Below are 114,966 nucleotides of genomic sequence, written 5' to 3' on the forward strand. Positions count from 1 at the left end.
GGGGGTGGGGGTGGGGGTGGGGCGGCGGCGGTTCCAGGAGTCGAGGATGTGGCGGCGCATGGCCGTCGCCGCCCCCTCCGCGTCCCCCGCCGCGATCGCGTCCCGGATCGCCTGATGCTCCGCCAGGGTCTGCCGCATCACCGAGTCGTTGTACTCCCCGTGGTACCGCATGCTGGTACGCGCCTTGTCGTGGATGCTGTTGACGATGGCCCGCCCGAGCCGGTTCCCGGAAGCCGCCATGATCATGTCGTGGAACCGCACGTCGGCGGCGCCGAAGTCGGCCGGTGAGGCGAGACTGGCCCGCATCGTGCCCAGCTCCGCCCCGATCCGCTCGTCGTCTTGAGCGGTGTGGAGGCGGGCGGCGGCGGCGGCCATGTCGGCCTCCAGGGCCGTGCGCACCGACACCAGCTCGTCCAGGAATGTGGCGTTCTCGTCGTGCGTGATGACGGAGGTCAGGACGACGTCGTCGAGCAGGTTCCACTGGCGCGCGTCCATCACCTGGGTGCCGCGCCCGTGCTCGATCCTGACCAGGCCCTTCTCCTGGACGATCTTCACCGACTCGCGGATGACGGTCCGGCTGACGCCGAACTCCTCGCACAGCTCGCCCTCAGGCGGCAGTGCCGAGCCGGGGCGCAGGGCGCCGCGGACGATGTCGTCCACGAGTTGCTCGACCACGGTGGTGCCCAGCTTGGCCGGACGTGAGCGGCGCGGCCGGCGAGCGGGCTTAACAGTGCCATCGAGCGGGCCGGCGGGCGGGGGGTCGAGCGGGCCGTCGGGCGTGTCGCCGGTGAGCGCCGGTGCGTGCTGAGTCACGTGCCCTCCCGAGCACTGGTGGTCCTGATCTTCGGACCGCCTTGAGTATAGGCCATTGTGCGAGACATCACACGTATGATGTCATATCCCGAAACGCGGCGTTTACGTAGCTCACTTCGTCCCCCCGAGGAACAACCACATGAGACGACGCAGCCCGGCGATCCTCGTGACCGCGGTCCTGTTCACCGTCGCGGCCTGCGGCCCGCCCAGCCCCACCGGCGCCGCCGAGCCCGGCGCCGCCACCTCCGCCACCGCCTCCTCCCCGTACGGCTTCGCCCCCGCCGAGCAGAAGGACGGCAAGCTCGTGGTCTGGGTGGACTCCACCCGGCTGGACGCGGCCAAGGCCTACCAGGCGGCGCATCCCGGCGCGCAGCTCGACATCGTCACCTACGACGGCAACGCCAACGGCTCCAACACGCTCAAGACCAAGGTCCAGCTATTCAACCGGGCCGGCGAGGGCTGGCCCGACGTCGTGTTCACCACCGACAACAACACCGCCTCCTGGGCCTCGCAGGGCGACGACGCCTTCGTCGCCCCGCTGGACAAGGGCCTGATCGACCAGGGCACGCTGGACGGGTTCGCCAAGGGCGCGCTCGACGTGTGCACGGTGGACGGCACCGTCTACTGCCTGCGCAACGACCTGGCCCAGGTGGTGCTCTGGTACAACAAGAAGCTGTTCGACGAGTTCGGCTACCAGGTGCCCAAGACGTGGGAGGAGTACCAGGCGCTGGGTGAGAAGGTGGCCGCCGAGCACCCCGGCTACCTGGTCGGCACGGCCGGCGACGCGTGGACGCCCGAGATCTACCTGTGGGGCGCGCAGTGCCCGGCCAACCAGGTCACGGCCGCCAAGGCGATCACGGTCAAGGCCACCGACGCCGCCTGCGTGCGGGCCGCGAAGCTGATCGACAAGCTCGTGGCGAACAAGACCATGTCGCTGCTGCCGCTCTTCGGCCCCGACTTCGCCAAGAACCAGGGCGGCAAGGTGCTCATGCTGCCCGGCCCCGCCTGGTACGGGGGCGCGGTGTTCCAGGGCACGCTGAAGACGCCGAAGGGCGAGCTGGCGGTCGGCGACGCGCTGCACTGGGCGGACCAGAGCCCGCCGGTGACCGGCAACGTCGGCGGCGGCGCCTGGTGGGTCTCGCGGCACAGCGCCCGCCTGGAGGCCGCCAAGGACTTCGTCACCTGGGTCACCACGGCCGACGCGTACCAGGTGGACAAGTCGCCCGGCTACCCCGCCCACGCGGGGGCGGCGGCCAAGTGGATCGCCAGGCAGCAGGAGAGCGGCTACTACGCGGGCGACATCGCCGCCCCGATCACCGCCGCCGCCGGGCAGGTCTGGCCGGGCTGGGGCTCGCCCGAGTTCAGCCAGGAGGCGGTGTGGGCCAAGACGGTCATCCCCGCCCAGACCGCGGGCAAGACCGTCGAGTCGCTGCTGGCCGACTGGCAGATCGCGATCGAGCAGCAGGCCCAGGTGTTCGGCTACCAGGTCAGCAAATGAGCACACCCGCGCTCACCGCCGCCGGAAGCCGCTCCTGGCGGCCGGCGGCGGGGCACGCCTTCGTCTCCGGGTACGTGGTGCTGCTGGTGGCGTTCGGCATCGTCCCGACCGGGTACGCGCTCAACCTGGCCTTCACCGACGCCGGCGGGCGCTTCGCGGGCCTGGCCAACTTCGTGCGCACCGCCCAGGACTTCCGGTTCCTCGCGGCGGTCGGGCACGTGGCCACGTACCTGGTGCTGTGGCTGGTCACGCTGACGGTGCTGACGCTGACGCTGGCGCTGCTGGTGCACCGGCTGACCGCGGGCTGGTCGCGGGCGGTGCTGAGGTTCGTCTACTACGTGCCCGGCGCGCTGGCGGGCGCGTCCAGCGTGCTGCTGTGGCTGTTCATGCTGGACCCGTCCGTGAGCCCGATCGACGGCATCGTCCGCTCGCTGTGGGGCTCGACGTTCGTGGCCGTGGTCGCCCCCGGCCACCTGCCGTGGCTGTTCACGATCATCGCGTTCTGGACCGGCGCGGGCGGCTGGATCGTCATCATGTACGGCGCGCTGAACAGCATCCCGCACGAGGTGATCGAGGCCGCCCGGGTGGACGGCGCGGGCCCGCTGCGCACCGCGCTGCGCGTGCAACTGCCGATGCTGCGCAAGTGGATCGTGTACATGCTGATCCTGTCGCTCGCGGCGGGCACGCAGCTCTTCGTCGAGCCGCAGCTCATCTCCCAGGCCAGCTTCGGGGTGGTCGGCACCGACTACTCGCTCAACCAGCTCGCCTACCTGTACGCCTTCGACCAGAACGACTTCAACGGCTCGGCCGCCATCGCCATCGACCTCCTGATCGTGGCGCTGTGCTCCGCCGGCCTGTTCGTCGCCAAGGGAGGGCTGTTCGATGCGGACTGACCGCCCGGCCCGCCTGGCGGTGCGGGCGCTGGTGGCCGTCGTGCTGACCGCGTTCGCGCTGTTCTTCGTGCTGCCGATGGTGTGGCTGGTGCTGGCCGCCACCAAGACGCCCGCCGGCCTCATCCAGGACAACCCGCTCTCCCCCGGCTCGATCGCCGCGCTGCTGGACAACTGGCGTCATCTCATGTCCTTCCAGGACGGAACGGTGGCGACCTGGATGGGCAACTCGGTGCTGTACGCCGCCCTGTCGGTGGCGCTGACCCTGCTGGTGAGCATCCCGGCCGGCTACGCCCTGGCCCTGATGAAGTTCCGGGGCCGCCGCCTGCTGCTGATCGTCACGCTCGTGGTGATGCTGATGCCGGCCACCGCCCTGGTGCTGCCGATCTTCCTGGAGTTCAGCTACCTGGGGCTGGTCAACACGACCGCCTCGGTGGTGCTGCCGATGTCGTTCTTCCCGTTCGGGGTGTACCTGACCTACATCTACTTCTCCACCAGCGTGCCCGCCGAGCTGCTCGACTCGGCGCGGCTGGACGGCTGCGGCGAGTCGGCGACGTTCGCCCGGGTGGCGCTGCCGCTGGCCAAGCCGGTCGTCGCGCTGGTCGCGTTCTTCAGCTTCGTGACGAACTGGAACAACTTCTTCCTGCCGTACGTGATGCTCCCGAACAGCGACAACTACCCCATGCAGGTCGGCCTGACCCAGATGCTGGCCGCGACCCCCACCTTCAACCCCGTCGTCGGCGCCAACGCCGAGGTGCAGCCGCCGGAGCTGGTCCTGGCCACCCTGCTGTCGATCGCCCCCGTGCTGCTCGTCTTCCTGTTCTCGCAGCGCTTCCTGGTCGCCGGGCTGACCGCCGGCGCGACCAAGGGCTGACCGTGCCGACCTCGCCGACCGTGCCGACCTTGCCGACCTTGAGGAGTCCCCACCGCATGACGCACCGCCCCCCGACCGTGACGGCCAGCGTGCCCGTCCTCGACCCGCCCGCCTGGGCGCTGTCCCAGCGCGCCCTGCTGGACCTGCTCGACAGCGGGTGGCGGCTGTTCTCCGCCCGCTACACCAGGCCGGACGGCTCGCTGCGCTATGAGGGACGGCTGTCCTCCCGCGACGGCGCCGACGACTTCTTCGAGCCGTTCTTCAACTGGCCCCAGCTCTACCTGCTGGGCGGCGCCGACGACCTGCTGGAGACGTGCGCGCGGCACTGGCACGGCGTGGTGGCCCAGATGACGGAGCTGGGCATGTTCGCCGACGAGTTCGAGATCGGCTACGACTGGTTCCACCAGGGCGAGAGCCTGCTGTTCACGTACTTCCTGACGGCCGCCGACCCGCATTCCTGGGCCGAGCGGGCCACCCGCTTCGCCGACCTGTACCTCTTCCCCGCCAACGGCAACTACGACCCCGAGCTGCGGATCGTCAAGGCGCCGCACAACGGCGGCCGCGGCGCCCGCGAAGGCGTGTCCGACACGCCCGCGTACCCGTGGACGGAGGCCGAGGCCGCCCAGTACGGCTACCCGCTCGACTGGCTGGTGCCCGACGGCGCGCCCGTGCCGCCGCTCGCCAAGGACCCGCGGCTCGGCGCGGAGATGCAGCGCAGGCTCGGCAGCGGCGACGTCGTCGGCAACCTCAGCGTGGCGGGCCTGATCGCCAACGCCTACCTCGCGGGCGGCGAGCGGCGCTACGCCGACTGGCTGCGCGACTACGTCGGCGCCTGGCAGCGCAGGGCCGAGGCCAACGGCGGCATCGTCCCGGACAACGTCGGCCTCGACGGCGTCGTCGGCAGCCGGCTCGACGGCCGCTGGTACGGCGGCCACTACGGCTGGACGTGGCCGCACGGCCTCTACAGCATCGGCCAGGCGGTGGCCGTCGGCGCGCTCAGCGCCGCGTTGGTCACCGGCGACGACGGCTACCTCGGCTTCGCCCGCACCCTGCTGGACGCGGTCATCGAGCGCGGAGTCAAGCAGTCCTTCGACGAGAGCGACTCGGCCAACCAGGGCCGCTGGCGCGCCCATCTCGGGCCCGACGCGTACGTCCCGACACTGCTGGTGCCCTACCGGCACAGCGACAAGGGCTGGTTCGACCACAACCCGATCCAGACCTCCGTCCCGTTCGCACTCTGGCACCACACCGGCGCGCCCGAGGACCGCGCCCGCCTCGACGCGCTGCGCGCCGCCGCCGGGTACGACTGGGCGACCGTGCGGCCCTTCCGCGACAAGGAGGAGGCCGGCCACGAGGAGCCCTGGTACGCCTACCTGTGCGGCGACAACCCGGACTACCCCGAGCGCATCCTGGCCGCCGCGCACGCCCAGGCCCGCCGCCGCATCGCGCTGCTGCTCGCCAACGCGGACCGCGACCTGCCGGAGGAGGCCATCCACCTGTGGCAGAACGTCAACCCGGTGGTGACCGAGGCGCTGGCGCAGCTCATGTGGGGCGGCCCGCAGGTCGTCTACAACGGCGGCCTGCAGCAGGCGCGGGTCCGCTACTTCGACGCCCGCCGCCGCCGTCCCGGCCTGCCCGATCAGGTGGCGGCGCTGGTCAGCGCGATCGAGCCGGAGGCCACGGTGGTCACCCTGGTCAACCTGTCGGCGGTGGACGACCGGACGATCGTCGTGCAGGGCGGGGCGTTCGGCGAGCACGAGATCGTCACCGCTGCCGCGACCTCGGCCGAGCCGGGCTGGACGGGGCACGACACGGAGTACGTCCATCACGAGCCGGTCGTCTCGGTCACCGAGCACGCGGTGGGCGGGGCGTACCTGGCGGTGGAGCTGCCGGCGGGCACGACGATCACGCTGACGCTGCGGCTGCGGCTGCGCGCCTGCCGGCCGTCCTACCGCGCGCCCTGGGAGGCCCGCTAGACACGCGTGGCGGGCGGGCCCGAGGGCCCGCCCGCCGCCGCCTTGCCTCAGGGATCTAGCCGCAGTGCTCGAAGGGGCTGTCGTAGACGGACGAGCCCGCCTTGCCGCCCCACTTCACGCACTTGCCCGCCGCGGCGGCCCGGATCGGCCCCGCGTAGTAGGCGAAGCTGCCGCTGTCGGTGACCCGGGTCTTGCCCTCCACCTCCAGGTACGCGCTGGTGGCGCTGGCCGTGCCGATCGAGGTCTTCTTGATGGTGGCGACGCAGTTGTTGCCGTTCGCCGAGTTGTAGAGCAGGTAGACGGTGCCGGCCGTGCCGAGCGCGGCGCTGTCGATCGCCTTGTAGCCGCTGCCGCAGACCGACTCGGCGGTGTGCGGGTTGGTGGGGCCGCCGCTGCCGCCCGTGACGTAGTTCATGAACGTGGTCCAGTTCCAGTAGCCGCCCGGGTCGGTGTGGTCGGTGCCGGGGACCTGGCTGTGGCCGACGATGTGGGTGCGGTCCTTGGGGATGCCGTACCGGTCGGCGATGTTGCGGGTCAGCGCGGCCGACGAGCGGTACATGGCGTCGGTGAACCAGGTGGCGTCGTTGACGAAGCCCTCGTGCTCGATGCCGACCGAGCGGCGGTTGTAGTCGCCGGCGTGGAAGGCGCGGTCCTTCTCCCTGACCATCTGGGTGACGGCGCCGTCGGAGGAGCGCACGACGTAGTGGGAGCTGACCTTCGCGGCCGGGTTCTGGAACCAGGAGATCGTCCCGGCGTAGGAGCCCTGCGCCACGTGGATGACGATCCGGTCGATCGCGTCGCTGGTGGGGCGGCTGGAGACGGCGTAGTTGGCGCTGTTGGCCGCCACCCAGGTGGCCTGCGGGTAGTCCACCGCGGCGGCCAGCGTGCTGGGGCCGTCCAGGTCCTTGGCCTTGCCGTACGTGCCGCGGTCGGGCTCGACGGCGCGCGGCTTGACCGTGACGCTCTCGCCGCCCTCGGCGGTGCCGCGCACGCCCTCGGCCAGCAGGTCGTAGACGGTGTCGGCGTACAGGCGGGCCACGTCGGCGGAGGCGGCGCCGCCGTAGCGGGCGATGGGCGTGTACCAGCGGGCCGGGTCCTTGCGGGCGGCGGCGTCCAGGCCCGCCTCGTCGGCGAGGGCGCGCAGGACGGCGGCGCCGCCGGCGATGTTGGCGGCGTCGTCGCTCTTCAGCTCCGCGACCGGGCGGCCGGTGAGGGTGGCCGCGCGCTCCAGGGTGCGGGAGGTGACCAGGTGCATCACGCCGTAGCCGCCGCTGGCGCTGGGCTGGCCGTCGTGCCCGTCCAGGTGGGTCTCGGCGTAGGCGAGCGAGACCAGCAGGTCGCGCGGCACCTCGTAGGTGGTGGCCGCCTTGGCGAACGCCCCCGCCACGGGGCCGTCAGCGGACACGGCGGTAGATGCGGCGGACGCGGCCGGGCCGCTCATCAGCAGCGTGGCGGGCATCAGCACGCCGGCGAGCAGCGCGGCTGAGCGGCGCAGTTGGGCACGCACAGTGTTTCTCCTCAGGAAGTCTCGTTCGCAGGGGGTGTACGCGCTCTAGCCGCAGTGCTCGAACGGGCTGTTGTAGACGGCCGAGCCCGCCTTGCCGCCCCACTTCACGCACTTGCCCGACGCGGCGGCCCGCACGGGACCCGCGTAGTAGGCGAAGCTGCCGCTGTCGGTGGCCCGGGTCTTGCCCTGCACCTCCAGGTACGCGCTGGTCGCGGTGGCCTTGCCCAGCGACGACTTCTTGATGGTGGCGACGCAGTTGTTGCCGTTGGCGGAGTTGTAGAGCAGGTAGGCGGTGCCGGCCGTGCCGAGGGCGGCCGAGTCGATCACCTTGTAGCCGCTGCCGCAGACCGAGGCGGCGGTGTGCGGGTTGGTGGTGCCGCCGCCGCACTTGTTCTTGGAGGTCAGCGTCTGGTTCGGGTAGCCGAACGTGGCGCCGTTGAAGACGGCCTTGCGGATGTTGCTCGGGTAGCTGGTGCCCTGGCGGACCTCGTAGTGCAGGTGCGGGCTGATGTTGTTGCCCGGCTTGCTGGTGTTGCCGAGCGTGCCGATCTTCGTGCCCTGGGCGACCTGCGTGCCGGCGGAGACGGAGCGGGAGTTCAGGTGCGCGTAGTACGACGTCCAGCCGCCGCCGTGGTCGATCTTGACCAGGTTGCCGTAGCCGTTCGCGGAGCCCTGGTGGGCGGAGATGACCACGGTGCCGGCCGCGGCGGCCACGACGGTGTCGCCGAGGTCGGCGTTGGCGGTGCTGCCGCGGTTGAAGTCGATCTCGTACGAGCGGTGCGCGCTGCTGTTGCTGGAGTTGCCCGTCCAGCTCTGGCCGCAGGGGAAGGGGAGCTGGAAGCTCGGCGCGGCGAGGGTCGAGACCTCGGGCACGTCCACCTGGTTCGGCGGGTCGTTCTGGTCCGGGGCGGGGCTCGTCGCTGTGGGCGTGGGGGCCGGGGTCGGGGCGGCTAAGGCGGCCTGACCGGCCGTCAGACCGCACACCAGGACGAAGCCGATCGTGAGCGCCCTGCTGGCTCGCATAAGGATCCTTTCCGTACGGCGCCGGAACGGGATCCGCCCCGGCGCCGATCATGATCAAGTGGATCTGCGCTTACTGGGGCTCAAGATTGCGAGTACGGCGTACAAAGAACATCCAGGATCGATATAAAGGCTCAACCGGGCAATGGTTGCAATACCTCCAGGTAAGGAGTAGGTGCGGTCATAGTGGGTGAAATACCAGCCTTCGGTGTCCTCGGGCCGTTGCAGGTCCTGACCCCGGACCGGAGCCTGCGCATCGGCGGCACCAAGCCGCGGCTGCTCCTGGCCACCCTGCTGCTGGAGGCCAACCAGGTGGTCGGCTCGGACACGCTCATCGAGGTCCTGTGGGCCGCCGGCCCGCCCTCGTCCGCCACGGCCAACCTGCGCACGTACGTCAGCTCCTTACGCGGCGTCCTCGGCACGGCCGGGGCCCGCATCGCCGCCCACCCCTCCGGCTACGCCATCGAGGTGCCGGTGGAGCGGCTGGACCTGCTGCTGTTCGAGGACCTGGTGGCCAGGGCGCGGGCGGACGGGCGTACCGAGGCCGGGGCGGCGCACCTGCGCGAGGCGCTCGCGCTGTGGCGCGGCGAGCCCCTCGGCGACCTGCCCGCCAGCCCCGCGTGGGACCACCGGCTGCGGGCCCTGACCCAGGCGCGGCTGGCGGCGGCGGAGGAGCTCGTCGCGACGAAACTCGCCACCGGGGAGCACGCCTCCGCCATCGACGACCTGCGCGGGCTGATCGGGGAGCATCCCTACCGCGAGGATCTGTGGCAGCAGCTCATCCTGGCGCTGCACCGGGGCGGGCGGCGGGCGGAGGCGCTGCACGCCTACACCGAGATCCGGCGGCAGCTCGTGGACGAGCTGGGGATCGAGCCCGGCCAGGAGCTGCGGGAGGCCCATGCGCGGGTGCTGGCGGAGGACTTCGAGGAGCCTGGCGCCGCCTCCCGCCCGGACGCGAACGCCGGGGCGGGCGCGGGAGCGGGCTCGGGTGCCGGTGCGGGCGCGGGCACAGATCCGGGCACGGACACAGACCCGGGCGCGAGTGCGGGGGCAGGCACGGGCGGGGGCTCTGGCATGGGTGCGGGCGGGGGCGCGGGCGCGGGTGGGTGGACGGGGGCGCCGCCGCCGTACCAGCTCCCCGCCGACATCCCCGACTTCACCGGCCGCGCGGCGGCGGTCACCGCCCTGACCGAAGCCCTCGCGACCCACCACCCGGACGGCCCCCCGTCGATCGCCGTGGTCGTCGGACCGCCGGGCGTCGGCAAGACGGCCCTGGCCGTGCACTGCGCCCACGCCGTACGCCCCGGCTACCCGGCCGGTCAGCTCCACCTGTGCCTGGGCGGCACCGACCCGTCGCCGGCGGACCCGGCGGAGCTGCTGGCCGAGGCGCTGCGCGCGCTGGGCGTCGCCGCCGCGGCGCTGCCGCCCACCCTGCGCGAGCGCTCCGCCCTCTACCGCTCCCTGCTGGCCGAGCGCCCCATGCTGGTCCTCCTGGACGACGCCGCCGACACGGCCCAGGTGCGCGCCCTGCTGCCGGGCAACGGCTGCGCGGTCCTGATCACCAGCCGCCGCCGCATCACGGAGCTGCCCGGCGCGCTGCTGCTGGAGCTGGACGTGCTGCCGCCCGGCGAGGCGGAGCAGTTGCTCGGCCGCATCATCGGCCCGGAGCGGCTGGCCGCCGACCGGCAGGCGGCCCTGGACATCCTGGCCTGCTGCGGCCATCTGCCGCTGGCCATCCGGATCGCCGGCGCCCGCCTGGCGGGCAGGCCCGGCTGGCCGCTGGCGGTGTTCCAGCGCCGCCTGGCCGACGAGTCCAGCAGGCTCGACGAGCTGCGCGCCGGCGACCTGGAGGTGCGCGGCTCGCTGGAACGCAGCACGGGCAGGCTGACCGGCGAGGCGGCCGCCGCCTTCCACGCGCTCGGCCTGCTCGGCCCGGCCTCCGTGCCCGGCTGGGTGGCCGACGCGGTGCTGGGCCGTCCCCGTACGGAGGCGGTGGTGGACTCGCTCGTGGACGCCAGCCTCCTGCGCCTGGCGGGCACCGACGCGCTGGGCCAGCCCCGCTACCAGTTGCACGACCTGATGCGCGCGCAGGCCAGGCAGCACGTGGCGGGCGAGGAGGGGCGGCGGGCGCTGGCCCGCGTGGTCGGCGGCTGGACGAGCGCGGCCGGGCACGCCATGACCCGCCTGCCCACCACCCTGTTCAGCCTGACGCCCGGGGAGCCCGTCTCCTGGAGCCTGCCGGGTGAGACGCTCGCCCAGCTCACGGCCGATCCGCTGTCGTGGTTCGAGGCGGAGCGCGAGTCGCTGGTGGAGGCGGTGCGGCTGGCCGCGGGCACGGGGCTGGCGGCGTCCGCGTGGGGGCTGGCCGGCGCGCTGGTGCCCTACTTCGACCTGCACTGTCTCCTGGACGAGTGGCAGCTCACGCACAGTCTGGCCCTCGACAGCGCCAGGGCGGCGGGCGACCGGCGCGGCGAGGCCGCGATGTTGCGCGGTCTCGGCCAGGTGTGCCTGTACCAGGACCGTTACGCCGAGGCGGGCGACATGCTGCGGCGGGCGTGCGCGCTGTTCCGCGAGCTGGGCGACACGCGCGGCGAGGCGATCTCGATCTGCGGGCTGGGCGCGGTCAGCCAGTTCTCCGGCGACCATCTGCGGGCGCTCGGCTCGTTCCGCCGGGCGCTGGCCATGTTCCTGACGATCGGCGACCGCGGCGGCGAGGCGTACGCGCGGCAGGCGATCGGCCGCATCCACCTGTCGCTGCGGGACGTCCGGCAGGCGTCCAGGTGGCTGGCGGAGGCGCTGCGGCTGGCCAGGGATCTCGGCGACACGCACCGCGAGGGGTGCGTGTCCATGCATCTGGGACGCCTGCACGACATGAAGGCGGAGGCCGGGGAGGCGATGCGGTTCCAGGGCCGGGCGCTGGACATCTTCGAGCGGCTGGGCGACCGGCACTGCGGCGCGTACGCGATGCAGAGCCTGGGCGGGCTGCAGGCGGCCAACGGGGAACGCTCGGAGGGCTCCGACCGCCTCCAGGCGTCCCTGGCGATCTTCCAGCAGCTCGGCGACCGCAGCGGGGAGGCGGCGGCGTTCCAGACGCTGGGCGAGCTGTACCGGTCGGCGGGGCGGACCGCGCTGGCCTCCCACTACCTGCACCGCGCGGTCGAGCTGCGGCGGGAGCTCGACGACGCGGGCCCGAGCCCGCGCCGGGTGTGAAGCCGTCAGGGAGCGAGGTCGAGGGCGTCGATCGAGACGGCCGGGCTGGTCGTCAGGAAGGGCCGCTCGTCGCCGTCGCCGAAGTCGGTGGTGACCAGCCGCCCGGGAGCGGACCCGGGGCGGACGACGCGCCCGCCGCTGACGGCGAGGTAGCCCTCGAAGTTCCGCCTGGTGAAGCGGCGCTCCTGCCCCGTCCGCACGTCGATGACGATCAGCGGGCTCTCGTCGTCCGGCTCCGGATAGACGACCAGCTCGTGCCCGGAGACCCAGACGGAGTGCGGGCCCGGCAGCGCGACACGTTCGGGGAAGGAGGCGATCTCCTTGCCGGTGAGGTCGAGGACGACGGTGGTCAGCACGTCGTCCAGCGTGAGGTACGTCGCCGCGAGCAGCAGCCCGTCGGGCGACCAGCCGATCGCCGCCTCCTCCCAGTAGCCTTCGGCGTACCAGAGCCGCTCCCGCGCCCCGGTGCGGACGTCGATCAGCTCGATCCCGGCGATCTCGTCGCCGACGCCGGGAATGCCGGGCCCGTCGGACAGGTCGGCGAGCACGGCGAGGCGGGCGCCGTCCGGTGACAGCGCGGCGCGCAGGTAGTCGTCGGAGGTGAACTCCTGGCGGGCTCCGGTGGCGAGCGTGTGCAGCACCACCCGCCGGGGGCCCGCGCCGTCGTCCTGGTTCGCCGTGCAGACGAGCAGGCTACCGTCGGACGACAACGACACCGTCTCGGGCGCGAGGTGCGCGGGCAGCCCGGGGACGGACACGAACGCGTCGCCGCCGGCCTCCAGCACGACCACTCCGAAACCCTGGGCGGCGAGCACCATCCTGGCCTGGCGCACCGGCCGCGAAGCCAGCGTGTCGAAGGCGATCTGCCACGAGCGGTCGACGACCACGGCACCTCCTCTTACGGATCCGGTGCGCAGCCTAGCCGATCCCTATCGCGAAACGATCTTTTGGGTGTACGGTCCCGCTGCCAGACTTATGTCCTCTTTATCCGGGGTGAACGCTTGCGGCGTCTCAACGTCTTCATGGTGGCCGTGCTCGTGGCCGGGTTCCTCGTGCCCGTGCCCGACTTCTTGTTAGCCAGGTGGGCGGAGGCGGCGACTGCCTGCTCCCCCAACAGCACCGACTGGTCCAACGGCCGCAGCGGCCAGAAACGCTGTGTCTTCAACCACATGTACTCCACGCGCCGCCGCATCAACGACGCGTGCCTGCGTGACCGTCCCGTCCTCGGGACCCACATCTACCAGCAGCCCAACGAGTGCAGCCCGTCGGGCGGCATCGAGGCCATCGGCCAGGCCCGCGCCATCAAGTACCTCAGCGACCAGATCGGCGGGGGCGGCGGCCTGATCAACCCCGAGATCCAGTGGGAGCCGACCCTCAGCGGCGGCGGCGACCGGCCCGACATCGTCTACTACGACCGCGCCGGCAACAACTGGGGCCAGGTGATCGAGGCCAAGGTCGACGGCAACCCCGACTACTCCGGCTGGGGCGGGCAGGTCGCCCGCTACATCGCCGTGCTGACCGGCGACGGCGTCAAGAACGTCACCCCCGGCACGGTGCTCAACCGCTGGGGCACCTACGACGACTGGTTCCAGGTCTACACCAAGAACCCCTCCTGCAAGGTGGACGGCAAGGACGGCTACCAGCTCTCCACGTACCGGGCGCTGTCGCCCGTTCCGGGCCTGCTGCACATCGAGGAGGTGAAGAAGGAGCGCAAGTGCGAGGAGACCAAGCGGCAGCCCCCGCCGGGCAGCCCGCCCGCCGACATCCCCGAGCTGGACGAGAACGACGACGACCGCGACTGGCCCATCCCGCAGGGCCTGCGCCAGCTCATCGACCGCCTCACCAGGCCGCCCGGCGGCAGCTCGAACGACTCGCAGAACAACGACGTGGCCAGGTACGGCAGCGCCGCGGCTGCCGCCGCCGCGCTGACCGCGTCCGTCGTGATGTTCCTGCGCACCCCGCAGGGCGTGCTGTTCCTGCGCGCGGCCGGCTTCGCCACCGTCGAGATGGCGCTCGCGCTCGGGGTGAGCGCGCTGGTCGTGCTCATCCTGTTGTGGTACTTCTCCGAGTACGGCGGCCTGGTCAAGGGCGAGCCGCACTTCACCACCCTGGACGGCCTCGGCTACGACCTGCAGTCCGTCGGCGAGTTCGTGCTCGCCAACTCCGAGAGGCACGGCCTGGAGATCCACGGCCGGCTCAGCCCCGCCAGCGGCGGCCGGGACGTGTCGGTGATGTTCGACGCGGCGATGGAGGCCGGTGGCCACAAGGTCGAGTTCCACGAGGACGACCTGTACATCGACGGCCAGAAGCTCACGCTCGACACCGGCAAGATCCTCTACCTGGGCGAGGAGGCGTTCGTCCTGCGCGGGGACGGCAAGTGGCTCGTCATGTTCGACGGCCTTGAAGGCCCCGTCCTGTCGTGGCGGCGCGGCGCCGCCGGGCTCTACCTGCCGCCGTCGGCCGACAGCGACCTGGAGGGCCTGCTCGGCAACAACGACGGTGACCCGAAGAACGACCTGAAGCTGCGTGACGGCACCCAGCTCCCCGCCAACGCCACGCCCGCCCAGTTGCACACCGACTACGCCAACTCCTGGCGGCTGGACGACACCGAGTCGCTGTTCACCTACGGCCCCGGCGAGAGCACCGCGACGTTCACGAACCTGCAGTTCCCCTCCAGCATCGTCACCATCCACGACCTGACGCCCGAGCAGATGCAGCTCGCCACGGCGCAGTGCGAGGAGAGCGGCGTCGAGCCGGGCGTGCCGTTCAACGACTGCGTCCTGGACATCGCGCTGACCGCGGACACCTCGTTCGCCGAGGCCGCCGCCGAGCAGAAGACGGTGGCCCTCGACCCGGCGGCGCAGGTCGTGGATGCCAACGGCGACCTGACGATCGGTTTCGAGGGCACGCTGGGCAAGAACACGCTGCCCTCACGGGTGTCGGCCGACCCGTCGCTGACCTCGTTCGCCGGGCCGTTCAGCGGCAGCGACTCCTACCGGTTCTTCGTGCAGGCACTGCCGCTGCACAAGAGCGGCACGCTCCGCTTCGACCTGCTGGCCGTCGGCGACTGGACGTCCGACTCCGACACCGAGACGATCAAGGTCGAGACCGACCGCGGCGACCCGTACACGATCACGCCCGCCGACCTGACCCCGGTCGCGACCGGGACGCTGGCGGGCGGCCTGCCGTGGAAGAAGTACCAGGTCACGATGCCGATCTCGCACAAGAAGAGCCAGATCGAGGTCAAGGTCTCCGCCACCGGGACGGCGGGCCTGTCCAACCAGGCGTACGGCATCGACAACGTGGCGCTCGACCTGGAGGTCTCCCCGCCGCAGTCGTTCCCCGTGTCGCTGCCCTTCACGGCCTCGGACGGCGTGCCGGGCGAGGGCGCGGGCAACCTGGAGGGCGAGGTCGCGGTCGACGAGTACCGGTTCACGCTGGCGCAGCCGGCCTCGGTGTTCGTCCACGCGCAGGAGTGCCCGGGGTCCGGGTTCGGGCTCAGGTGGGAGCTGACGAACGCGGCCGGCGCGAGCCTGGCCACCAACTACCTGTGCGGCGCCAAGCGCGTGGACGCGCTGCCCGCCGGCGACTACCGGCTGCGCGTCTGGCCGTGGAACGACGTGTTCGGCCCGTACAAGCTCAGCGTGAACACGCTGGGGGCCGACGTCAGCACGACCGCGGCGATCGACGGGCCGAAGGTGCCGCTGCAGATCACCGACCCGGGCCAGCGCGGCACCTGGACGTTCCAGGGCACCGCGGGCCAGAAGGTCTCCGCCGTGCTCGACGACTCGACCCTGACCGCCCTCGGCGACGCCACCCTGCAACTGCGCGGCCCCGACGGGAAGATCCTCGACCAGGGGTCGTGCGGCGAGGGCTGCTTCATGGACACCGAGACGCTGCCGGCCACCGGCACGTACTCGATGGTGTGGGACCCGAAGGACGCCAAGACCGGCTCGATCGCGCTGCGCCTGTACGCGGTGCCCGCGGCCGTCACCGGGACGGTCGCCATCGGGTCGCCGTCCACGCTGACCACCACCGTTCCCGGGCAGACGGCCTCCTGGTCGTTCACCGGCACGCAGGGCCAGCGGGTCGCGTTCGCGGTCAGCGGCTCCGGAGCGGCCAGCGCCTCGATCGCCAAGCCGGACGGGAGCCGGCTGTTCGGCTCCACCTACTGCCCGGCGTCCTGCGCCTTCGACACCACCACCCTGCCGGCGACGGGCACGTACACGCTGCTCGTGGACCCCAGCGACCTGCACACGGGGCCGATCACCGCGAGCGTGATCGAGGGTGACGTCACCGGCGTCCTGACCGTCGGCGGCGGGCCGGTCAAGCTCACCACGACCGGGCCGGGACAGCGGCTGTACTGGACGTTCGCCGGCACGGCGGGGCAGCGCGTCGCGTTCGCCCTGGCGGACGGCACGTTCAGCGGCGCGTACGCGTCGCTGCGCAAGCCGGACGGCACGGACCTGTACAGGTCCACGTGGTGCAAGACGTCGTGCGCGCTCGACACGGTGGCGCTGCCGGCGGACGGCACCTACACGCTCGTCCTTGACCCGTCCAACACGGCGGTGGGCTCCATGTCCGCGCAGGTCACCGAGGGCGACGTCACCGGCACCCTGACCGCCGGCGGCGGCCCGGTCGAGCTGACCACGACCGGTGCCGGGCAGGCCGCCGCCTGGTCGTTCGACGGCACGGCGGGGCAGCGCGTCGCGTTCTCCCTGACGGGCGGCACGTTCAGCAGCGCGTACGCGCTGGTCCGCAAGCCGGACGGCACCGAACTGTTCGACTCCGTCTTCTGCAAGGCGTCGTGCGCGTTCGACACGTCCACCCTGCCGGCGGACGGCACGTACACGGTCGTGCTCGACCCCTCCGGCACGGCGGTGGGCTCCATCTCCGCGCAGGTCACCGCCGGCGACGTCACCGGCACGCTCACGGCCGGCGGCGACCCCGTCACGCTGACCACGAAGGGCCCGGGCCAGAACCCCACCTGGACCTACGCCGGGACGGCCGGGCAGCGCATCTCCGTCACCTTCACGGGCGGCACGTTCACCAGCGCGTACGCCTCCCTGCGCAAGCCGGACGGCACGGTACTCGTGCCCGCCGCGTTCTGCGCGAGCACCTGCTACTTCGACACGACGGTGCTGCCGGAGAACGGCGTCTACCAGGTGGTGGCCGACCCGGCCGGCGTCCAGACCGGGTCGATCGCGGCCCAGCTCAACATCGTGCCGCCGGACGTGACCGCGCAGATCACCGTGGGCGGCCCCGCGTCCACGCTGACCACCACCATCCCCGGGCAGCGCGGCCTGTGGACGCTGGCCGGGACGGCGGGGCAGCGGGTGTCGTTCGACTTCACCGGGCCGACCTTCACCTACGCCTCGGACGCCACCGTCCGGGTGCGCAAGCCGGACGGCACCGACCTGATCGCCGACACCAACTGCGGCACCGGGTGCCTGCTGGAGCCGGTCACCCTGCCGGCGACCGGCTCCTACCTGGTGGACCTGCGGCCCAAGGGCGCCAAGACGGGCGCGCTGACGCTGCGCGCGTACCTGGTGAGCGACGTCACGGCCGCGATCGCGACCGACGGCGTCACCTCGACGCTGACCACGACGGTCCCCGGCCAGAACGGCACGTGGACCTTCACCGGGGCCCAGGGCGGCTACGTCAACCTCGCGTTCATGAACGGCACGTTCACCGGCGCCACCGACGCCGCCGTCTCCGTGCGCGGCCCGGACGGCGCCGTCCTGCGGGAGGACACCTCCTGCGGCAAGCTGTGCGTGCTCGACCCGCTCACCCTGCCGGCGTCCGGGACGTACACGATCGTGTTCGACCCGCGCAAGGCCCTCACCGGCTCGCTGACCGCGCAGCTCACCGAGGGCGACGTGACCGGGACGGCCACGGTCGGCGGCCCGGCGTCCACGCTGACGACCGTCGGCGCGGGGCAGAAGGCCGTCTGGTCGTTCACCGGCACCGCCGGCAAGCGGGTGTCGTACAACTTCACCGGCTCGACGCTGACCGGCACCTACGACGCGTACGTCGCGGTGCGCAAGCCGGACGGCACCGTCCTGATCGACGACACGGCGTGCGGCAAGAACTGCCTGCTGGACCCGGCGGTCCTGCCGGTGGGCGGCGTCTACACCGTGGAGTTCAGGCCGCAGAACGCCAAGACGGGCTCGATCACCCTGCAGCTCCACGAGGTCACCCACCTGAGCGCGAACGTCACGCTCGGCGGCGCCGCCTCGACGCTGACCACCACCACCCCGGGACAGAACGGCACCTGGTCGTTCGCCGGGACGGCCGGGCAGCTCGCGTCGTTCAACTTCACCGACGCGAGCTTCGCCAGCTCCGTGGACGCGCAGGTGACGGTGAAGAAGCCCGACGGGACCGTGCTGGTGACGGCCACGTACTGCGGCAAGAACTGCTTCCTGGAGCCCGTGGCGCTGCCCGCCACCGGCACCTACACGGTGGAGTTCAACCCGAAGGACGACAAGACCGGCAAGCTCACCCTGGCGGCGTACGCGGTCACCCACCTGCTCGGCGTGGCCGCCGTCGGCGGCGCGGCCTCGACGCTGACCACGACGACGCCCGGCCAGAACGGCGCCTGGTCGCTGCCGGGGACGGCGGGCCAGGTGGTCGCGTTCAACCTCACCGACGCCAGCTTCACCGGCTCCACCGGTGCGCGCGTGTCGGTGAAGAAGCCCGACGGGACCGTGCTGGTCGCGGCCGTGTACTGCGGCAAGAACTGCTTCCTGGAGCCCGTGGCACTGCCCGCCACCGGCACCTACACGGTGGAGTTCGACCCGCAGGACGAGAAGGTCGGCAAGCTCAGCCTCAGGGTGCACCAGGTCAGTGACCTGGCGCCGGTCGCCGTCACCGTCGGCGGCGCGACCGCCACGCTGACCACCACGACCCCGGGCCAGAACGGGAGCTGGACGTTCAGCGGCACGGCCGGGCAGCAGGTGGCCGTCACCTTCACCGGCTCCAGCTTCGCCGCCTCCACCGACGCGCGGGTCGGGCTGCTGAAGCCCGACGGCACGGCGCTGGGCAGCACGCCCTACTGCGGGCGCAACTGCACCATCGCGGCGACGACGCTGCCGGTCACGGGCACGTACACGATCGTCTTCAACCCGCAGGCCGACAAGGTCGGCTCGCTGACGGCGAAGGTGGCGGTGCCTTAACACACGCGAAGGGCACGGCCGGAACCGATTCCGGCCGTGCCCTGCTTTTTTAGTAGAAGCCCTCCACCGGGACGCGCGCCTCCTCGAACAGCGCCGGTCCCTCCTGCGGCACCTGGGGCCAGCCGCCACCGGGCTTGAGCCCGGCGAGCTGCTCGTTGGACAGCGCGTACACCACCCGCCCGAGCCCCGACCGCTCGATCCCGCCCCTGCACATGTCGCACGGCTGGCAGCTCGTGTACATCGTGGTGCCCGCGGCGGTGGCGGGGTCCAGCTCGCGGGCCGCCCACCGGGCCAGTTTCAGCTCGGGGTGGGCGGCGATGTCGCGGTCGCCGGCGACCGTGTTGTGCGCCTCCGCCAGCACGTCGCCGTCCGGCCCCACCAGCAGGGACCCGAACGGCGCCTCCCCGCCCGCGCGGGACTTGGCGGCCAGCTCGATGGCCCGGCGCAGGAAGGTCTCCTCTTGAGGTGTCACTGTCGCTCCATTCGTCACTCCCGGATGTCGTCACTGCCGGATGTCGTCACTGCCGGATGTCGTCACTCCCGGAGGTCCGGGCTCCAGCGGTCGGCCACGGCGGCCAGCGCGTGCCAGGCCGCCTGCGGGTGCAGCGTCTCGGCGGGGTCACCGTCGAACGGGTCGAGCACCACGGTGTCGGCGCCGAGCGCGCGCAGTTCCTCCAGGTCCTCGGCGATCTGGCCGATGGTGCCCTCGCCCGCCCGCCGCTCCGGATCGGTGACCGGCGTTCCGGTCAGCCGCAGCACGATGCGCGGGGCGAAGGCGGGCACCGGCCGTTCCAGCTCGTCGGCGACGCTCTTCAGCCGGTGCGCCGCCTCCCGCAGCCACGGCAGCGTCGTGCGCAGCGGGTGGTAGGCGTCGCCCAGCCGCACCGCCCTGCGCAGCCCGGCCTCGCCGTTGCCGCCGACCCAGATCGGCACGGGCCCTGCGCGGTAGTCGTCCTCGTCCGCCCACGCGGTGCGCATCGCCTGGAGGTGCTCGTCCGTCAGCCGGCCGCGCCGCTCGAACGGCACCCCCAGCGCGGCGAACTCCTGCCGCGCCCAGCCGGTGCCCACGCCGAGGACCAGCCTGCCGCCGCTGAAGCGGTTGAGGTTGGCCGCCATCCGGGCCATCAGCAGGGGATGGCGGTAGGGCACGATCAGCACCGAGGTGCCGAGCCTGACCCGCTCCGTGACGCCGGCCAGCCACGCGAGCGTGGTGAACGGCTCGTAGAACGGAGCCGGATACTGCTCGGCGACGTCAGGCGTCACCACCACATGGTCGGAGATCATCAGCAGGTCGTAGCCGAGAGCCTCCACGGTCCGCGCCCAGCGCCGCAGCACGGCCGGATCCGTCCCTGGCCCGAAGTTGGGCACGTTCACCCCGATTCGCATGGCAGCGAGGCTATCGAGGCGGCGGCCCCGAACTGAAGGGATTGTTCACGGCGTCGCGGACTTCTCGCCGGGAACCTGCCGGTATCGTGGCCGGATGACCGAGGAGCTCGACGAGACGGACTGGTCGATCCTGGCGGAGCTCCAGCGCGACGGCCGCGTCCCCCTCACAGAGCTGGGCCGCCGGGTGAACCTCAGCGCCTCGGCCACCACCGAGCGGGTCAGGCGGCTGGAGACGCTGGGCGTCATCACCGGCTACCGGGCCGAGGTCGATCTCGCCAAGGTCGGGTACGCCATCCTGGCCGTCGTCCGGCTGAAGTACCCCGGCAACCGGCACGAGCCGCTGCGCCGCCTGCTCGGCGAGCGCGCGGAGATCCTGGAGTGCCTGCGCACCACCGGCGAGGACTGCTACACGCTGAAGGTGGCGGCCGGCTCCATGGCGCACCTGGAACGGATCGTGGACGAGCTGGCCCAGTTCGGCAGCACCACCACGAACCTCGTCTACAGCATGCCCCTCCCCTACCGGGGCCCGCGCACGCCGCCGCGGTGATCGCGGCCCGTCAGCCCCGCCCGTACCTGTCCTCGGCCCGCCAGAAGTACCAGAACCCGCCGACGAGCGTGACGACGGCCCACACCAGGCACGACATCCAGATGAGCTGCGGCGGGGTGTGGCCGGCGATGAGGATGTCGCGCATCCACTCGATGTAGGAGGCGGCCGGGTTCAGGTACATGGCGGTGGCCACCCATTCGGGCAGTTTCGCGCTGTTGACGACCTTGTCGTGGATGGCGAAGAACACGCCGGACGCGTACAGCCACGTCCGCATGATGAACGGCAGCAACTGGTTGAGGTCCCGCATCGTGGAGCCGAGCCTGGCCAGGATCAGGCCCGCGCCGATGTTGAACATCGTCTGCAGCACCAGCACGATCGGGATCATCAGCCAGAACAGGGTCGGCGGCTCGCCCGTGAGCACCACGATGACCAGCAGCACGCCCATCGAGATGAGGAGCTGCTGCAGCTCCTGGATCGTGTACGCCAGCGGCAGCGAGGCGCGCGGGAAGTGCAGGGCGCGGATCAGCGACAGGTTGCCGGAGATCGACTTCGCGCCCGCCGTGACCGTGCGCTGCGTGTAGGTGAACACGAACATCCCGGTCAGCAGGAACGCCGGATAGTTCGGGATGCCCTTGCTGCCGCCGAGGATCAGGCCGAACATCACGTAGTAGATGGCGGCGTTCAGCAGCGGCGTGATCACCTGCCAGAGCTGGCCCAGCGCGGAGCCCGAGTACTTCGAGACGTTGCGCGAGGTCGCGTAGGTCAGCACGAAGTGCCGCCGCTGCCAGAGCTGGCGCACGTAGACGGGGAGCTGGGGGCGGGCGATGGCGGGCCTGAGCCCGTGCCTGCGGGCCAGCTCCTCCAGTGACTGCGGTGCGGGGTCTTCCACCTGGCTCATGAGCACCTCGTAGCGTTGCGGTCACCGTGACGGACGGCTCTTGCGACGATCATGCCCCGTGGCGGGGGGCATCGGTCCAGTCTTGGGCCGGAGCGTCGCGGAGTCGAGCGTCGTTTATTCGGCGAGGTCCGGGAGGTGGCGGCGGGCGTGTTCGATGAACGCCCGGGCCGCCGGGCTCGTCTGCCCGTCCGCCCGCCACACCACGCCCATCCGCCCGCGCAGCTCCGGCTCGACGACCGCCAGCACGTGCAGCTCCGACTCCGCCCCGGCGACCGCCGACTCCGGCAGGACGGCCACGCCGAGCCCGCGCGCCGCGAGCTGCCCCAGCACGTACGGCTCGCCGGCCTCGAACGCCACGTGCGGCGCGAACCCCGCCCGCCCGCACACCTCCTCCAGCGCCGCGCGCAGCCCCGTGCCCGGCGGCAGGCTGATCAGCGGCAGCCCCTTCAGCTCCGCCACCCTGATCGACCGCGCCCCGGCCAGCTCGTGCCCCCGGTGCACGACCGCCACCAGCGCCTGGTCCACCACGACCTGCACGCCCAGGCCCGGCGGCAGCGGGCCGCCCAGCCCGAGCAGGCCCAGGTCGAACCGCCCGGTGACGACGCCGTCGAGGAGCTGCCCGGAGCCGGACTCGACGAGCGAGATCTCCACGGCCGGGTGCCGCTCGTGGAAGGCGGCCAGCATGCCCGGCAGGTCGAGCACGGACGGCGTGGCCACGCCGCCCATCACGACCCGGCCGCGCAGCAGCCCGGTGAACTCGTCGGCGACCTGCCGCATCCCGGACACCGCCGCCAGCGCGGCCCGCGCGTACGGCAGCACCGCCTCGCCCACGGCGGTCAGCCGGGCGCCGCGCCCCGACCGGTCGAACAGCGGCTCCCCCAGCTCCCGCTCGAGCTGGCGGATCTGCGCGCTCACGCCGGGCTGGGCGACGTGCAGCCGGGCGGCGGCCCGGGTGAACCCCGCCTCCTCGGCGACGGCGACGAAGTACTCGAGCTGCCGCAACTCCATGCCCACCCATGCTAGGCCCGCGCCTGCCCGGCCTCGCACCTCCGAGGCCCGCTCAGAACGGCCCGCCCAGGACGGCCCTGCTCAGAACGGCCCTGCTCAGGACGGCCCTGCTCAGAACGGCCCGCTCAGGACGGCCCTGCTCAGGACCGCCCGCTCAGGACCGCCCGCTCAGGACGGCGCGGTCACTCCCGTCACGGCGAAGCGTTCGACCTCCGCGATGTGGCCGCCGGTGGAGGCCACGATGGTCAGCGTCCGCCCCTGCCGTCCCGTGAACGTGACCCGAGCCGACCACGGGGCGTCCTCGCCACCCGCCGACAGGCAGCAGCGCTCCCCCACCGGGGCTTCCGAGCCGGGGTGGCGGACCTGGACCCTGATGCTCTCGTCCACGCCGGTGACGCGCCCGCCGACGGTCACCGGGGAGCGGACGGCGGCGCCGTACGCCGGCTTGGTCAGGGAGAGCGTGGTGTCGTCGGTGCCGACCACCTCCCAGGGGGCGTCCTCGCCGGAGCCGTACCGCATGAGGTGCACGACGGCCGCCACCATCGGCCGGGAGGCATCGTCGGAACGGAAGCCGACGTGGACGCGGGCGTGCGGGCCGTCCGTCACGGTCTTGACGGCGCGGTCGATGCCGGAGAAGCCGAGGAAGTCGCGGCTGAAGGCGACGGCGGTGAGGCGGGCGTCGAGGTGCCACGGCTGGTGGCCGCTCGCCCGGTACTCGCGCTGCCAGGCGGCCACCTCCCGCGGGCTGGAGAACGGCCACAGCGGCTGGTAGCGCCCGCCGACCAGGGTCTCGGCGGGGCCCGGCTCGGCCTGCGCGCTGCTGGGGGGCGCGCTCGGCGGCGGGGACGTGCCCGGCGGCGAGGACGTGGCCGGGGTCGCGTCCGGGGAGGGAGCCGATGAGGGGCCCGATGAGGGGCCCGGTGAGGGGCTGAGCGTGGTGGTGCCCTGGGAGAGCGGCGGCCCGGCGTCGCCGCAACCCGCCACCCCCACCCCCAGTGCGGCGAGCAACGACAACAGCCTCACGGTCAACGCTCTCATGCGGCGCCTCCTGCCATGCGGTGGGAACGGGGATTCACGTGGCGCGGCCTGGTGACAGACGTACCCACTGGGCGCTCCCGCTTCCCGTGTGACGGGCCGGAGGTAACGAGGCACGAGGTCGGACGGTCATGGCTGGGCGGCGTGTGCGCGGGTAGCGTCCAGGCATGGCCACCTTCGATCTGACCGGCTTGCGCGCCGTCGTGTTCGACACCGACGGCGTGGTCACCGACACGGCCCGGGTGCACGCGGCGGCGTGGAAGCACGTCTTCGACGCCTTCCTGCGCGGGCGCTCGGCGCCGTTCGACATCCGCGCCGACTACCTCGCCCACGTGGACGGCCGGCCGCGGCTCGACGGCGTGCGCACGTTCCTCGCCTCGCGCGGCATCTCGCTGCCCGAGGGCGGGCCCGGCGACGAGCCAGGCGCGCCGACCGTGCACGGGCTGGGGCTGGCGAAGGACGCCCTGTTCGTGGAGCAGATCGACCGGCACGGGGTGGCCGCCTTCCCGTCCACGGTCGCGCTGCTGCACGAGCTGCGGCGGCGCGGCTGCCGTACGGCGGTGGTCTCGGCCAGCAGGCACTGCCGGGCGGTCGTGTCGTCGGCGGGGCTGCTGCACCTGTTCGACGTGCTGGTGGACGGCAACGACGCGGCCCGGCTCGGCCTGCCCGGCAAACCGGATCCCGCGCTGTTCCTGGAGGCGGCGCGGCGGCTGGAGCTGGCGCCGCGCGAGGTGGCGATCGTGGAGGACGCGCTGCCGGGGGTGGAGGCCGGGCGGCGGGGCGGGTTCGGGCAGGTCGTCGCCGTGGACAGGAGCGGCACGCAGGCCGCCGCCATGCTGGCCGCCGGAGCCGGCGCGGTCGTGACGGACCTGGCGGACGCGGACGTGACGGGACGCGTGCCGGTGACCCGGCGGTGACCACCACGGGTGACGGCGACCCGGCAGTGACCAGTGATGGCAACCCGGCAGTGACCAGTCATGGCAGCCCGGCGGTGACCCGTGACGGCGACCCGGTAGTGACCCGTGACGGCGACCCGGCGGTGCACGCCCCCGCGACCGACTGCCTGCGGCGCACCAGCCACGGCCCAACCCTCAGCGCCGTCGTGCACGCGTGGGTCCTGGCCCGCTCGAACCGCGCCCCGGACAAGGCCCCGGATCAGGCGCGGTCGTGGCGGTTCTTCACCGAGGCGCTCTTCAGCGATATCAAGGACGTGCAGGGCGGCACCACCGCGGAAGGCATCCATCTGGGTGCCATGGGCGGCACGCTCGACCTGCTGCAGCGCTGTTACCTGGGCCTGGAGGTCAGGGCGGACGGGCTGCGGCTGGACCCGCTGCTGCCCGCGGAGGTCGGGTCGATGTCCATGCCGATCCGGTACCGGGGTCGCCAGGTGGTCATCGAGGCTGACTGCCGCGAGGCCCGTATCCATGACAGAGGGGACGTCATCATGGCAGGCACAGGCGATCTCGGCCGGCGCATCATCCATCACCGGGAGCGGCTCGGGCTGACCCGCGAGCAGGTCGCCGAACGGGCGGACATGTCACCCGGTTACCTGAAATATCTGGAGGAGAACGCCGACACCCCGGACACGGGAGCGCTCTACCGGCTGGCCGACGCGCTGCGCACCACGGTGGAGGACCTGCTGGGCGGCGGCCAGGACCGGCCGCCTGGGCACGGCCCCGCGATGGCCCACCCGACCCTGGAGACCCTGGACGAGCAGGAGTGCCGGCGGCTGATCGAGCCGGGCGGGATCGGGCGGGTGGCGTTCAACGGCTCGCACGGGCCGACGGTGCTCCCGGTCAACTACAAGGTGCACCACGGCGCCATCGTCTTCCGCACCGCCGCCGGCGGAGCCATGGACAAGGACCTGCGCAGCGGCCTGGAAGGCGTGGACATCCTGATCGCCTTCCAGATCGACAACATCGACGAGACCAACCGGGAGGGGTGGAGCGTGCTGGTGCAGGGGCCCGCGCACCACCTGCCGCCGGAGGAGGCGGCCCAGGTGGCGGGCTCGGGCGTCACCCCGTGGGCGGGGGGCGAGCGGCTGCTCTACATCCGCATCGTCCCCCAGCACATCACCGGGCGCCGCATCCACGGCATGTGACGGTACGAGGTCAGCGGCAGCCCGTGGCGCCGAACGCCATGAACTGCGTCACCTCCTCCTCGGAGAAGTTGTCGTCGGAGCCGATCACCAGCGTGCACTCGCCGCTCGCCAGCCTCGGGCCCCAGGCCATGCCTTCCAGGTTCTGCACCGGCGGCCGGAACTCGCCGAGGTCGCGGACCAGCCGCTTGGTGACGGGCCGGTAGGTGTCGGTCTCGGTCAGCGAGTCGCGGTCCAGGACGTTCGAGGCGTCGCGCAGGTCGATCTCGTACAGCTTGACCCGGTAGCCGACGCCCTGGATCCAGGAGCGTTCCAGGGCCAGGTAGCGGTGGTCGTCGATGGCCAGGAGCTCCGACACGCCGCTGTCGCTGAGGCCGGTCGGCGGGTTCGGCGGGGCCGCCAGCGCGTCGAGCGGGTAGGCGTACTGGGCGCGCACCTCGCCCCGGCGATCCCACACGGTCAGCCGGGTCATCGAGCCGCGGCCGGCCGTCGGCGTCGGCCCGTCCTCGAAGCGCGGGCCCTCGGTCACGGCGGTGATGGCGCGTTCCGTGACGGCCAGCCCCTCGAATCCGAAATTACGCCGGGGGCCGCTTTCCCCGCTCTCGAAACGCAAATTCGACGGCACCGGCAATTCCGCCTCCTGCCGCCCTTCCACACTCATTCCGCGCACCTTCGACTGCGAAATGGGAATATCCGGATTCCGGTCGTCTGGACGGTCTCCCTCGTCGCCCCACAGCAGCCGCCCGCTCCACCGGTCGACCCTGATCGACTCGGGGTCGGCCGAGCCGGGCTTGCCGTAGGCGGGGTACGGCGTCCCGTCCGGCCGGTACAGCGTCGTGACGCCGGTGATCCGGACGCCGGTGAAGTCGCCCGTCCTGCGGTGGAAGGCCAGGCGGCCGGTGTAGAAGCGGGCGGGGTTGTAGCGCCAGCGGTCGTCGGAGACGAAGTACCAGGCGCCGGTGCGCGGGTCACGGTCGAACCCGGACAAGCCGCCCACCGTCGTGCCACCGAACTTCACCAGGTGCGGGATCCGCTGCTCGCCGAGGAAGCGGGTGATCCGCACGGGCTCCTGCGGGGCGCTCGCGGCGGCGGGCGGGGCCGTGCCCGCCACCACCGCGAACGCCAGGGCGATTTTCATGATTCTGCGTGTACGCGCCAATTGTTCCTCCGTCCCGGCATTCGACGGAGGACATGAAAGCGTGTCCGGCCGTGGAAGTCCACGAAGAAAACAATGGCATGCCGCACTGCAAAAGGCGCAAATCAGTGCGCGGTGCCGGGGGCCGAGACGGCGACCCCGTCGAGGATGAGGCGCAGGCCGTGCGCGAACGCCTCGTCACTGGTGGGCGCGCCGCCCGTCCTGACCCCCTCGACCGTGAGCGGGTGGTCCCTGGCGTACGCGGCCAGGTCGGTGCTGTCGCCGCGGCTCCTGCGGTCGAGCCCGGCCTGCTCGTTCAGCACGAAACCGAGGGTGTAGTGGCTGATCGCCGTGATCGTGTGCAGGCCCTGGGCGGGGGTGAAGCCGAGGCCGGTGAGTGTCCTCAGCTCCGCCTCGAAGCTCCTGGCGACGTCGGGCCCGGGGTTGCCGGTCGCGATCAGCCGCGCGCCGTCGCGGTGGCTGAGCAGCGTACGCCGGTAGCGGTGCGCTCTGCGGGCCAGCCACTCCCGCCAGCCCTCACCCTCGGCGGGGCCGCCCATGTCGTGGGCGAGCAGCTCGCGGGCCATCTCGTCGAGCAGTTCCTGCTTGTTGCGGAAGTGCCAGTAGAGCGCCGGGTTCTGGACGCCGAGGCGGGCGGCCAGGCGGCGCACGGACAGGCCGTCCAGGCCGGCCTCGTCGAGCAGCTCCAGCGCCGCGCGCACGACGGTGTCCCGCGCCAGTCCCTTCTGTGCCATCGACGATCACCCTAACACCGCCGCATCCCACACCCTCCGGCAAGCGCACCCACCACAAGCACGCCCCACCGGAGGCGCAACCGCCCGAAGCGCGACCCGCCCGAGGCGCAGCCCACCCGAAGCGCCACCAGCCGGAAGCGTCGCCCGCCCGCAGCCCGCCACCAGAAACACGCCCCACCCGAAGCGCCACCCGGCCGAAGCGCCACCCGGCCGAAGCGCCACCCGGCCGAAGCGCCACCCGGCCGAAGCGCCACCCGGCCGAAGCGCCACCCGGCCGAAGCGCCACCCGGCCGAAGCGCCACCCGGCCGGAGTGCGGGTCGACGGGGAAGTGTGGGTCAGGGGTGGCGGGTGCCGATGACGGCCGTGGCGTCCAGGTCGTCCGAGGTGGTGACCCGCGCGTCCAGCCCGGCGGCCCGCACGGCGTCAGCGGTCGCCTCCGCCTGCCGCTCGCTCGTCTCCACCAGCAACCGCCCGCCAGGAGCGAGCCACCCGGGCGCCCCGCCGATCACCCGCCGCACCACGTCGAGCCCATCGGCGCCACCGTCCAGCGCGTGGAGCGGCTCGTGCAGGCGGGCCTCGGGCGGCAGCAGCCCCACCGACTCCGACGGAACGTACGGGGGGCTGGCGATGAGGATGTCCACCCGGCCGCGCAACGTGGCGGGCAGCGGTTCGTACAGGTCGCCCTCGTACACGGACGCCGTACCGGACAGGTTGCGCCGGGCGCAGCGGACGGCGGCGGGGTCGAGGTCGGCGGCGTGGAGTTCGGCCCTGCCGAGGCCCGCGACCAGGGCCGCGCCCATCGCGCCCGTCCCGCAGCACAGGTCCAGCACCACAGGTGTGCCCTCGATCTCACGCGCGAGCCCGACGGCCGCCGAGATGAGGAACCCGGTGCGCGGCCGGGGCACGAACACCCCCGGCTCCACGTACACGCGCAGCCCGCAGAACTCCGCCCATCCCAGCACGTGTTCGAGCGGTTCCCCGGCGACCCGGCGCGCCACCATGGCGTCGAGGTCGGCGGGGGTGGACGCGGTGGACAGGAGCAGCCCGGCCTCGTCCTCGGCGAAGACGCATCCGGCGGCGCGGAGGCGGGCGACGATGGCAGTGGTAGCGATAGATGACGAAAAAACCGACATGGGAGCCTTTCGGGATGCCGATGGGCGCTCCCGCGGTCACCTAATCCCTGTAGGCCGCGCTTCGTGAGGGGAGCACCCAGACTGGTACAGCGGTAATGGGTCCCACCTCCCAAGGACGATCCTCTGACGAGATCGTCACAGTATCAGGCCGCCGAATCCACCGCCGGGCGGGGGTTCGGCGAGGCGCCCACCTGGAGCTCCGTTAGGATGAGCGGTATCCCGCCGCAGTCCCCGGTGACTCACCGCGCCGCAGGGACGCGCCCACCCGCAAGACCGCCTTCTCAACGTGCGCCAAGCACGCGAGTCATGGCCGCAAACCTCTCCGACGCCAGCAACGGCGCGCGGAACGGCAAAAGCTCATCCAAGTGGCGGCGGGCCGCTGGGGTGATGACAGGTGACGAACCTACACTCATCCCAACGAACCCCTCGCTGACCGCTGAACCCATCAATATCGCCGCCTGGCCGGCGGCTGGAGTCATCCCAGTGATCACGGCAATCTTCTTCGCAATCGCGGCCGTCTCGGCCCTGGAAATCACCCTTTTCCTGGCCCTGCTGGGGTTCGGCGGCGCGGAGCTCCGCGCGTTCCTGCGTCACCATCCGGACGGTTCCGCCGGCGGCCTGCGTGACCTGGCCGCCGAAGCGCGGCAGCGCGGGCTCGTCGCGCGCGACGCCGTACGGCGCCGCTGGGAGTCCCACGGCCGGTAGTGCCCATGACGCCCCCGCGGACCCGCGGCCGGGCGAGGAAGTACAGATCAAGAAGGGGAACCGGGCTCAGGCATGGGCGACGTTCAGCGGAAATTGGACTTGACGGGGCCGCACCTCGCGGGCAACGCGCTGGCCGCGGCCACCGCCGCGGTCGCGGCCTCCCACCTCGGGGTGGCCGGCACCGTGCTCGGCGCGGCGCTGGTGAGCGTCGGCACCACGGCGGGGACCGCCGTGTACGCGCACTATCTGGAGCGCACCGGCGGGCTGAAGAGGCTGCCGTGGGGGAAGGTGGCGGTCACCACCGGGCTGGTGTTCGCCCTCAGCATGGGCGGCATCCTGGCCTACCAGACCGTGGCCGGCAGGACCGTGGCCGACCAGCTCACCGGCAAGCCCGCACACAAGATCGCCCGCTCCGAGCCCGCGCACGGCAGGGACAGAAACCCGGAGCCCGGCAACCCCGCTCGCCGGGTGCGGACGGTCACGACCCCTTCGGTGAGCAGGTCCGCCGTCCCAGAGGCTACTCCGGCACCGACCGTCACTTCGACGATCACGGCGACACCGGCGCCGTCCGGCGAGCCCACGCCCACGCCTGTACCGGCGGACACCATCGGCGCCTCCGGTCCCCCTTCCCAGAGCCCCGCCCCCGTCAGCTCCGTACCGGCGCCGCCGCACCTCGAACCGGCCGACCGCACCGGGCACCCGCCCGCCGTCCCGACGACCACGCCGGACGAGGCCGCCACCTCTCAAGACGATCCTCGTCAGTGATCAGGACGTCCGTGTGACGGGCGGGAAGGTCACCGTGACGCGCAGTCCGCCCTCCGGCCGCGCGGTGGCGGTGACGGTGGCGTCGTGAGCGGCGGCGATGGCCTGGACGATCGACAGTCCGAGGCCGAGCCCGTCCCCGCGCTCAGATGCCGTACGGGCCGCCGGGGTCAGCCGCCGGAATGGCTGGAAGAGCTCCGCCACCGCGTCCGGCGGCACGAGGGGGCCGGTGTTGACGACGACGAGCGCGGGCCGCCCGTCCACCGGCCCGGTCCGTACCTCCACCCAGCCGCCCGGCGCGTTGTAGCGCAGCGCGTTGTCGACGAGGTTGGCGGCCAGGCGCTCGGCGAGCGGCCGGTGCCCGGCCGCCTCCGCCGGCCTGATCGACGTCCGCAACGTCACCCCCAGGCCGGACGCCTGCCCCCGGCGCGCCTCGACGGTCTCGCGGGCGAGTCCGGCCAGGTCGAACGGCCGGCGGACCTCGATGCCGGCGTGCCCGCGGGCCAGCGTGAGCAGCGCGTCGATGAGCCGTTCCTGCTGTGCCCCGGCCACCAGGATGCGTTCGTGCGCCCTGCGCAGCGACTCGACGCCCGCCTCGGGGTCGGACAGCGCGAGCTGGCCGATGGCCCGCTGCCGGGTCAGCGGGGTGCGCAGCTCGTGCGAGGCGTTGGCGACGAACCGGCGCTGGGCCTCGAACGCGGCTTCGAGCCGGCCGAGCAGGGCGTCGATGGTGTCGCCGAGCTCCTTCAGCTCGTCGTCAGGGCCGTCCAGGGCCAGACGGCGGTGCAGGTTCGTGGCCGAGATGGCGCGGGCGGTGGCGGTGATCGTGCGCAGCCTGCGCAGGATGCGGCCGGCCACCGTCCAGCCCAGCACGATCGACAGCACGGCCATGACGGCGAGGGCGATGCCCGAGTTGAGCAGCAGCTCGCGCATGACGTCGGACTGCTGGCGTTCGATGACCTCCTTCAGACCGAGAACGTGCTGCCCGGTCAAAACGGCGGGCGACGGGGCCGTGCCGCCGCCGGGGGCGGGAAGGAACGAGGCGGCGGGGCGGCCCACGACGGCGTGGCGGACCAGGGCGTAGGTGATGGCGAGCAGCGCGGCGCCGGAAACCAGGAACAGGCCGCCGTACAGGATCGTCATCCAGAGCCGGACGGTGCGGCGCGGCGGCCGGGACGGGACGGGCATCGCGCTCAGATCCGGTAGCCGCCCCTGGCGACCGTCTCGATGACCGGCGGATCGCCGAGCTTGGTCCGCAGCCGGCTCATCGTGATCTTGACGGCGTTGGTGAACGGGTCGGCGGCCTCGTCCCACACCCGTTCCAGCAGTTCCTCGGCCGACAGCACCCGCCCTTGCGAGGCCAGCAGCAGCTCCAGCACGCCGAACTCCTTGGGCGCGAGCCGCAGGAGGCGATCCCCGCGCCTGGCCGTCCGCCGGGCCGTGTCCACCTCGAGGTCGCCGTGGCGCAGGACCGGTGGGGCGACCGGGTGAGCACGCCGTGCCAGCGCGGCCACCCTGGCCACCAGCACCGGAAAGTCGAACGGCTTGTGCAGGTAGTCGTCCGCTCCCAGGCCGAGCCCTTCGACGAGGTCCTCCGTGGTGGCCGCGGCGGTCAGCATGAGGATGCGTCCCCGGCATCGCGCGGACACCAGCTCGGCGCAGACGGTGTCGCCGTGCAGGCCGGGCAGGTCGCGGTCGAGCACGACGACGTCGTAGTCCACGCGCAGGGCACGTTCCAGCCCGTCCCGGCCGTCGGTCGCCACGTCCACGGCCATGTGCGCCCTACGCAGGCCGATGGCCACCGTCTCCGCGGTCTCCTCGTCGTCTTCCACCACCAGGACGCGCATCACGTCACCCCCTTCACCCGCAGATCATCCTGCACCACCGGTTTCAAGGAGGTTTCCAGCGATCCGTGAAACCGTGCCGAAACCGCCGCTTCGGTAGACAGTCCGCGTTCCACCTCACCGTTCATGGAAAGGACACCCGATGAAGCTGCGGCACCTCGCCCTGCCGGCGGCGGGCGCGCTGACGGCGGCCCTGACCCTGACCGCACCGGCGGCGGCCACCACCGCGGGCCTCACCTGGAGCGCCTGCCCCGGCGCCGACGCCGCCGTACAGTGCGCGACGCTGAAGGTCCCGCTCGACTGGTCCCACCCGGACGACGGCAGGACCATCGACCTCGCCCTGGCCAGGCGCAAGGCCACCAAGCCCGCCGTCCGCATCGGTTCGGTCATCCTCGACCCCGGCGGGCCAGGAGTCGGCGGCGTCGAGGAGGTCAAGCGCAAGAAGGACGTGTTCACCACCGCCGTCAGCGAGCGTTTCGACGTGGTCGGCTTCGATCCGCGCGGCGTCGGCGCCAGCACTCCCGTGCTCTGCGACACCGAAGTGCTGGAGCGGGCCACGGCCGCCAAGAGCCTGGCCACGCGTGGCGCGGCCGACTTCGCGGCCTTCGCCCGCGCCAACGCCGCGCTCAGCCGGGACTGCCGCGAACGCACCGGCGCCTTGTACGACCACCTCGACAGCCGCCAGGTCGTGCGCGACGTGAACGCGATCCGCGCCGCCCTGGGCGAAGCCAAGATCACTCAGGTGGGCTACTCGTACGGCACCCTGACCGGGCAGCTGTACGCCGAGATGTTCTCCCAGCACGTCAGGGCCATCGTCACCGACGGCAACATGGACCACAGCATCCGCTCGCTCTGGGCCTTCCTGGACGACCAGACGGCCGCCATCGAACGCAACTTCGTCCAGTGGGCGGCCTGGTGCGACCAGACCGCCGACTGCGCCCTGTACGGCAAGAACGCCGCGAAGGTCTACGTCGGCCTGCGGGAACGCGCCAAGAACGGCACCCTCACCGACCCCGCCACCGGCCGCGAGCTCGACTTCACCGCCTTCACCGGCATCGGCCAGCGAGTCAACCTGCCCGAGTTCTGGAAGGAACTCGCCGACAAGCTCGCGGCCCTGTCCGGGCACGCCACCCCCGCGCCGGCCCCGACCGGCGCCACCCCCGGCCCGGCCCCGAGCCGGCCCGCCGTGCAGAACTACGCCCGCCAGGCCATGTTCTGCCAGGACTGGACGTTCCGGCTGAAGAACTACGCCGAGCTCAAGCGCGGCCTGGACCGCCTGACCAGGCGCTACCCCAACGTGAACTGGAATCCCAACGCCACGGAGTCCGCGCTCGACTGCGTCGGCTACTCCGGCAAGGCCACCAACCCCCAGACACCCCTGAAGATCGGACGCGGCACGCCGATCGTCATGGCCGGAAACCGCAACGACTTCGCCACGGTGCACGCCTGGTCCCGGCACGCCGCCGCGCGAAGCGGCGCGCCGCTCGTCACCTACGAGGGGTTCGGCCACACCGTCTACCCGTCCACCGTCGCGTACGGTCCCAGCACCTGCGTCAACGCGGCGATCGACGCCTTCCTCATCCGGCTCGAGCCGCCGGCCTCCGGGCTGTCCTGCCCGGACATCTCCGTCCCCGGCAAGGTCACCCAGCCTCCGGCCCCGCCGCAGTAGAGGCGCGCCGGCCGACTGGTGCCTGATGCGGGTCCGCGAGCCCTTCCGGTGTCAGCGCCGGGAGACCCTGATGATGACGCGCATGCCGGTGAGGGCGCACCGGCACCCGCTCTGTCCCGGCCGGTGGTGACGAAAGGTGCCCGGCCGAGCATCGACCCGGCCGGTTGTGGCGGAAGGTGCCCGGCCGGGCGGCGACCTCGGCACCGCGCGCACAGCCGGCGGCGCCGATCACCGGCCGTCGTTCGCGACCAGGGGTTCGTCCAGCAGCGCGCGGGCGGTCGTGACGTCGGTGATGATGACGTTGACCCACCCGCCGCTGATCGCCGCGCGGATGGCCGCGTGCTTGCGTTCGCCGCCGGCCATGCCGATGCGATGCGGGATGGTGCGCAGGACCTCCGGGTCGATGCCGACGACGCGGCTGTTCAGGTCGCTGTGGATCAGCTCGCCAGCGGCGTCGAAGTACCGCTGGCAGACGTCGCCGACGGCGTGGGCGGCGATGAGGTGGTCCTGGTCGGCGGCGGCGATCGCGTTGCCGCTGTCGCGCAGCAGCGGCGAGGGCTGCACGCTGCCGATGCCGACCAGCGCCATCGTCAGGCCCTGCCACTCCTGGGCCACCGACTGCATGGCCGCGTCGGCGACCAGGCTCTCGCGGATCTCGGCGGAGCCCACCAGGCCGGGCGCCTGCACGTAGAGCGGTTCGGCGCCGACCAGCTCGGCGAGGTGGCTCAGCAGGCGATTGGCCTTGGCCTGCACGGCGCTCTCGCCGACGCCGCCGACGAGCTGCACCACGCGGTCGGCGCCGGCCACGCGCAGCGGATGCAGCCGGTCGACGACCGACAGCAGCGTCTGGCTCCACGGCGAGATGCCGATCCGCTCTTCACCGGCCAGGGTCGACTCGAGGTAGGCCGCCCCGGCGGAGCCGATGCCGGCGATGATCTCGGACTCGTCGCCCTCGACGTCGACCACGACCGCCTCCCGCACCCCGTACCGGTCCTCCAGGGCCTGTTCCAGCGCTAAGTGCACGCCCTGCGAGACGACCACCACCGTTCGCACGATGCCGATCTCGCCCGCCCGCTTCAGCAGCCGGGACACCTTCGTCTGGGAGATGTGCAGGGCCTCGGCGATGTCGGCCTGGCGGATGCCCTGTTCGTGGTACATGTGCGCGATCTTGGTGATGAGCCGCACCCTTCCGTCGGAGGCGGACCGGCCCGCGCCGCTCGCGTGCACAGCCATCAAGATCCGTCCCCTTCGCCGCGGCAGAGTCTCGTCGCCCCATATTCTCCATCCGGCGGGTCACTCCTTGTACACGCCGGGCAGGGGTCGTGGTGGCCGCGGGGCCCCCGGTGTGCGCGCCGTGGTGTGCGCGGAGCAGGCCCGGGCTGCGCGTTCCGCAGGCGATGAGCAGTTCTCACGATCACAGGTTGCGCAGAGTTATTGACAGACATGAGCGGATCAGCCAATCTACGGGCACGGAATTTATGCGCTACCGCATAATTATGCACTGGCGAGAGGCTGCCATGCGCCAACGCAGAGTGATCATCAACACCGACGCCAAGAACGAGGCGGACGACCAGTTCGCCATCGTCCACGGCCTCCTGTCCCCCACCTTCGACGTGCGCGGCCTGATCCCGGCCCACTTCGGCACCCGGCGCACCCGGCGCAGCATGGAGGAGTCGCGCGAGGAGATCGATCTCCTGCTCGAACTGCTCAAGATGACCGGCTCCGTCACCGTCGCCAACGGGGCGGCGGCCGCCCTGCCCGACGAGCGGACCCCGGCGGACTCGCCCGGCGCCCGGCTGATCATCGAGGAGTCGAAGCTGGCGAGCGACGGCGACCCGCTTTACGTGGCCTTCCTCGGCCCGCTGACCGACATGGCCACGGCGATCCTGCTGGACCCCGGGCTCGTCCGCCGGCCGGTGGTCGTGATCTGGATCGGCGGCTCCGGATACCGGGGCTACGACGAGGGCCCCGGGATCGAGTTCAACCTCTCCAACGACATCCACGCCGCCAACGTGGTGTTCGACTCCGGGATCACCGTGTGGCAGGTGCCCCGCGACGTCTACACCAAGGTCTCGGTGAGCTACGCCGAGCTGGAGGAGAGGATCGGCGACGCCGGCCCGCTGGGCCGCTACCTCATCGAGCAACTGCACGAGTGGAACGCCGCCTGCCATCCCGCACCGATCGAGTCCCGGTCGCTGGGCGACTCCCCCGCCATCGCGCTGATGCTCTTCCCGCAGAGCGGCAACCTGCGGGTGACGCCCGCGCCCCGCTTCGGCGCCGACGGCTCCTACCTGCCCGGGTCGAATCACCCGATCAGGGTCGCCGAGGAGATCGACGTGCGGTTCCTGCTGGCGGACATGTTCGCCAAGATCCGGGCCTTCGGCCGAGAGCGCGCGTCCTGACCAAGGGAGATCGACATGACTGACAGGTCATACACCCGCCGGGGGTTCCTCGCCCTCTCGTCCGTCGCGGCCACCGGGCTCGCCGTCACCGCCTGCACCGGCGCCTCAGTCGGCGGCGACGCCACGACGGCTGCGGCGTCGAACAAGCTGCGCCTGTTCACCTACGAGGACGACGTGACCATCGGTTCGCTGAAGGCCCAGGTCCAGAAGTTCGACCAGCAGAACGGCACCACCACCACGGTCGACAGCCTGCCCGGCTCGGGTGCGGCCCAGTATCCCGACAAGCTGCGGACCGAACTGCTCGGCGGGAGTGGTCCCGACATCTGGCGGATCTGGGGCGGACAGCTCGGTGCGCCGTTCGCGAAGGCGAAGCAGGCCGCCGACCTCGCGCCGTACTACCAGAAGTACGGCTGGGACTCCACGATCAGCACCGCGGCCATCGCGGGCATGACGTTCGACGGTGTCAAGGCGGGGGTGCCGTTCACCGCGCGCGGGATCGGCGCCTGGTACAACAAGGAGCTGCTGGCCAAGGCCGGGATCGACGCCCCGCCCACCACGTACGCCGAGCTGGAGAAGATGAACGAGCGGCTGGTCGCGGCCGGCATCACCCCGGTCGGGCTGGGCGGCAAGTACGGCTGGCACATCATGCGCCTGTTCGAGTACCTCCTGGAGCACACCGCAGGTCCGCAACTGCACGACAAGCTGCTGCTCGGGCAGGAGAGCTGGGACCGGCCCGAGGTCGTCGAGGCGTTCACCCTGTTCAAGAAGTGGCAGGACAACAAGTGGCTGCCCGAGGGAGCGCTGGGCCTCGATCCCGCGGACGTCGGCAACTGGTACGTCCAGGGCAAGGTCGCCTACGACCTCGAGGGGCAGTGGTCGGAGACGAACGCCATCCTGGCCGCGAAGAAGGACCCCAAGGACTTCGGGGTCTTCCAGCTTCCCACCGACCACTCCCCGGCCCGGCATTCCGGGTTCGTCGAGGGCTACATGGTCAACGCCCGGTCGGGCAACAAGGACAAGGCCGCGGCCCTGCTCGACTTCCTGCTGAAGCCGGACAGCCAGAAAGCCATGCAGATCACCTCGTCCACCGTCAAGGGCGCCGAATCCGACCCCGGCAAGATGCCGCTGTCGGCCGGGTGGGACGAGAAGTACGGCACCAGCCCCTTCTACACGATCCAGGACCAGGCCTTCCCCAAGCAGCAGTCGGATCAGTACTTCAGCGTGCAGAGCGATCTGCTGCAGGGCAAGGTGACGCCGGCCGCGGCGGCGAAGAAGATGCAGGAGATCATCTCCGCCTGGGCCCGCAACTGACGCGGAACGGCTCATGACAACCCTCACCCCCCGGCGCACCCGGCAGAACGGCAGCTGGCGGCCCTGGCTGTTCGCCCTCCCCGCGCTCGGGGTATACCTGATCTTCCTCGTCTACCCGGCTGTGTCATCCCTGTGGTTCAGCTTCACCGACTGGGACGGCCTCAGCCCTGCCTACAACATCGTCGGGCTGGACAACTACGCGCGCATGCTCAGCGATCCCGTGGTGCTGACCGCGGGCCGGAACAACCTCCTGTGGTCGGTGGTCACGATCGCCGTGCCGGTGACGCTCGGCCTGGCACTGGCGCTGCTGCTGAACGGCAAGGTGCGGGGCAAGCCCGTGCTGCGCCTGATCTTCTACGCGCCTGGTGTGCTACCCCTGGTGTCGATCGCCTCGATCTGGGGGTGGCTCTACAACCCCGACCTCGGCGCGATCAACTCCGTCCTGCGGATCGTCGGCCTGGACGGTCTGGCCCAGCCATGGCTCGGGCAGGACTCGACCGCGCTGTGGGCCGTGATGGTGCCGGCGGTGTGGCTGCGCACGGGCTTCCCGATGCTGCTCTACCTCGCCGCCCTGCAAGGCATCCCCGCGCAGTTGTACGAGGCGGCCAGAGTCGACGGGGCCAGCAGGTGGGAGCAGTTCCGGCACGTCACCATGCCCGGCCTGCGCTCGGCGCACTACATCGTGCTGGCGCTGTCGCTCATCGACTCGTTCAAGGTCTTCGACCTGGTCTACGCCATGACCTACGGCGGGCCCGGCACGGCCACTCAGGTGATGGGGACGTGGATGTACGCCAACGTCTTCCAGTACTACCAGACCGGGTACGGCACGGCCCTGGCCGTCGTGATCACGCTGGTGGCGATCGCGGTCGGCATCCCGTACGTCCGGTCCCAGACCAGGGAGCGTGCGGCATGACCTCGATCACCTCCGCGCCTGCGACACGAACCGTCACCTCAGCACAACCACCGGCCAAGAAGCAGACCAAGGGCGGTCTCGCCCTGACCGTCGTGCTCGCCGTGGCGGCCGTCTTCTGGATCTCCCCCCTGGCGTTGCTCATTGTCACCGCGATCCGGCCGCTGGCGGACTTCATCGGCAACGGCCCGCTGTCCTGGCCCGAGGCTTTCACCTGGGAGAACTTCACCGACGCCTGGGACATCGGCAACTTCGCCACCACCTACCGCAACAGCGCCCTGCTGCTGGTGCTGAAGGTGCCGCTCGGCGTGCTGATCTCGGCGATGCTCGGGTTCGCGCTGGCCAAGCTGCGGATGCGATTTCGCAGGACCGTGATGTTCACCGTGTTCCTCGGGCTGACGATCCCGATCTACATCACGATCGTCCCGGTGTTCATCATGATGAAGACGGCCGGCGCGACCGACAGCGTCATCGGCCTGATCGGCCCCTACCTGGCCTTCGGCATTCCGTTCGAGGTGCTGGTGCTGCAGTCGTTCTTCCGGCAGCTCCCTGACGAGATCGTCGAGGCGGCGCGCGTGGACGGGGCGGGCGATTGGCGGATCTTCTGGCGGATCGTGCTGCCGCTGTCCGCGCCCGCCCTGGTCACGGTACTGATCCTGGACGCCGTGGCGACGTGGAACGAGTTCCTGTTCGCCTTGATCCTGCTGAACTCCGACGCGAACAAGACCCTGCCCGTCGGGCTGCTCAACTTCCAGGGCCAGTTCTCCAACAACAACACCGGCCTGGCCGCGGGGATCCTCATCGCGGTCGTGCCGATCCTCATCGCGTACACGCTGCTGCAACGGTGGATCGTGGCCGGCCTGACCGCCGGTGCCACCAAGGGATAAGGAGTGATGACCATGCCGACCTTCGGTGCCGGTATCTGGCATTTCGCCACCTACAAGGACCGCTACGCCACCGACGGGTACGGCCCGCCGGTGGGACTGCTGGAGCAGATCGACCGCGCCGGAGCCGTGGGCGACCTGTCGGTCGTGGACCTGAACTGGCCGTTCGTCGGCTTCGACGGCACCCTCGACGACGTCAAGGCCGCGCTGGCCAGAAACAAGCTGAGCGCCATCGCGATCACGCCCGAGATCTACACGCGCGACTTCGTCAAGGGCTCGTTCACCAACCCGGACCCGGCGGTGCGCAAGCGGGCGCTGGCGTTGATGCACGACGCCACCGAGGTCGCTCTGGAGCTGGGCTGCTCGTACGTGAAACTGTGGCCGGGCCAGGACGGCTGGGACTACCCGTTCCAGGTGAACTACCACGACATCTGGCAGCTCGCCCTCGACGGGCTGACCGAGCTGTGCTCGGCGCACCCCGAGATCAACTATGTGATCGAGTACAAGCCGCGCGAGCCCCGAGTGAAGATCGTCTTTCCGAGCGTGGCCCGCACCCTGCTCGGCATCGAACGCGTCGGCCTGCCCAACCTGGGCATCCTGCTCGACTTCGGCCACTCCCTGTACGGCCAGGAGACCCCCGCCGACGCGGCGCAGCTCGCCATCGACCACGGGCGGCTGTTCGCCATCGACGTCAACGACAACATGCGCGGCTGGGACGACGACATGGTGGTCGGCTCGGTGCACCTGGTGGAGACGTTCGAGTTCTTCCACACCCTGCGCAAGAACAACTGGGACGGCGTCTGGCAGCTCGACCAGTTCCCGTTCCGCGAGGACAGCGTCCAGGCCGCCAAGCAGGCGATCCGCTTCCTGAAGGCGATCCACCGGGCGCTGGACGTCCTGGACGACGAGGCGCTCGCCCAGGCGCAGGCCGCGCACGACGCGCTGGCCGCCCAGCGGCTGGTGCAGAACGCGCTGCTGACCTCCATGGCCGGGCTGGAGAACGCATGACGGATCTGGCCGTGCACGAGCACATCGGCCTGCCCGTCTTCGAGCGGCTCGGCCCGCACGCGAGCCGCGCGGAACAGGTCGCGCACCTCGCCGAGGCCGCCCGGCAGATCCGCGTCCAGGACCTGAAGCTCGTCCACCACGCGGGGGCGGGGCACATCGGCGGCGACTTCTCCGCCATCGACATCCTGGCCACCCTGTACGGCGCGGTGCTGGACATCAGCCCCGACCGGGTCGGCGACCCCGAACGGGACCGGTTCATCCTCAGCAAGGGCCACGTCGCAGGGGCTCTGTACACGACGCTGGCCGCGTTCGGGTTCCTGCCGGCGGCGGAGCTGGCGACGTTCCTGCGGCCGCTGTCGGCGCTGAACGGCCACCCCAACCGCACCAAGGTCGCGGGCGTCGAGGCCAGCACCGGGCCGCTCGGGCACGGCCTGCCGGTGGCGGTCGGGCACGCGCTGTCGGCCAAGCTGGACGGCTCGCCGCGCCGCACCTACGTGCTGACCGGCGACGGCGAGCTGCAGGAGGGCAGCAACTGGGAGGCGATGATGGCCGCCGCCCAGCACCGGCTCGACCGGCTCACCGTGATCGTGGACCGCAACCGGCTCCAGCAGGGGGCGACGGTCAAGGAGACCAACGACCTCGACCCGCTGCGCGACAAGGCCGCCGCCTTCGGCCTGGCCGTGACCGAGGTGGACGGGCACGACCACGGCGAGCTGCTCGACGTGCTGTCCGCCGCGCCGTCGCCGGGCAAGCCTTCCTTCGTGATCGCCCACACGCACAAGGGACATCCCATCTCGTTCATGAGCGACGACGTCGCCTGGCACCACAAGGTGCCGGACGAGGCCGAATACCACCAGGCGCTGACCGAACTGGAGAAGCGTTGACGCCCACCTCGGTCGCCGACCGACCCCGCTACGACTGCCGCGACGCCTACGTCGCGACCCTGTCCGAGCTGGCCCACGACGACCACCGGATCGTCGGCGTGGTCAACGACTCGGTCGGCTCCAGCAAGCTGGCCGCCTTCCGCGCGTCCTTCCCCGACCGGCTGATCAACGTCGGCATCGCCGAGCAGAACATGGTGGGCGTCGCCGCCGGGCTGGCCAACGGCGGCCGGATCCCGTTCGTGTCGGCCGCCTCCTGCTTCCTGACCGCCCGCGCCCTGGAGCAGATCAAGGCCGACGTCGCCTACTCCAACCACAACGTCAAGCTGTGCGGCATGAGCCCCGGCCTGGCCTACGGCGAGCTGGGCCCCACCCACCACTCCATCGAGGACATCGCCTGGCTGCGGGCCATCGACAACCTGACCGTCATCGTCCCGGCCGACCCGGTCGAGACCAGCGCCGCGCTGCGCTGGGCCGCCGCCGTGGAGGGGCCGGTGTTCGTGCGGGTCAGCCGGATGAGCGTGCCGCAGGTCAACGCCGACGACTACGCCTTCGTCCCCGGCAAGGCGGTGACGCTGCGCGACGGCGGCGACGTGACGCTGATCGCCAACGGCACCGTGCTGTGGCGGGCGCTGGTCGCCGCCGAACAGCTCGCCGCCGACGGCGTCGCGGCGCGGGTGCTGTCCATGCCGACCGTCAAGCCCCTTGACGTGGACGCGGTCGTCGCGGCGGCGCGGGAGACGGCCGGCATCGTCACCGTCGAGGAGTCCACCATCGCCGGCGGCCTCGGAGGCGCCGTCGCCGAGACCGTCGTCCAGCACCATCCCGCCCGGGTCGCCATCCTCGGCGTCCCCGAGTTCGCCCCCACCGGCTCGGCCGCCTTCCTGCTCGACCGCTACGGCATGTCACCCGAGGCCATCGCCGCCTCCGCACGGGACCTGCTGCGCCATGGCTGACCCGCTCATCCTGGCCATCGACCAGGGCACCAGCTCCACCAAGGCCCTCCTCGTGGACGGCGCCTGCCGCGTCGTCTCCCGCGCGTCCGCCCCGCTCGCCGAGACCCAGCCCCGGCCCGGCTGGGTGGAGCAGGACCCGGAAGAGCTGTGGCAGAGCGTGCGGCGGGCGGTCGCCGCCTGCGTCACCCCGGAGCACGCCGGCCGGGTCGTGGGCGTCGGGATCAGCAACCAGCGTGAGTCGCTCGTCCTGTGGGAGCGGCGTACCGGCGAAGCTCTCGGGCCGCTGCTGAGCTGGCAGGACCAGCGCACCGCCGCCCACTGCCGCGAGCTGGCCGGCTCCGCTGACCTGGTGCGCTCGGTCAGCGGGCTGCCGCTCGACCCGATGTTCTCCGCGCTCAAGGCCCGCTGGCTGCTCGACGCCCACGACCCGGGCCGCCGCCGGGCGGGCGAGCTGTGCCTGGGCACCGTCGACTCCTGGCTGCTCAGCCGGTTCGGCGGCGAGCACCTCGTCGAGGTGGGCAACGCCTCCCGCACCCAGCTCCTCGACGTCGGGACCGGGCGGTGGGACGCGCGGCTGCTGGAGCTGTTCGGGGTTCCCGCCGGGGTGCTGCCCCGGGTGGTGCCCTCGTGCGGGCCGTTCCCCGCCGTCCGCGACCTGGCGCCGCTGCCGGACGGGGTGCCGGTGCTGGCCGTCATGGGCGACTCGCACGCCGCGATGTTCGCCCACGCCGGCTGGCGGCCGGGCGTCGTCAAGGCCACCTACGGGACGGGCTCCTCGGTGATGGCCATCGCCGGCGCAGGATCCGAGAATTTGTGCCGCAGCATCGCCTGGGATCTCGGCGACGGCCCGGTTCCGGCGGTGGAGGGCAACATCCGCGCGACCGGCCGCACGATCACCTGGCTGGCCGAGCTGCTGGACGTGCCCGCCGAGACCCTGCTGGCCGAGGCCGAGCACGCCGACCCCGCCGGGGTGCACGTCGTGCCCGCGTTCGGCGGCCTGGGCGCCCCCTGGTGGGACCCGGACGCCACACCGGTCATCACCGGCCTGTCGCTCGCCACCCGCCGCGCCCAGCTCGTCGCCGCCGCCCTGGAGGCCGTCGCCTTCCAGGTGGAGGACGTGGTGGCCGCGATCGACGAGGCGGCGGGGCAGGTCCGCGTCCTCATGGCCGACGGCGGCCTCACCCGCGGCGACCGGCTCATGCGGCTGCAGGCCGACCTGAGCGGGCGCGCCGTCGCCCGCTCGGGCGAGCGCGACCTGTCGGCGCTCGGCGCGGCCGGCGCCGCCGGGCTGGCCGCCAAGTTGTGGACGGCCGAGGAGCTGGAACGCAGGGCCCGCCCTGCCGACACGTTCGAGCCCGCGATCGGCGAGCCGGAGCGCCAGGGCAGGAAAGCCGCCTGGCACGAGGCCGTCCGCAGGGCCAGGCCCACCGGCGAAGGGAGCGTCACATGAGCGTGCGGGTGCCGGCCCGCTGGATCATCGCCGCGGCCGTCGCCGTGCTGGTCGCCCTCATGGCGGCCGACACCGAGTACCGGACGGTGGAGACGGCGGCCGCCACGGCGCCCAAGAAGTTCGACCCTGCCGCGTTCGGCGCGCAGAACTACCAGGCCAAGGTGGTGCCCGCCGTCCAGGCCGCCGCCGTGGACCTGCCGGTCCTGCTCAAGGCGCTGGCCGGCGACAAGGAGGCGGCCGGGCGGAAGTACGGCAAGCGCCAGGGCACCGGCCCCTACACCTTCGCCGTCAAGGGAACAGGCACGGCCGGCGCGGCGAAGTCCGGGCTGCTGCCGGTCACCGTCGAGGGCCTGCCGGACGGCACCAGGGTGTCGCTGCAGATCGGCCCGGCCGTCAACGGCACCGCGCTGCGCGACGCCGCCGGATACATCACGTTCGGCCAGTTCACCAACCAGGTCGAGTACGCCGACGCGGCCACCGCGCTGAACAACGAGCTGCGCGAATCCCTGCTGAGCAAGCTGGACCCGGCCGCCCTGGACGGCAAGGAGATCACCTTCACCGGCGCGTTCACCTCGCTCACCCCGCAGACGGTGACGATCACCCCGGTGGAGATCTCATGGAGCTGAGGGCCCGCGAGGTCACCAAGGTCTACGGCGGCACGCACGCGCTCAAGGGGGTGGACTTCGCCGTCGCGCCCGGCCGGGTCACCGCCCTGTTCGGCGAGAACGGCGCGGGCAAGTCGACGCTGATGAAGATCCTCGCCGGGATCGAGCAGCCCACCACCGGCCACGTCGAGCTGGACGGCCGCCCGGTGCGGCTGCACTCCTCGCGGCACGCCGCCGACCTGGGCATCGCCATCATCCACCAGGAGCTGAGCCTGTGCCAGAACCTCAGCATCACCGACAACCTGTTCCTGGCCCGCGAGCTGCGCACCGGCCTCGGGGCCGTGGACCGCGCGGCGCAGCGGGCGGCGACGCGGGCGGTGCTGGACCGGCTGGAGGAGCACGTCGATCCCGACCTGCTGGTGGGCGAGCTGCGGCTGGGCCAGCAGCAGCTCGTGGAGATCGCCAGGGCCCTGCTGCAGGACGCCCGCGTGCTGATCATGGACGAGCCGACGTCGGCGCTGACCGCGCCCGAGGTCGAGGTGCTGTTCCGGGTGATCAGGGAGCTGACCGCCGCCGGGGTGGCCGTCGTCTACATCTCCCACCATCTGGACGAGGCGCTCGACATCGCCGACGACGTGGTGGTGCTGCGTGACGGCACGCTGGTGGCCACGGCGCGGGCCGGTGAGGTGGACATCCGGTGGATCGTCGAGCAGATGGTCGGCCGCGACCAGGACGCCCTGTTCCCCACGCACGACCCGGTGCTCGGCCAGGCGGCGCTGACCGTCAGGGAGCTGACCGTCGCCGACCCGGCCACGCCCGACCGGCTGGCCGTCGACGGGCTGTCGCTCGAGGTGCGCGAGGGGGAGATCGTCGGCGTCTACGGCTTGATGGGCTCCGGGCGTACCGAGTTGCTGGAGACGCTGGCGGGGCGGCTGCGGCCCGCCTCCGGCGAGGTGCTGCTGGCCGGGGCGCCGCTCGGCGGCAGCGGCATCCGCGAGCGGATCGCCCGCGGGCTGGTGCTGGTGCCGGAGGACCGCCAGCGTGACGGGCTCGTCCAGACCATGTCGGTCGGGCAGAACCTGTCGCTGGCGGCGCTCGGCTCGTACGTGCGCGGCCTGTTCGTCTCCGAGCCGCGCGAGCGCGCCGCCGTGGCGCGGGCGATCACGGACGTCACCGTGAAGACCAGCGGCGCGCAGGCGGCCATCGGCTCGCTCAGCGGCGGCAACCAGCAGAAGGTGATCATCGGCAAGGCGCTGCTGACGAGGCCGCGCGTGCTGCTGCTGGACGAGCCGTCGCGCGGCGTGGACGTGGGCGCCAAGGCCGACATCTTCGAGTTGATGGCGGCGCAGGCCCGGCGTGGCCTGGCCGTCCTGTTCACCACGTCCGACGCCGAAGAGGCCCTGCACATCCCCGACCGGCTGCTCGTGCTCGCCCGCGGCGCCCTCGTCGGCGAGTTTCCGCGCGGCGAGCTCACCCGGGAGGAACTGATGCGTGTATCCGACGGCGGCACCGCCCAGGAGGGGGCCTCATGACGACCACGGCGACCAGCGCGCCCCCCGAGCGGGCCGCCGCCCGAGCCCGCCGCCTGTCGGTGCTGAACATCGCCTTCGAGCTGCGCGCCTTCATCGCCCTGGCCGTGCTCATCGTGATCTTCGGCCTGCTGTCCGACTCGTTCCTCACCGTGCCGAACCTGATCACGATGACCAAGCACGTCGCGATCAACGCGGTGATCGCGCTCGGCATGCTGCTGGTCATCCTCAAGGGCGGCATCGACCTGTCGGTCGGCTCGATCGTCGGCCTGTCCGGCGTGGTCGCCGGCGAGCTGCTGGGCGGCCTGCACGTGGGCGGCGTGATCGCCTACCCGCCGGTGTGGGTGGTGATCGTGCTGTGCGTGACGGCCGGCATGGCGGTCGGCGCGGTCAACGGCGTGCTGGTCACCCGCTTCAACGTGGCGCCGTTCATCGCCACCCTCGGCATGCTGTACGTGGCGCGCGGCGCGGCCCTGCTCGTCTCCGACGGCGCCACCTACCCCAACCTGGCCGGCAACCCCGCGCTCGGCAACACCGGGTTCGGCCTGCTCGGCAGCGGCCGGCCGCTCGGCCTGCCCACCTCCATCTGGATCATGATCGCGCTGGCGGTGGCGGTCACGCTGCTGCTGGCCAAGTCGCCGTTCGGCCGCTGGCTGTACGCCACCGGCGGCAACGAGCGGGCCGCCGACCTGTCCGGCGTGCCGATCCGGCGGGTCAAGACCATCGTGTACGTGATCTCCGGCGCGTGCGCGGCCGTGGCCGGGCTCATCATCGCCTCGGAGCTGACCTCGGCCGCCCCGCAGGCCGGTGAGACCTACGAGCTGAACGCGATCGCCGCCGTCGTGATCGGCGGCGCGGCGCTCAGCGGCGGCCGGGGAACCGTGCGCGGCACCCTGGTCGGCGCGTTCGTCATCGGCTTCCTCGCCGACGGCCTGGTGATCCTGGGCGTGTCGACGTTCTGGCAGATCCTCATCAAGGGCGCGGTCATCATCCTGGCCGTGCTGCTCGACCAGGGCCAGCAGAGATTCAAGCGCCGTGGGGCCGCGGCGGCGGCGGTCGCCGCGACCAGGCACCACGACTGAACCACAAGGAGACACCTATGCCCCCCACCCGTGTCGTCACGTTGGCCCTCTCCGTCCTGATCGGCTGCACCACGCTGGCCGCCTGCGGAGGCGGCGGCGGCGAGCAGCCCGCCACCAGCGCCTCCGCGAGCAGCGGCAGCGCCGCCGGCGGGCTGATCGCCATCATCACCCCCTCGCACGACAACCCGTTCTTCAAGGCCGAGGCCGACGCGGCCAAGGCCCAGGCCGAGAAGCTCGGCTACCAGACGTCCGTGGCCTCCCACGACGACGACCCGAACAAGCAGAGCGAGCTGATCGACGCCGCCATCTCCCGCCAGGCCAAGGCGATCATCCTGGACAACGCCGGCGCCGACGCCTCCATCGGCCCGGTCCGCAAGGCCACCGAGGGCGGCGTGCCCGTCTTCCTGATCGACCGGGAGATCAACGCCACCGGCATCGCCAAGGCGCAGATCGTCTCCAACAACTCCCAGGGCGCCCAGGCCGCCGCGCAGTCGTTCGTGGAGGCGATGAAGAGCAAGGGCAACTACGTCGAACTGGTCGGCAAGGAGTCCGACACCAACGCCAGCGTCCGCTCCAAGGGCTTCGCCGACGTCATCTCGCAGTACCCGGACCTGAAGCAGGTCGCCAAGGAGAGCGCCAACTGGGACCAGCAGGAGGCGTTCACCAAGATGGAGACCATCATCCAGAAGAACCGCGACATCCAGGGCGTCATCGCCGGCAACGACACGATGGCGCTGGGCGCGGTCGCGGCGCTGAAGGCCGCGAACCTGCTGGACAAGGTGACCGTGGTCGGCTTCGACGGCAGCCCGGACGCGATCGCGGCCGTCAAGGCGGGCGAGATGCACGCGACCGCGCTGCAGCCCGCCGCGCTCGGCGCCACCAGCGCCGTGGACCAGGCCGACCAGTTCATCAGGACCGGCAAGACCGGCAAGGAGGAGAAGCAGTCCATCGACTGCGAACTCGTCACCAAGGACAACGCCGACGAGTTCGGCGTCTTCGCCCGCAAGTAGAGCGGAGCAACCCCATGAGACACACCGCGACGTTACTGAGCCGCCTGCTGATCTGCGCGCTGACCGTCGTCGTCACCGCCGCCACCGCGCCGCCCTCGGCGGCCGGCGACTCCCGTGACGGCGACGGGGAGCGCAGGCCGCGCGTCATCCTCATGCACGACCCCGAGCTGGACGACCAGAACACCCTCATCCGCTACCTGCTCTACAGCAACGAGTTCGACACCGAAGGACTCGTCTACACCAGCAGCGGCGTGCACTGGGCGGGCGACGGCAAGGGCACCACCTGGTTCGTCCCCGGCCGCGAGTACGACCGGATCGGCCGCGACATCTGCCCGTGCACCTCCTGGCGGTGGAAGCCCGGCGAGCGCTTCATCCACGAGGCCGTCGACCTGTACGCGCAGGCCTACCCCAACCTGCGGGCGCACGCCAGGGGATACCCGAGCCCCAGCGAGCTGAAGTCGAAGATCCTCGACGGCAACATCGAGTTCGACGGCGACATCTCCAAGGACTCCCCCGGCTCCGACCTCGTCAGGCGCAAGCTCCTCGACGACGAGCCCGGCCCGCTCTACCTGCTCACCGGCGCGGGCCAGAGCACCATCGCCCGCGCGCTGAAGTCCATCGAGGACCAGTACGAGAGCACCCCGCAGTGGCCGGCCATCCAGCGGAAGGTGTCGCGGAAGGCCATCATCCAGTCGTGGGGCGACCAGGACGACACCTACGCCAAGTACATCGGCCCCAACTGGCCCGGCATCGAGTTCCGCCAGATGGCCACCACCATCTGGGGTTACGGAGCCCGCCGGGCCGTTCTGCCGCAGGACGCCGAGCTGCTGTCCGCCGCCTGGACCAAGGCGAACGTGTCCGAGGTGGGCCCGTTCGGGCCGTTCTACCGGGTGTGGGGCGACGGCAAGCAGATGGCGCCCGGCGACATCTTCGACTTCTTCGGCTTCACCGGCCTGACCGCCGAACAGCTCCAGGAGATGGGCTACATCGTGTGGACGCCCCTCCAGGAGAAGGGGTCGTGGATCTCCGAAGGCGACACCTCCATCTTCATGAACCTCCTGGACAACGGCCTGCGCGCGGGCGCCGACGCGACCTGGGGCGGCTGGGGCGGCCGCGCCGGGACCGACGTCGCCCCCGACGGCACCGCGTCCACCAGCTACCCGTCCACCCGCTGGTTCCGCGCCGCCCAGCACGACTTCGCCGCCCGGCTGAAGTGGACCACCACCCCGAGGTACGGCGCGGTCAACCACGAGCCCGCCGCCACGGTCTCCGGGCGGCTCGACCGCGACGTCCGGCCAGGCCAGGCGGTGACGCTCGACGGACGGCTCACGGACCCCGACCGGGACGCCGTGACCGGCACGTGGTGGCAGTACACCGACGCCGGCACCTACCCGGGCGCCGTCGAGCTGACCCAGGACCGGCGCGGGCACGGCGTGGTGCGGGCGCGGCTGGTGGTCCCCCGCGACGCGCGACCGGGCCAGAGCATCCACCTCGTCCTCCAGGGCGCGGACGACGGCGCCCCGTCTCTCACGTCCTACCAGCGTGTGGTCCTGACCGTGCGACCCTGAACCGCGGGCGGCCGGCCGAGCCCTACACTGATCGCACAGTCGGCCTCACGGAGAAGGGCGGTGCGGTGACCCAGGACCCGGAACACGACGTGACCAGGGATCACCTGCGGCTCCTGGCCCGCGTGGCACGCATGTACCACGAGCAGGGCATCCGCCAGCCGGAGATCGCCGCCGCACTCAACCTGTCGCAGCCCCGCGTGTCGCGCCTGCTGAAGGAGGCGGTCACGCGCGGCCTGGTGCGCACGGTGGTGACCCTGCCCGACGGCGTGCACACCGAGCTGGAGGAGGAGCTGCAGCGCCGGTACGGGCTGCGCGACGCCGTGGTGGTGGACGTCGAGGACTTCCAGGAGGACGTCATCCCGCCGCTCGCGACGGCGGCGGCGGCCTACCTGGACGTCACCCTCATCGGCGGCGACGTGGTCGGCCTCACGCCCTGGAGCCGGACCCTCCAGGCCACGGTCAGCCGCCTGCCGCAGAAGAACGCGCGGGCCGCCGAGCGGGTGATCCAGCTCGCCGGCGGGCTCGGGCGGCCCGAGGCGCAGGTGCACGCCACCCGGCTGATCGCCCGGCTGGCCGACCTCACCAACGCCCGGCCCGTCTTCGTGCCGCTGCCCGGCGTGGTCGCCACCAGCGCGATCCGGGAGGCGCTGCTGCAGGACCCCGACCTGGCCGAGGTGCAGGCCCAGTGGCACGACCTGACCCTCACGCTGACCGGCATCGGCGGCCTGGACCCGGCCGTCCACGGCGGCGTTCCGGGGCCGGCGGATCAGGAGGAGCTGCGCGGTCTCGGCGCGGTGGGCGACGTCTGCCTGCACTTCTTCGACGCGACCGGCAAGCCCGTCGCCTCGGCCCTCGACCGGCGCGTCATCGGCATCGACTCGGCGACGTTCCGCGCCGTCGAGCGGCGCGTCGGCATCGCGGGCGGCCTGCGGAAACTCGCCGCGATCAAGGCGGCCGTGGAGGGCGGCTGGGTCAACGTGCTCATCACCGACCTGCGGGTGGCGCGCCGGCTCTGCGCCTGACGCTCCGGTGTGTCCTTTTACCTGGAACGCCGTGATCGCGGACGACGATCATTCGGTGTGCTTCTCCGCAACCGTTCCGTCTTCGCCAGCTCCGACCTCGACGAAGTCCGCGGCGAGGTCGCCAAGGTGTTCTGCCCGCACCGCCTCGACCTGTCCGGCGACGCCGCCCTGCTGTCGGCCCGGTTCAACTCCGTCCAGCTCGGCTCGGCCCGCGTCAGCTACCTCGACTACGGCGCCGACGTGCACATCGAACCGGGCGACCTCGACACGTTCTTCCTGTTCATGATCCCGCTCGCCGGCCGCAGCCTGATCCGCGCCGGCGGCGAGGAGGTCGTCTCGACGCCCGCGCTGGCCGCGCTGCCCTCGCCCACCCGCCACCTCGACATGCGGTGGGCCGCCGGCTGCCCGCAGTTGCTGGTCAAGTTCGAGCGCGCCGCGATCGAACGCGCGGTCGAGCACATGCTGGGTGAGCCGCTCGACGCCCCGGTCGTCTTCGGCCTGGGCGTGGACCTGACGGCGGGCTGGGCCAGGTCGTGGCGGGACCTGGCCGACCTGCTGGTCAGGGAGGCCGAGCGGGACGACGGGCTGGGCGGCCATCCGCTGGCCGTCGCGCACCTGGAGAACGCGCTGATCAGCCTGCTGCTGACGATGCAGCCGTCCAACTACCTGGAGCGGCTGACGGCGCCCAGGCCGCCCGTGCTGCCGAAGGTGGTGCGGCGGGCGATGGAGTTCATCGAAGGGCACGCGCACCTGCCGCTGACCACCGCCGACATCGCCGGCGCCGTCGCGGTCAGCAGCCGCTCGCTGCAGGAGGGGTTCCGCGCGCACCTGGGGCTGACGCCGATGGCGCAGCTCCGTCTGGTACGGCTGGCGCGGGTGCACGACGAGCTGCGCGCGGCCGACCCGGCCAGGGTCACGGTGACCACGGTGGCCGCCCGGTGGGGCTTCCTGCACCAGGGACGCTTCGCCGCGCAGTACCGCGACAGGTACGGGTGTTCGCCGTCGGAGACGTTGCGCACGGGCTTCGCGTCCGGCGGATGAGATCCGCGCTCAGCGGATGGCCCGGCTGGGCGCGCCGACCGTAGCGTTCTTGTCACCACCTCCACCTACCACCCCGGAAGGGATATATCACCATGCGCGACATCCTCGTCGTCGGCGCCGGCCAGGCGGGCCTGCACCTGGCCATCGGCCTGCTCCAGCACGGCTACGACGTCACCCTCGTCTCCAACCGCACCCCCGAGTCCATCCGCGACGGCCGGGTGATGTCCGGGCAGGCCATGTTCGGCACCGCGCAGGCCCGCGAGCGGGAGCTGGGCCTCGACTGGTGGGCCGGGGTCTGCCCGCCCATCGACGGCATCGCGCTCACGGTGCCCGCCCCGGACGGCGGCAAGGCGCTCGACTGGGCGGCCCGGCTGGAGGTCCCGGCCCGGGCGGTGGACCAGCGGCTGAAGATGCCCGCGTGGCTGGCCGAGTTCGAGCGGCTCGGCGGCGAGCTCGTCCTGCACGACGCCACCCCCGAGGACCTGGAACGCTACACCGCCCGCCACGACCTGGTCCTGGTCGCCGCCGGGAAGGGGCAGATCGCCTCGCTGTTCGAGCGGGACGCCGCGCGCTCCCCGTACGACGCGCCGCAGCGGGCGCTGGCGGTCACGTACGTCAACGGCCTCCTCCCCCGCCCCGGCCATTCGGCGGTCTGCTTCAACCTGCTGCCCGGCGTGGGCGAGTACTTCGTCTTCCCCGGCCTCACGCACACCGGCCCCTGCGAGATCATGGTGTTCGAGGGCGTGCCCGGCGGCCCCATGGACTGCTGGGGCGACGTGCGCGGCCCCGCCGAGCACCTGGCGCGCAGCCGCGAGATCCTTCAGACCTTCTTCCCGTGGGAGGCCGAGCGCTGCGCCGGGATCGAGCTCACCGACGCCGGCGCGACCCTGACCGGCCGCTTCGCGCCCACGGTGCGCCGCCCCGTCGCCGTGCTGCCGTCCGGCGCGCCGGTGCTCGGCGTCGCCGACGTCGTGGTGCTCAACGACCCGATCACCGGCCAGGGCAGCAACAACGCCGCCAAGTGCGCCGCCGGCTACCTGCGGGCCATCGTGGAGCGGGGCGCGCAGCCGTTCGACGCCGACTGGATGAACCGGACGTTCGACCGCTTCTGGACACAGGCCCGGCACGTCACCGACTGGACCAACGCCCTGCTGGCGCCCGCCGAGCCGCACCACCTGGCGCTGCTGGGCGCCGCCGGGCAGAGCCAGGAGATCGCCTCCCGGTTCGTCAACGGCTTCGACGACCCTGCCGACTTCGCCGGCTGGTTCATGGACGCCGGCCGGGCCGAGGCCTACCTGAGCAGGGTCGCGGCATGAGGGCGCTGCGCGAGGCGTTCGGGCAGTTCGCCACCGGGGTGGCGGTGGTCACGACGGTGACCGACGGCGGGGAGCGGGCGGGGGTGACCGTCAACTCCTTCACCTCGGTCTCGCTCGACCCGCCGCTGGTGCTGTGGTGCCTGTCGGACCGGGCGCCCAGCGCGCCGCTGTTCCTGCGGGCCGGGCGGTTCGCGGTGAACGTGCTGGCCGCCGGCCAGGACCACCTGTCCAGGCGCTTCGCCACGCCCGCCGCCGACAAGTTCGCCGGCGTGGAGCTGGCCGGCGGGGCCTCACCTGGCACACCGCCGCCCGACACACCACAGCTCGGCGCGCCACGGCTCGCCCCGCCGCCGGTCGGCCCGCCGCCACCGCTCGGCCCGCCGCCGCTGCCGGTGCTCGCCGGGGCGCTGGCCACGTTCGTCTGCCGGACGGAGCGGGTGCACGACGGCGGCGACCACCACATCTTCGTCGGCGCGGTGGAGCGCTACCAGCGGGCGGAAGGCGAGCCGCTGGTCTTCCACTCCGGCCGCTACCGCGAGTTCTGGCCCGAGCCGGCCCTGGCCCGCCCCGCCTGAGCCCGCCTCAGCCCAGGATCACCTTGAGGTCGAACGTGCCCTGGTGCGGGACGCGCAGGGCGTGGAAGCGGCGCGACCCGTCGCGGAAGTACCGGACGGTCCCCGCCGCGAGCGTCGCGGGCAGCGCGACACCCCACCGGAAGCGGATCGTGGTGCGCCCCCGCCGCAGGTCGAACCCGTCGGCGGTGGCGGTCGCGGAGCCGCCGGACGCGGCCGGGGTGCCGTCGGTGAAGGTGAGCACATCGTCTGGCCGCAGGACGAGGGGGATCTGCTCGGTGGCGGGCTGGTTCGCCGTGACGGTGCGCCGGACCGTGCGCCGGGTGACCAGGACGTCGGTGGTGACGGACGCGTTGCCATAGCGGATGCCGAACGCGGCGGGAGCGTGGCCGCCGGTCCACGCGGGGCCGCCGGGCGCGCCGCGGTGGTAGGTGGCGGGCAGCGGCCCGTCGGAGTCGGGGACCTGGCCGGGGAAGACGGTGGCCCAGCAGGCGTGATCGTTGTCGTTGAGCCCGCAGATGACGGTGCCGGCCTCCGGGTGCCACAGGAAGGTCAGGCCGGTTCGGCCGCGGGAGGCGCGCTCGCCGAAGTAGCCGCCCAGGTACAGGCCGGGCTTGCGGACGTACAGGAAGTCGAGGCCGCCGTCCCTGCGCAGCTCGGCGAAGTCGGACGAGCGCAGGTAGGGCAGGTCCGCGATGGCGGCGGCCCGCTGCCGCCTGCTGGGGAACCGCTCGTCGTACAGGCCGTGGGTGAGGATGCGCGGCGAGGTGTCCTGCTTGGCGAGCGGCCGCACGGGCTCGGTGGACGCGGCCCAGGCGGCGCGGGCCGCGGCGAGGTCCTCGCGGGCGGTCATGAACGCCGGCAGCAGCGGCACCTGGCGGGTGAACGTCCAGTTGAGCGCGGTCCTGTCGGGGTCGGGCCGCACCTCGTCGTACCAGCGGGCGCTGGTGCGGGTGGACGGGGCGACGTTGACCAGGTAGCCGGAGCCGTCGGGCTCGCGCAGCAGGTTGTAGGACAGGAAGCCGGTGAAGGCGCGGGCCATGTCCACCAGGTGCGGGTCCGGGTTCTGCTGGTAGGCGTCGGCCAGCTCGGGCAGCATGACCTCGAAGTTGTAGTTCATGTCGTGGCCGCCCTCCTCGTGGAAGAAGCCGGCGGGGCTCACGCCGGTCGCGGCGATCCGGGCGAACGCCCCGGTCAGGCCCGCCGACAGCGCGGGGTCGGGGTCGAGCCGCAGCGCGAGCGCGGCTCCCGCGAGGCCGGAGGCGGTCTGGTTGGCGTAGCGCAGCGGCTCCTGCCAGACGGTGCGGTTGGCGGGGTCGAGGAACCAGGTCATGGCGCGGTGCAAGGCGGCGGCGAGCTGGGCCTGCCGGGCGGGCAGCGCCCCGGTCGCGCGCAGGATGCGCAGCGTCTTGGCCAGGTAGCCGAGGCCGAACCCGGTGGGCGCCAGGCCGTGCTCGTTCCTGCTGTACTCGGGGAAGGAGCCGTCGGCGTGCTGCAGCGACAGGTAGTGGCCGAGGGCCGCGTCGAGCGCGGCCAGCAGGGTCGCGTCGCCCGCGTACGGGTTCCACGGGCGGGCGTTGGCGTGGAACCAGGCCAGCGTGAAGACGTGCTCCTGCACCCTGGCGTTGTACGGCGCCGCAGGCGAACGCCACCAGCCGCCGGCGAGGAAGCCGCTGTCGGCCATGTCGTTGACCATGGGGCGAGGGTCATCAGGTACGGCGCGAAGCGCTGTTCCTGGGGGGTGAACGACCGGCGGTCCGGGCTGGGCGCGGGGGCCAGGTCGGGCACCGTCGAAGCGGGCAGGGCGGCGGCCACCGGGAGGAGGGCGGCGGCGTGGAGCAGGGAACGGCGGGAGAGGCGGGGGGTGTGCATGGTCAGCCTTTCAGACCGGTGTGCGCGAGCCCCTCGATGAACTGCCGCTGCGCCAGCACGAAGACGATCAGGATGGGCAGGGCCGTCATCGTGGCGGCGGAGAGCTGCACGTTCCACAGGGGCGAGCCGTAGGCGTCGACGAACTGGGTGAGCGCCTGCGGCAGGGTGAACTTCGACGGGGTGGACAGGAACACGATCGGTTCGAGGTAGAGGTTCCAGGAGTGCAGGAACGTGAAGATCGCGACCGCGCCGAGCGCGGGCCTGGCCAGCGGCAGCGCCACCCGGCAGAACGTGCCGAACCGGCCGAGCCCGTCCACCCTGGCGGCCTCCTCCAGCTCGCCGGGCAGCGTGATGAAGAACTGCCGCATGATGAACGTGGCCAGCACGCTGGGCGCGCCGAGGATCGGCACGAGGATCAGCGGCCAGTGCGTGTCGGTCATCCCCGCCGCGTGGAACAGCTGGAACAGCGGGACGATCGTCACCTCGCTGGGGATCAGCAGGCCGACGAGCACGACCAGGAAGAGCACGTTCTGCCCGGGGAAGCGGATGCGGGCGAAGGCGTAGCCGGCCATCGCGGCCACCGCCATCGTGCCGGCGGTGACCACGGCGGCGATGTAGAGGCTGTTGAGGTACTGCTGGCCGAACGGCTGCAGCTCGAAGACCCTGGCGTAGGTGGAGAAGTCGAACCTGGAGGGCACCAGCGCGGGCGGGAAGGCGAAGATGTCGCTGATCGGCTTGACCGACGAGGTGACCATCCACCAGGTCGGGAAGACGAACGGCACGCACAGCGCGCACAGCGCCGCGTACAGCGCGAGCTTGACCCTACGACTCATGGAAGACCCACTTCCGGCGCAGCCGCCACTGCAGCAGCGTCAGCGCCGCGACGATCAGGAACAGCAGGACCGACAGGGTGGCGCCGTAGCCGAGGTGCCTGAACTGGAAGGCCTGCTGGTACAGGTAGTAGACGAGGACGGTGGTGGACAGGCCGGGCCCGCCCTGGGTGAGCACCGCGATCTGGGCGAACACCTGCAGCGACCCGACCACGGTGATGATCGAGGTGAGCAGGATCGTCGGGCTGATCTGCGGCACCGTGATGCGCGTGAAGCGGGTCCAGGCGCCGGCGCCGTCGAGCTGCGCCGCCTCGTGGAGCTGGCGGGGCACGCCCTGCAGCGCGGCCAGGAACAGCACCATGTTGAGGCCGGCGTTCTTGACGACCTGGACGACGACGACCGACAGCAGGGCGGTGGTCTCGCCGCGCAGCCAGTTGGGGCCGTCCACGCCCGCCAGGCCGAGCAGGCCGTTGACGCCGCCGTCCTGCTGGAGCAGGAACTGCCAGACGATGGTCCAGGCGACGAGCGACACCAGCACCGGCGAGAAGAACAGGGTGCGGAAGAACGTGGTGCCGCGCAGCTTCTGGTCGAGCAGGACGGCCAGGGTGAGGGCGAGGGTCAGGTTGAGCGCGACCAGGCCGGCGGAGAACAGCGCGGTGCTGGTCAGCACCTGCCCCATGTTGGGGTCGGCGAGCAGCTTGGCGTAGTTGTCGCCGCCGGCGAAGTCGAACGTGCCCGCCAGCACGTTCCACTCCTGGAGGCTGTAGTAGAAGACCAGGCCGAGCGGCAGCAGGACGAACAGGGCGCTGCCGGCGAGCTGCGGCGAGATGAGCAGGTAGCCGACGAGGGCGTCGCGGCGGGGGATGGTCCAGAAGGGGCGGGCCCGGGTGGCGGCGCGGCCCGCCACCCGGTCGCCGAGATCGGTCGCCGTCACGTCACCCGCCCAGCAGCGGCTGGATCTTCGCGCACACGCCGTCGAGCACCGTCTTGACGTCCGCGCCTGGCTTCCACAGCGGGTCGAGCGCGGCCCTGGCGGTCTGGGCCAGCTCGGCCTGCCCGGTGTGGCTGGGCTTGACCACGCCCTTCTCGATGCCGTCGATCACCACTTCCTGGAGCTGGTCGCCGTTCAGCATGGGGCTGGTCCTGGCCATCGTTTCGGCGGTCAGCAGGGAGGAGCGGGCGGGCGGGAAGTAGGCGGCGAGCTTGGCGGAGTTGGCGGCGTTGGTGAAGTAGGCGAGGAAGTCGGCGGCCTGCTCGGCCCTGGGCGACTTCTTCAGCACGCCGATGCCCGCCTGGCCGATGACCGCGTACTCGCCCTTCGGCCCGGCGGGCAGCGGCACCAGGTCCCACTTGAAGGCGGCGTCCTCCAGCATGGCGGCGCGGGAGATCTGGGCGACGGCCATCGCGGTGTCGCCGGAGAAGAAGTCGACGGCGCTGCCGGGCCCCGGCATGGCCTTGTCCGTGAAGATCGACTTGTGCAGGAACGTCATAGCCTCGACCATCTCGGGGGCGTTGAACTGGCAGGTGCCGCCGTCGTCGCTCCACGCCTTGGCGCCCCAGCCCTGCCAGACGGTGGCGAGGTTGTCCCAGGCCTTGTAGTCGAAGTTGAGTATGGTCAGGCCGTTCCTGCCCTTCGCCGCGACCGCCTTGCCGATCTCATTGACGTGCTCCCAGTCCCACTGCCCGGCCTTGATCAGGTCGCGGGGCGCCTTCTGGCCCGCCTCCTTGACCAGGTCGGTGTTGACGAAGACGCCGAAGGGCGAGGTGGAGAACGGGTAGGCGTACAGCTCGCCGTCGCGCTCCCACAGCCGGGTGGCGGCGGGCACCAGCTCGCCCGCGTTCTCGATCCTGCTCTTGAGCGGGACGAGGGCGCCGGAGCCGACGAAGTCGGGGGCCGAGTTCTCCAGGATCCAGGCCAGGTCGGGGGCGTTGCCGCCGGCGATCTGGGTGGTGAGGGTGGTCGTGTAGTTCTCGAACGGGATGGGGTCGAAGGTGATCTCGCCGGTCTGCGGGTGTGACTTGCGGTATTCGGCGGCGATGTCCTTGAACAGCTTCAGGTGGGCCTCGTTGGAGGTCCAGATCGACATGCGCAGCGGCTGCGGGCCCTGCGCGGCCGGCGCCTCGCCGCCGCCGCACGCGGTGGCTGTGAGGAGGGCGGCCAGCGCGAGAGCGGCCAGGGGTGCTTTCATGGGGGGTTTCTCCTTCTCGCGTCAGTAGCCGGTGACGTCGGGCCAGCGCAGCTCCACGCCGTCGCGGACGAGCCGGTGCTGGTAGTCGGCCAGGAGCCGCTCGTCGGCGCGCACGGCGTGCGGCGTGGTGGCGCGGTCCAGGCAGAAGGCGGCGAGCGCGCCGGCCGCCTCGCCGACGTTCCACTCCACCGGGTGCAGGCGGTAGGCGCCGTTGGTGATGTGGGTGGTGCCGATGTTCTTGCCTGCGGGCAGCAGGTTGCCCATCCGCTGCGGGATCAGCGCGCCGAGGGGGATCTCGAACGGGGAGCAGGCGACGTCGATGTAGTTGTCGCCGCCGGTCGAGGGGTGCAGGTCGATGCGGTACATGCCGACGCCCACCGAGTCGTGGTAGGAGACGGCGCCCTTGTCGCCGCGCACCGCCACGGACAGGTCCTGCTCGGCGACGGTGGTCAGGGCCCTGATGCGCCGCGACTCGCGGATGTAGGGGGCCTGCGCGAGCCCGTCGGCGCTGCCGGTGACGTCGCCGCGCAGCCGCAGGCCCGGGTAGCCGGTGCCGCCGTCGTGGCGGGGCGCCTCGGTCTGCAGCCAGTACAGCACCGACCTGGACAGCTCGCGGGCCGCCGCCAGGTGACGGCCGGCGTCCGGCACGTCGATGACCGGCCCCTCCAGGTAGTCGATCATCGGCCAGTTGACGAGCGTGATGTCGCTCTCGTACGCGCCGGGCCGGAAGTTGCCGCGGGCGGCGATCCTGCGGAAGGTCCACAGGTTGCCGTCGCCGGGGTTGACCCGCTGGTCGGCCTCCACCAGGCGGGGGTCGTCGCCGGGATTGGGGGTGAAGGAACGCTCCACGATCTCCAGCGTCCGCGGGCTCGGGCAGCGCCACGACAGCAGCCGGTCGCCCCAGAAGGGCGGCTGGTAGGCGCGCCAGAAGTCGTAGGCGGCGGGCTTGTCAACGGTGTGGTCGCCGTCCACGTGGTCGATCGCGAAGCACACGGACACGGCCTGCATGTTCATCGGCTGCGCCACCGCGGGGGCGCTGGGCTCGCCGGTGTCGTCCTGCGCCTCGAAGCCGGTCACGTACTCGGCTCCGGCCAGGGGCAGCAGCTCGCCGGTCTCGGTGGCGTCCAGCACGTACGGCGCCACCGCGGTGATCTCGCCGCCCCCGTCGCGGTGCGCGAGCCGCACGGCCGTGACGCGGTCGCCGTCCACCTCGGCCCCGACCGGCCGGTACGGCTGCAGCACCCGCAACCGGCCCGACCCCCGGTAGGGGGCGAGCATCGCCTCGATGACCGCGACCGCGACCCTGGGCTCGTGGCACAGCTTGCTGACGTGCCCGGCGCCCGGGTTCAGCTCCCGCCACGCCCGCGCCCGCTCGGTGAGCGGGTAGTGGTCGCGGTAGTAGCGGCGGATGCCGTCGCGCAGCGCCCGGTAGCTCGCCGTGACGCCGAAGCGCTCCACCCAGGTGTGCTCGTCCGGCGGCACCGCCTGGCTGGTGAGCTGGCCGCCCAGCCAGTCGTACTCCTCGGTGAGCACCACCGAGCGCCCGGCCCGCAGCAGGGCCAGCGCGGCGGCCACGCCGCCCAGCCCGCCGCCGACGACCAGGGCGTCTGCCGATATCTCGATCAAAGGGGGTTACCTCTCGTGTGCTGGTGCCAGCGTCGAGCCTTCGACCAGCTCGCACGCCAGTAGTTCCTGCGGGGTGCCGCCGCGCTCCAGGACGCGGGTGAGCAGCTCGACGGCCCTGCGTCCCATCTCCCGCCTGGGGATGCGGAAGCCGGCGAAGTCGAGGTCGGTGGAGACGGGCCTGGTCGGCGCGCCGAGCGCGACGATGGACAGGTCGCGCGGCACGTCGAGGCCGCGGGCGCGGGCGGACTCGGCGATGGCCACGCCGTCGGCCAGCTCCTCGGCGAAGACCACGCTGGCCCCGCTGTCGAACAGCCCGCCGGCGCCAGGCAGGTGCAGCCCGTCCGCGCCGGCCGCGGCCACGCCCTCGGTGAAGCCGCGCAGCCGGTCGGCGTAGGACTCCGGGCCGCGGCCCGCCCCGACGTAGGCCATCCGGCGGTGCCCGAGCGCCGCCGCCCGCCCGACCAGCGCGCGCACGGCCGGCGGGTAGTCCGCGCCGACGTACGGCACCGGCCCGCCTGCGTCGTCGCGGCGGCCGACCGAGACGAACGGGATGCCCTCGGCCAGCAGCCTGGACAGGTCCTCGCTGTCGATGGTGCGGCCCAGCAGCACGCAGCCGTCGGCGAGCCTGATCCGGCTCTCGGCGCTGAAGATGCGCCGCCGCTCGCCCTGCTCGACCTTGGCGCTGGTGAACAGCAGCAGGTCGCAGCCGGCCTCCTCGGCGCACTCCTCGATGCCGACCAGGAACGGGTGGTAGAAGTCGGCGCTCTCGGCGGGGAAGACGGCCTCGTAGGTGAACACGCCGTAGATGCGGTTGCGGCGTTCGGCGAGCCGCCGGGCGGCCGGGTCGGCCACGTAGCCGGTCTCCCTGATCACCGCGAGCACGCGTTCGCGGGTCTCGGGCGAGATCCGCACCTCGCCGTCCGCCCTTCCGTTGAGCACCAGCGACACCGTCGTCTGGCTCACTCCGGCCATGCGCGCGATGTCCTGCTGCGTCAGCCGACGCCCGGAAGCACTCACTGCGTCTCTCACCTCGATAATGCGTATTAGTTCGGCAATTGTGAGACCGGACAGAACGGGACGTCAAGGGGTAATAGCTGAAGTAATTCGTATTAGCAGCGCCGGACCGCCCTCCGGGCGCCCGCCCGTCCGGACTCGCGACTTGACAGAACCTGTGTTCCTTTTGTTACGTAAGTGCGATCTTCCGCGCTCGTGCCGGGTTCACTCTTTGATCAGCTCTATCTCCCGTCTCATCCGAGGTGATCAGTGAAGAGGAGTCTGCTCCTCGCAGTGCTCGCGTCCGCGAGCCTGGCGCTCCCGTTAACCGCGACGCCGGCGAACGCCGAACCCGCCCGCCCGGACCGCTTCCAGCGCCTCGACGGCGCGTTCGGCTACGCCGGCTTCAAGCCGGCCGCGCTCGACCCCGCCCGGCAGCTCAAGGTTCTCATCCAGGTGGACGGCGACCCGGTCGGCGAGGCCGCGGCCGACGCCGCCGACGCGGGTGAGACCGTCGACCGGCCGGCCCTGCGCGCCGGGCTCCGCGACAGGCACCACGACGTCGAGGAGAAGGTCAAGGCGGAGGGCGGCACGGTCCTGTCCTCCTACACCGACACCTTCAACGGCATCGCCGCCTCCGTGCCGCGCCGCAGCCTGCCGGCGATCCAGCAGGCCCCCGGCGTCGTGTCGGTGCACCCGGTGCGCACGTTCAAGACGGACAACACCGCCGGGATCCCCTACATCGGCGCCCCGCAGGCCTGGCAGGACCTGGGCAGGACCGGCGCCGGCGTCAAGGTCGCGGTCATCGACACCGGCATCGACTACACGCACGCCAACTTCGGCGGCTCCGGCGACCCCGCCGCCTTCGCGGACAACGACGGCACCGTGATCGAGCCGGGCACCTTCCCGACCGCCAAGGTCATCGCCGGTTACGACCTCGTCGGCGACGCCTACGACGCCGGCGACCCCGCCTCGGTGCCGCGGCCCGACCCCGACCCGCTCGACTGCGACGGCCACGGCTCCCACGTGGCGGGCAGCTCGGCCGGCTCCGGGGTGAGCGCCGACGGCAAGACCTACCCCGGCCCCTACGACGCCACCACGCACACGCGGGCCTTCAAGGTCGGCCCCGGCGTCGCGCCGGCCGCCTCGCTGATGGCCTACCGCGTGTTCGGCTGCGCCGGCTCGGCCAGCGAGGACGTCATCGTCTCGGCCATGGAGCGGGCGCTGAAGGACGGCGCCGACGTCGTCAACATGTCGCTCGGCTCCCCCTACGGCCGCGAGGACGAGCCGTCCGCGCAGGCCGTGCGCACGCTCACCCGCGCCGGCGTGACCGTGGTCGCCTCGGCGGGCAATTCAGGGCAGAACGCCTACCTGGTGGGCGCGCCCGCCATCGCGCCGTCGGCCATCTCGGTCGCCGCCCTCGACGCCGCCCGCGCCGAGCTGCCCGCAGCGAAGATCTCCGCCGACGGCGCCGAGATCGTCGCGCAGAACTCCAACGAGGCGCCCCTGCCCTCCGGCAGCCTGCCCGTCGCGGTGCTGCGGACCAGCTACCCGTCCGGGCCGCTGTCGCTCGGCTGCGCCCCCGCCGACTACGCGGCCTACCCCGGCGGCGTGTCGGGCAAGCTGGTGATCACATTGCGCGGCACCTGCGCCCGGGTCAAGCGGGCGATACTCGGCCAGAAGGCCGGCGCCGCCGCGGTGGCCATGGTCAACACCGACGCCGCCTTCCCCGCGCTCGAAGGGCCGATCACCTCCGACCCGGACACCGGCGAGCAGTACACGGTCACCATCCCGTTCCTCGGCATCAGGAGCACCGACGGCGCCGCCGCCGCGAACCTGGACGGCAAGAGCAGCACGCTGACCGCGCTCACCGTGCCCAGCCCCGGCTACTCGCGGCTCGCCTCGTTCTCCTCCGGCGGCCCCGCCAACGTCAGCAGCGCGCTGCGGCCCGACGTGACCGCGCCCGGCGTGTCCGTGGTCTCCACCGGCGTGGGCACCGGCTCCGGCGCCGCGACGATCTCCGGCACCTCGATGGCCTCGCCGATGGTCGCCGGCGTCGCCGCGCTGGTCAAGCAGGCCCACCCGCGCTGGCGGCCCGACCGGATCAAGGCCGCGATCCTGAGCACCGCCGACGCCACGTCCAAGATCAGGGGCTACACCGCCAGGGTCGCCGGCTCCGGCGTCGTCGCCGCCCGGCAGGCGGTCGGCGCGTCCGTGATCGCCGAGGGCAGGGGCGGCTCCGCCAACCTGTCGTTCGGCCTGAAGCCGCTGACCGGCGCCTACCGGCAGAGCGAGAGCTTCACCATCCGCAACACCGGCAAGCGCGCCGTCACCTACGACCTGGCCGCCGCCTTCACCGGCGAGGCCTACGGCGCGCAGGTCACCGTCTCCCCCAGGACCGTGACCGTGGGCCGCGACAGCAGCCGCGACGTGCACGTCACGCTGTCGCTCAGCGCGCAGGCGGTCGCCGCGCTGCCCGCCGCCGAGACGTCCAACTTCGGCACGGTCGTGCACATCCAGGGCGCGGTCACCGCCACGCCCCGCGCCGCCGCCGAAGGCGTCAGCCCGCTGCGGGCCGCGTTCCTGCTCGTGCCCGACGCCCAGTCCGAGGTGCGCTCCGGCAAGCCCGGCACGTACACGCCGGCTGACGGCGGGCTCGCGACCTCCGTCCAGGTGCGCAACACCGGCGCGCACGCCGGCGCCGCCGACGTCTACGCCTGGGGCATCACGGACGCCGACGACGTCGAGGGCGCCGAGGACTCGATCGACGTCCGCGCGGCGGGCGTCCAGACGCTGCCCGGCCCCGCTCTCGGCGGCGCCGACACCGACCGGGCGCTGGTCTTCGCGGTCAACACCTCAGGACGCTGGTCCAACGCGGCGACCGGCGAGTTCGACGTCGCCATCGACTCCACCGGCGACGGGACGCCCGACCACTACCTGGTCGGCGCGGACTACGGCCTGGTCACCACGGGCGACCTCGACGGGCGGTTCGCCACGTTCGTCTTCAAGGCCGACGGGACGCTCGTGGACGCCTGGATCGCCACCGCCCCGATGAACGGCGGCACGCTGCTCATACCGGTCCTCGCCTCCGAGGTGGGGCTGGCCGAGGGGGCGTCGCGGTTCACCTACTCGGTGGCCGGCTTCTCGCAGGTGCCGGACGGGCTCGTGGACGAGACCGAGGCTGCGGTGTTCGACGCCTTCGCGCCTGCGGTCTCGACGGGCGCGTACGTGCCGCTCGCTCCTGGCGCCTCGGCCGCCGTCCCGCTCACCGTCGACCCGGCGCGGCTCGCCGCCACCCCGGCGAAGGGCTGGCTCGTCGTCAGCCTGGACGACCGGAGCGGGCGCGACGAAGCCGACCAGGTCGCTCTCGGCCGCCTGCCGACCGTCCAGCCCTGACGGCTGTGCGGCCCTGACGGCTGTGCGGTCCTGATGGTCGTGCGGTCCTGATGGTCGTGCGGCTCTTCGGCGGCTGTTCGGCTCTGGCGGCCATGACCACGCGCGGGCGCTCATCCCTGGCTTTCAGGGGTGGGTGCCCGTCGTGCGTTCACCCCGCGTCGCGGTAGGCCGACGCCGGGATGTGCCCGTTCAGCCGCAGCCCGGCCCCCGGGCTGGTCTCGATGGTCAGGCTGCCGCCGATGGCCCCCAGCCGGTCGTACATGTTGGTGATGCCGTGCCCGGTCCGGATCAGCGCGGGATGGCACCCGATCCCGGTGTCGGCGAAGTCGAAGCAGAGCCCGTCCCGCTCCCGCAGATCGATGGTGACGGCGGCCTGCTCCCCCGCGTGCTTGCTGGCGTTCTGCAGGGCCTCCAGCAGGCAGAAGTAGATGTTGATCTCGATCTCGGGCGGGTAGCGCCCGAGATCGGTGGCCCGCACCTCGGTGGGGATCGGCGCGTGCTGAGCGGCGGCCCGCAGCGCCGCCTCCAGCCCCGACTCGGCGAGCTGCGGCGGATAGATGCCGTGCGCGAGGTCCCGCAACTCGGCCTGCGCCTCGCTGAGGTCGCGGGAGAGCTGGCCGAGCACGGGAACCGCCTGCGCAGGATCGCTCTCCATCAGCCGCTGGGCCACCCTCGACTGCACGGCCGCCGCGACGAGCCGCTGCTGGGCGCCGTCGTGCAGGTTCCGCTCGATCTGGCGGCGCTCCCTGTCGGCCGCCGCGACCAGGCGGGCACGCGACTCCTGCAGCGCCTCCGCCCTGGCCACCAGCAGCACGTGGTTGTGCCAGGCCAGGTAGGAGGCCCGGGTCAGGCCCAGCACCACCAGGGCGATGACGACGGTGGCGACCAGCCAGCCGGGGGCGTTCTCGAACCCGGCGCCGGGGGCCAGCCGCCCGGCGAGGGTGACGGCGACCGCGGCGGCCACCGTACAGGCCATGACGACCTTGAAGCGCCGCCGCGGCAGGAACGCCACCGACAGCAGCACCGGCGACACGCACACCAGCGTCGCGTACGGCAGGGCGGCCGGGATCAGCGCGGTCAGCGTCAGCGCGTACCCCCAGGTGATGCCCGCCGACAGGCCGATGGCGTGGTCGATGCGGTGCCGCTTGACGACCCGCAGTGCCGCCATGACCAGCAGGATCACCGTGACGCAGCCGGCGGCCAGGGCGAGCAGCCAGAGCTTGTGCACGCCGGTGAAGGCGGCGGTGGCGACCGCGCCCGCGCCGAGCGCCACGCCCATGATCGCCCACAGGCCGGTGACGATGTACTGGTGGGGGTGCGGGTGGGTGCTGCGTTGCAGGCTCGTGTAGAGCCGGGCGATGAGGTGCCAGACGGCGTGCAGCGCGTCGCGCAGGGCGCCGCCCCGCTCCTGCCGGGAACGCTCCACGCCGGCGCTCTCCAGCGCGGAGCGCGGCAGGTGCCCGTGCAGGCGCAGGCCGCCGCCCGGCCGGGTGTCGATGTGGAGGGTGCCGCCGATGGCGCCCAGCCGGTCGTTCATGTTGATCATGCCGGTGCCGGTGTGGACGACGTCGGGGTGGCAGCCCGCGCCGGTGTCGCGGAAGTCGAAGGACAGGCCGTTGCGGTCCAGGAGGGTGATGACGGCCGTGGCCCGCTCCCCCGCGTGCTTGACCGCGTTGCGCAGCGCCTCCAGCAGGCAGAAGTAGATGTTGATCTCGATCTCGGGCGGGTAGCGGCCGACGCCCGTCGCGTGCACCTGGGTGGGGATGGGGGCGTGCTGGGCGGCCGCGCGCAGCGCCGTCTCCAGGCCGTACTGGCCGAGCTGCGGCGGGTAGATGCCGTGCGCCAGGCCGCGCAGCTCCGCGCTGGCCTCCTGGAGGTCGTCCGACAGGCGGGACAGCAGCGGGCCCGCCTGCCCGGGGTCGTCGTCGAGCAGGCAGCGGGCCTGCCGCGCCTGTTCGGCGGCGGCGGCCAGGCGCTGCTGCGCGCCCTCGTGCAGGTTGCGCTCGATCTGGCAGCGCTCGCGGTCGGCCGCCGCGACCAGCCGGGCGCGCGACTCGCGCAGCGCCTCCGCCCTGGCGACCAGCATGCCGTGGTTCTGCCACGCGGCCAGCGACACCAGGATCGTGATGAACGGGATGAACACGATCGCCAGCGCGTCGGCGACCGACTTCGGCACCAGCCGCTCCAGCCCCACCCCCGGCGTCAGGCTGCCGACGACGACCAGCACCGTGCCGACCAGCATCGTCGCGCCGAGCATGGCCGACAGCCGCTCGTGGTTCATGTGCTGCACGGCGACCAGCACCGGCAGCAGCACCGCCAGCGTCAGCGTGGCCAGCGCGAACGGCACCACCGAGGTGACGGCCACCGCCACGATCCAGTTGGACAGCGCGAAGACCACGACCGCGGCGAACCGCCGGTAGCTGTGGATCAGGTGGATGGCACGCAGCAGGAACGCCGCCATGGTGAGCAGCAGCGCGACGATGACCAGCAGCCAGCCCTCACGCCGTACGCCCACCCACAGCGCCGCGATCCAGACGGCGGCCACCACGACGCCGATCAGGTCGGCCTGGATGTAGGTGCGCAGCCGCTCCCACTCCGGCGCCCCGATCTCGATGATCTCGTGCCCCCGCAGGCCGGTTAAGACTCTGCGCGCCCCCCGTCGCTCCACAACGCCTCCAGTTCGTCGGGGCCGAAGCGGTCCTTGTGCCGATAATGGGCCCCCATCACCATCGCGTCACGAGGCAGATCCTCTGTGTTGTTGACCGACAGCAGCACCACCGTGACGTCCGGATGCCCGCACCTGATCCGCCGGGCGGCCTCCAGCCCGCCCATGCCGGGCATGTTCACGTCCATCAGCACCATCCCGACCGTGTGGGCCGCCAGGAAGTCGAGCGCCTCCTCGCCGCTGGTGGCCTCCCCCGCCAGCACGAACCCGTCCACCACGGCGATCACGCCGGCCACGGCCCGGCGGAACGACGGCAGGTCGTCCACCACCAGAACGCGCACGAGCTGTTGGTCCACAAGCTGATCGTCGCATTCGAGCGCCGCCGTGTCGGTGGTGCCACCATCACTATCGGGCCGGTTTTCCGGCCTCACTCAGGCGGGGAACCCGAGTCCAGGAACATCAGCACCGCCTTGACCCGCCGGTTGGTGTCGCGGTCGCCGCGCAGGCCGAGCTTGACGAAGATGGAGTTGATGTACTTCTCGACCGCGCGCTCGGAGACGTTGAACGCGGTCGCGATGGCCAGGTTCGACCGTCCGGCGGCGACCTCGGCCAGGGTCTCGCGCTCGCGCGGCGTCAGGTGCCGCAGCAGGCCGGCGTCGTTGCGCGCCTTGGCCGACACCAGCGACTCCACCACCACCGGATCGATGAACGAGCCGCCGAACGCGACCGTGCGCACCGCCGAGATCAGCTCGCCGGGCGCGGCGATGCGCTCCTTGAGCAGGTAGCCGCGCCTGCTGCTGCCCTGCTCGATCAGGGCCAGCAGGTACGTCGGATCGAGGAACTGCGACAGCACCAGCACGGCCACGTCCGGATGGCTGGCCCGCAGCGCCGTGGCCGCCCTGATGCCCTCGTCGCTCATCGTCGGCGGCATGCGGATGTCGGTGACGACGACGTCGGGCTTCTGCCGGCCGACGCACTCCATCAGCGCCTCGTAGCCCGAGCAGACGCCGACGACCTCGGCCCCGGACTCGGTCGCGATGAGGGCCTCGATGCCGGCCCGCACCAGCAGGTGGTCCTCGGCGATCACCACCCGGAAGGACGTCACGTGCCAAACGTTAGCCCGCCGCCCCCATGCGCTCAACGGCTGTGCTCGACGGCTGTGCTCGACGGCTGTGCTCGACGGCTGTGCTCGACGGGTGCGGAAAACCGAACCACCGACTCGGAAGCCAGCTTTATCGCTGAAATAGCGGGGGCGGCGCAAACTGGCCCTATCAGCAGACGACCTGCGAACGGATATGAGGGGTTCCACAACGACAAAGACGGAGGGGGAGCGGTGACCGAAATGCTTCAGCGAGTATCGCGATTCAGGTCCTACGTCAGCGAGCTGCTGGCGCGCGCCGACCGGGCGTTGTGCGCGGACCAGGACGAGCGGGCCCGCCGGTACGGGTGGACGGTCACCAGGACGGGGTTCGGCTCCCGGCGGTATCGCGACCCGCGCTTCGACGCGCTCAAGGCGGCCCGCCTGCGCGAACTGCGCCCCGCCGGGGAGCGGTCGGCCGTAGGAGATGATCGACATGTTCCCGCGTAATCTCCGGCACAACCCGTACGCGCCGGTCGAGCCCCTGCTCATGCGGCAGGGGCCGGGCCTGGTCACGCGGCTGTGGCGGTGGCGTACGGAGATCGTGCTGCTCGCCCTCGCGGCCGGGGCGGCGCTCGCGTTCGTGTCCGCCATGGGACAGGGGATGTGGTGGGCGACGGCCGCGCTGGCGGGCACGGTCTGCGTGCCCGCCGCGGTGCCGGCCGGGCGGAAATGGATTCGGCGGCGCTTCTGGTGCCTGTTCTCCCGGCACCGGATCCAGCGGGTGTGCGCGCAGACGTCCATGCACACCCGCAAAGGCAGAATTCCGCTGATCCTCTGGATAACGCCTGCCGACTTCGGGGAAAGGGCGTTCATTCTGCTCCGGGCGGGGATTTGCGCCGACGACTTCGAGGCGTTCGGCGCGGAAATAGCGGCGGCCTGCTGCGCGGCTTCCGTCCGGGTGCGGCGGCACCCGCGCAGGGCCCACTTCGTCACGGTGGACATCGTGCGCCGGGACGCGGAGGACGCCGCGCTCAGATCGGGGACGGACGACGACGCGTTCAGAGCGGGCACGGAGAACGACGAGCTGGGGGCGGGGACGTGGGGCGACGGCGGGCAGGGCGGTGCGAGCCGCCCGCTGGAGAGGCTGGCCGGTTAGACCCCGCCCCATCCACCTGGGCGGACGAGGCTCACGCCACCCGAGCCTGCCGCCCTTCGAAGCCTCAGGGCGTACCGGGGCCACCGGGCCGCCCCGGCCCTGGGGCTCCGGCCACCCGGACGGGTGCGACTTCGTCCGGGTGGCCGGCGTTCGCGCAGCCGGCCGGTGCCGCGCCGGCCGGCTGCGCAAAGCGCTTCCTCTCAGGCGGATCTCTCGCGGCGCTGCCGATCGTGCCGGTCGCGGGGCACCAGGGTCGGGTTGACCTTGTCCAGCACCGTCTCCCTGGTGATCACGACGCGGCCTGCGGGAACCTCGTACATGACGTCCAGCAGCACCTCCTCCATGATCGCGCGCACCGCCCTGGCCCCGGTGCGGCGCAGCAGCGCCTGCTCGGCGACGGCGGCCACGGCGTCCGGCTCGAACTCCAGCTCCACCCCGTCCAGCTCCAGCAGCCGCCGGTACTGCTTGATCAGCGCGTCGCGCGGCTCGGTCAGGATGCGCATCAGCGCCTCCCGGTCCGGCGGGCGCAGCGTCGCCAGCACGGGCATCCGGCCGGCGAACTCCGGGATGAACCCGTACCGGACGAGGTCCTGCGGCATCACCTGGGAGAGCACGTCGTCGCCGGCCCGCGGGCGCGGCGCCGCGCCGAAGCCCGCGCCGCCGCGGGCGACGCGCCGCTCGACAATCCGCTCCAGCCCGTCGAACGCGCCGCCCGCGATGAACAGCACGTTCGTCGTGTCGAGCTGGATGAGGTCCTGGTGGGGGTGCTTCCTGCCGCCCTGCGGCGGCACGCCCGCCACCGTCCCCTCCAGGATCTTCAGCAGCGCCTGCTGCACGCCCTCCCCCGACACGTCGCGGGTGATCGACGGGTTCTCACTCTTGCGGGCGAGCTTGTCGATCTCGTCGATGTAGACGATGCCGGTTCCTGCCCTGGCCGGGTCGTGCCCGGCGGCCTGGACGAGGGCGAGCAGCATGGTCTCGACGTCCTCGCCGACGTACCCGGCCTCGGTGAGCGCGGTGGCGTCGGCGATCGCGAACGGCACGTCGAGCAGCCGGGCGAGCGTCCGCACCAGGTGCGTCTTGCCGCTGCCCGTGGGGCCGAGGAGCAGGACGTTGGACTTGCCCAGCTCGGCCTCCGGCGCGCGGACGCGCTTGTAGTGGTTGTAGACGGCCACCGCGAGGGCGCGTTTGGCCTGGTCCTGGCCGATCACGTACTGGTCGAGGAAGTCGTGGATCTCGCGCGGCCGGGGCAGCTCCACGGCGGGGGCCACGCGCTCCCCGGCCATCAGCTCGGTGCACTGCCCCACGCACCCGTCGCAGATGCAGACGGACGGCGGGCCGGCGATGAGCCTGCGCACCTCGCTCTGGCTCCTGCCGCAGAACGAGCAGTGCGGCAGGCCGCCGCCCTTGCCGGTGCGTGCCATCGCGCCGCCTCAGCCCGCCGGGCGCAGGGTCACGGGCAGGGACGCCAGCCGCCTCGTCCCCGGATCCGGCAGGTACGCCGCCTCGCCCGCGAGCGCCAGGCCGGGGAAGCGGCGCAGCAGGGCCCCGAGCGCGATGCCGGTCTGCACGCGGGCCAGCGACGCGCCGACGCAGAAGTGCGGCCCGTGCCCGAACCCGAGGTGCGGCCCCGGCTCGCGGGTCAGGTCGAGCCGGTCGGGATCGTCGAACACGCGCGGGTCCCGGTTGGCCGAGGCGACGGACACGGTGACCGGCTGGCCCTTGGGGATGGGCACGCCGCCGATCTCGACGTCCTCGGCGGCGAAGCGCGGCACGGTCATCGGCTGGGGCGGGCTCCAGCGGGCCAGCTCGTCCACGGCGCGCGGCATGAGTGCGGGGTCGGCGCGCAGCGCGGCGAGCTGGCCGGGGTGGGCTAGCAGGGTGGCGACGGCGTTCGCGATGAGGTTGGCCGGGGTTTGTCCGGCGAGGACGAGCAGCCACACCATGGTGATCAGCTCGTCGTCGGAGAGCCGGTCGCCGTCCTCCTCCACGACGCGGGCCAGGTCGGCCAGCAGCCCCCCGCCCGGCTCCGCCTCGGTCGCGGCATTCGCGGAGCGGGCGTCGCCCATCGCCTTGGTGGCGGCGATCGCGGAGCGGGCGTCGTCGATGATCGCGGGGATGGCCCGCCCGAACTGCTCGCCGTGCCCGGCGGCGATGGCCGCGCCGTACTCGCGCCAGCGCGGGCGGTCGGCGGGCGGGATGCCGACCAGCTCGCAGATCACGTCGATCGCCAGCGGCTTGGCGAACCGGTCGAGCAGGTCCACCGGCTCCCGTTCCGGCAGCTCGTCGAGCAGCCCTTCGACGATCCGCTCGACGCGTCCGGCGAACTCGGCGGCCCTGCGCGGCGTGAACGCGGGCGCGACCAGCCGGCGCAACCGCGCGTGCTCGGCGCCGTTCGTCTCGGACATCGTACGCAGGTAAGGCCGGCAGTGCTCCGGCACGTCGGGCCGCATGAAGCTCGACTCCTCGATCCGCATGCGCGGGTCGGCCAGCATCGCCCTGGCCTCCTCGTGCCGCGTCACCGCCCAGAACGGGTCGAACCCGGGCACCAGCAGCCGCACCACCGCCGACTGCTCCCTGACCTGCGCGTACGCCGCGTAAGGGTCGTGCAGCACCGCCGGATCGGTCAGGTCGATCTCCGGTACATCCATCGCTGGCCTCATTTCGAATGATCCCATCATCTGGATGTTCACGGTATCTTGGCTGCGGAGCACCCGGCAACGAGGAGGACGGTTGGCCCGGCTCACCCGAGCGGAGACGCAGGAGCGCAATCGGGGGAAAGTGCTGGCCGCGGCCAGGGCGGAGTTCGCCGAGCGCGGATTCCGCGAAGCGAAGATCGACGACATCGCCGACCGGGCCGAGCTCACGCGCGGCGCGGTCTACTCCAACTTCCCCGGCAAGCGGGCGCTCTACTTCGCCGTGCTGGCCGACCTGGCCGAACGCGTCCCGGTGACCGCTCCCGAGGAGCCCGCGCTGACCGTGCGGGAGGCACTCGGCGAGCTGGCGCGCGCCTGGGTGACCCGGCTGCCGCTGGCCACCGAGGGCGAGCGCGAGCCGAGCAGGCTGAGCATGCACCTGATCCCCGAGATCCTCGCCGACGAGGTCACGCGGCGGCCGTACGCGCAGCTCATGCAGCTCAACGCGGTCCTGCTCGGGCTGGCGATGGAGCGGCTGCGCCCGCCGCGCGAGCCGGACGGGCGGCTGGTGCGGCTGGCCGAGTCCGTGCTCACGGTGTTGCAGGGGGCCACGCAGCTCACGGCCGCCGCGCCGGGGTTCGTCGACCCGTTCAACGTGATCAGGGTGTGCGAGCAGCTCGCGGACCTCGACCTGGGCGACCGGTGGGCGCCCGCGCCGCTGCTCCCCCGCGTGCGGGAGACCGACGAGCCCTGGAAGCCGCCGCCGGGCGCGCTCGACGCGGTCGCGGGGGCGCCGGCGCGGCTGGAACGCGACGGCGTGGTGGCGGTGCTCGGGCTGCACCGGCTCTCGGCCGTCGAGGACGTGGTGCGCGCGGCGCCCGCCGGCGCCGAGGTCACCGCCGTCGTGGTGACGGGCGCGCCCAAGGAGCTGCTGCCGCTGGCCCGGCTGGTGCTCGCCGAGGTGAGCAGGTGCCTGCGGCAGGCGTTCTCGCGGCCCGCCTGGCCGCGGCTGCGGGTGGTGTACGACGAGAGCGGCGCGCTGGCGGCGGCGGCCGGGGTGGCCGAGCCGGGCGACGGCACGGAGGTCGCGCTGCGGGTGCAGTCGGGGCGGATCGTGGTGCGCGCGGACGGCTACGGCGCCGGGCACGCGGCAGCCGAGCGCCGCTGACCTGGGCGGGCACGAGCGCTGCAACGGGTTGCGCTCCGGATGGAACCGGGGGGCGTGGACGAGCGGTCCAAGCTATGGGCGACGTTCACGCCGGTGTCCCGCCCGTCGGCCGCCGCGAGGCAGGCCGTGGTGTTGCCGGGAGCCGGGTGACGCCGCGGACGGCCCTTCCCGTCCGCCGCGAACGCTGGACGTCGCCCCCCGCCAACCCCGCTGACACGCCCGCCGGAACGCCCGCCAACCCCGCTGACACGCCCGCGGACCCCGGCCGGTTCCGCTGGCACGCCCGCCGGACCCCGGCCAGCCCGCTGGGTGGCCGCGTTCACAGGGTGGTGGGCAGTACCGGCAGGCCGCGGACGCCCGGGTCGGCGCAGAAGAGCGCACCCGCGTCCGGCTGCTCCTCCCGGTCCACGTCCAGCGCCGACGTCGTGATGAACAGCCGATCGAGCCCCGAACCGCCGAACGTCACCGCCGTGACCTTGCGCACCGGCAGCCGGACGACGGCGTCGAGCCGCCCGCCCGGGTCGTACCTGTGCACGGCCCCGCCCCGCCACAACGCCACCCACACCCCGCCCTCGGCGTCGACCGCCAGCCCGTCGGGCTCGCCGTGCTCCGGGTCCACCACGGCGAACGGCCGCCGCCCGCTCAGCCCCTCCTGCGGGTCGTAGTCGAGCACGTCCACCCGCCCTGTCGTGGTGTCGGCGTAGTACGCCAGCCGCCCGTCCGGGCTGAAGCCGAACCCGTTGGAGATCGTCACCCCGGGCAGCACCACCCGCAGCGCCCCGTCCGGCCCGGCCACGTAGAAGGAGCCGCGCCCCGGCGAGGCGTCGTAGGCCATGCTGCCGATGTAGAAGCGGCCGTCGGGGTCGCAGCCGCCCTCGTTCATGCGGATCGCGGGGTCGCTCCAGGCCTCGCCGAGCGAGCGCAGCGGGGCGTCCAGGTCGTCGGCGTCGGCCAGCAGCAGCTCCCGTTCGGCCGCGACGACGTACCCGCCGGAGACGCGCGGGCGCACGACGGCGGCCACCGCGCCGACGTGCCTGCGGCGCACGCCGCCGTCGGGCGCGAGCGCGAGCACGTCGCCGGCCAGCATGTCCACCCAGCGCAGCCCGCCCCAGCGGGCGGACCACACGGGCCCCTCGCCGTGCTCGGCGACGGGGCCGGTGACGGTGTACGCGCTGATGGTCATGCGCTCTCCGCTCTGATCACGGACGCCACCTAACCGCTTGGCACCCCCGTCCGACAAGTCCGTTACGCGAACGTTACGCGCGATCTTCCGCACGATCACTTGACCAGCGCTTTTGCCGTGAAAGCCCTGCACGGAAGGGCTTTGGGAGATTTCTTCCGGGTTATTGACGAAATTAATGCGACTTGGGCAGACTCTCCGCAACGACGGCCCCCGCACCCGTCTCATGTGGAAGGACATAACTGATGACTGGTTCCGACAACGGGTTGAACGTCGATCGGCGAGCCCTCCTGACCGGCGTGGCGGGTCTGCTGGGAGCGGCGGCGCTGCCCGCGACCGCCGCCCAGGCCTCCACGGGCGGCACGTCGCTGCGGCGTCACCCCGAGAACTGGCCCGAACTGGAGCCCTACGGCCTCGCCGACACCCGCGAGGACCTGTGGCCGCGTGACGACAACTCCTTCGTGCTCCCCCTCGAACTGCGGCCCCGCGACCAGGAGCTCGGCCGGGTGTGGATCCGCGACACCTACGTCAACTGCTTCCGCGTCGGCGGGCGCCCGCTCTACGTCGCCACCGGCACCACCCGCGTGCCCGGGCTCGCCGCCGCCGGCCCGTGGAACGACGGCATCTTCGTGTGGACGGCCCGGTCGCTGCGCGGGCCGTGGCGGCTGGCGGACACCACCCGCATCCGTCCGGACGCCGAGAAGGGCAAGGTGTGGTCACCCGAGTTCGTCGGCGAGAACCAGCCGGGGCGGACGGTCGTCGCGCCGTGGCAGGAGTACTGGACCGACGAGGGCCAGTTCGGCAAGCGCGGCAACGCGTGGGCGCCTGAGGTGCACTACTTCCGCGGCAAGTGGTACATCGTGGCCTGCATGGGCGACCACTCCCAGAAGGTCGGCTCGTTCATGCTGGTCAGCGATGGCGGGGTCGAGGGGCCGTACCGGCTGGTCGAGGGCAACCTGGACAAGCCGTTCGGCGAATCGTTCATCGGCGGGCCCAACTGGATCAAGCCGGGCGCCTACCACCACATCGACGGCAGCCTCTACACCGAGGGCGACGACGCGTGGCTGGTGCTGCACAACCACCTGTACGCCAAGTTCCGTGACGACCTGGAGGACATCGTCCCCGTCACGAACCTGCCGAAGTTCCAGCAGACGGCCTACACACCCGAGCCGTACCTCGAAGGCGCCTACGTCTTCAAGCACGGCGGCAAGTACTACCTGCTGCACGCCGCCTGGGACCGGTCGTCGGCCAACGCCGACGGCAGCACCCGCTACGCCTACGACACGGCGGCTCCCGGGCGGACGCAGTACCAGTACGACGCCGTCGTGGCCGTGTCGGACACCTTCGAGGGGCCGCACTCCAAGCGGTGGACGGCGGGGGTCGGGGCCGGTCACAACAACTTCTTCACCGACCACAGCGGTCAGGTCTGGGCGACGTTCTTCCGCAACCCGGCGTTCGGCTACTGGGCCGACCCGTCGCGCGTCGCCGACGCCGCGGTGGCGGGCGTGGTGCGGATGGAGTGGACCGGCCCCGAGGGCAACCGCCTGTACGTGCAGCGGCGTCGCGGCCACTGACCCTCACCGGAGAGCTGCACCCGCGCGACGGACCACGGCCGGGAGGGCCACACCCGCACGGCCTCCCGACCTGGGGAAGGCCGCACCCGCCCGGCGGACCACCGCCCGGAGGGCCACACCCGCCCGGCCTTCCGGCGCCGGGAGGGCTGCGCCTGCGCGACGGCCAGCGCGCCCAGCACCACCACCGCGCCGAACCCCTGGGCCACCGTGAGCTCCTGGCCGAGCACCACCCACCCCAGCAGGGTGGCCACGACCGGGCTGAGCAGCCCGAGGAAGGTGACCTTGGTCGCCGGCAGCACCCGCAGCCCCCTGAACCACAGGGCGTAGGCGAGCGCCGCCCCGACGAGCGAAAGGTAGGCGTACCCGGCGACGTTCGCGCCGCTCAGCCCGTCCGGCGGCGCGCCCTCGACGACGAGCGCGACGGGCACCAGCAGCAGCCCGCCCGCGACGAGCTGCCACCCGGTGGTGGCCAGCAACGGCGCGGGCGACTGCCACCGCTTGCTCAGCACCACCCCCACCGCCATCACGGCGGCGCCGCCGAGCGCGGCGGCCACGCCCCAAGCGTCCAGCCGCGCGTCGGCGCGCAGCACGAGCAGGCTGACCCCGGCCACACCGGCAGCGGCGGCCAGCAGGGTGCGCAACGTGAGCCGCTCGCCGAGCAGCCCGGCCGACAACAGGGCGACCAGCAGCGGCTGGACGGCGCCGACGGTCGCCGCCACCCCTCCGGGCAGCCGGTAGGCCCCCACGAACAGCAGGGCGAAGAACACCCCGATGTTCAGCGCCCCCAGCACCAGCGCCCGCCACCACCAGATCCCTTGGGGCAGGCGGCGGGTGATGGCAACAAGGAGCAGCCCGGCGGGCAGCGCCCTGATCACCGCGGCGAGGAGCGGGCGGCCGGGCGGCAGCAGCTCGGTGGTGACGAGGTAGGTGGTGCCCCAGATGGCGGGGGTCAGCGCGGTCAGGAGGATGACGCCACGGTGATTTCTTAGCACTAAGACAAAATATCTCAACGCTAAGGTATCTGTCACTACATTTACCTCACCGCTAAGACATCGGTAGGCTGAGGCGGTGGCCGATCATGTCGAACTCGTCCTGAAGCAGTGGCAGGACCAGCGTCCCGACCTGGACGTCGCCCCGATGGGGGTGGTCGGGCGGCTGGCGCGGCTGCACCGGCTGATCGACGCCGAGCTGCGGCGGACGTTCGCGGCTCACGAGCTGGACTCGGCCTCGTTCGACGTCCTGGCCACGCTACGGCGCAGCGACCCGCCGCACCGGCTGACCCCGGCCGAGCTGATGCGCGCGTCCATGATCACCTCGGGGGCCGTCACGCAGCGGCTCGACCGGATGGAGGCGCGCGGGCTCGTGACGCGCACACCCAGCGAGTCGGACGGGCGCGTCGTGCACGTGACGCTGACGGAGGAGGGGTTCGCGCTGATCGAGCGGGTGCTGCCGGATCATGTCGCGACGGAGCACCGGGTACTCGCCGCACTCACGGCCGAGCAACGCGACGCCCTCGCGGGAACGTTGCGCGACCTGCTCGAATCACTGGGCGATACGACGGGCTGAGCGACGTCCCCGGCCGCCCCCCGCGCCGCCCTCCGCCCAGTGCGCGGGCCGGGTCAGCGAAGCGGGCAGCCGCGTGGCCGTGTCGCCCTTGGCGGCGTTGACCTGCGCCTGGGTCAGGAAGATGCACCCCGTGAGATCGGCCCCCGCCAGGTCGGCACCCCGCAAGTCGGCCCCGATGAGGTCCGCCCGCCGCAGATCGGCCCCCCGCAGGTCGGCCCCGATCAGGTAGGCCCCCCGGAGGTTCGCCCCCCGCAGCCCGGCCCCCCTCAACCGCGCCCCGATCAGATCGGCCCCCCGGCGTTCCTTGCCCTTCAGCCCGGCCCGCGCCAGCTCACTGGCCCGCAGCAGCAGCCCGTTGACGGCACCCCGATGCGCCGCCACGTCCAGCTTCTCCAGCACGTCGGCGCTCTCGCGGGTGAGCCGCTCGGTCTCCTCCATGGCCGACCGCAACGCGTCGTGCACCGGCCGCGCCGCCTCCAGGGTCAACGCCTCGGCCAGATACCACAGCAGTTCGTGGAGTTGCCGCATGACGGGGAACACCGCGTACATCTGCCGGGCCGTCCCCGGCTCCTCGCGCCAGCTCCGCCCCTCGTACGTGACCTGCGAGACCTTCTGCCCCGCCCCGAAGCAGTCGAAAACCGTGCACCCGGGGAACCCGCGCTCCCGCAACCGGGTGTGGATCGAGCAGCGGAAGTCGTCGCTCAGGTTGTGGCAGGGCTGCCCGCCGGCCTTGTCGACGGCGAAGTCGGCCGAGGCCGAGAACGGCAGGGCGACGCAGCACAGCCCGAAGCAGCTCTCGCAGTCGGCCAGCAGGCCGAGCTCTCGCGGGTTCGTGACGCACTCCTAGGCGGAAAGGACAGGCAGGTCAAGGGTACTCAAGGATGGACGTACGGCGTCGTCGTGGTGAGCTCGGCGAAGCCCAGCCGCAGCAGGATGGGATGGCTCTGGTCGGTGGCGTCCACCTGCAGAAAATCGTAGCCGCGCGCCACCGCCTCGCGGGCCCGGTAGGCGACCAGCGCCCGGTAGACGCCGCGCCTGCGCCACTCGGGCACGGTGCCGCCGCCCCACAGGCTCGCGAACCGGGTGCCGGGGTGCAGGTCCATGCGCGCGGCGCTGACGGGCACATCGCCGGCCATGGCGACGACCGCGACGACGGTCCCGGCGGCGAGCTGGGCGTGCAGCCGTTCCCTGATGTGGACGCGGCCCGCGCCGAACGCCGCCTCGTGCACGTCGGCCACCAGCTCCACGCCGTCCTGGCCGGTCACCGGGACCAGCCGGATGCCGTCGGGGACGGGCGCGCCGGGGATGCCGTCGGCCCGCGCCACCATCAGCGACTCCACCGGTTCCGGGATGAAACCGGCGGCCAGGAGACGGCCGGCGAGGTCGGCGGGCCTGTCGTGCCCGTACACCTTCCACTCGAACGGACGGCCAAGCGCCCCGAAGTGCTTCACCTGCGCGGCGATGGCGGCGTCGGCGTCCTCGCCGGAGCGCAGACCGGACCAGAGGACGCCGTTCCAGCCGTCCTCCGGCCCCACCTGACGCACCACGTCGCCGTCGCGCTCCACCACGGCGCCCGGGTCGTCGGCGACGGCCTCCCGCCGCATCTCCCGGTCGAACGCAGCCAGTACCTCTTCACGATTCACCGGGACACCTCACCAGCCGCGCCGACCGTCCGGCAACCCATTTATCCCAGGCCAGCCACCCCGGGTCAGCCGCCGTAGCGCCGCTGGCGGTCGGCGAAGCTGCGCAGCGCGCGCAGGAAGTCGATCTCGCGGAACGCCGGCCAGAACGCCTCGCAGAAGTACAGCTCGGAGTACGCCGACTGCCAGAGCAGGAAGTTCGACATGCGCTGCTCACCGCTGGTCCTGATGACCAGGTCGGGGTCCGGCTGCCCGGCCGTGTAGAGGTGGCGGGCCACGTCGTCCACGGTCAGCGTCGAGGCCAGCTCCACCATGGACTGCCCGGCCTCGGCCCGCTCGTACAGCAGCTCCCGCAGCGCCTCGATCACCTCCTGGCGGCCGCCGTACCCGATGGCCAGGGTGAGGTGGAAGCCGGTGTCGCAGGTGCGGGTGGCCTCGACGGCGCTCTTGAGCGCGCGGGCCGTCGTGTCGGGCAGGATGTCGAGCATCCCGGCGACGTGCACCCGCCAGCGGGCGTCGGGGCGGTCGAAGTGGTCGGCCACCATCTGCTCGATCACCTTCAGCAGGAAGGCCACCTCCTCGTCGCCGCGGCGCTGGAGGTTCTCTGTGGAGCAGAGGAAGACGGTCAGGTGCTGGATGCCGAGGCCCTCGCACCAGGTCAGCACGTGTTCGATGTGGTCGGCGCCGTATTTGTGGCCCATGCTCGGGTTGGCCATGCCCATTTGCTTGGCCCAGCGCCGGTTGCCGTCCATGATCAGGCCGACGTGGCGGGGCAGGGGGCCTGCCATCACCTGACGGCGCAGGCGCCGGGCATAGAGGGAGTGAAGGAGGTCAGTCGTCTGCACCCTCCAAGGATGGCGCGGACGGCGCTCCGGAACCTGATCTTTCCCGATTTCTGACGGATAAGGTCTCCGGCTTCGCCTACGGGCAGGTCGAGGCACCAGGAACACGGCAAGACGGACAAGATCCACTATATTGATGTGTCCCTCCTTGCCGCCCCCCGGGAGTCCTGGTGAAGTCGCCCAAGAAGAAGTCGCCGCTCGCCGTCGACCCCGTCTTGCTCGTCGGCACGGGGCTGTCCGTGCTCCTCGGCGTGATCTTCTACGTACGCGAGGACACCGCCCAGGCGCTCGGCACCGTCGCCGGGCTCATCGGCGGCGTCATCACCCTCCAGATCCAGTCGCTGATCCAGGAGAAGCGCCGGATCGACCACGAGACCAGGGTCGGCCAGATGGCGGCCACGATCGACAAGATCCCGTGGCTGCCCGACCTCATGGAGCCGATGCTGCGCGCGGTCAAGCACGTCGAACGCGACTACAAGGGCACGCCCGCCGAGGACGCCTGCCGCGCCGCGTTCGAGGAGTGCCTGCGCACGCTCGCCGACCTCGAACGCGGCCACTTCCGCGCCCCGTACGGCGACAACGAGGTGTTCCTGCGGCTCATCGACCAGGCCCGCGAGCACATGTGCGTCACCAGCGTCCCCTCCGTGGACCTCGCCTGGTGGCGCGAACCGGTCGGCAGGCAGTACTGGCGGGCGCAACTGGAGGCGCTGGCGCGCGGCGTGCGGATCAGGCGGGTGTTCATCTACCACGAGTGGACCGACGACCTCGACGCGCTGGCCCGTGAGCAGCTCGCCGCCGGCGTCCAGGTGCGCCGCGTGCACGTGGACCGCCTGCCCGCGCCCATGCGCGTCATCACGGGGCTGTGGGACGGCGCGTGCGGGCACGAGCTGAGCTACACGGCCGCCGGCGAGGCGGTGCACGACACGTTCACCGTCTCGCCTCCGGATCTGGAACGCCTGATGCGCCAGTTCGAGATGATCGAGCGGAGCGCGGTGGAGCTGGACGACGAGCCGCGCCAGGCCGACCCCGTGGCCTGAGCCCGCCCGCGGCCAGCACCGCCAGACCAACCCAGAGCAGCCCGAACGCCGCCCACCGGCTGCCGGGCATCGACTCCTTGAAGACCAGCAGGCCGACCAGGAACTGCACGATGGGCTCGATGTACTGGAGCATGCCGGTCAGGCTGAGCGGGATCTTGGTGGCGGCGGCGCTGAACAGCAGCATCGGCACCACCATCACGAAGCCGGCGCCGATGCCGAGCAGGGTGTTGCCCGCCGACACGTGCCCGAACGTGGCCTGGCCGGTGGCCTGCAGCCACACCGTGTACGCCAAGGCGAGCGGGAACACCGCGGCCGTCTCGACCATCAGCCCCTCGATGGCGCCGGCGGCCACCCGCTTCTTGATCAGGCCGTAGCCGCCGAAGGTGAGGGCCAGGCCGATCGCGATCCAGGGCGGGCCGCCGTAGCCGACCGTGAGGATGAGCACGGCGGCGGCGCCCAGACCGATGGCTGTCCACTGCGGGCCGCTCAGCCGCTCGCCGAAGACCGCCACCCCCAGCGCGACGCTGACCAGGGGCGTGATGAAGTAGCCGAGCGAGGCGTCGACGACGTGCCCGTTCATCGTGGCCCAGATGAACAACGCCCAGTTGACCGAGGTCAGCGCGCTGGCCAGGGTGAGCAGGAGCAGGTCGCGCCTGCGCCGCAGCAGCGCGGCGAGCTGTCCGCGGCGGCCCAGCGCGAGCACCAGCAGCGCGATCGCCACCGGCGACCAGAGCGCGCGCAGCGCCAGCACCTCCAGCGAGCCGGTGGGCTCGACCAGCGGCCAGTAGAGGGCGGACAGCCCCCACAGGACGTACGCGGCCACACCCAGCAGGACACCACGGCGCGCGACAGACACCCGCCCCACCCTACCCATCCTCATCCCGCTTCCCCCACCCGCCAACGCGACGCCGGAGCGACCGGACCGGCCGCGGCTCGCGGCGCGGAGGGCGCGAGCCGGCCTGTGGGAGATGCCCATGAGAATCACACCGTCCGCCACCAGTGCCGGCGCAGAAACCCTCGAGACCGTCAGCTCGCCAGGAGGCGGCGCAGGACGTAGGGCATGATGCCGCCGTGCCGGTAGTAGTCGGCCTCACGCGGGGTGTCGAGACGCAGCCGCGCCTGGAAGGTGACGCCGTCGGCGATTACGGTCAGCGCAGCAGGGAGGTGCGGCCCGTTGAGGGCGTCGAGGCCGGTGATGGTGAGGGTCTCGTGGCCGGTCAGTCCCAGCTCGTCGGCGCCCTCCCCGGGAAGGAACTGCAGCGGCAGGACGCCCATGCCGACGAGGTTGGCGCGGTGGATGCGTTCGAAGGACCGGGCGATGACGGCCTTGACGCCGAGCAGTGCGGGCCCCTTGGCGGCCCAGTCGCGGGAGGAGCCGGCGCCGTAGCCCTCGCCGGCCAGGACCACGGCGGGCACGCGGGCCTCCTGGTAGGCGCGGGCGGCCTCGTACACGCTGACGAGGCGGCCGGAGTCGAGCAGGTTCGGGGTGAGGCCGCCTTCCGTGCCGGGGGCGAGGTGGTTGCGCAGCCGGACGTTGGCGAACGCGCCGCGCATCATGACCTCGTGGTTGCCGCGCCGGGAGGCGTAGGTGTTGAGCTGGTGGCGGGGCACGCCGAGGCCGGTGAGGTAGCGGCCGGCCGGGCCTGCCGGGAGGATGGCGCCGGCCGGGGAGATGTGGTCGGTGGTGATGAAGTCGCCCAGTTTGACCAGGACGCGGGCGCCGGTGATGTCGGTGACGGGCGGCGGTTCTGGCGACATGCCGTCGAGGTACGGGGCGCGGCGGACGTAGGTGGAGCCGGGGTCCCAGGGGTAGGTGGCGGAGCCGGTGACGTCGAGGCGCTGCCAGCGCTCGTCGCCGTCGAGGACGCCGGCGTAGGCGCGGGTGAACATCTCGGGGCGGATCACCTCGTCGATGACCTGGCGCACCTCGGCGGGGCTGGGCCACAGGTCGCGCAGGTAGACGGGGCGGCCGTCGGGGTCGGTGCCGAGGGGTTCGGTGGTGAGGTCGAGGTCCACGGTTCCGGCGAGGGCGTAGGCGACGACGAGCGGCGGGGAGGCGAGGTAGTTGGAGCGGACCTCGGGCTGGACGCGGCCCTCGAAGTTGCGGTTGCCGGACAGGACGGCGGCGACGTCCAGGTCGTGCTCGGCGACGGCCCGCGACACCTCCTCGACGAGCGGGCCGGACGCGCCGATGCAGGTCATGCAGCCGAACCCGGTCAGGGTGAAGCCGAGCCGCTCCAGGGAGGAGGTCAGCCCGGCCTGGCCGTAGTAGTCCATGACGACGCGCGAGCCGGGTGACAGGGTGGTCTTGACCCAGGGCTTGGTGCGCAGGCCGCGCTCGGCGGCGTTCCTGGCGAGCAGCCCGGCGGCGATCATGACGGAGGGGTTGGAGGTGTTGGTGCAGGAGGTGATGGCGGCGATGGCGACGCTGCCGTGGGTGATCTCCCCGGCCTGCGGGGCGGGTGTGCGGTCCTGCTCGCGGAAGGCCGCCTTGACGCCGTCCAGGGGGATGCGGTCCTGCGGGCGGCGGGGCCCCGCGACGGAGGGGACGACGGTGGCCAGGTCGAGGTCGAGGTCGGCGGTGTAGGACGGCGGCGCGGCGGGGTCGTGCCACAGGCCCTGCGCCTTGGCGTAGGCCTCGACGAGGCCGGCGTGCTCGTCGGAGCGGCCGGTGAAGCGCAGGTAGCGGATGGTCTCGGCGTCGATGGGGAACAGCGCGGCGGTGGAGCCGAACTCGGGACTCATGTTGGAGATGGTCACCCGGTCGGTGACGGGCAGCGCGGTGACGCCCGGCCCGTGGAACTCGACGATCTTGCCGACGACGCCGTGGGCGCGCAGCAGCTCGGTGAGGGTGAGCACGAGGTCGGTCGCGGTGGCGGCGACGGGCAGCCCGCCGTGCATGCGCACCCCGATCACGTCGGGGACGAGGATGGACACCGACTGGCCGAGCATGGCGGCCTCGGCCTCGATGCCGCCGATGCCCCAGCCGAGCGTGCCGAGCCCGTTGACCATGGTGGTGTGGGAGTCGGTGCCCAGGCACAGGTCGGGGTAGGCGACCCCGTCGTTCGTCATGACCACGCGGGCCAGGTGCTCGACGTTGATCTGGTGCATGATGCCCTTGCCCGGCGGCACGACGGTGAAGCCGCGCAGCGACGCCTGCCCCCAGCGCAGGAAGCGGTAGCGTTCGGCGTTGCGCTCGTACTCCAGCTCGGCGTTGCGCGCCAGGGCGCCGGGGCGGCCGAACACGTCGGCGATGATCGAGTGGTCCACGACCAGTTCGGCGGGGATGGCCGGGTTGACGCGCTCCGGGTCGCCGCCGAGCGCCGCCATGGCGTCGCGCATGGCGGCCAGGTCGGCGAGGGCGGGCACGCCGTTGGTGTCGTGCAGGAACACGCGGGCCGGGTGCAGGTCCACGGCCTCCGTACGGTCGCCGCGCGGCTGCCAGCCGGTGAGCGCCCGCACCTGCTCGGCGGGCGCGCCGTGGCGCAGCAGGTTCTCCAGCATGATCCGCAGGCTGTACGGCAGGCGGCCCGGGGCGTTCACCGGGTGGAAGCGGTAACGGCGGGCGCCGGCGGTGAGGTGGTCGGTCACGAGTCCTGCCCTTGCAGCGAGACGGGGTGGCAGAAGGTGTTGCGGTGCTCGGTCACGCACTCCCCGGCGATCCGCCGCCAGGCGGCGTAGTGCGGCGCGGCGCGGTGCTCGGTGAAGAACGCCCGCTGGTCCCGGTAGATCTCGTACAGGACGAACCGGTGCGGGTCGTCGTCGGCGCGCAGCACGTCGAAGCGGAGGCAGCCGGGCTCCTGCCGGGTGGCGCGAGCGTTGGCCTCGATGCCGGGCAGGAAGGCGGCGAGCCGGTCGGGCCGCACCTGGAGGTGGACGATCACGACGAACATGCGCTCATCCAGCCGGGTCGCGGGAGCCCGCACGTCCCGGCGAGCCGTTCCAGGCCGCGCAGGGTCTTGCCGGGCAGCCGGACGGAGGTCGCGGCGGCGTTCCTGTCCTCGATCTCGCCGGGGTAGAAGATCTCCTCGAAGCCGGGCGCGAGCGGCACGGCCTTGGTGCGGTCGATGAGGTCGTCGAGGCGGCGGGCGTAGTCGGCGGGGTCGGCCACGGCGTCGAGGCGCAGTGCGAGCAGCAGGTGGCCGCAGCCGCTGCGACGGTCGGGCACGTACGGGCCCGCCACGTCGGTCGCGTACGAGCTGCCGGTCAGCACGCCCGACAGCACGTCCATCATGAACGAGATGCCGTACCCCTTGTGCCCCGCCATGGGCAGGATGAGCCCGTCGATCGCCGCACGCGCATCGGTGGTGGGGGCGCCGGCGGCGCTCTGCGCCCACCCTTCGGGGATGGGCTGCTCGCGTTCCAGGGCGGCGTAGATCTTGCCCCGGGCGACGGTGGTGTTGGCGAGGTCGAGCACGACGGGGCCGCGCCGGCCGCCCGGCGCCGCGATGGACCAGGGGTTGGCGCCGACGCTCTTCTCCCTGCCGCCCCACGGGGCCATGGCGGGGCTGCCGTTCGTGGTCAGCAGGGCGACGCAGCCCTCGGCGGCGATCATCCGGGTGAAGTAGGCGGCGGTGCCGAAGTGGTTGCTGTTGCGGACGGCGACCACGCCGACGCCGTGCTCCCCCGCCCGCCGGACGGCGTCGCGGGCCGCGTACGCGGTCACGACCTGGCCGACGCCGTCCCGGCCGTCGAGCACCGCGACCGCGCCGCCGTCCAGCACGGTCGCCACCTCGGTCACGGGACGCATGGCGCCGGAGCGCAGCCGGTCGGCGTACCACTCCAGGCGCAGCATGCCGTGCGACGGATGCCCCCAGGCGTCGGCCGTGACGAGGCTGTCGGCCACCAGCCGGGCGTCCGGCTCCGGCACGCCCAGCGAGGTCAGCACGGCGGCCCCGAAGGAGATCAGCTCGGACGGTGGGATCATGACAGGCTCCTGACCTGGTCGGGGGTGAGCGGCCGGACGGGACGGTCGCGCAGCAGCAGCCACAGCCGCGCCGTCTCCTCCAGCTCCTCGATCGCGTCGGCGGCGGCGGCCAGGTCGGGCCCGGCGACGATGGGGCCGTGGTTGGCCAGCAGCAGGGCGTGCGCGTCGCGGGCGGCCCGCTCGGCGATCGGCCCCAGCGCGGGATCGCCCGGCGCGTGGTACGGCAGCAGCGGCAGCCGTCCGACGCGCATCACGTAGTAGGCGGTCAGCGGCGGCAGCGCGTCGCCGGGGTCCAGGCCGTCGTGGCAGGAGACGGCCACGGCGTACGTGCTGTGCAGGTGCGCGACCGCGCCGGCGTGCGGGCGGGCGCGGTAGAGGGCGGCGTGCAGGAACGCCTCCTTCGACGGCTTCGGGCCGTCCAGGTGCTCGCCCGCCAGGCTGACCAGCGACAGCTCGCCGATCGAGCGGAGTGAGCCGCCGGTCGGCGTGATGAGGAAGCCGTCGCCGGTGCGGGCGCTGAGGTTGCCGGTGCGGCCGTGGGTGAGCCGCCGGTCGAACAGGGACGCGCCCAGCTCGGCGATCTGCTGTGTCAGGTCGGTCATGGTGCTTCCGTGGCTCGCAGGAGAAGGTCGGGGCGGCCGAAGTTGCCGGACTTGAGCAGCAGCGCCAGCGGCGGGCGGCCGGTGGTGAGCAGCCACGGCACGCCGCGGTCCGCCTCGGCGCCGACGACCGCGCCGGACACGCCGAGCGCGTTCACCACGGCCCCGGACGTCTCTCCCCCGGCCACCACGATGCGGCGCGCGCCCAGCTCGGCGGCCCTGGCCGCGACGGCGGCCAGCGCCCGCTCCAGGAACGGCGCGGCGGCGGGCGAACGCCGCCCGGGCGGCGCGGAGGTGTGGACGATCACGCGGCTCTCCTGCCCGAGGTGGGTCTCCAGCCAGGTCAGCGCTTCGGGGAGCGCGCCGTCGCGGGCTCGCAGGTGGTGTGCGGGCATGTGGTCGCGGGCGTGCGCCACCTGCTCCAGGGTGGCCGCCGAGCAACTGCCCGCGAGGATCACGGACGGGCCGGGCGGCAGCTCGGGCATGGCCTCGCCGGTGCCGCCTGTGCCGCCTATGCCGCCTATGCCGCCTATGCCGCCTGTGCCGCCTGTGCCGCCTGTGGCGTCGATGGCGAGGGCGCGGGCCAGGCCGGCGGCGCCGGTGAGCACCGGGAGGTGGGTGGTGGCGCGGGCGATGGTGCCGAGGTGGCCGTCGGTGAGGGCGTCGGTCACGGCGTGGCGGACGCCCTGGGCCGCCAGGTCGTCCAGCGCCTCGCGGACGGCGGCGGGGCCGCGTTCGACCGTCTGCAGCGGCACCAGCGCGACCGGGTGCGGGGTCTGCCTGCTCAGGACGCGGACCAGGTCGGAGTCGGTCATGGGGGTGAGCGGGTGGTGCCGCATCGGCGACTCCGCCAGTGGCCTGTCGCCTACGAACAGGTGGCCTTGGTAGAGGGTGCGGCCGTGTTCGGGTGAGGCGGGGCACACCACCGTCAGGTTCGCGCCGCTCGCCTTCACCAGGGCGTCGGTCACCGGGCCGATGTTGCCCTGGTCGGTGGAGTCGAAGGTGGAGCAGTACTTGACGTAGAGGCGGCGGGCTCCCTGGGCGGTCAGCCAGTCCTGGGCTTGGCGGGAGGCGGTGATGGCCTCGGCGGGTGGGATCGAGCGGGTCTTCAGGGCTATGACCACGGCGTCGCAGGGCGGGAGGGTCGTTTCTGCGGGGGGTGTGCCGAAGAACAGGACGGTGCGCAGGCCCGAGCGGCGGTAGGCGGCGGCCACGTCGGTGCCGCCGGTGTAGTCGTCGGCGACGCAGCCGAGCAGCGGGCTCATGCCGGCGCCTCACGCGAGGCCGTGGGCAGCAGGGTCTCGCGCAACGCCGTGGCCTTGGGCAGCAGGGATTCGCGCGACGCCGTGGCCTTGGGCAGCAGGGATTCGCGCAACGCCGTGGCCGCCGCCAGCGGGGGGCTCAGCACCGGCGTGCCGAGGCGGGCGGCCAGCTCCGCGTGGATCGGGCTGATCGAGTACTGCCCGAGCAGCACCAGCCCCACCTCCCCGAGAAGCGGCTGGGCGGCCCGCGCGAGCGCGTCCGTCAGATCCGGCCAGTCCTGCGCGGCGGCAGCGGCGGCGGCGCCGGGGGCGGCGAGAGCACGCACCTCGACACCGCCCGCCACCTCGCGCAGCCGCCGCGCCGAGTCCGCCGCCGCCGACTCGAGCGAGCCGAGCACCAGCACCGCGCCCGACCGCCCGACCGCCTCGCCCGAGCATGAGCCCGAGCCCGAGCCCGAGCCCGAGCCCGAGCCTGAGCCCGAGCGCGCCGTGGCCCGGTGCTCGCCCGACCGCCGGGTGACCTCAGCGAACATCGCCTCGTCCGACCCGATCACCGGCACGTCGTACAGCCCCCGCGCCAGCCCGGCGGCGGGCCCGTACATGGAGCAGGACAGCAGCACGGCGTCGGCGCCGCCGCGCACCGCGTGGTCGATGAGCGCGAGCATGCGGCGCGCCAGCGCGGGCGTCAGGCCGCCGGCCGCGTCGGCCTCGCTGACGAGCCGGTCGTCCAGGAGGTGCCAGGCGTCGGCCTCGGGAAACCCTTCGGCGAGCCCGTCGTCGGCGGGCTGGATGGAGGCGGTGGTGGCGTTGACGACCGCGACGATCATCGCTTCACACCGGCGGCGACGGCCTCGGCGAACGCGCGGGTGCCCGCCGTGCCGCCCATGTCGCGCGTCCGCGTCCCGCCCCGCACGGTGTCGGCGACCGCGTCCTCGATCAGCGCGGCGGCCCTGGACAGAGCAGGGTCCTGGTGGCGGGCGCCGAGCCAGTCGAGCAGCATCGCGCTGGACAGGATCATCGCGATCGGGTTGGCCAGGTCGCGCCCGGCGATGTCGGGCGCGGACCCGTGCGCGGCCTGGGCCATGCAGCGTTCGTGGGAGGCGTTGATGGACGGGGCGATGCCGAGCGATCCGGCGAGCTCCCCGGTCAGGTCGGACAGGATGTCGCCGAACATGTTCTCGGTGACGATGACGTCGAAGTCGTTCGCGCGCCGCACCAGGTGCACGGTCATCGCGTCGATGTGGAAGTCGTCCACGGCGACCCGCGGGTAGCGGGCGGCGACCTCGCGGCAGACGTCGCGGAACAGGCCGGTGGTCAGCTTGAGCACGTTCGCCTTGTGCACGATGGTCACCTTGCCGCGCCGGCGGGAGGCCAGCTCGAACGCCTCGACGGCGATCCGTTCGACGGCGGGCCGGGTGATGATGCCCATGGCGATGGCCACGTCGGGGGTGGGCATGAACTCGCCGGTGCCCTTGTAGGTGCTGCGGTCGGCGTAGAAGCCCTGGGTGTTCTCGCGGACGATGACCAGGTCGGTGCCGGGGACGACGGCGTCGGCGCCGTCGAAGGACTTGGCCGGGCGGATGTTGGCGAACAGGTCGAAGCGCTTGCGGATGGTGCCGCTGGGGTTGAGCCTGGAGCGGTGCGGCTCGGGGTAGGCAGCGCTGTCGTGCGGCCCGAGCAGCCACGCCTCCAGCCCTTCCAGGGCGGTCAGCGTCGATTCCGGTACGGCGTCGCCGTGCGTGCCGATGGCCGCCGCGCCCAGCGGCAGATCCGCCCACTCGACGGGCGGGGCGCCGGCGGCGGCGAGGGCGGCGTCCACGACCAGGACGGAGGCGGGGACGATCTCGGGGCCGATGCCGTCGCCTTCGAGCACGCCAAGACGGTAGGGAGAGGTCACGGATTTCCTCACTGTGCGATGGTGATGAGCGCTTCGACGTCCTTCGGCAGGGCGTCGGTGGTCGGGTAGAGCAGGCAGGCGGCGGGTTCGACGGCGAGCGTGACCTCGCCGGTGAGCCCGGCGCGGGTGGTCTCGGCCTGGATGACGTGGTCGCCGAGGCGCAGGTCGTACTCGTGCCGGGAGCCGACGTAGGAGGAGGTCAGCACCTGGGCGGTGAGCGTGTTCGCGCCGGTCTCACCGGGTGGCAGGATCGTCAGCCGTTCGGGCCGGATCGCCACGGTCACCTTGCCCTCGATGTCCGAGTCGGGGACGGTGATGGTCTGGCCGGTGCAGTCGAGGCGGACCTCGCGCGGGCCGCACGCCGTGCCGGTCAGGAAGTTGCAGCGGCCGACGAAGGCGGCCACCTCGGCGGTGGCGGGCGTCTCGTAGATCTCCTGCGGGGTGCCGATCTGCACCATGTCGCCCTTGGACATCACCGCGATGCGGTCGCTCAGCGCCAGGGCCTCGTCCTGGTCGTGGGTGACGTACACGGTGGTGATGCCGAGCTCGGTCTGCAGCCGTTTGAGCCAGGCGCGGGCCTGGTCGCGCAGCTTGGCGTCCAGGTTGGACAGCGGCTCGTCGAGCAGCAGCACGCTGGGCGAGTAGACCAGGGCGCGGGCGAGCGCGACGCGCTGCTGCTGGCCGCCGGAGAGCTGGTGCGGGTAGCGGTCCCGCAGCTCGGCCAGGCCCACCTTGGCCAGCGCCTCGGTGATGAGGGTGTCCTGCTCGCGCCGGTCGACCTTGCGGATCTTGAGCGGCATGGCGAGGTTCTGGGCGACGGTCATGTGCGGCCACAGCGCGTACGACTGGAAGACCATGCCGAGGTTGCGGCCCTCGGGCGGCACGAACGTGCCGGCGCCGGCGAAGGTGGCGTCGCCGACGGCGATGCTGCCGCCGGTGGGGCGTTCCAGGCCGGCGATGCAGGCCAGCGTGGTGGACTTGCCGCAGCCGCTGGGGCCGAGCAGGGTGAAGAACTCGCCGTCGGCGATGGTGAAGGTGATGTCGTTCAGTACGGCGTTGTCCCCGAACCGCTTGGACAGGTGGGCGACCTTGACCTCAGGCATCCTTGTCACGTCCCTTGAGAAGAAGGCCGGCCAGCCCGACGAAGGTCGCCGTGATGGCGATCTGCAGGCTGGCCAGGGCGGCCACGGAGCCGGTGTTGCCCTGCACCCACAGTTCGAGCATGGTCGTGCCGATGATGTTGGAGTCGGCCGAGCCCAGGAACACGGCGGGCGAGTACTCCTTGAGCAGGGTCACGAACGTCAGGATCAGCGCTCCGGCGAAGGCGGGCCGCAGCAGCGAGGCGAGGATGCGGGTGAAGGTGCGCACCCAGTCGGCGCCGGACACGCGGGCGGCGTTGTCGAGCTCGTGCCCGATCTGCATGATCGACGGCGAGATGGAGCCGAAGCCGCTGGGCAGCGCGCGCAGCCCGAAGCCGATGATCAGCGCCCACAGCGTGCCCTGGATGAGCGCGCCCACGCCGGACAGCGCCAGCGCCCAGAACAGGCCGATGCCGACGATGATGCCGGGCATGGCCTGTGGGGCGAGCGCCAGGTACTCCACCGCGCGGGCGTACCGGAACGTCGAGCGCCTGGCCACCATCACCGCCAGCAGCGACAGCACGCTGACCAGCACCGCGCCGATCGCGGCCACGAGCAGGCTGTTGACGATCGACTGCACGTACACCGGATAGGTGAAGATGCGCTCGTAGTTGTCGCCCGTGAGGGTCTTGAACGGTGACTGCAGCGGCGTGAACACCTGCGTGAACGAGCGGAACACCAGCCCGCCGATCGGGATCAGGGCGCCCATCACCACATAGAAGGCGATGGCGGCGACGCTGATCCACTTCAGCCGGCCGAGATCCAGGGGGCGCGGCCGGGTGGCCTTGCCGCGTACGGACACGAACCGCTGCGCGTTCTTCAGCAGCTTGGCCTGCAACGCGACGAGGCTGACGGTGACCAGCAGGATGATCGCCGAGGCCGCGCCGAGCACGCCGTAGTCCGGGTTGATCGACTGCAGGCCGTTGCGGTAGAGGAAGGTGGAGAAGACGTCGATGCCGACCGGCTGGCCGAACAGCAGCGGCACGCTCAGCGTCTCCACCGACATGCTGACCACCAGGATCGAGCTGTAGACGACGGGCGGGCGCAGCAGCGGCAGGATCACCGAGCGCAGGATGCGCGGCGGGCCCGCGCCGCACACCTGCGCGGCGGCCTCCAGCGAGGCGTCGCTCTGGCGCAGCGCGTTGGCGCAGAACGTGTAGACGATCGGGGCCAGCGCGACGGCCTCGGTGAGCGCCATGCCGGGGATGGAGTACAGGTTCCACGGCAGGAATCCGAGCACCCGGCGCACCTCGACGCTGACGAACCCGGCGGGGCCGTACATGGTGATCCAGCCGAAGCCCAGGATGAGCGAGGAGATGAAGAACGGCCACTGCATGGCGGCGGCGAACAGCCGGCCGCCGGGCAGCTTGGTGCGCACCACGACGACGGCCATCGGCACCGCGATGAGCAGGCTGAGCAGGGTGGTGAGCGCGGCGAACAGCGCCGTGTTGAGCACGACCCGGCCGAAGCCCGCCTCGGTGAACAGCCGCGCGTAGTTGCCGAGGCCGAGCACGCCGCCCGCCTCGTACAGGGGGCGGTCGAGGAACGACTGGTACAGCGTCGGCACGACCGGCGCGAGCACCAGGACGGCCAGCAGGAGCAGCACGGCGTACTGCAGCCAGCTCTCCCTGGTCAGCCCCAGCGGCCTGCGGTAGCGCGGCGGAGACGAGGTGATGGTTGTCCGCGTCATCTGCCGAGCAGGCCGTTCCACTTGTCGGTGAACGCCTTGACCTCGGTGTCGGGCACCTTCTCGTACGCGGCGAGGATCACGTTCTGCTCGCCGACGGCCTTGACCAGCTCCTGGTAGGTGTGCAGCCCGTCGGCGTCCTGGACGTCGTCGCGGTAGGAGGTGAGCCCGCCCTCCGCCACCGCCCGCTGGCCCTCCTGCGACAGCAGGAAGTCCACGAACAGCTTGGACGTGGCCGGGTGCGGCGCCTTGGCGGCGATGCCGACGCCGCGCGGCAGCACGACGGTGCCGTCGTCGAGGAAGGAGATCTCCAGCAGGCCGCCGCTCTTGGCCACCACCGGGTAGGCGGGGGCGGCGCTGACGAAGAAGCCGGCCACGTACTCGCCCGCGATGATCTTCTCCAGCTGGGTGCCCGAGGAGGTCTCCGGCCTGGCCAGCGGCAGCACCGACTGCAGTGACGTCCACGACTCGGGCCGGGCGCCGGCGAAGGCGTGCGAGACGGTGAAGCCGAACGCGCCGCCCACGTCCCGGGTGGTGATCTTGTTCTTGTACTGGGCGGGGTCCTTGGCCAGGATCGCGGCCAGGCTCTTCAGGCCGGTCGGCTTCTCGGCGAGCAGCGAGGTGTTGTACGCGATCGACATCGGGTCGACCGACATCGCGTACACGCCGGGCAGCAGCTCACCGAACTCGGGCAGCTTGTCCTGCTCCGGCGAGGCGTACTCCATCAGCGTGCCCGGCCGGGCGGCGAAGTCGGCCCACGCCTGGGCGGCGTTCGAGACCACCAGGTCGGCCGGGGAGCTGCCGGTGGCCTGCTCGCTGAGCACCCGCTGGAAGACCTCGTCACTGTCCAGGTTGTTCGCCGCGATCTTCGTCACCCAGGAGTACTTCTTCTGGAAGTCGCGGAAGATCGGCGCCCAGTTCTCCTGGTCGGTGTTGGAGTAGATGGTGAGGGTGCCGCCCTCCTTCTTGGACGCCTCCATGAGCTGGGCGTACTCGGCCGGGTAGTACGACGGGGCCTGGCCCGCCGCGATCTGGTTCGGCGGCGGCTGTTGCGCCGCCTCGCCACCGCCGCCGCATGCCGTGAGCAGCCCGAACGCGAGTACGGCGGCGCCGAGGGTGCGGAAAGGGGGGTGGAAGGTGGTCATGTGCTTCCTCCTAGACCAGGCGAGGCTCTGACCAGCCGCCGCCTGCGATGCCGCACACTCTGCTTCGTTATAACCTATGACGTCAACCCCCTGTTTCCTGAATGTAACGCGATAAGCCACGCTAAATGCCTTATATCCGCTAGCTGGCTGCACTTCCCGACGATCTGCTCAGATCCGACACTTGCCGACAAGTCCGGAGAGAGGTGTAGGTTATAACGGTCATCGGGCGACGAGACGGGACAGCGATGAGCGAATCAGCGGCCGAGCTCTACACCACCAAGGCGGACTTCGCCTACCTGCGCGTCAAGGAGCTGATCCTGTCCGGGACGCTGCTGCCCGGCTCGGTCATCGCGCAGGCGCAGCTCGCGCGCGACATCGGCATCAGCACCACTCCCCTGCGCGAGGCGCTGCGCAGGCTCAAGAGCGAAGGGCTGGTCGAGCTGGACGCGCACCGCGACGCCCGGGTCGCGCCGCTGGCCGCCGAGGAGGCCCGCGACCTGCTGGAGCTGCGCCGCAGCCTCGACCCGCTCGCCGTCGCGCTGGCCGCCGAACGCCGCACCAAGTCCGACATCGCCGCCATGCGCGCCGCGCTCGACGGGCTCAAGCCGCTGCCCGGCAACCCGGCGTACGAGCAGCTCGTCGCCCACCGCAAGTTCCACGCGGCCCTCTACCACGCCTCGCACAACGACCTGCTCATCCAGACCCTCGACGGCCTGTGGGACAAGGCCGACCGCTACCGCCGCCTCGCCCTGGAGGTCGAGCGCGGGCAGGCGGCCCGCGACCGCAAGGCCGCCGAGCACGAGGCCCTGCTGGAGTACGTGATCGCGGGCGACGCCGAGTCGGCCGCCGCCGTCATGCGCGAGCACATCGACACCAGCCTCGGCGCCCAGGCCGCCTGGCGGCTGCGCAAGCACCAGCCCGAGGCCGATGTCTGACGTGTGGCATCGGCACGCCGTCCTGCTGGCCCACTCGGCCGGCGCCCAGGTCATCACGTTCGTCCTGCGTCCCACCATGTCCTACCGGGCGATCGAGCTCGGCGTGCCGCCCGCCCTGCTCGGGGTGCTCGGCGCCAGCTTCGCGCTCGCGCCGCTGCTGCTGGCGCTGCCCGCCGGGCACGCCGCCGACCGCTACGGCGAGCGCCGCATCGCCGTAGCCGGTGCGCTGCTGCTGGCCGCCGCCGCCCTCGCCTTCACCACGCTCGGCCACACCGTCGCCGGGCTGGTCGCGGCCGGGATCCTGCTCGGCACCGGCCACCTGGGCAGCGTCATCGCCCAGCAGGCGCTGGTCGCCAACACCACCGAACGCGGCCGGCACGACACCGCGTTCGGCCACTACACCTTCGCCGCCTCTCTCGGCCAGGCCGCGGGCCCGCTGCTGATCGCCGCGTTCGGCGGCGCGGGCGCCATCCCCGACACCGGCCGCATCTTCGCCGCGTCCTGCGGGCTGGCCGTGCTGCTGCTCGTCCTGTCGGCCCTGCTGCCCGGCCACCGGTCCGGCCGCGCCGAGGCGGCGGGCGGCGACCTGCGGGCGCTGCTGCGCCTGCCCGGCCTCGCGCACGCGCTGCTGACGAGCTGCGTGGTGCTGGCCGCCGTGGACATCACCCTGGCCTACCTGCCCGCGCTCGGCACCGAGCTGGGGCTGAGCGCGAGCGCCGTCGGGCTGCTGCTCACGCTGCGCGGGCTGGCGTCCATGACCTCGCGTTTCTTCCTCGGCCGGCTGGCCCGCGCGGTGGGCCGGCGCAGGCTGCTGGTCGTCAGCACGCTCGGCGCGGCCGTCGCCATGCTGCTCACCCCGGTGCCCATGCCCGTGTGGCTGCTGGCCGCGCTGCTCGTCGTCGTGGGCTTCGGCCTCGGCGTGGGGCAGCCGCTGACGATGTCGTGGCTGGCAGAGTCGGCACCCACGGGCATGCGCGGCCGGGCCATGTCGCTGCGCCTGGTCGGCAACCGTACCGGCCAGCTCGTCATCCCCGGCGCGGCCGGCCTCATGGCCGCCGGCCTCGGCGCGGGCGGCGTCCTGTTCGTGACCGCGCTCAGCCTCGGCTGGGCGGGCGTCGCCGCCCGGCGGCTGCCCGTGGACCCGTGAGAAAGGAACCCCGCATGACCATCGTGACCGCCGACCTGTTCGACGAGCGCGGCGACCAGCTCGACTCCTGCGACCTGCAACTGCGCCAGTACGGCGGCCGCCGCGCCTTCTCCGGCCCGATCGTGACCGTCCGCTGCCACGAGGACAACGCGCTGCTCAAGTGGGTGCTGTCCGAGCCTGGTCAGGGCCGGGTGCTGGTCGTGGACGGCGGCGGCTCGCTGCACACCGCGCTCATGGGCGACCTCATCGCCGGGCTGGCCGTCTCGAACGGCTGGGCCGGCGTGGTCATCCACGGCGCGGTCCGGGACGTGGTCGCCCTGCGCGAGCTGGACCTGGGCGTCAAGGCTCTCGGTTCGAACCCCCGCAAGAGCGGCAAGCAGGGCACCGGCGAGCGCGACATCCCGGTCAGCTTCGGCGGGATCGTCTTCCACCCGGGCGCGGAGCTGTTCTCCGACGACGACGGCATCCTCGTGACCCGGCCCGTCTCGTGACGCGCCCCTGAAAAGGCGCGCGCCCGGTCAGCCCGCCTTCACCAGCAGCCGGACCGGGCGGTGGACGAAGCCTTCCGCCCACCGCACGGCCGCCAGGTCCTCCTGCGCGGACAGCCCCGGCAGGCGGGTCACCAGGGCGCGGAACGCCTCCTGCAACTCCATGCGGGCCAGGTTCGCGCCCAGGCAGTAGTGCGGGCCGTGGCCGAACGCCAGGTGCGGCGCGGGCGAGGCGCCGGCGAAGCGGTGGACGTCGAACCGCAGCGGGTCCTCGAACACCTCCGGGTCGTGGTCGGCGGCGAACAGGTTCGGCAGGACCACGCTGCCGGCGGGCAGCTCGCCCGCGGAGATCCGCACGTCGGCGGTGATCCGCCGCAGCATGCCGTTGCTGCCGGGGGCCTCGTGCCGCAGGATCTCCTCCACGGCGGGCTCCAGCAGGTCGGGACGGGCGGCCAGCTCGGCGTACTGGGCGGGGTGGCACAGCAGCCTGAACGTCCCCCGGGCGATCATCGAGGCGGTGGTCTCGTGCCCGGCCAGGATCAGCGTGAACACCATGTTGACCAGCTCGTCCTCGCTGAGCCCGTCGCCGCCGTCGCGGGCCGCGATGAGCAGGTCGATCAGGTCGTCGCCCGGCTCCGCCCGGTGCTGCTCGATCAGCTCCCCGGTGTAGGCGATGAACGCGGCCATCCCCTCGGCCCTGGCCTCCTCCTTCGTCTCGTTCGTGGCCAGGAACAGCTCCGTCCACCTGAGGAACTGCTCGTAGCGGTCGATCGGCACGCCCAGCATCTCGCAGATCACCCGGGCGGGCAGCGGCAGCGCGTAGTCGGCGACCAGGTCGAACTCCTGCCCGGCCGCGTCGATCAGCTCGCCCGCGATCGCGGCCGTGCGCGCACGCCAGCGTTCGATGTTCCTCGGGGTGAACGTGGCGTGCGTGATGCGGCGGTAGCGGGTGTGCTCGGGCGGGTCCTGGTTCACCAGGGCCGCCGGGTCGTCGTCCAGGAACGGGCCGCGCGCCATGCGCGGCAGGCCGGGCTCGCGCAGGTTGCGGCTCGCGGCGGGCGACATGAGCAGCGCACGGACGTCCGCGTACCGGACGATCATGGGGACGCGGTCGCCGCTGGGCAGCGTGGCGGGCTCCATGGGGGCCTCCGCGTGGCGGCGCGGGATGTCCGGCGAGAGGGTTCCGTACGGGCCCGGGGGGAGATCGGGCCAGGTCTGGTTGGTGCCGGGCTGGTCTGTCATTGCCGCCTCCGGGCGATGCCGTCGTCAACCGCGCTCGCTCGGAACGTACGGAGCGATCAGGCGGCGGTCAAGAGCCGCCGAAGCCCGTCACTCCGCGCGACCGGTCGAACTGGTGGATACGGGTCAGCGGCCACTCCTCGTACGGGAACGTGCGCAGTTCGCCCTCTTCGAAGGCGTCCGCCACACCATCGGCCAGCAGCCGCCCGGCCAGCAGCGCCGTCAGCTCCTCTGCCCGCTCCTCCGGGCGAAGCGGCTCCAGCTCGTACGGGTCGGCCGCCACGTCGAACAGCAGCCGGTGCCCGCCGTTGGCCATCCAGATCAGCTTCAGATCCCCCTGCCGCACCATCGCCTTGAACCGGCGGGTCCCCGGCCGCCCGTGGAAGCCGAACAGGGTCTCGCGGGGCCGCGCCGCGCCGGTCAGCAGGCCGAGCAGGTCGCCGCCCTGCCGCAGCTCGGGCCGCCCGGCGGCGGAGGTGGCCAGGCCGAACAGGTCGGTCAGGCAGACCAGCTCGGAGCGGCGCTCGCCGGCGGCGACGCGGCCCGGCCAGGAGACCAGGAACGGCACCCGCGCCGACGCCTCGAAGAAGCTCTCCTTCTGCCAGCCGTGATGGTCGCCGAGCAGGTCGCCGTGGTCGGAGAAGAAGCAGATGACGGTGTCGTCCGCGTCGGGCCTGCGTTCGACGGCGTCCAGCAGGTCGCCGATGCAGCCGTCGATGTAGCTGATCTCGCCGTAGTAGCGGGCCTTGAGCGCGCGGGCGCGGTGCGGGTCGACGTCCTCGGCGTAGACGAGGTGGTTCATCCAGGGGATGTGCTGGTCGAGGTGGTCGACGTCGCGGTCGCCGCACACCGGGTCCGGCATGCGGTCCGGGTCGTACCTGCGGTTGTACGGCAGCGGCGGCGCGAACGGTGGATGCGGCCCGATGTAGGAGACGAGGCCGAACCAGGGGCGGCCGTCGTCGGCGTCCATGAGCGCGATCGCCTCCCTGGTGGCCCAGGACTCGACCGTGCACTCGGCGGGCAGGGGGCTGAGCTGCGGCATGTAGTACATGTCGGTCCGCTCCCCCATCAGGGCCTCGATCCAGTCGTAGGCGGGGTGCTCGGCGGCGATCCACGCCGCGTACGCGTCACCGGCCCGCTGCTCGGGGGTGTCGTAGAACTCCTCGCTGTGCCGCTGGACGTCGTAGCCGACGGGCGCGTCCCACGGCGTGGTGTGGAACTTGCCGACGCCCCACGTGCGGTAGCCGCGCAGGCCCATCGCCTCGGCCAGGTAGGGGCCGCACCTTTCCCTGATCGCGGCGTGCCCGCCGCCGGGGACCGTGTTGTCGTAGACGTCGGTCAGCGTCGCCTCGCAGCCGCTGCGCAGGGTGTAGCGGGCGGGCACGCACACCGGGCTGGTGGAGTACGCGTTGTCGAAGACGGTCCCCCGGGCGGCCAGCCGGTCGAGGTTCGGGGTGGCGACGTGGGGGTTGCCGAGCGCCGCGATCGTGTCGAAGCGCTGCTGGTCGGTCATCACGAACAGCACGTTGGGGCGGGTGGGCATGTACGGGTTCACTCCTCGAAGGGCGGTCGGCGGCCGGGCGCGGGCAGCAGCCTGGCCCGGTCGCCCCGCAGGGCGGACTCCCTGGCGTTCCAGTCGTCGATCAGGTCCAGCTCGGCCAGCAGCCGTCCGGCGGGCAGTTCCCCGTCCTCCGCCTCGGCCAGCAGCTCGGTGAGGCGGGCGTCGGCACCGGCGACCCGGCCGGCCGACGCCGGATCGGCGGCCAGGTTCCGTAGCTGCCACGGGTCGGCCCGGTCGTCGAACAGCAGCCACGGCCCGGCGGCCCTGCGCGCGTAGGTCAGCTCACCGGTGACGAACCCTCGCCACTCGCCGATGCCCTGGTCGTAGCCGTTGTCGAAGCTGACCCAGTTGCCGATCAGCAGCTCCTCGCGCAGCGGCAGGCGGGACCTGAGCCGGTCGCTCAGGTCGCGGCCGTACGCGCCGATCGGCGGCAGGCCGAGCAGCCCGAGCAGGGTCGGCGCGAGGTCGGCGAGGCCGAGCAGCCCGTCCGGCCGGTACGCGGGCACGCCCGGCCCGTTGATCACCATCGGCACCCGGACGGCCTCCGCGTACGGGCTCTGCTTGGCCCGCAGGCCGTGGGCGCCGAGCAGGTCGCCGTGGTCGGAGGTGACGACCACGATCGTGTCCCCGCGCAGGCCGAGCCGGTCCAGCCCGGCGACCACCCGGCCGATCTCGGCGTCCACGGCGGTGATCGCGCTCCAGTAGAGCCGCTGGAGCTCGCGCTGGGCGGGGGTGTCCGGGGTGTTGGGCGGCACCGTCATCCGGCCGGCCGGGTAGCCGGTGCGCAGGTGGGCGGGCACCGAGTCGTACGGGTCGTGGGGCGGGTTGTAGGAGATCGTGAGGAAGAAGGGGCGGCCGCCGGTCTCGGTGAGAAAGTCCAGGGCCAGGTCGGTCTGGATCCGCGGTTCCCAGCCGGTGAACGCGATCCGGTCGCGGGTCTCCGGGCCGGTGTAGTAGTGGCCGTCCACGTGCTGGTGGGAGCAGTCGACCCCGGCGTAGTAGCCGATGCCCGGCCGCGCGGCCGGGGGCACCCACTTGTCGCGGGGCAGGCCGGCCAGGTGCCACTTGCCGATCCAGCCCGTGCGGTATCCGGCGGCGGACAGGGCGGTGGCGAGCGTCTCCCGCTGCGGGGACAGCGGCAGGTCGTTGGCGACGACGCCGTGCTGGTGCGGCAGGCTGCCGGTGAGCAGGCTCGCACGGCTGGGCCCGCACACGGGCGAGCCGGCCAGACCGCCCGCGACGGCCGCGCCACCGGCCGCCAGCCGATCCAGGTTCGGGGTGCGCACCTGGGACGTCCGAGCGCCTGGTGAGTCACGGCCCTGGGGCTCCCGGTCGGCCCCACCGCTGAGCCAGCCCTGGTCCTGCCCTCGCCACTGGTCGGCCAGCAGGATGACGAGGTTCGGAGCCGTCACGCCTGGAACTCCCGCGGGTCGATCTCCCCTGCCTTCACCGCGGCGTCATAGGCCGCCTGCAGCCGCCCGGCCATCCCGGTGAGCGCGGGCCCGATCGCCGCCGACGGATCGAGCAGCAGCTTCTCGATCGTCTGATCGACGCTCTCCCCCTCCACCTGCAGCAGCCCGCCGGGCGTCTTCGGCCACTGCTGATCCAGCTCACCCGGCCTGAACTGCTGCAGCAACGCGTTGTCCTTGATCGCGGCCGAGTCCCACACGGCGGCGTTCAGCGGCGGCGCGGCCTTGGCCGCCAGCGCCTCCTGCACCCGGTTCCCGACCATCACCTCCAGCACCTTGGCCGCCTTCTCCGGGTTCTGCGAGGTGGACGAGATCGCGTACGGGTAGCCGGCGTTCATGGGCGAGCGCACCAGCCGCTGCCCGTCCGGCACCGGCAGCGGCGCCGCGCTCGCCTTGACGGTGCTGCCCAGGTCGGTCAGCGAGGAGACGATCGAGCTGCTGGTGATGTACATCCCGGCCTCGCCCTTGCCGAAGGCGTTGATCGCGACGTCGGCGGCCAGGGTGGCGGCGCCCGGGTAGGCGGTCTTGTCGGTGATCAGGGCCCGGTAGAGCTCCAGCACCGGCTCGTACCTGGCCGGCTCGTACTTCTGCGTGGCCGCGTCGAACAGCCCGAACTGGGCGAGCGCCGCGTCGCCCGCCATCACCGGGACGTCCACGCTCCACTGCCGGAACCCGGTCGCCTTGATCGGGACGATCATGCCGAACGCGTCGCCGCCGCCCGCCTTGGTGATGGCCGCGGCGGCCTTGCGCACCTCGCCGAAGGTGGCGGGCGGCGCGTCGGGGTCCAGCCCGGCCTGCTCGAACAGCTCCACGTTGATGATCATGCGGTTGGTGAAGGAGGTGGTCGGGATGGCGTACGGCTGGCCGCCCCAGACCAGCTCGCTGTTCTTGCGGTGGTACGGCGCCGCGGCGTCCAGCACGCCGTTCTCGACCAGCTCCCGCAGGGGACGGACCCAACCGGCCGCGACGAACGCGCCGAGCTGCGCCGACGGGCTGTGGAAGACGTCGGGCGCCCGCTTGGTCTGGAAGCCGAGGCGGACGATCTCCTCGTACTTGTCGGTCGCCTGCGGCTCGTAGCGCACCTCGATGCCCAGGGCCTTGCCCTGCTGGGCGTTCCAGGTGCGGAAGAACTCCTGCCGGGCCTTGGCGTGCGCGCCGGCCCGGTCCCAGACCACGACGGTGGTCAGCTCGCCCGGATCGGTGGAGCCGGTCGTGGAGCCGCCGCAGCCGGTGAGGGTGGCGGCGGCTCCGGCGGCGAGCGTGCCGAGGAAGCCGCGGCGGGTCAGGGTGGTGTGGTTCATCGGGGGCCTCTCTCGGGCGTGAGGAGCGGGGCCGGGCGCGGCCCGGCCGGCGTGGTGGGGGTCCGCACCGCGGCGGCCCGGTCGTACAGGGTGATCACGAGGCCGGCCGTGGCCGCCGGAAGGGCGACCACCAGCAGCGGGCCGAGGTACGGCACGCGGATGGCGACGAAGGGCGCGGCGACGGCGGCGATCACGGCCGCCGTCGCGAGCAGCGCCGACTCGATCCGCGACAGCGCCAGCACGTACGCCGCCCGCAGCGCCGCGAACGCGCGGCCGGTCCGCGCGAAGGCGAGCACCGACCACGGGGCGGCGAGCAGCCAGGTCGCGCCCGCCACCACACTGGTGACCAGCACCAGCCAGCCGTAGGGGCCGCCGGGCGACGGCCCGAGCAGGCCGATCAGCACCAGGGCGGCGATGCCCGCGTGACAGCAGGCCAGGCGCAGCGCGGGCAGCAGGTGGCGGCCCAGGAACCGCGCCGTCTCCGCCGCGCCGAGCGGCGCCTCGCCCGCGGACCGGCGGCGTTGCTGGGCGACCAGCCACAGGGTGGCCGCGGGCGCGGTGATCACGGGCAGGCTCAGCAGCAGCCAGCAGACGCTCGTCCAGGCCCACAGCCACCAGCGGGACCAGGCCCGCATCAGCGCGCCGTCCGGGGAGAAGAGGGTCATCCCTTCACCGACCCGTCCGTCCAGCCGCGGACGAAGTGCCGCTGCAGCACGATGAAGATCACCACGATCGGCACCAGCGCCATGTTCGCCCCGGCCAGCACCGTGTTGTACGGCGTCATCCCCTCGGCGGCGTCGTACTGCAGGGCGCTCACCCCCACGACGAGGGTGCGCAGGTCGGGCGCGGCCAGCGAGAAGACGAGCGGCACCTGGTAGTTGTTCCAGGAGGCCTGGAAGCCGAGGATCACGGTGGTGGCCAGGATCGGGCGCATCAGGGGGAAGGCGATGCGCCAGTACGTGCCGAACAGGCCGCAGCCGTCCACGCGGGCCGCGTCCTCCATCTCGGTGCCGAGGCCGAGCACGAACGCCTTGATCAGGAAGACGTGCACCAGCATGATGCCGGCGAGCTGGACGAGCGCGATGCCGAGCAGGTTGTCGAGGCCGAGCGCCTGGGCGATCACGTACTGCGGGTAGAGGGTGGCCGTGGTCAGGCCGACGAACAGGGTGCCGACGTACAGGCCTTCGAGCAGGCGCTGGCCGCGCAGCCGTCTGCGGGCCAGCACGTAGCCGGTCATGCTGGAGGCGAGGGTGTCCAGGACCACGACCAGGGCGGTGACGGCGAGGCTGTTGACGAAGTATCGGGAGAAGCTGGCCGTGGTCCAGGCCTGGAGGTAGTTGCCCCACTCCCAGACGCGCGGCAGGATCCCGCCGTTCCTGCTGAGGATCTGCTCCAGCGGCGAGACCGCGGCGAACAGGCCGAACACCAGCGGCGAAAGCATGATCAGGGCCGCGGCGACCAGGATCACGTGCAGCAGCACGGCTCCCGGGCGCAGGCGGCGCCCGCGCTTGGCGGCCCGGCCGGGGGCGGCCGTGGCGGCCCTGGGCTCGGTGACGGCGGGTGCGCTCATGCCGGGGTCCTCCCGCTCCGGTTGATCCTCAGGTAGGCCACGGAGATGAGGCCGACGACCACACTCGCGGTGACGCCGAGCGCGGCGGCGTACCCGATCTGCGGCACCGACTCGGGCTCGAAGAAGAACCGGTAGAGGTAGGTGAACATCACCTCGGTGCTCCCGGCGGGGCCGCCGTCGGTGAGCGTCTTGACCAGGTCGAAGCTGCGCAGCGTCCCGATGATCGAGATGAGCACGACCACGCGGGTCACGGGGGCCAGCATGGGCAGCACGATGTGCCGCAGCGTCTGCCAGTGGCCCGCGCCCTCCAGGGCGGCGCTCTCCAGCAGCGCGTTCGGGATCGTCATCATGCCGGCGAAGAAGAGCAGCAGGTTGATGCCCAGGTGGGCCCAGACGCCGACCCCGATCAGGCTGGCCAGCGCGTTGCCCGCCTCGCCGAGGAACCGGATCGGCTCGTCCAGTAGGCCCCAGCCGGTGAGGAGCTGGTTGACCGGCCCGCCGGTCTCGCGCAGCAGGAAGACGAAGATGATGCCGACGATGGCCGGGGACAGCACGTGCGGCAGGAACAGGATCGTCCGGTAGACGGTGCCGCCGCGGACCCCGCGGAAGAACGCGTACGCCAGAGCGAGAGCCAGCGGGATCTCGATGACCAGCCGGCCGAACCCGAACTTCAGCGTGTTCAGCACGGCCAGCCACCACTGCCCGTCGCCGAGCATCCGCTGGTAGTTGGCCACCCCGGTGAACCGCGGGGGCGAGAACCCGTTCCAGCGCTGGAGGCTGAACCAGAACAGCCAGCCGATCGGCAGCAGCGCGAAGGCCAGGTACGGCAGCAGGGCCGGGAGCAGCATCAGGCGGGCGACGCCGTCCTCGCGCCGGTGCCACCGCGGTCTCCCTGGGGAGCGGACAACTGTGGACATCTGCCCTTCCTTCATCGGCGAGGTGCGGGCAAATTTAGATCGATCTAACCCGGCGGGTCAACCATACTGCATAAAACCCACAGGAAAACAAGGGAATCGTGGACGCGTTCCGACAGCAGCCCTCGGACGTTGCTGACGGCAGCCCCACGACGTTGCCGGGGGCGAGCCGCCGGAGGTTGCCGGGGGCGAGCCGCAGAAGGCTTTTTCTAGTGGCAGCCACAGGAGGCGCGGGCGTGCATCTCGGGTGCCGGGGGAACCGGGCTGCCCTCGACCGGCAGGCCCATCTCCGCGAGCAGCACCCGCCCGCACACCCGGCCCAGCTCGACCGGGTCCGTCGCGATGCTGCTGATCGGCGGGTTCCACATCGCCGACTGGCGCAGGTCGTCGATGCCCAGCACCGCGCACGGCACCGCATCCCGCTCCCCCAGCCGCAGCGCCCTGGCCAGCCCGTAGGCGACGTTGTCGCTGTGGCACAGCACCCCGTCGGGCGCGGGCCCGGCCGCCAGCAAGTCCACGGCCCGGCGGTAGGCGGCCTCCGCGCTCGGCTCCAGCGGCTGCGACCACACCTCGTCCCAGCCCGCGCCCGCCTCGGCGACCGCCCGGCGGAAGCTGTCCATCCTGCCGACGCGCGGCGACGCCAGCGTGTCACCGCCGAAGTAGGCGACCCGGCGGCAACCGTGCACGCCGAGCAGGTGCTCCGCGCCGAGCCGGCCGATGGCCGCCTCGTCCGTGCCGACGAACGGCAGGTCCACGCCCTCGATGTGGCGCAGCAGCAGGACCGTCGGCAGGCCGCTGCGGCTGATGCCGGCCAGGTGCTCCGCCTTCGAGGTCAGCGCGGGGATGGTCACCACGCCCGCCGCCCGGTGCTCCACCAGCGAGCGCAGGATCTGCTCCTGGAGGTCCAGGTCGTCGACCATGTTCGCGATCATGACGAAGAAGCCGACCTCGCCGAGCACCTCCTGCACGCCCAGCGACACCTCACCGACGAACGGGTTGATCACATCCGGCATCACCAGGCCGACCAGGTCGTTGCGCTGGGTCCGCAGGTTCGCCGCCGCCTGGTTGTAGATGTAGCCGAGCCGCTCGGCCTCGGCCAGGACGGCCTGCCTGGTCGCCGCCGACACCAGCGGGCTGTCGCGCATCACCAGCGAGACGGTGGCCCGGGACAGGCCGAGCGAGTCGGCCACGTCGATCATCCGGACCCGGCGCGCGCCGGGCCGCTCCCGCTCCTCCCGCATGCCACTCTCCCCTTCGGCCGGTGCCGCGCGCCCGTGGCGGAGGCGACATCGCGATGATCATCGCGCCATCGGGCGGCCTCAGGATAGCCCGGGACGGGACGCGCCCGGGCGCGCCGCCGCCCTCCTACGCGCGCTCCCTCGCGGGCAGCCCGATCGGCTCCACCCGCTTCAGGATCACCGCGTACGTGAACGCCCCCAGCAACGCCACCCCCGAGATGACCATCAGCGGCACGGTGAACGACGACGTGCGATCCACCAGCACCCCGATCATGATCGGGCTGATGATCCCGGCGAAGTTGGACGCGAAGTTCTGGATGCCGCCGATGGACGCCACATGCCGATCGGCCGGAGCGACGTCGGCGGGCAACGACCAGATGTTGGCGGCGGCGAAGGTCGAGCCCGCGTACGCGACCGACAGCAGCGCCAGCGCCATCCATGCCTCAGGCACCCACACCGCGACGCCGATCACGGTCGAGACCAGGAACCCGCCCGAGATGAACAGCTTCCTGACCTTGGTCACCGACTCGCCCGCCGCGATGCGCCGGTCGGCCAGCCAGCCGCCCAGCCACTCGCCGCCGATCGCGACCAGCCCGGGCAGCGCGCCGAACAGGCCCAGCTTCAGCAGGCTGAACTCCCGCTCCTCCACCAGGTACGTCGGGAAGAAGGTGAGGAAGAAGTAGACGACCATGTTGAGGCAGAAGAAGCCCAGCATCATCGCCCAGATCGTGCGGTAGCGGAACAGGTCCCGCCAGCGGATCTTGTCGGCCTCCCCGTCGTCGTCGCCCTCGAACCGGGCGCCGCCCTCGCGCAGGTAGGCCAGCTCCTCCTCGCTGATCTTCGGGTGGTCCTGCGGGTCGCGGTAGGTCCGCCACCAGCCGAACGCCCACAGCAGCCCCACGACCCCGATCACCGCGAACGTCCACCGCCACCCGAGCCAGGCGATCAGCCCCGTGACGACGGGCAGCGCGATGACGCCGCCCACCCGCGATCCCGAGTCCCAGATCCCGGTGGCCAGGGCCCGCTCGTTGCGTGGGAACCAGCGGCCGACGACCTTGGCGCTGGTGGTGGCGGCCGGGCTCTCGCCGATGCCGAGCAGCAGCCGGACGCCGAACAGCGAGGCGAAGCTGCTGGCCAGCGCCGTCAGCGAGGTGAACAGCGACCACCAGACGGACGCGAACGTGAACGTCCTGCGCGGCCCGTATCGGTCGACGAACCAGCCGGCGGCGAGCTGGAAGAAGTCGTAGGACCAGAAGAAGGCCGCCAGGATCATGCCTTCCTCGGTCTTGCTGAGCTGGAAGGTCTCGCCCATGAAGGGCAGGGCGACGCCCAGGCTGGCGCGGTCCAGGTAGTTGATGACGAGCCCGGCGAAGACGTAACTGATCATGTACCAGCGCAGCCGGCCGCGGACGGTGCTCCGGAGGGTTGTGCCCATCGCGATCCTCAGTACTATTTCCTATTGGATAATTCGGACATGTTGCCTACGCTTCACCGCGTACGTCAAGAGCTGTCAGGGAGGACGTGACCGTGAGCCAGGGTCCGTTGAAGGGGCGCGCCCGCCGCAGCGTCCTCACCGACGACGTCTACGAACGCGTCAAAAGCCTCGTCATGAACGGCGATCTGGCACCCGGCGCCCGCGTGAACATCTACGCCGTGGCCAGGCTCCTCGACGTCTCCCAGACGCCGGTGCGCGAGGTGCTCGCCGCCCTGGAGTCGGAGGGCCTGCTCACCAAGGAGGCGCTGCGCGGCTACTCGGTGGCCCCCGTGCTCACCGCCGCCCAGGTCGCCGACCTCTACCAGCTCAGACTCCTGCTGGAGCCGTGGGCCGCGGCCCGCGCGGCCGAGCGGATCACCCCCGGCGCCGCCGCCCGCCTGCGCGCCGAGCTGGACAGCGTGCCCCAGGCCCCCCAGGGCACCCGGTACGAGGACTACCAGGCCATCGCCGCCCACGACGCCCGCTTCCACGACCTGGTGGCCGAGCTGTCCGGCAGCCCCGCGCTGCGCGAGTCGCTCCAGCGCACGCACAGCCACCTGCACCTGTTCCGCATCGAGTACGAGGGCCGGCGCAGCGGCGAGCCGACCCTCGCGGAACACGCCCGCATCGCCGAGACCCTCGCCGCGGGCCGCGCGCAGGAGGCCGAGCAGGCGATGCGCGACCACCTCACCGCCGCCCGCGACCGTTTCCTCCGGATTGGACCGACCACGTGACGAAGATCGTCAGCGCCACCGCGACCCTGGTGGACATCCCCGTCGAAACCGTCAGGACGGACGCCGTGCAGGCGTTCGTCAAGCAGGAGACCGTCTTCGTGGAGCTGCGCACGGACGACGGGCTCACCGGCACCGGCTACTCCTACACGATCGGCACCGGCGGCCGTGCCGTGCTGTCCATGCTCCGCGACCACCTGCTGCCCCTGCTCGACGGCCGCGACGCCCGCGACGTCGAGGCGGCCTGGCGGGAGCTGTTCGCCGTCACCCGCGCGACCACGGTCGGCGCGATCACGTCCCTCGCGCTGGCCGCCGTGGACACCGCCCTGTGGGACCTGCGCTGCCTGCGCGCCGGCGAGCCGCTGTGGCGCCTGGCCGGCGGCTTCCGCCGCGCCGTCCCCGTGTACGACACCGAGGGCGGCTGGCTGCACCTGCCCGCCGAGGACCTGGTCCGCGGCGCCCTGGCCGCCAGGGACGCGGGCCTGCGCGGGGTCAAGCTCAAGATCGGCCGCCCCAGGGCCGAGGAGGACGCCGAACGCGTCGCCGCCGTCCGCGAGGCCGTCGGCCCTGGGATGGACATCATGGTGGACGCCAACCAGTCCATGACGTACGCGGAGGCCAGGCGGCGGGCGCACGCGCTGGAGCCGTACCAGGTGAGCTTCTTCGAGGAGCCGCTGCCGGCCGACGACGTGCAGGGGCACCGGGAGCTGGCCAGGTCCACGTCCATCCCGGTGGCGGTCGGCGAGTCGCTGTACTCGGTCGGGCAGTTCCGCGACTACCTGGCCCGTGGGGCGGCGTCGGTGGTGCAGGCGGACGTGGCCAGGGTCGGCGGCATCACGCCGTGGCTCAAGGTGGCCCACCTCGCGGAGGCGTTCAACGTGGCGCTCTGCCCGCACTTCCTGATGGAGCTGCACGTCAGCCTCGTGGCGGCGGTCCCGGCCGGCACGTACGTGGAGCACATCCCGCAACTGCGCGCGCTCACCCGGACGGAGCTGCCCATCCAGGACGGGCACGCCATCGCGCCGGACGTGCCGGGGCTCGGCATCGACTGGGACCGGGACGCGATGGACGACCTGCGCGTGGCCTGACCAGCCAGGCGCCACGGAGCGCGACGCGTGCCTGCATCGGCCGTGCATCACCCGGCCTTTCTCAGGGCGAAACGGCGATGCGAGGATGTGCGGGAGTTTCCGTCCCCCTCTGGAGCGTCATGGCTGAGACCGGCCACCGCAGGAACCACCGGCACCGGCCGCTGTCGGGCCGCGACCCGGGGCAGGCGCACCGCGCCGCGACCCCGCTGGAGCTGCTGTTCGACCTGACCTTCGTGGTCGCGTTCGGGACGGCCGCGAACGAGCTGGCGCACTACCTGGCGGAGGGCCACCTCGGCACGGCGGCCGGCGGCTTCGTCTTCGCGGTCGGGGCGGTCGCCTGGTGCTGGATGAACTACTCCTGGTTCGCCTCGGCCTACGACAATGACGACTGGGTGTTCAGGGTCGCCACCATGGTGCAGATGGTCGGCGTGATCGTGCTGACACTCGGCATCGAGGACATGTTCGCCTCCCTCGACCGGGGGACGACCATGGACAACCGGGTGATGGTGTTCGGGTACGTCGTGATGCGCACGTCCATGATCTTCCTGTGGGTGATGGCGGCCAGGCACGACCCCGCGCACGCGCCCGCGGCGCGCAAGTACGTGTGGACGATCAGTGCCGCGCAGGCCGGTTGGGTGGTGCTGGCGCTGCTGGCGCTGCCGGTGCCGTGGCTGCTGCCGTGCTGCGTCGCGCTGTTCGCCGTCGAGGTGGCCGGTCCCGTGCTGGCGGAGCGGCGCGGCGCCACGCCGTGGCACGCGCGGCACATCGCGGAGCGGCACGGCCTGCTGCTGCTGATCACGCTGGGCGAGGGGGTGTTCGGCACGGTCGCGGCGCTCAACGCGCTCGTGCACACCGAGCACCGCTGGACCGTGGACGCCGCGCTGCTCGCCGTGGCCGGCATCGGCCTGACGTTCGGCATCTGGTGGACGTACTTCGCCATCCCGTGGGCCGAGATGCTGGAGCGGCACCGGGAGCGGGCGTACGGGTGGGGCGTCGGGCACGTCCTGCTGTTCGGCTCCATCGCCGCCACCGGAGCGGGGCTGCACGTCGCGGCGTACTTCCTGGAGGGGGCCGCCGTCCTGGGCAGCACCGCGACGGTGCTGACGGTCGCGGTGCCCGTGTCGCTCTACGTTCTGGCGCTGTACGCGCTCTACCTGATCTTCATGCGGCACCGGGACCCGTTCCATCTGCTGCTCCTGGCGGGCACCGTGGGCGTGCTGGTGCTCGCCGTGGTGCTGGCCGGGCTGGGTGTGAGCATGGCGTGGTGCCTGGTGGTGCTGATGTTCGCGCCCGCCGTGACGGTGGTCGGGTTCGAGACGGTGGGGCACCGGCACCTGGCCGAGGCGATGCGCGAGGGCTGATCGGCGTGGCGGCTCAGTCGTTCTCCGCGGCGGCGGACGCCTCCTGGAAGTCGGCGATGGCCTCGCCGTGGTCCCTGGCCCAGGCCGTCAGCACCTCGATGGGCTCGATGAGGGTCCGGCCCAGGTCGGTGAGGCTGTACTCGACCCGCCGGGGCGCCTCGGCGCGGCGTTCGACCAGGCCGTACTCCTGGAGCCTGCGCAGCGTCTGGGTGAGCACCTTGCGTGAGACGCCGCCGATGAGGGCGGCGAGCTCGCCGTGCCTGCGCGGCCGCTGACCGAGCCCGAAGAGCACGAGCACGGACCACTTGTCGGCGAGGATCTCGACCGTCAGGCGGGTGGGGCAGTCGGAGAGGAAGGACGGTCCGGCGACGTTCTGCATGACATTCGAAGGTACCAGGAGGTAACCGGCGGCTCCGTAACGTCTTCTGTGAGCACGTAACCAGCAGCGATGCGGAGGAGTTCACCATGCCAAGAGTCGTCGTGTTCGACGAGTTCGGCGGGCCTGAGGTCATGCACGTCGTCGAGGAGCCGGTCATCGAGCCGGCGGCCGGGGAGGTGCGGGTCAGGATCGAGGCGTTCGCCGTGAACCCGCTCGACCAGATGATGCGTGCCGGCAACTCGCCGGCGCCCGTCCCGCTGCCGCACGCGCGCCTCGGCGTCGAGGGCACCGGCGTCGTGGACGCACTGGGCTCCGGGGTCGCGGGGCTGAGCGTCGGCGATCCGGTCATCCTGGTGGCCGTTCCCGACGCGAGCGCGCGGGGCAGCTACGCCGAATACACCACGCTCCCCGCGAGCCAGGTCATCCCCCGCCCGGCCGGGCTGTCGGTGCCGGAGGCGGCGGCCTTCTGGGTCGCCTGCTCCACCGCCTACGGCGCGCTCGTGGAGAAGGCGGGGATGCGGCCGGGCGACCACGTCCTCATCACGGCCGCGTCCGGCGGCGTCGGACGCGCGGCGATGCAGATCGCCGGCCAGATCGGCGCGGTGCCCATCGCCGTCACCCGGCAGCCCTCGCGGCGGGACGAGCTGCTCGCCGCCGGCGCCGCCGAGGTCGTCGCCACCCCGGACGTCGCCGGCGCCGTCCGTTCCCTCACCGGCGGGGCCGGCGCCGACATCGTCCTCGACCTGGTCAGGGGGCCCGGCCAGCAGGAGCTGGTGCAGGCGGCCAGGCCCGGCGGGACGCTGGTCGCCGCGGGCTTCCTGGACCCCAGGCCCACCCCGCCCCCGGCGGACGCGGCGGTCACGATCATCGACTACCGCAGCTTCGAGCACACCCTCGACCCGGTCGTGGTGCGGCGCATGGCGGCGTTCCTGACCGCGGGGGTGCGGCTCGGCGCGCTGCGGCCCGCGATCCACCAGGTGTTCACCCTCGACGACGTCGCCGAGGCGCACCGCCACCTGGAGAAGGGGCTGCACGCCGGGAAGAAGATCGTCGTCGAGGTCTGAGCGGGCTCCGCACCCTGCGACACTCCGGCCACTGTGCGCGATGGACAGGGCAGGAGACGCCGGAGGACGACCGCATCGGCGGCCCTGCGGCCCGTCTGAGCCGCGTCTCATCCGGCGCCCGGAGCAAGGCCGGGCGAGAGCTCGCGGGGCGCGGCGGCGATGACGGCGTCGAGCAGTTCGCGCGAGGCCACCAGCTCGTCGATGGCGCGGGAGATGCGTTCCCGCTGCTGCCGCAGGTCGTCGACGATCTCCGGGCAGACCGGCACGAGGTGGCCCGCCTTGACCCGGACGCAGGGCAGCACCTGCGCGATGGTCTCGGTGTTGAGCCCGGCCGACAGCAGGCGGCGGATGCGCATGACGGTGTCGATGTCGGACTCCTGGTAGTAGCGGTAGCCGCTGGCCGCCCGCTCCGGCCACAGCAGCCCCTGCTTCTCGTAGTACCGCAGCAGCCGCTCATGCACGCCGGTGCGCCGTGACAACTCCCCGATCCGCACGCTTCCTCCGAGTTGACTCTGACATGGATGTCAGAGCTTAACCTCCACCGCATGCAACGATCATCTCCGGCGATCGCCGCGCTGTGCGTGAGCGTCTTCGTCGTCGGCACCGCCGAGTTCCTGGTCGCCGGGCTGCTGCCGCAGATCGGGTCCGATCTGGGGGTCTCCGTCGCCGTGGCCGGGCAGGCGGTGACGGCCTACGCGATCGGCACGGTGATCGCCGGGCCGCTGGTGGCGATGCTCACCGTACGGCTGCCGCGCAAGGGCCTCATGCTCACGTTGATGGCGGTCTTCGCCGCGGGCAACGCGGTGAGCGCGCTGGCTCCGGGCTTCCCCACGCTGCTGGCCGGGCGGGTGCTGGCCTCGACCGGTCACGCCACGCTGTTCGCGCTGACGCTGATCGTGGCCACCACCGTGGCGGGCCCCGATCGCGCGGGGACGGCGATCGCCGCCGTGACCTCCGGCCTGACCGTGGCCAACCTGCTCGGCGTGCCCCTCGGCGCGGCGCTCGGCCAGGACCTGGACTGGCGGTTCCCGTTCGCCGTGCTGACCGCGCTGGCGCTGCTGTGCCTGGCGCTGATGGCGGTCACGCTGCCGCGCGTGGCGGCTCCGCCCACGAGCGTCGCGGCGGAGGTCGCGGTCCTGGCCACGCGGCCGGTGCTGATGTGCGTGGCCACCACGGCCGTCGGCTTCGCCGGGGTCGGCGCGGTGTTCACGTACGTCGCGCCGATGTTGACGCAGGTCAGCGGGTTCTCCCCGGCCGCCGTCTCCTGGCTGCTGCTGGCGTACGGGGTGGGCAGTCTCCTGGGCAACCTGGTGGCCGGGCGGCTGGCCGACCGGTCCGCGGGTGCGACGCTGCGCGGCGTCTTCGCGTGCCTGACGGTGCTGCTCGCCCTGCTGCCGCCGGCCGTGCTGCACCGGCCTGCGGCGGCGGTGGCGGTGCTGGGGCTCGGGCTGCTGGCCACCGCCACCGTCGCCCCGCTGCAGACGCTCATCCTGCGCCGCGCCGGCGCGGCTCCGACGCTGGCGGTCACCGTGAACGTGGCCGCGTTCATGCTGGCCCACGCGGTCGGGTCGGTGATCGGCGCCGGTGTCGTGTCCACCGCCGGGCTGCGCTGGACGGGCCTGGCCGGAGCCGCGCTCAGCCTCGCCGGGCTGCTGTTGTCCTACCTGGCCGTGCCCCGGCGCTCCCCACGCCCGCCCACCACAAACTCCGCAAGCCCGCCCACCACAAGCTCCACAAGCCCGCCCACCACAAGCTCCACAAGCCCGTCCGCCACAGTGAGGATGCTTCATGACCGCCGCCGCTGACCACTACGACCGGCTGCTCGCCCAGCACTACACCTGGATGCTGGGCGGCGACCTGGACGCCCTCGCAGCCGAGCAGGCCGACCTGCTGCGCGGCCTCGGCGTCACCCCGGCGGACGCGGGCGCGACCGCGGTCGACCTCGGGTGCGGGCCGGGCAACCAGAGCCTGGCCCTGGCCCGGCTCGGCTTCTCCCGCGTGCTGGCCGTGGACACCAGCGAAGTGCTGCTCGGCGAGCTGGCCGCCGCCGCCAGGGAGCTGCCCGCGATCAGCACCGTCCACGCCGACCTGCGCACCGCACTGCCTGCGATCACCCGGCCCGGCGAGGTCCGGGCCGTCGTCTGCATGGGCGACACGCTCACCCACCTGCCCGCCAAGGCCGACGTGACCGCGCTGCTCGCCGACGTCGCCACGGCCCTGGCCGGGGACGGCAGCCTGGTCGTCACCTACCGCGACCTCACCCGGCCGCTGACCGGGACCGACCGGTTCATCCAGGTGCGCGGCACCGCCGACAGGCTCCTCACCTGCTTCCTGGACTACCGCGACGACGACGTCGTCCTCGTCCACGACCTGCTGCACACCCGTACCGGCGAGACCTGGACCCAGCAGGTGAGCAGCTACCCCAAGCTCCGCCTCGGCGCGGACTGGCTCGCAGCGCAGTGCGCGGCGGTCGGGCTGGAGGTCCGGCGCGACGAGATCGGCCCGCGGGGCATGCGCCTGCTGACCGCCGTCAAAGCGGGCGCGTGAGTCCCTGCCTTCCCGGCTCGGTGGGGTAGGGCGCGCGTTCGAAGGCGGAGATCCCGGCCGGGGAGTGCTGGCCGGAGCCGTTGACCGGCAGGCGGCTGCCGTCCATGGCCGGATCCGCGTAGCGGGCGAACCACTCCTCGAGCCTGGCGCGCAGGTCGTGCAGCTCCGGCGGCTCCTCGCCGATCAGGTTGCGGCGCTCGCCGGGGTCCAGGGCGAGGTCGTACAGCTCGTGCGGGCCGTGGGGGTAGCGGTGCACGTACTTCCAGCGCGTGGTGCGGATCATCCGCACCGGGCCGTACTCGTCGTGCACCACCACCTCCCGCCGGGCGGCGGAGAACGGCCGCCCGGGGCCGCCTGCGTCGCAGGGCAGGCCGAGGTGGTCGAGCAGCGTCGGCCGGACGTCGTAGGCGGACAGCAGGGTGTCGCTGACCTGCCCGGCGGAGATGCGGCCCGGCTGGCTGGCGATGAACGGCACCATGACGGAGGAGTCGTACATGTTCTGCGGGAAGGTGCCGTTGCCCTTGCCCCAGATGCCGTGATGGCCGCAGTTGAAGCCGTTGTCGCTGGTGAAGACGACCAGGGTGGACGCGGTCAGGTCGTGGCGGCGCAGGGTCTCCATGACGCGCCCGATGCCGGCGTCCATGGCGGTGACGGCGGCGAAGTAGCCGATCAGGGCGGCCCGGGTGTCCGGTTCGCCGCCGACGGGCGCGCCGCCCTCGTCGTACGGCTGCCAGGGGTGCGGCGGCTCCCGCGGGCAGCTCTCGAAGACGCAGTTCGCGTAGAGCTGCTCGAACTGCGGCGGGTGCTGGCCCTTCCACGGCTTGTGCGGGGCGGTGTAGTGCAGCGACAGGTAGAACGGCGCCTCCT

The 114,966-nt window shown here is 72.4% G+C and carries 100 protein-coding genes (1 of these 100 only partly in view); 45 read left to right on the plus strand and 55 right to left on the minus strand.

The features are described 5' to 3' along the window. The coding region (locus ABD331_RS37765; protein WP_344486145.1) for a FadR/GntR family transcriptional regulator at positions 1-813 on the minus strand (813 nt) is incomplete at its 3' end. Positions 814-952: 139 nt separating this feature from the next. Here ABD331_RS37765 and ABD331_RS37770 point away from each other — a divergent pair. Genes ABD331_RS37770 through ABD331_RS37785 form a run of 4 tightly spaced genes read left to right on the plus strand, consistent with a single transcriptional unit; the run spans position 953 to position 6,051 of the window. Further along, entirely contained in the window at positions 953-2,311 is a 1,359-nt protein-coding gene (locus ABD331_RS37770; RefSeq protein WP_344486147.1) for an ABC transporter substrate-binding protein, read from the plus strand. Further along, the gene (locus ABD331_RS37775) at positions 2,308-3,204 is read left to right on the plus strand and encodes a carbohydrate ABC transporter permease (protein ID WP_344486150.1); all 897 of its coding nucleotides are present in this window, start codon (positions 2,308-2,310) and stop codon (positions 3,202-3,204) included. Before ABD331_RS37770 ends, ABD331_RS37775 begins: the two co-directional genes overlap by 4 nt. Beyond that, positions 3,194-4,075 (plus strand): carbohydrate ABC transporter permease, encoded by an 882-nt coding sequence (locus tag ABD331_RS37780; RefSeq protein ID WP_344486153.1) that lies wholly within the window; start codon positions 3,194-3,196, stop codon positions 4,073-4,075. The genes ABD331_RS37775 and ABD331_RS37780 overlap by 11 nt, the downstream gene beginning before the upstream one ends. Before the next feature lie 56 nt (positions 4,076-4,131). After that, complete coding sequence (locus ABD331_RS37785) at positions 4,132-6,051, plus strand: DUF8034 domain-containing protein (protein WP_344486156.1); 1,920 nt, start codon at positions 4,132-4,134, stop codon at positions 6,049-6,051. A gap of 55 nt (positions 6,052-6,106) precedes the next feature. Here the strand turns inward: ABD331_RS37785 and ABD331_RS37790 are convergent, their stop codons facing one another. Both ABD331_RS37790 and ABD331_RS37795 read right to left on the minus strand, forming a co-directional pair. Continuing rightward, positions 6,107-7,558 (minus strand): N-acetylmuramoyl-L-alanine amidase, encoded by a 1,452-nt coding sequence (locus ABD331_RS37790; RefSeq protein WP_344486159.1) that lies wholly within the window; start codon positions 7,556-7,558, stop codon positions 6,107-6,109. 45 nt (positions 7,559-7,603) lie between these two features. Continuing rightward, positions 7,604-8,581, minus strand: a complete 978-nt coding sequence (locus ABD331_RS37795; protein ID WP_344486162.1) for a M23 family metallopeptidase — start codon at positions 8,579-8,581, stop codon at positions 7,604-7,606. Positions 8,582-8,800: 219 nt separating this feature from the next. On the opposite strand from ABD331_RS37795, the gene ABD331_RS37800 reads away from it, so the two are divergent. Next, positions 8,801-11,788, plus strand: a complete 2,988-nt coding sequence (locus ABD331_RS37800) for an AfsR/SARP family transcriptional regulator (protein ID WP_344486165.1) — start codon at positions 8,801-8,803, stop codon at positions 11,786-11,788. A 5-nt stretch (positions 11,789-11,793) separates the two neighbouring features. On the opposite strand, the gene ABD331_RS37805 is transcribed toward ABD331_RS37800, so the two are convergent. Beyond that, the gene (locus ABD331_RS37805; protein ID WP_344486168.1) at positions 11,794-12,675 is read right to left on the minus strand and encodes a TolB-like translocation protein; all 882 of its coding nucleotides are present in this window, start codon (positions 12,673-12,675) and stop codon (positions 11,794-11,796) included. Positions 12,676-12,789: 114 nt separating this feature from the next. Between ABD331_RS37805 and ABD331_RS37810 the strand changes: the two genes are divergently transcribed. Next, on the plus strand, positions 12,790-18,963 hold the full coding sequence (locus ABD331_RS37810; RefSeq protein WP_344486171.1) for a VWD domain-containing protein: 6,174 nt from the start codon (positions 12,790-12,792) through the stop codon (positions 18,961-18,963). A 49-nt stretch (positions 18,964-19,012) separates the two neighbouring features. On the opposite strand, the gene ABD331_RS37815 is transcribed toward ABD331_RS37810, so the two are convergent. After that, on the minus strand, positions 19,013-19,435 hold the full coding sequence (locus tag ABD331_RS37815; protein WP_344486174.1) for a nucleoside deaminase: 423 nt from the start codon (positions 19,433-19,435) through the stop codon (positions 19,013-19,015). Positions 19,436-19,497: 62 nt separating this feature from the next. After that, positions 19,498-20,349 (minus strand): LLM class flavin-dependent oxidoreductase, encoded by an 852-nt coding sequence (locus ABD331_RS37820; RefSeq protein WP_344486177.1) that lies wholly within the window; start codon positions 20,347-20,349, stop codon positions 19,498-19,500. Positions 20,350-20,443: 94 nt separating this feature from the next. On the opposite strand from ABD331_RS37820, the gene ABD331_RS37825 reads away from it, so the two are divergent. Further along, entirely contained in the window at positions 20,444-20,896 is a 453-nt protein-coding gene (locus ABD331_RS37825) for an Lrp/AsnC family transcriptional regulator (RefSeq protein WP_344486180.1), read from the plus strand. 10 nt (positions 20,897-20,906) lie between these two features. Here the strand turns inward: ABD331_RS37825 and ABD331_RS37830 are convergent, their stop codons facing one another. From ABD331_RS37830 to ABD331_RS37840, 3 genes are all read right to left on the minus strand, one after another. Further along, positions 20,907-21,794, minus strand: coding sequence for an ABC transporter permease (locus tag ABD331_RS37830; protein ID WP_344486184.1), 888 nt, complete (start codon positions 21,792-21,794; stop codon positions 20,907-20,909). Positions 21,795-21,908: 114 nt separating this feature from the next. Then, positions 21,909-22,802: a LysR family transcriptional regulator gene (locus ABD331_RS37835; protein ID WP_344486187.1), complete on the minus strand. Its 894-nt coding sequence runs from the start codon at positions 22,800-22,802 to the stop codon at positions 21,909-21,911. A 168-nt stretch (positions 22,803-22,970) separates the two neighbouring features. Beyond that, the gene (locus ABD331_RS37840) at positions 22,971-23,840 is read right to left on the minus strand and encodes a hypothetical protein (protein ID WP_344486190.1); all 870 of its coding nucleotides are present in this window, start codon (positions 23,838-23,840) and stop codon (positions 22,971-22,973) included. A gap of 164 nt (positions 23,841-24,004) precedes the next feature. On the opposite strand from ABD331_RS37840, the gene ABD331_RS37845 reads away from it, so the two are divergent. Next, positions 24,005-24,754, plus strand: a complete 750-nt coding sequence (locus ABD331_RS37845; RefSeq protein WP_344486193.1) for an HAD family hydrolase — start codon at positions 24,005-24,007, stop codon at positions 24,752-24,754. Further along, positions 24,751-25,938, plus strand: coding sequence for a helix-turn-helix domain-containing protein (locus ABD331_RS61090; RefSeq protein WP_425566140.1), 1,188 nt, complete (start codon positions 24,751-24,753; stop codon positions 25,936-25,938). Before ABD331_RS37845 ends, ABD331_RS61090 begins: the two co-directional genes overlap by 4 nt. Before the next feature lie 10 nt (positions 25,939-25,948). On the opposite strand, the gene ABD331_RS37860 is transcribed toward ABD331_RS61090, so the two are convergent. From ABD331_RS37860 to ABD331_RS37870, 3 genes are all read right to left on the minus strand, one after another. Further along, entirely contained in the window at positions 25,949-27,073 is a 1,125-nt protein-coding gene (locus ABD331_RS37860) for an esterase-like activity of phytase family protein (protein ID WP_344486196.1), read from the minus strand. Between the two features lie 122 nt (positions 27,074-27,195). Then, positions 27,196-27,825 carry a TetR/AcrR family transcriptional regulator C-terminal domain-containing protein gene (locus tag ABD331_RS37865; protein WP_344486199.1) on the minus strand — a complete coding sequence of 210 codons (630 nt, stop codon included), beginning with the start codon at positions 27,823-27,825 and terminating at the stop codon, positions 27,196-27,198. Between the two features lie 336 nt (positions 27,826-28,161). Then, positions 28,162-28,959 carry a putative protein N(5)-glutamine methyltransferase gene (locus ABD331_RS37870; protein WP_344486202.1) on the minus strand — a complete coding sequence of 266 codons (798 nt, stop codon included), beginning with the start codon at positions 28,957-28,959 and terminating at the stop codon, positions 28,162-28,164. Between the two features lie 306 nt (positions 28,960-29,265). Between ABD331_RS37870 and ABD331_RS37875 the strand changes: the two genes are divergently transcribed. Both ABD331_RS37875 and ABD331_RS37880 read left to right on the plus strand, forming a co-directional pair. Then, positions 29,266-29,664, plus strand: coding sequence for a hypothetical protein (locus ABD331_RS37875; RefSeq protein WP_344486205.1), 399 nt, complete (start codon positions 29,266-29,268; stop codon positions 29,662-29,664). Between the two features lie 99 nt (positions 29,665-29,763). Continuing rightward, positions 29,764-30,429, plus strand: a complete 666-nt coding sequence (locus ABD331_RS37880) for a hypothetical protein (RefSeq protein WP_344486208.1) — start codon at positions 29,764-29,766, stop codon at positions 30,427-30,429. Here ABD331_RS37880 and ABD331_RS37885 read toward each other — a convergent pair whose 3' ends face one another. From ABD331_RS37885 to ABD331_RS37895, 3 genes are read right to left on the minus strand one after another with little or no spacing between them, the layout of a single operon-like run. Continuing rightward, positions 30,430-31,614, minus strand: coding sequence for a sensor histidine kinase (locus ABD331_RS37885; protein WP_344486211.1), 1,185 nt, complete (start codon positions 31,612-31,614; stop codon positions 30,430-30,432). It lies immediately after the preceding gene. A gap of 5 nt (positions 31,615-31,619) precedes the next feature. Further along, a complete protein-coding gene (locus tag ABD331_RS37890; protein ID WP_344486634.1) occupies positions 31,620-32,273 on the minus strand; it encodes a response regulator transcription factor in 654 nt (217 codons plus the stop codon). Beyond that, entirely contained in the window at positions 32,273-32,398 is a 126-nt protein-coding gene (locus ABD331_RS37895; RefSeq protein WP_344486214.1) for a hypothetical protein, read from the minus strand. Before ABD331_RS37895 ends, ABD331_RS37890 begins: the two co-directional genes overlap by 1 nt. 14 nt (positions 32,399-32,412) lie before the next feature. On the opposite strand from ABD331_RS37895, the gene ABD331_RS37900 reads away from it, so the two are divergent. Beyond that, positions 32,413-33,939 (plus strand): alpha/beta fold hydrolase, encoded by a 1,527-nt coding sequence (locus ABD331_RS37900; RefSeq protein ID WP_344486217.1) that lies wholly within the window; start codon positions 32,413-32,415, stop codon positions 33,937-33,939. Positions 33,940-34,167: 228 nt separating this feature from the next. Here the strand turns inward: ABD331_RS37900 and ABD331_RS37905 are convergent, their stop codons facing one another. After that, complete coding sequence (locus ABD331_RS37905) at positions 34,168-35,172, minus strand: sugar-binding transcriptional regulator (protein ID WP_344486220.1); 1,005 nt, start codon at positions 35,170-35,172, stop codon at positions 34,168-34,170. Between the two features lie 284 nt (positions 35,173-35,456). Here ABD331_RS37905 and ABD331_RS37910 point away from each other — a divergent pair, with 284 nt between their 5' ends. The 17 genes from ABD331_RS37910 (at position 35,457) to ABD331_RS37990 (ending at position 53,489) form a co-directional block, all read left to right on the plus strand. Further along, positions 35,457-36,341: a nucleoside hydrolase gene (locus tag ABD331_RS37910; protein ID WP_344486223.1), complete on the plus strand. Its 885-nt coding sequence runs from the start codon at positions 35,457-35,459 to the stop codon at positions 36,339-36,341. Between the two features lie 15 nt (positions 36,342-36,356). Beyond that, entirely contained in the window at positions 36,357-37,652 is a 1,296-nt protein-coding gene (locus ABD331_RS37915; RefSeq protein WP_344486226.1) for an ABC transporter substrate-binding protein, read from the plus strand. Between the two features lie 13 nt (positions 37,653-37,665). After that, positions 37,666-38,565 carry a carbohydrate ABC transporter permease gene (locus ABD331_RS37920; protein ID WP_344486229.1) on the plus strand — a complete coding sequence of 300 codons (900 nt, stop codon included), beginning with the start codon at positions 37,666-37,668 and terminating at the stop codon, positions 38,563-38,565. After that, on the plus strand, positions 38,562-39,449 hold the full coding sequence (locus ABD331_RS37925; RefSeq protein ID WP_344486232.1) for a carbohydrate ABC transporter permease: 888 nt from the start codon (positions 38,562-38,564) through the stop codon (positions 39,447-39,449). Before ABD331_RS37920 ends, ABD331_RS37925 begins: the two co-directional genes overlap by 4 nt. Before the next feature lie 12 nt (positions 39,450-39,461). Then, the gene (locus ABD331_RS37930) at positions 39,462-40,454 is read left to right on the plus strand and encodes a sugar phosphate isomerase/epimerase family protein (protein ID WP_344486235.1); all 993 of its coding nucleotides are present in this window, start codon (positions 39,462-39,464) and stop codon (positions 40,452-40,454) included. After that, positions 40,451-41,338 (plus strand): transketolase, encoded by an 888-nt coding sequence (locus ABD331_RS37935; protein ID WP_344486237.1) that lies wholly within the window; start codon positions 40,451-40,453, stop codon positions 41,336-41,338. Before ABD331_RS37930 ends, ABD331_RS37935 begins: the two co-directional genes overlap by 4 nt. After that, entirely contained in the window at positions 41,335-42,291 is a 957-nt protein-coding gene (locus tag ABD331_RS37940; protein WP_344486240.1) for a transketolase family protein, read from the plus strand. Before ABD331_RS37935 ends, ABD331_RS37940 begins: the two co-directional genes overlap by 4 nt. Beyond that, a complete protein-coding gene (locus ABD331_RS37945) occupies positions 42,284-43,741 on the plus strand; it encodes an FGGY family carbohydrate kinase (protein ID WP_344486243.1) in 1,458 nt (485 codons plus the stop codon). Before ABD331_RS37940 ends, ABD331_RS37945 begins: the two co-directional genes overlap by 8 nt. Beyond that, complete coding sequence (locus ABD331_RS37950; protein ID WP_344486246.1) at positions 43,738-44,367, plus strand: DUF2291 family protein; 630 nt, start codon at positions 43,738-43,740, stop codon at positions 44,365-44,367. Before ABD331_RS37945 ends, ABD331_RS37950 begins: the two co-directional genes overlap by 4 nt. Beyond that, on the plus strand, positions 44,358-45,878 hold the full coding sequence (locus ABD331_RS37955; protein WP_344486249.1) for a sugar ABC transporter ATP-binding protein: 1,521 nt from the start codon (positions 44,358-44,360) through the stop codon (positions 45,876-45,878). The genes ABD331_RS37950 and ABD331_RS37955 overlap by 10 nt, the downstream gene beginning before the upstream one ends. Beyond that, entirely contained in the window at positions 45,875-46,957 is a 1,083-nt protein-coding gene (locus tag ABD331_RS37960) for an ABC transporter permease (RefSeq protein ID WP_344486252.1), read from the plus strand. The genes ABD331_RS37955 and ABD331_RS37960 overlap by 4 nt, the downstream gene beginning before the upstream one ends. Positions 46,958-46,974: 17 nt before the next feature. Continuing rightward, positions 46,975-47,967, plus strand: a complete 993-nt coding sequence (locus tag ABD331_RS37965; RefSeq protein ID WP_344486255.1) for a D-ribose ABC transporter substrate-binding protein — start codon at positions 46,975-46,977, stop codon at positions 47,965-47,967. A gap of 14 nt (positions 47,968-47,981) precedes the next feature. Continuing rightward, positions 47,982-49,535: a DUF1593 domain-containing protein gene (locus ABD331_RS37970; RefSeq protein ID WP_344486258.1), complete on the plus strand. Its 1,554-nt coding sequence runs from the start codon at positions 47,982-47,984 to the stop codon at positions 49,533-49,535. 65 nt (positions 49,536-49,600) lie between these two features. After that, a complete protein-coding gene (locus ABD331_RS37975) occupies positions 49,601-50,557 on the plus strand; it encodes a sugar-binding transcriptional regulator (RefSeq protein WP_344486260.1) in 957 nt (318 codons plus the stop codon). Between the two features lie 57 nt (positions 50,558-50,614). Further along, positions 50,615-51,598, plus strand: a complete 984-nt coding sequence (locus ABD331_RS37980; RefSeq protein ID WP_344486262.1) for an AraC family transcriptional regulator — start codon at positions 50,615-50,617, stop codon at positions 51,596-51,598. Positions 51,599-51,690: 92 nt separating this feature from the next. Beyond that, positions 51,691-52,914, plus strand: coding sequence for a styrene monooxygenase/indole monooxygenase family protein (locus tag ABD331_RS37985; protein ID WP_344486265.1), 1,224 nt, complete (start codon positions 51,691-51,693; stop codon positions 52,912-52,914). Beyond that, positions 52,911-53,489, plus strand: coding sequence for a flavin reductase family protein (locus ABD331_RS37990; protein WP_344486268.1), 579 nt, complete (start codon positions 52,911-52,913; stop codon positions 53,487-53,489). The genes ABD331_RS37985 and ABD331_RS37990 overlap by 4 nt, the downstream gene beginning before the upstream one ends. Positions 53,490-53,496: 7 nt before the next feature. Here the strand turns inward: ABD331_RS37990 and ABD331_RS37995 are convergent, their stop codons facing one another. The 6 genes from ABD331_RS37995 to ABD331_RS38020 form a co-directional block, all read right to left on the minus strand. After that, positions 53,497-55,182: a hypothetical protein gene (locus ABD331_RS37995; protein WP_344486271.1), complete on the minus strand. Its 1,686-nt coding sequence runs from the start codon at positions 55,180-55,182 to the stop codon at positions 53,497-53,499. 178 nt (positions 55,183-55,360) lie between these two features. Beyond that, the gene (locus tag ABD331_RS38000) at positions 55,361-56,191 is read right to left on the minus strand and encodes a carbohydrate ABC transporter permease (RefSeq protein ID WP_344486274.1); all 831 of its coding nucleotides are present in this window, start codon (positions 56,189-56,191) and stop codon (positions 55,361-55,363) included. After that, positions 56,181-57,122 (minus strand): carbohydrate ABC transporter permease, encoded by a 942-nt coding sequence (locus tag ABD331_RS38005; RefSeq protein ID WP_344486277.1) that lies wholly within the window; start codon positions 57,120-57,122, stop codon positions 56,181-56,183. The genes ABD331_RS38000 and ABD331_RS38005 overlap by 11 nt, the downstream gene beginning before the upstream one ends. Position 57,123: 1 nt before the next feature. Next, positions 57,124-58,377 (minus strand): ABC transporter substrate-binding protein, encoded by a 1,254-nt coding sequence (locus ABD331_RS38010; protein ID WP_344486280.1) that lies wholly within the window; start codon positions 58,375-58,377, stop codon positions 57,124-57,126. A 21-nt stretch (positions 58,378-58,398) separates the two neighbouring features. Then, entirely contained in the window at positions 58,399-60,003 is a 1,605-nt protein-coding gene (locus ABD331_RS38015) for an FAD-dependent oxidoreductase (RefSeq protein ID WP_344486283.1), read from the minus strand. 6 nt (positions 60,004-60,009) lie between these two features. Further along, positions 60,010-61,020: a LacI family DNA-binding transcriptional regulator gene (locus ABD331_RS38020; RefSeq protein WP_344486286.1), complete on the minus strand. Its 1,011-nt coding sequence runs from the start codon at positions 61,018-61,020 to the stop codon at positions 60,010-60,012. Between the two features lie 246 nt (positions 61,021-61,266). On the opposite strand from ABD331_RS38020, the gene ABD331_RS38025 reads away from it, so the two are divergent. Continuing rightward, positions 61,267-64,392 carry a S8 family serine peptidase gene (locus tag ABD331_RS38025; protein WP_344486290.1) on the plus strand — a complete coding sequence of 1,042 codons (3,126 nt, stop codon included), beginning with the start codon at positions 61,267-61,269 and terminating at the stop codon, positions 64,390-64,392. A gap of 148 nt (positions 64,393-64,540) precedes the next feature. Here the strand turns inward: ABD331_RS38025 and ABD331_RS38030 are convergent, their stop codons facing one another. From ABD331_RS38030 to ABD331_RS38040, 3 genes are all read right to left on the minus strand, one after another. Continuing rightward, a complete protein-coding gene (locus ABD331_RS38030; protein ID WP_344486293.1) occupies positions 64,541-67,060 on the minus strand; it encodes a sensor histidine kinase in 2,520 nt (839 codons plus the stop codon). Continuing rightward, positions 67,030-67,413, minus strand: a complete 384-nt coding sequence (locus tag ABD331_RS38035) for a response regulator (RefSeq protein WP_344486296.1) — start codon at positions 67,411-67,413, stop codon at positions 67,030-67,032. The genes ABD331_RS38030 and ABD331_RS38035 overlap by 31 nt, the downstream gene beginning before the upstream one ends. A gap of 71 nt (positions 67,414-67,484) precedes the next feature. Then, positions 67,485-68,162: a response regulator transcription factor gene (locus tag ABD331_RS38040; RefSeq protein WP_344486299.1), complete on the minus strand. Its 678-nt coding sequence runs from the start codon at positions 68,160-68,162 to the stop codon at positions 67,485-67,487. 228 nt (positions 68,163-68,390) lie between these two features. Here ABD331_RS38040 and ABD331_RS38045 point away from each other — a divergent pair, with 228 nt between their 5' ends. Both ABD331_RS38045 and ABD331_RS38050 read left to right on the plus strand, forming a co-directional pair. Beyond that, positions 68,391-68,645, plus strand: coding sequence for a hypothetical protein (locus ABD331_RS38045; RefSeq protein ID WP_344486302.1), 255 nt, complete (start codon positions 68,391-68,393; stop codon positions 68,643-68,645). Next, positions 68,632-69,294, plus strand: a complete 663-nt coding sequence (locus tag ABD331_RS38050; RefSeq protein ID WP_344486306.1) for a hypothetical protein — start codon at positions 68,632-68,634, stop codon at positions 69,292-69,294. Before ABD331_RS38045 ends, ABD331_RS38050 begins: the two co-directional genes overlap by 14 nt. A 200-nt stretch (positions 69,295-69,494) precedes the next feature. On the opposite strand, the gene clpX is transcribed toward ABD331_RS38050, so the two are convergent. Together clpX and ABD331_RS38060 are read right to left on the minus strand one after the other, a co-directional pair. Then, the gene (gene clpX / locus ABD331_RS38055; RefSeq protein WP_344486309.1) at positions 69,495-70,718 is read right to left on the minus strand and encodes an ATP-dependent Clp protease ATP-binding subunit ClpX; all 1,224 of its coding nucleotides are present in this window, start codon (positions 70,716-70,718) and stop codon (positions 69,495-69,497) included. Between the two features lie 9 nt (positions 70,719-70,727). After that, positions 70,728-71,945, minus strand: coding sequence for a cytochrome P450 family protein (locus ABD331_RS38060; protein WP_344486312.1), 1,218 nt, complete (start codon positions 71,943-71,945; stop codon positions 70,728-70,730). Positions 71,946-72,027: 82 nt separating this feature from the next. On the opposite strand from ABD331_RS38060, the gene ABD331_RS38065 reads away from it, so the two are divergent. Next, positions 72,028-73,098 (plus strand): TetR/AcrR family transcriptional regulator, encoded by a 1,071-nt coding sequence (locus ABD331_RS38065; RefSeq protein WP_344486315.1) that lies wholly within the window; start codon positions 72,028-72,030, stop codon positions 73,096-73,098. Positions 73,099-73,417: 319 nt separating this feature from the next. Here the strand turns inward: ABD331_RS38065 and ABD331_RS38070 are convergent, their stop codons facing one another. Next, on the minus strand, positions 73,418-74,281 hold the full coding sequence (locus ABD331_RS38070) for an SMP-30/gluconolactonase/LRE family protein (RefSeq protein ID WP_344486318.1): 864 nt from the start codon (positions 74,279-74,281) through the stop codon (positions 73,418-73,420). A gap of 242 nt (positions 74,282-74,523) precedes the next feature. Between ABD331_RS38070 and ABD331_RS38075 the strand changes: the two genes are divergently transcribed. Beyond that, positions 74,524-75,852, plus strand: coding sequence for a family 43 glycosylhydrolase (locus ABD331_RS38075; protein ID WP_344486321.1), 1,329 nt, complete (start codon positions 74,524-74,526; stop codon positions 75,850-75,852). Here the strand turns inward: ABD331_RS38075 and ABD331_RS38080 are convergent. Next, positions 75,738-76,844, minus strand: coding sequence for an EamA family transporter (locus tag ABD331_RS38080; protein WP_344486324.1), 1,107 nt, complete (start codon positions 76,842-76,844; stop codon positions 75,738-75,740). The genes ABD331_RS38075 and ABD331_RS38080 overlap by 115 nt on opposite strands. A gap of 76 nt (positions 76,845-76,920) precedes the next feature. Here ABD331_RS38080 and ABD331_RS38085 point away from each other — a divergent pair, with 76 nt between their 5' ends. After that, entirely contained in the window at positions 76,921-77,418 is a 498-nt protein-coding gene (locus ABD331_RS38085) for a MarR family winged helix-turn-helix transcriptional regulator (protein WP_344486327.1), read from the plus strand. Here the strand turns inward: ABD331_RS38085 and ABD331_RS38090 are convergent. From ABD331_RS38090 to uppS, 3 genes are all read right to left on the minus strand, one after another. Beyond that, the gene (locus tag ABD331_RS38090) at positions 77,395-78,231 is read right to left on the minus strand and encodes a pentapeptide repeat-containing protein (protein ID WP_344486637.1); all 837 of its coding nucleotides are present in this window, start codon (positions 78,229-78,231) and stop codon (positions 77,395-77,397) included. The genes ABD331_RS38085 and ABD331_RS38090 overlap by 24 nt on opposite strands. Before the next feature lie 62 nt (positions 78,232-78,293). Beyond that, entirely contained in the window at positions 78,294-79,061 is a 768-nt protein-coding gene (locus ABD331_RS38095; protein ID WP_344486330.1) for a GNAT family N-acetyltransferase, read from the minus strand. A 65-nt stretch (positions 79,062-79,126) separates the two neighbouring features. Then, on the minus strand, positions 79,127-79,846 hold the full coding sequence (gene uppS / locus ABD331_RS38100) for a polyprenyl diphosphate synthase (protein WP_148440652.1): 720 nt from the start codon (positions 79,844-79,846) through the stop codon (positions 79,127-79,129). Positions 79,847-80,070: 224 nt separating this feature from the next. Between uppS and ABD331_RS38105 the strand changes: the two genes are divergently transcribed. Next, entirely contained in the window at positions 80,071-80,937 is an 867-nt protein-coding gene (locus ABD331_RS38105) for a phospholipase D-like domain-containing protein (RefSeq protein ID WP_344486333.1), read from the plus strand. Here ABD331_RS38105 and rarD read toward each other — a convergent pair. The 11 genes from rarD to ABD331_RS38160 form a co-directional block, all read right to left on the minus strand. Beyond that, a complete protein-coding gene (gene rarD, locus ABD331_RS38110) occupies positions 80,828-81,793 on the minus strand; it encodes an EamA family transporter RarD (protein ID WP_344486335.1) in 966 nt (321 codons plus the stop codon). The two genes, ABD331_RS38105 and rarD, sit on opposite strands and share 110 nt — an antisense overlap. A 170-nt stretch (positions 81,794-81,963) precedes the next feature. Further along, complete coding sequence (gene acnA / locus ABD331_RS38115; protein WP_425566143.1) at positions 81,964-84,528, minus strand: aconitate hydratase AcnA; 2,565 nt, start codon at positions 84,526-84,528, stop codon at positions 81,964-81,966. Next, positions 84,525-84,830 carry a putative quinol monooxygenase gene (locus tag ABD331_RS38120; RefSeq protein ID WP_344486338.1) on the minus strand — a complete coding sequence of 102 codons (306 nt, stop codon included), beginning with the start codon at positions 84,828-84,830 and terminating at the stop codon, positions 84,525-84,527. The genes acnA and ABD331_RS38120 overlap by 4 nt, the downstream gene beginning before the upstream one ends. Then, positions 84,818-85,864 carry an Ldh family oxidoreductase gene (locus ABD331_RS38125; protein ID WP_344486341.1) on the minus strand — a complete coding sequence of 349 codons (1,047 nt, stop codon included), beginning with the start codon at positions 85,862-85,864 and terminating at the stop codon, positions 84,818-84,820. Before ABD331_RS38125 ends, ABD331_RS38120 begins: the two co-directional genes overlap by 13 nt. Beyond that, positions 85,861-86,466 (minus strand): 3-oxo-tetronate 4-phosphate decarboxylase, encoded by a 606-nt coding sequence (otnC, locus tag ABD331_RS38130; protein WP_344486343.1) that lies wholly within the window; start codon positions 86,464-86,466, stop codon positions 85,861-85,863. Before otnC ends, ABD331_RS38125 begins: the two co-directional genes overlap by 4 nt. After that, the gene (gene otnK, locus ABD331_RS38135) at positions 86,463-87,728 is read right to left on the minus strand and encodes a 3-oxo-tetronate kinase (protein ID WP_344486346.1); all 1,266 of its coding nucleotides are present in this window, start codon (positions 87,726-87,728) and stop codon (positions 86,463-86,465) included. Before otnK ends, otnC begins: the two co-directional genes overlap by 4 nt. Then, on the minus strand, positions 87,725-88,552 hold the full coding sequence (locus ABD331_RS38140) for a hypothetical protein (RefSeq protein ID WP_344486349.1): 828 nt from the start codon (positions 88,550-88,552) through the stop codon (positions 87,725-87,727). Before ABD331_RS38140 ends, otnK begins: the two co-directional genes overlap by 4 nt. Beyond that, positions 88,549-89,622, minus strand: a complete 1,074-nt coding sequence (locus ABD331_RS38145) for an isocitrate/isopropylmalate dehydrogenase family protein (protein WP_344486352.1) — start codon at positions 89,620-89,622, stop codon at positions 88,549-88,551. Before ABD331_RS38145 ends, ABD331_RS38140 begins: the two co-directional genes overlap by 4 nt. Before the next feature lie 8 nt (positions 89,623-89,630). Next, entirely contained in the window at positions 89,631-90,725 is a 1,095-nt protein-coding gene (locus ABD331_RS38150) for an ABC transporter ATP-binding protein (RefSeq protein WP_344486355.1), read from the minus strand. After that, positions 90,718-92,451: an ABC transporter permease gene (locus ABD331_RS38155; RefSeq protein ID WP_344486358.1), complete on the minus strand. Its 1,734-nt coding sequence runs from the start codon at positions 92,449-92,451 to the stop codon at positions 90,718-90,720. The genes ABD331_RS38150 and ABD331_RS38155 overlap by 8 nt, the downstream gene beginning before the upstream one ends. After that, complete coding sequence (locus tag ABD331_RS38160; RefSeq protein WP_344486361.1) at positions 92,448-93,593, minus strand: ABC transporter substrate-binding protein; 1,146 nt, start codon at positions 93,591-93,593, stop codon at positions 92,448-92,450. Before ABD331_RS38160 ends, ABD331_RS38155 begins: the two co-directional genes overlap by 4 nt. A gap of 245 nt (positions 93,594-93,838) precedes the next feature. On the opposite strand from ABD331_RS38160, the gene ABD331_RS38165 reads away from it, so the two are divergent. From ABD331_RS38165 to rraA, 3 genes are read left to right on the plus strand one after another with little or no spacing between them, the layout of a single operon-like run. Next, complete coding sequence (locus ABD331_RS38165; RefSeq protein ID WP_344486363.1) at positions 93,839-94,528, plus strand: GntR family transcriptional regulator; 690 nt, start codon at positions 93,839-93,841, stop codon at positions 94,526-94,528. Continuing rightward, entirely contained in the window at positions 94,521-95,675 is a 1,155-nt protein-coding gene (locus ABD331_RS38170) for an MFS transporter (RefSeq protein WP_344486366.1), read from the plus strand. The genes ABD331_RS38165 and ABD331_RS38170 overlap by 8 nt, the downstream gene beginning before the upstream one ends. Positions 95,676-95,689: 14 nt before the next feature. Next, positions 95,690-96,166 carry a ribonuclease E activity regulator RraA gene (gene rraA, locus ABD331_RS38175; RefSeq protein WP_344486369.1) on the plus strand — a complete coding sequence of 159 codons (477 nt, stop codon included), beginning with the start codon at positions 95,690-95,692 and terminating at the stop codon, positions 96,164-96,166. 27 nt (positions 96,167-96,193) lie between these two features. On the opposite strand, the gene ABD331_RS38180 is transcribed toward rraA, so the two are convergent. The 9 genes from ABD331_RS38180 to ABD331_RS38220 form a co-directional block, all read right to left on the minus strand. Next, positions 96,194-97,405, minus strand: coding sequence for a cytochrome P450 (locus ABD331_RS38180; protein WP_344486372.1), 1,212 nt, complete (start codon positions 97,403-97,405; stop codon positions 96,194-96,196). A gap of 67 nt (positions 97,406-97,472) precedes the next feature. Next, positions 97,473-98,945 carry a sulfatase family protein gene (locus ABD331_RS38185; RefSeq protein WP_344486376.1) on the minus strand — a complete coding sequence of 491 codons (1,473 nt, stop codon included), beginning with the start codon at positions 98,943-98,945 and terminating at the stop codon, positions 97,473-97,475. 8 nt (positions 98,946-98,953) lie between these two features. Beyond that, complete coding sequence (locus tag ABD331_RS38190) at positions 98,954-100,375, minus strand: sulfatase-like hydrolase/transferase (RefSeq protein ID WP_344486379.1); 1,422 nt, start codon at positions 100,373-100,375, stop codon at positions 98,954-98,956. Beyond that, a complete protein-coding gene (locus ABD331_RS38195) occupies positions 100,372-101,733 on the minus strand; it encodes an ABC transporter substrate-binding protein (RefSeq protein WP_344486382.1) in 1,362 nt (453 codons plus the stop codon). The genes ABD331_RS38190 and ABD331_RS38195 overlap by 4 nt, the downstream gene beginning before the upstream one ends. Then, positions 101,730-102,398 carry a hypothetical protein gene (locus ABD331_RS38200; protein WP_344486385.1) on the minus strand — a complete coding sequence of 223 codons (669 nt, stop codon included), beginning with the start codon at positions 102,396-102,398 and terminating at the stop codon, positions 101,730-101,732. The genes ABD331_RS38195 and ABD331_RS38200 overlap by 4 nt, the downstream gene beginning before the upstream one ends. Next, the gene (locus ABD331_RS38205) at positions 102,395-103,303 is read right to left on the minus strand and encodes a carbohydrate ABC transporter permease (protein ID WP_344486388.1); all 909 of its coding nucleotides are present in this window, start codon (positions 103,301-103,303) and stop codon (positions 102,395-102,397) included. The genes ABD331_RS38200 and ABD331_RS38205 overlap by 4 nt, the downstream gene beginning before the upstream one ends. Next, positions 103,300-104,220: a carbohydrate ABC transporter permease gene (locus tag ABD331_RS38210; RefSeq protein ID WP_344486391.1), complete on the minus strand. Its 921-nt coding sequence runs from the start codon at positions 104,218-104,220 to the stop codon at positions 103,300-103,302. Before ABD331_RS38210 ends, ABD331_RS38205 begins: the two co-directional genes overlap by 4 nt. Before the next feature lie 206 nt (positions 104,221-104,426). After that, a complete protein-coding gene (locus ABD331_RS38215) occupies positions 104,427-105,458 on the minus strand; it encodes a LacI family DNA-binding transcriptional regulator (protein WP_344486394.1) in 1,032 nt (343 codons plus the stop codon). A 124-nt stretch (positions 105,459-105,582) separates the two neighbouring features. Then, positions 105,583-106,890, minus strand: a complete 1,308-nt coding sequence (locus ABD331_RS38220) for an MFS transporter (RefSeq protein WP_344486397.1) — start codon at positions 106,888-106,890, stop codon at positions 105,583-105,585. 92 nt (positions 106,891-106,982) lie between these two features. On the opposite strand from ABD331_RS38220, the gene ABD331_RS38225 reads away from it, so the two are divergent. The 3 genes from ABD331_RS38225 (at position 106,983) to ABD331_RS38235 (ending at position 110,109) form a co-directional block, all read left to right on the plus strand. Beyond that, the gene (locus tag ABD331_RS38225) at positions 106,983-107,663 is read left to right on the plus strand and encodes a GntR family transcriptional regulator (RefSeq protein ID WP_344486400.1); all 681 of its coding nucleotides are present in this window, start codon (positions 106,983-106,985) and stop codon (positions 107,661-107,663) included. Next, positions 107,660-108,748, plus strand: coding sequence for a mandelate racemase/muconate lactonizing enzyme family protein (locus ABD331_RS38230; RefSeq protein ID WP_344486403.1), 1,089 nt, complete (start codon positions 107,660-107,662; stop codon positions 108,746-108,748). The genes ABD331_RS38225 and ABD331_RS38230 overlap by 4 nt, the downstream gene beginning before the upstream one ends. Before the next feature lie 119 nt (positions 108,749-108,867). Next, positions 108,868-110,109 (plus strand): low temperature requirement protein A, encoded by a 1,242-nt coding sequence (locus tag ABD331_RS38235; RefSeq protein WP_344486406.1) that lies wholly within the window; start codon positions 108,868-108,870, stop codon positions 110,107-110,109. Positions 110,110-110,122: 13 nt separating this feature from the next. Here ABD331_RS38235 and ABD331_RS38240 read toward each other — a convergent pair whose 3' ends face one another. After that, positions 110,123-110,488, minus strand: a complete 366-nt coding sequence (locus tag ABD331_RS38240; RefSeq protein ID WP_344486409.1) for a winged helix-turn-helix transcriptional regulator — start codon at positions 110,486-110,488, stop codon at positions 110,123-110,125. Positions 110,489-110,574: 86 nt separating this feature from the next. Between ABD331_RS38240 and ABD331_RS38245 the strand changes: the two genes are divergently transcribed. Then, positions 110,575-111,552, plus strand: coding sequence for a zinc-dependent alcohol dehydrogenase family protein (locus tag ABD331_RS38245; RefSeq protein WP_344486411.1), 978 nt, complete (start codon positions 110,575-110,577; stop codon positions 111,550-111,552). 107 nt (positions 111,553-111,659) lie between these two features. Here ABD331_RS38245 and ABD331_RS38250 read toward each other — a convergent pair whose 3' ends face one another. After that, positions 111,660-112,046, minus strand: a complete 387-nt coding sequence (locus tag ABD331_RS38250; RefSeq protein WP_344486414.1) for a MerR family transcriptional regulator — start codon at positions 112,044-112,046, stop codon at positions 111,660-111,662. Between the two features lie 51 nt (positions 112,047-112,097). Here ABD331_RS38250 and ABD331_RS38255 point away from each other — a divergent pair, with 51 nt between their 5' ends. After that, a complete protein-coding gene (locus ABD331_RS38255; protein WP_344486417.1) occupies positions 112,098-113,357 on the plus strand; it encodes an MFS transporter in 1,260 nt (419 codons plus the stop codon). Continuing rightward, positions 113,341-114,099, plus strand: a complete 759-nt coding sequence (locus ABD331_RS38260; protein ID WP_344486420.1) for a class I SAM-dependent methyltransferase — start codon at positions 113,341-113,343, stop codon at positions 114,097-114,099. The genes ABD331_RS38255 and ABD331_RS38260 overlap by 17 nt, the downstream gene beginning before the upstream one ends. Here the strand turns inward: ABD331_RS38260 and ABD331_RS38265 are convergent. Continuing rightward, positions 114,083-114,966: the 3' portion of a sulfatase family protein gene (locus tag ABD331_RS38265; protein ID WP_344486423.1), read on the minus strand. 526 nt of this gene lie beyond the right edge of the window; only the last 884 of its 1,410 coding nucleotides appear in the window; its start codon lies beyond the right edge, outside the window; its stop codon occupies positions 114,083-114,085. The genes ABD331_RS38260 and ABD331_RS38265 overlap by 17 nt on opposite strands.

Source organism: Nonomuraea monospora (assembly GCF_039531895.1).
GTDB lineage: Bacteria > Actinomycetota > Actinomycetes > Streptosporangiales > Streptosporangiaceae > Nonomuraea > Nonomuraea monospora.

Bases quoted from the DNA above. Each gene is read 5' to 3' on its own strand.
- ABD331_RS37895 (WP_344486214.1), bottom strand. From the start codon at position 32,398: ATGAACGGTGAGGTGGAACGCGGACTGTCTACCGAAGCGGCGGTTTCG.
- ABD331_RS37890 (WP_344486634.1), bottom strand. From the start codon at position 32,273: ATGCGCGTCCTGGTGGTGGAAGACGACGAGGAGACCGCGGAGACGGTG.
- ABD331_RS38010 (WP_344486280.1), bottom strand. From the start codon at position 58,377: ATGAAAGCACCCCTGGCCGCTCTCGCGCTGGCCGCCCTCCTCACAGCC.
- ABD331_RS37870 (WP_344486202.1), bottom strand. From the start codon at position 28,959: ATGTCGGTTTTTTCGTCATCTATCGCTACCACTGCCATCGTCGCCCGC.
- ABD331_RS38210 (WP_344486391.1), bottom strand. From the start codon at position 104,220: ATGTCCACAGTTGTCCGCTCCCCAGGGAGACCGCGGTGGCACCGGCGC.
- ABD331_RS38255 (WP_344486417.1), top strand. From the start codon at position 112,098: ATGCAACGATCATCTCCGGCGATCGCCGCGCTGTGCGTGAGCGTCTTC.
- ABD331_RS37925 (WP_344486232.1), top strand. From the start codon at position 38,562: ATGACCTCGATCACCTCCGCGCCTGCGACACGAACCGTCACCTCAGCA.
- ABD331_RS38050 (WP_344486306.1), top strand. From the start codon at position 68,632: ATGTTCCCGCGTAATCTCCGGCACAACCCGTACGCGCCGGTCGAGCCC.
- ABD331_RS37995 (WP_344486271.1), bottom strand. From the start codon at position 55,182: ATGGTCAACGACATGGCCGACAGCGGCTTCCTCGCCGGCGGCTGGTGG.
- ABD331_RS37950 (WP_344486246.1), top strand. From the start codon at position 43,738: ATGAGCGTGCGGGTGCCGGCCCGCTGGATCATCGCCGCGGCCGTCGCC.
- ABD331_RS37915 (WP_344486226.1), top strand. From the start codon at position 36,357: ATGACTGACAGGTCATACACCCGCCGGGGGTTCCTCGCCCTCTCGTCC.
- ABD331_RS37935 (WP_344486237.1), top strand. From the start codon at position 40,451: ATGACGGATCTGGCCGTGCACGAGCACATCGGCCTGCCCGTCTTCGAG.
- ABD331_RS37785 (WP_344486156.1), top strand. From the start codon at position 4,132: ATGACGCACCGCCCCCCGACCGTGACGGCCAGCGTGCCCGTCCTCGAC.
- ABD331_RS38205 (WP_344486388.1), bottom strand. From the start codon at position 103,303: ATGAGCGCACCCGCCGTCACCGAGCCCAGGGCCGCCACGGCCGCCCCC.
- ABD331_RS37920 (WP_344486229.1), top strand. From the start codon at position 37,666: ATGACAACCCTCACCCCCCGGCGCACCCGGCAGAACGGCAGCTGGCGG.
- ABD331_RS37820 (WP_344486177.1), bottom strand. From the start codon at position 20,349: ATGCGAATCGGGGTGAACGTGCCCAACTTCGGGCCAGGGACGGATCCG.
- rraA (WP_344486369.1), top strand. From the start codon at position 95,690: ATGACCATCGTGACCGCCGACCTGTTCGACGAGCGCGGCGACCAGCTC.
- ABD331_RS37795 (WP_344486162.1), bottom strand. From the start codon at position 8,581: ATGCGAGCCAGCAGGGCGCTCACGATCGGCTTCGTCCTGGTGTGCGGT.
- ABD331_RS38180 (WP_344486372.1), bottom strand. From the start codon at position 97,405: ATGACAGACCAGCCCGGCACCAACCAGACCTGGCCCGATCTCCCCCCG.
- ABD331_RS37930 (WP_344486235.1), top strand. From the start codon at position 39,462: ATGCCGACCTTCGGTGCCGGTATCTGGCATTTCGCCACCTACAAGGAC.
- ABD331_RS37905 (WP_344486220.1), bottom strand. From the start codon at position 35,172: ATGGCTGTGCACGCGAGCGGCGCGGGCCGGTCCGCCTCCGACGGAAGG.
- ABD331_RS38000 (WP_344486274.1), bottom strand. From the start codon at position 56,191: ATGAGTCGTAGGGTCAAGCTCGCGCTGTACGCGGCGCTGTGCGCGCTG.
- ABD331_RS38160 (WP_344486361.1), bottom strand. From the start codon at position 93,593: ATGACCACCTTCCACCCCCCTTTCCGCACCCTCGGCGCCGCCGTACTC.
- ABD331_RS38120 (WP_344486338.1), bottom strand. From the start codon at position 84,830: ATGTTCGTCGTGATCGTCCACCTCCAGGTGCGGCCCGACCGGCTCGCC.
- ABD331_RS38150 (WP_344486355.1), bottom strand. From the start codon at position 90,725: ATGCCTGAGGTCAAGGTCGCCCACCTGTCCAAGCGGTTCGGGGACAAC.
- ABD331_RS38215 (WP_344486394.1), bottom strand. From the start codon at position 105,458: ATGCGGGAGGAGCGGGAGCGGCCCGGCGCGCGCCGGGTCCGGATGATC.
- otnC (WP_344486343.1), bottom strand. From the start codon at position 86,466: ATGACCGACCTGACACAGCAGATCGCCGAGCTGGGCGCGTCCCTGTTC.
- ABD331_RS37900 (WP_344486217.1), top strand. From the start codon at position 32,413: ATGAAGCTGCGGCACCTCGCCCTGCCGGCGGCGGGCGCGCTGACGGCG.
- clpX (WP_344486309.1), bottom strand. From the start codon at position 70,718: ATGGCACGCACCGGCAAGGGCGGCGGCCTGCCGCACTGCTCGTTCTGC.
- ABD331_RS37985 (WP_344486265.1), top strand. From the start codon at position 51,691: ATGCGCGACATCCTCGTCGTCGGCGCCGGCCAGGCGGGCCTGCACCTG.
- ABD331_RS37770 (WP_344486147.1), top strand. From the start codon at position 953: ATGAGACGACGCAGCCCGGCGATCCTCGTGACCGCGGTCCTGTTCACC.
- ABD331_RS38170 (WP_344486366.1), top strand. From the start codon at position 94,521: ATGTCTGACGTGTGGCATCGGCACGCCGTCCTGCTGGCCCACTCGGCC.
- uppS (WP_148440652.1), bottom strand. From the start codon at position 79,846: ATGGCAGGCCCCCTGCCCCGCCACGTCGGCCTGATCATGGACGGCAAC.
- ABD331_RS38185 (WP_344486376.1), bottom strand. From the start codon at position 98,945: ATGCCCACCCGCCCCAACGTGCTGTTCGTGATGACCGACCAGCAGCGC.
- ABD331_RS38155 (WP_344486358.1), bottom strand. From the start codon at position 92,451: ATGACGCGGACAACCATCACCTCGTCTCCGCCGCGCTACCGCAGGCCG.
- ABD331_RS37835 (WP_344486187.1), bottom strand. From the start codon at position 22,802: ATGGAGTTGCGGCAGCTCGAGTACTTCGTCGCCGTCGCCGAGGAGGCG.
- ABD331_RS37775 (WP_344486150.1), top strand. From the start codon at position 2,308: ATGAGCACACCCGCGCTCACCGCCGCCGGAAGCCGCTCCTGGCGGCCG.
- ABD331_RS38165 (WP_344486363.1), top strand. From the start codon at position 93,839: ATGAGCGAATCAGCGGCCGAGCTCTACACCACCAAGGCGGACTTCGCC.
- ABD331_RS37830 (WP_344486184.1), bottom strand. From the start codon at position 21,794: ATGAGCCAGGTGGAAGACCCCGCACCGCAGTCACTGGAGGAGCTGGCC.
- ABD331_RS37840 (WP_344486190.1), bottom strand. From the start codon at position 23,840: ATGAGAGCGTTGACCGTGAGGCTGTTGTCGTTGCTCGCCGCACTGGGG.
- ABD331_RS38200 (WP_344486385.1), bottom strand. From the start codon at position 102,398: ATGACCCTCTTCTCCCCGGACGGCGCGCTGATGCGGGCCTGGTCCCGC.
- ABD331_RS37970 (WP_344486258.1), top strand. From the start codon at position 47,982: ATGAGACACACCGCGACGTTACTGAGCCGCCTGCTGATCTGCGCGCTG.
- ABD331_RS38140 (WP_344486349.1), bottom strand. From the start codon at position 88,552: ATGATCGTCGCGGTCGTCAACGCCACCACCGCCTCCATCCAGCCCGCC.
- ABD331_RS37945 (WP_344486243.1), top strand. From the start codon at position 42,284: ATGGCTGACCCGCTCATCCTGGCCATCGACCAGGGCACCAGCTCCACC.
- ABD331_RS38060 (WP_344486312.1), bottom strand. From the start codon at position 71,945: ATGGATGTACCGGAGATCGACCTGACCGATCCGGCGGTGCTGCACGAC.
- ABD331_RS37965 (WP_344486255.1), top strand. From the start codon at position 46,975: ATGCCCCCCACCCGTGTCGTCACGTTGGCCCTCTCCGTCCTGATCGGC.
- ABD331_RS37960 (WP_344486252.1), top strand. From the start codon at position 45,875: ATGACGACCACGGCGACCAGCGCGCCCCCCGAGCGGGCCGCCGCCCGA.
- ABD331_RS38260 (WP_344486420.1), top strand. From the start codon at position 113,341: ATGACCGCCGCCGCTGACCACTACGACCGGCTGCTCGCCCAGCACTAC.
- ABD331_RS38125 (WP_344486341.1), bottom strand. From the start codon at position 85,864: ATGATCCCACCGTCCGAGCTGATCTCCTTCGGGGCCGCCGTGCTGACC.
- ABD331_RS37955 (WP_344486249.1), top strand. From the start codon at position 44,358: ATGGAGCTGAGGGCCCGCGAGGTCACCAAGGTCTACGGCGGCACGCAC.
- ABD331_RS37910 (WP_344486223.1), top strand. From the start codon at position 35,457: ATGCGCCAACGCAGAGTGATCATCAACACCGACGCCAAGAACGAGGCG.
- ABD331_RS37990 (WP_344486268.1), top strand. From the start codon at position 52,911: ATGAGGGCGCTGCGCGAGGCGTTCGGGCAGTTCGCCACCGGGGTGGCG.
- ABD331_RS38240 (WP_344486409.1), bottom strand. From the start codon at position 110,488: ATGCAGAACGTCGCCGGACCGTCCTTCCTCTCCGACTGCCCCACCCGC.
- ABD331_RS37845 (WP_344486193.1), top strand. From the start codon at position 24,005: ATGGCCACCTTCGATCTGACCGGCTTGCGCGCCGTCGTGTTCGACACC.
- ABD331_RS38195 (WP_344486382.1), bottom strand. From the start codon at position 101,733: ATGAACCACACCACCCTGACCCGCCGCGGCTTCCTCGGCACGCTCGCC.
- ABD331_RS38235 (WP_344486406.1), top strand. From the start codon at position 108,868: ATGGCTGAGACCGGCCACCGCAGGAACCACCGGCACCGGCCGCTGTCG.
- ABD331_RS37780 (WP_344486153.1), top strand. From the start codon at position 3,194: ATGCGGACTGACCGCCCGGCCCGCCTGGCGGTGCGGGCGCTGGTGGCC.
- ABD331_RS38075 (WP_344486321.1), top strand. From the start codon at position 74,524: ATGACTGGTTCCGACAACGGGTTGAACGTCGATCGGCGAGCCCTCCTG.
- otnK (WP_344486346.1), bottom strand. From the start codon at position 87,728: ATGAGCCCGCTGCTCGGCTGCGTCGCCGACGACTACACCGGCGGCACC.
- ABD331_RS37875 (WP_344486205.1), top strand. From the start codon at position 29,266: ATGGCCGCAAACCTCTCCGACGCCAGCAACGGCGCGCGGAACGGCAAA.
- ABD331_RS37860 (WP_344486196.1), bottom strand. From the start codon at position 27,073: ATGAAAATCGCCCTGGCGTTCGCGGTGGTGGCGGGCACGGCCCCGCCC.
- ABD331_RS38070 (WP_344486318.1), bottom strand. From the start codon at position 74,281: ATGACCATCAGCGCGTACACCGTCACCGGCCCCGTCGCCGAGCACGGC.
- ABD331_RS37885 (WP_344486211.1), bottom strand. From the start codon at position 31,614: ATGCCCGTCCCGTCCCGGCCGCCGCGCCGCACCGTCCGGCTCTGGATG.
- ABD331_RS38245 (WP_344486411.1), top strand. From the start codon at position 110,575: ATGCCAAGAGTCGTCGTGTTCGACGAGTTCGGCGGGCCTGAGGTCATG.
- ABD331_RS37825 (WP_344486180.1), top strand. From the start codon at position 20,444: ATGACCGAGGAGCTCGACGAGACGGACTGGTCGATCCTGGCGGAGCTC.
- ABD331_RS38220 (WP_344486397.1), bottom strand. From the start codon at position 106,890: ATGGGCACAACCCTCCGGAGCACCGTCCGCGGCCGGCTGCGCTGGTAC.
- ABD331_RS37865 (WP_344486199.1), bottom strand. From the start codon at position 27,825: ATGGCACAGAAGGGACTGGCGCGGGACACCGTCGTGCGCGCGGCGCTG.